Genomic DNA, 113,056 nt, shown 5'->3' with positions numbered 1-113,056 from the left:
ACTGGCGGCCGGAGTGTCTGGCCCGCAATGCCGCAACCGGCGTGCGGATCGCCGCCGATCATCGCGATCGTCCGCATGAAGAGGGTGGGGCGACTGCCATGCAGGGCATGGCGTCGTGGATCAGAGCAAACCGCGCGCGATCCCGCCATCGACATTGATCGACTGGCCGACGATGTACGACGCGCGGGGCGACAGCACAAAGGCCGCCACGTCGGCGATCTCCTGAGGATCGGCAAAACGTCCCGCCAGGATCTCCTCGGCAAAACGCTCGATCACCACCTGCTCGCTGACCCCTTCCTGCTGCGCCAGCGCGCCGGCCCGGTCACGCCACAGGCGCGTCAGCGTGCGGCCGGGGCAGATCGCATTCACGCGGATGCGTTCGGGCGCGAGTTCGGCCGCCAGCGTCTTGGTCAGGGCCAGCAGGCCGGCCTTGTGCACATTGGAGACGACCTGATTGGGATAAGGCATCTTGGCCGCCGCACCGCCGAAGAACAGCACGCTGGCTGCGTTCGCCCGGCGCAGATGCGGCAGGAAGGCGCGCACCAGACGCACCCCGCCGAGCACGTTGTACTCGTAGTTGGCCGCCCATGCTTCGTCCGAGAGCTCCTCGAAACGGGCCCGGTGGCTGCCGCCGGTGGCGATGACCAAGGCGTCGAGCGCATGGCCGTGGGTGCGCCAGGCGGCTTCGAGCGCGACGATGTCCTGGGCTTGCGTGACATCGGCGGTCAAGACCTCGACCGCCTGGCCGGTGGTCTGTTCGATGCGTTGTGCGGCGGCTTGCAGCGAAGCGGCGTGGCGTGCCACCAGCGTCACCGCGGCGCCCTCGGCCGCCAGCGTGGCGGCCGTGGCATGGCCGATGCCTTCGCTGGCACCGACCACCAGAATGCGCTGTCCCTTGAGGTTCAGATCCATCTCGATCGCTCCCGGTCAGTCGACGGTGATGTTGGCTTGCGGGATCACCTTGGCCCACTTGGCGACGTTGTCGCGCACATGGGTGCCGAGCACCTGCGGTCCGCCCGAGACCGGATCGAAGCCCAGATCGACCAGGCGCTGGCGGATCTCCGGCTCCTGCACGATGGCCTGGATCGCACCCGAGAGCGGTTCGACGATCGTGGACGGCGTGCCGGCCGGTGCAAAGACGCCTTGCCAGTTGGTCACATCGAAACCGGCAACGCCGGACTCCGCAATGCTGGGCACGTCGGGCAATGCCTGCGAACGTGTGGGCGTGGTGACGGCGATCGCCTTGAGGGCGCCGGCCTTGACCTGCGGCACGGCAGGCGCCAGCGTCACGAACAGCGCATCCACATGCCCGCCCACCAGATCGGCCACGGCCGGTCCGCCGCCTTTGTAGGCGACATGGGTCCACGAGGTTTGCGTCTGGCTCTGCAGCAGCACTGCCGACAGATGGCCGGCACTTCCGCTGCCGGGCGAGGCCACGGTCAGCTTCTTGCCTTTTTCACGGGCGATGGCCAGAAACTGCTGCAGGTTGCCGGCGCCCAGGTTGGGGCGGGTCACCAGAATCTGTGCAGCGGTGGTGACCAGCGAAACCGGTGCAAAGCCGTTGACCGGGTCGTAGCGCACGTTCTTGTACAGGCTGGGGTTGATGGCCAGCGCGTCGGAGGCCACCAGCAGCGTGTAACCGTCGTGGCTGGCTTTGGACACGTACTCGAAAGCCGTGTTGCCGTTGCTGCCCGGGCGGTTCTCGACCACGAAAGGCTGGCCCAGCTTGGCTTCCAGCCGGCTGCCCAGCAGGCGGGCCAGGGTGTCTAGACTGCCGCCCGCAGCGGTCGGCACCACCAGCCGGACCGGCTTGTTCGGGTAGTCGGCGGCCAGGGCCGGCGCGGCACTCAGTGCGGCCATGGCCGACCAGGCGGCGACGGACAGAAGACGTGGGAGTTTGATCATGGAAGAATTCCTGTCAGGAAGGGATTTACTCTTGAAATGCCAGGTCGCGTCCGCGCCGGATGGCGGGCAGCAACAGGGTGATGAGCAGCAGCACGGCCGCCGCCAGCAGGCTCGCGCTGATGGGACGCGTGACGAAGACGGCGAAGTCGCCCTGGGTGATGACCAGCGCACGGCGGAAGTTCTCTTCCATCAGCGGCCCCAGGATGAAGCCCAGCAGCAGGGGCGCCGGATCGCAGTCCAGCTTGGCGAAGGCGTAGCCCAGCACGCCGAAGACGGCGGTGATCAGCACATCTGCCGGGTTGTTGCCCAGGCTGTAGACACCGATCGCGCAGAACAGCAGCACCGCGGGATACAGCCAGCGGTAGGGCACCTGCATCATGCGCACCCACAGGCCGATCAGCGGCAGGTTGAGCACCAGCAGGATGGCATTGCCGATCCACATGCTGGCGATCACACCCCAGAACAGATCGGGCATCTGCGTCATGATCTGCGGCCCGGGAATGATGCCCTGAATGGTGAGGGCACCCAGCAGCAGGGCGGTCGTCGCGCCCGACGGCAGGCCCAGCGTGAGCAGCGGCACGAACGAAGTCTGCGCAGCGGCGTTGTTGGCCGACTCGGGCCCGGCCACGCCTTCGATGGCCCCTTGACCAAAACGCTCGGGGCGGTGGGCCAGCTTCTTTTCCAGGCTGTAGGCCGTGAAAGACGCCAGCGCCGCTCCCGCGCCGGGCAGCACACCCAGGATCGAGCCGACCGCGGTGCCGCGCAGGATCGGGCGCCACGCGGCCTCGAACGCCTGGCGGTCCGGCCAGACCTGACCGATCTGTTTCTGCGGCCCTTGCTCGGCGGGCGGGCGCTCCAGGTTGGCGATGATTTCGGAGACGCCGACCAGGCCCATCGAGAGCACCACAAAACCCAGGCCGTCGGCCAGCGAAGAAAGACCGAAGGTGAGCCGCTCGGCGTTGGAGCTCACATCGGTGCCCACGAAACCCAGGATCAGGCCGACCATGACCATGGCGATCGCCTTGAGCGGATTGCCGCGCGCCAGTACCACCGCACCCACCAGCCCGAAGGCCATCAGCGCGAAGTTGTCGGCCGGGCCGAACTCGAGCGCAAAGCGGGCCAGGGCCGGCGAGGACACGGCCATGAAGGCGGCCGCCAGCGTACCCGCCACGAACGAGCCGATCGCGGCGATGCCCAGAGCCGTGCCGGCCTTGCCTTGGCGCGCCAGCGCATGGCCGTCGATCGCTGTCACCACCGACGAGGGCTCGCCGGGCAGCTTCATCAGGATCGCGGTGGTCGAGCCGCCGTATTGCGCGCCGTAGTAGATGCCTGCCAGCATGATGATGGCCGATACCGCCGGCAGGCCGAACGTCAGCGGCAGCAGCAGGGCGATGGTCACCACCGGGCCGACGCCGGGCAACACGCCGACGATCGTGCCCAGCAGGGCGCCCGCGAAGCAATACAGCAGGTTGGACCAGGAGAGGGCGACCGAAAATCCCAGGGCCAGGTTGTCGAACAGTTCCACGTCGGCTCCTCAGGCAGTCAGAAATGCGGGCCACAGGCCGACCGGCAGGCCCAGGCCGTAACGGAAGACCAGCACCACGACAGCCGACAGCAGCAGCGCCAGCCACACGATTTCGCGGGCATGGCCGCGCCGCTGCACCAGGCGCGACGTCACCACCAGCAGCACCGAGGCCGCGACCAGTCCGGCCGGCTCGATCACCAGGCCGAACAGCACCAGTCCCGCCGTCGCGGCCAGGATGGGACCGAAAGCCACCGGGCTGCTGCCCTGCGGCTGGGCCACGCCGCGCAATGCGCCGATCCATGCGATCGCCAGACCCAGCACGCTGAGCGCCAGCCCGAGCCGCAGCGGCAGATAACCGGGCCCCATGCGGCTGGCCGTGCCCTGGTCGAGCAGCCCGCCTTCGAAAGCCGAGGTCAGGCCGATGGCCAGAAAAAGCAGGCCTGCGCGCACATCCTGCTTGCGCCAGGCCTGTGTCAGAGGAGTCGTGGAGAGAACAGGCTTGCCCATGTGTACCGCGAGTTGGACCGGGGGACGGTCCTGGATTGTTGAAGCGGCCCGACTGTAGTGGCAGCCTTCCCAGTGAAGGCAGCTTCTCTTTTCATTTGCTTATGAGTTAATCGAGCAAAGCCGTCGATTCATCCACCTGATTCCAATGTTTTCAAGGTGTTGCGATGGGCTGGGTGTGCGTCGTTGCCGCACGATCGATCGAAGCCGCCGCCCTGGATTTATGAGTTCATCCGGAAAACTGAAGATTGCGCTGCGGTTTAGTCGCGCCCGGCAGATTGGCCAGCAGGTCGAACAGCTCGCGGGTCATGGCTTTCGCCGGGGCCCGCTTGGTCCAGAGGTAGTAGGTCACATCGGGCAGCTTGGGCAGTCCGTCGGCCTGGCCCAGCACCCGCATGTCGGGCTCCAGCAGTTCCATGCTGCGTGCCGTCACGCCCAGGCCCGCCTTCAGCGCCGCCTTGACGCCGATCAGGTTGGACGCGCTGTAGGCCAGCCGCCAGGGCCGGCCATGCTGGTCCAGCGCCTCCAGCGCCAGCCGGCGAAAGATGCTGGGTTCGTCGATGAGAATCAGCGGCACCGGCTGCCGGGCATCGTGCGTGAACTGCGCCGAGCACATCCACAGCGTCGGCGAGGTTCGCAGCGTGACGCCGTCGAGGCTGGTGTCGTGCCGGGTCGAGATCGTCATGTCCAGATCGCCCCGGTGCAGCGCTTCCATCAGGAAAGGACTGCGGCCGACCTGGATGTCCAGCTTCAGCCGCGGGGCCGAGCGCGCAATGCTGCTGAGCATCGGCGGCAGGATGGTGTCGGCGACGTCGTGAGGCGAACCGATGCGCAGTGTGCCGCTGAACGACTGCTCGGACACCGCCCGCAGGGCATCGTCGTTGAGCACCAGCATCTCGCGGGCGTAATGCAGCAGATGCCGTCCCTGCTCGCTGAGCAGCTTGTAGCGCCCCTCGCGCACGAACAGCGTGCTGCCCGTCTGCTGCTCCAGCCGCTGCATCTGCTGGGTGACTGCCGCCTGGCTGCGATCCAACGCGGCACCGGCGGCGGCAAAAGTCCCGTGGTCGTCGATCGCCACGAAAGTCCGCAGCAGATCGAGCTCGAGGTGAGAGGCCATGGTCCGAATTCAGGTTGTCGTAAAAAAAAGAGCCCTCGCAGGGAGGGCTCAATGGAATCCAAACGAACGCAGGCTCGCGACCGGCGCCGTCGCTACTTTATGCGATAAGCCGCGAGTCCGTTATTCGGTTTTCAGATATGCATAGGTGGTGAGTCGGATGGCCGAGGGTGCCGTGCCCGCGGCAACGGCCAACGGCCATGCCGGTCGCAGCGTGCCGGCTGCACCGGACGTCAATCCAGGGCAAACGCCGCCAGCTCCTGCGGCTGGCATTGCGCGATCAGGCCGATCTCCCAGGCCAGATAGCGGCGGGCCGCCTCGAGGTTGCCGTCATGGCGGTCGTGGACAAAAAACAGATAGTCGATCGCTTCCGCATCTGCCGGCTGATCGGGTGTCGATTCGAGCGGATGGCCGATGGCTTCGAGATCGGCCGGGCGGGTCCAGGCGATGTCGCCGATGCCCTGTTCACGCAGGTCGATGGCCGCCAGCTGCGCGATGTGTTCGTCGTCGACGATGAGCGTCACGACCTGCGCGCCGCCGGTCACCTGGGTCAGTCGCGGGCGTACGCCCCAGCGGGCTCCGCGTGCATGCGCCTTGCGATAGGCAAGGCTGGCGCGCAAGTCCACCAGCGCATGCGACGCCGCAGTGGGCTGCGCGCTCAGCCTGGCCGTCAGCAGCTCGCCCTGCGCCCGCGCCAGGCCGGGCAGGGGCGGCAGAACGGCAGTCGGCGGCACACGAAGCGGTGCATGAATGCCGTGCTCGACCGTGGCCGTGTCGTAGCCCAGTTGACTGAGCCAGCTCGCGATCACCGGCGCGCGCAGGCCTTGCTCGCCATCGTCGTCCAACAGCAGCACCCGGCTGTGCCGCACGCCGATCACCAGATCGGTGGCCTGCAGCAACTGTCCCCCGGGGGCATGGCGTGCGCCCGGCAAGGTCTGGCGCACAGACTCGGCCGCCGTGCGCACGTCCAGCACATAGGTGGTGCGATCGGTGTCGTCCAGCCAGGCCTGGGCCTGCTGTGCCGTCAGCAGCGGCGCGGAGTGACGCAACGCCCGCTTCCGCGCCGAGGCCCGCCGTGCCGACAGCGCAGGGCTGGGCGGTGCCAGCGGCGGCAGCTCGCGCGCACTGCCGTGCTCCAGATCCAGGCCGGCCAGCCGCCAGCCCTGGGTGCCGTTCTCCAGGGCGTGGATCGGATTCGGCAGCTCCAGATCGATCAATATCTGCGCCCCCAGAATGCTGCGTGTGCGGCCCGCGCAATGCACCACGATGGGCGTCGTGTCGTCGGGCAGCACGCTGTGGATGCGCGCCGCCAGTTCACCGTTCGGAATCGGCAGCGCGCCGGGGATCGTCATCTTGCGATGCTCGGCCAGCGTGCGGCCATCGACCAGCAGCAACGGCTCACCGCTCTGCAGACGGCGATGCAGCTCGTCGGCGCCGATCGACGGCGTGTGATGTGCATGCTCGATCAGCTCGCCGAACGTCTTCGACGGCACATTCACCCCCTTGAAGAGCGCATGGCCCGTCTCGGCCCAGGCCTTCGCCCCGCCGTCGAGCACATGAACCTGCGTGTAGCCCAGCGCCAGCAGCCGCTGCGCCGCGCGCCATGCCACGCCGCTCGGCCCCTCGGCATCGCCGTCGTCCACCAGCACGATGCGAGTCGCCAGGCGCGGCACCCGTTCCCCGATCTCGACTTCCAGTCGACTGTAGGGCACGTTGACCGAGAAGAAAGGCCGGCCCTCGCCGTACTGCCCATGCTCGCGGACATCGAGCAAAGCGATCTCCTGGCCGTCCGAGAGCCAGCGCTGAAGCGTGGCGGGACCGAGTGTGGCGCTGGAAACGATAGGGGCGGCTGCAGCAAGGGTGAGGGTCATACGGAATGAAGTGGAACTGAAATTGGCGCGCACGTGCGTATCGCGTTCGCGAAAGTGAAATCGACTGCAACAGCGAGACGTGTGATTCGGCGCACCTGCCGCTTGGCGAAGGGACGCCGAGAGAGGAGGCCGGTTTGCATAAACTTTAAGAGACTCCCCTCGATCGGCAAGCGCTCAATCCGTTATTTGCTTATCAGGAAAAAACAATGACATGGCCTGTCGACGCCAAGACATCAATTCAGACAATGGCTTATGACGGCAGGGCATCTCGATTACGACTTTTTCTTTGCCGTATACATTCAAATCGTTTATGAGTGATGGCCCGAGTCTGAAGAGTGGATGTCGTATCTGAGCCGGTTTTTTTGCTGTTGCCGGTTGATGGCCAAGGTCATGCCGTTGAACCTTGGCTGCACCATTGCGACTGTCTAGAGGTCGTGTCAACTTTGCGGTGAGTGAAGTTGCGCAGGCGCTGGTTTCGCCAGTGCAGCGCTCAGACCGTCGATGAACATTTCGATTATTTCGCCGATCCGGCCATAGCTGTATTCCCTTCGATGCACTTCAATGTCTTGCCCATCTCGATATGCATAAATGACAATGTCTTTAAGAAGAATGTCATCTTTGAATAAATAGACTTTCCAGTCGTTGTCCAGGGTCTCGGTGGGGGTGAGATGAACGCTAGGAATTTGGTCAAGGGGTCGCGCTTGAGTGGGCAGTCTTTTGCCATTAAATTGATAGGTGGCTTCGTATAGTGGATAATCGGCAGAGATGAATAAATCTTCTGGAGTGAACTTGGATGCGTCAAATGCAGGCAGCGCGCGGATGCGATCAAGTCTCTCAGTCCACCAATACTGCTCATTGGATAGGGTGACTGCCCGGATTGAAGTTGATTTCCTATTGAGCAGGTAATGTCCGTCCACGCAAAGAATGAAGAGTCCATCCACAAATGGACCGGAGTGCCAGGATTGATGTGCGTCAATCCATAACGCAAGTTCGAAGGGGTCGCCGATAATCATTCTATTAACCCTTTTTCCGTGTTTCTGCCAATTTTTTGATTTCCCCAGGAATCAGGGTTGATTTCAAGGGTATTGTTTTGTCACCGCTAGGTACCCGCACGACGATGTCGTGCTCGTCAACGGAGGGCGAGTCTGGAGCTCCAATTGCCCGTCAGCCCGCCAAATATCGGGCGACAGCTCCCTTGTCAATTGAATCAAGGCCCCCCAAACAACGCTGCCCTCAGCGCTCGCTGTTTCTCGATGTCGCCGTGATCGCTTAACTCAATAGGCTTGACGCTAAGATGGATCACCCCATTTGTACACTGCTGTACTGACCAGCCAGCAGCCTGCAATCGTTTAGTGGAATAGCCTTCAATTGCATTGAAGAAGCAATCGCTCAGCCACATCTCGAATCCAATGGCTTCAATGTAGCCTTTTCGGAAAATTCTCACTCCCGGATTTTTTGAAATATCAACTATCTTATCTTCGAGTGGGTAGGGTAGATTATTTGAAATTAATTCATTTTTCTCGTAAGATCGACCTGATTTTTGATACTCAATGGGATTGGTAGTATTTTGCCAGAAATCAAAGTCTGCATCAAAAACTCGACATGTAGAGAATCCTTGTTCTGAAGTGAAATATTGAGCCCAATTTGATGGGGTGATGACTTTTTCAATGGTTTTCTCGATGGCGATCAATTTGTATAGATCGAAGCCGCCGCTTTCTCCGTGTATGATCTCGATATCAGGTGTTTCAAATCCATAGACCCAGTCCCCCTCCTTTTCAACTAGGCTCATGTAGGTGGCGGAGTCGATATGACCATATCTGGTTTCAAGTGAATCAAGAGGCATTCCGTCTTGCCGCATTAATCTGAGCACATTCCTTAGTAATGCTATTTTGTTGACGGTTTCTGTTTTAAAAACAACTTCTAGTCCGATTTTGCTCATTTAAATTCCTTAATTCTCACGAGAACATTTCGCTTGGTTCCATACGAAATCAGCCATTGCGCAGAGTTCATTCCGCCAGGTTGTGTTCGTAAATCGAGAACCATTGTTGCAGTCGCATCGTTCACCGCGCCGCGTCTTGTGTCCAGGGCGTCAATGTGCTGGCTTATAACTCGATCCGAAGTGGCCCAGCGAGACGTATCGCGCGGATTCGCCCAGGCACTTGCCTTCCACCGCATCCGCATCGCCCAGCCGTGTCCCGTCGGCATGGGGCCTGAGCCAGGCCAACAGGGCGGAGCGGTGTTCGGTGTGGCTGTCGATGCCGGCGATGCGCAACTGCCGGATGACGACGCAAGGCCGCTCCGATTCGTCGAATCTCGCCGCGCTCTCGTTCGATGGAGGCATTGCCGGCAGGTGAGCCTCGGGCGGATTCAGCAACTGTTCGAGCTGTTCGCGGTCCCGCTGCGATTGCCGCCGCTGCTGCGGCGCGGGATCCGGTTGGGCCAGTACCGTGCCAGCGGCCACGCACAACCCAAGAGCGATCAGGGGTCGGCTGCAGGCCTGGCGTGACGCACTTCGAGCCACGGGTGTGCCCGCATTTGCCGGGGCGACGATGCCGCAAGTCCCTGGCTCAAGCGTCTTGTCACCATGAAGTGCCATAAATCCGATCTCGGATGGAATGAACGTTCTGCCGTATGGCCAAAACCATAGGGGAACGTCATTTCCTGAGACGGACAGGCTGCTTCAGGCACAAGGATCGGGCCGCGCGTCTGCGTCGTGCAGGCCCGCCTTTTCTTTTTTCTCTGTGGGGTTCAGCCGACCCTGTCGCTGCAAGAAAGGGCCGGCAGGCGCTGCGTCAGGCGAAGGCGCTGCTCATGTTCAGCGCGCCGTTCACGCCTTGCGGGAAGAAGCCGCCGCGCGTCACGGCACCGGGGTTGAGGTAGACGATGTTCAGCACGTCGTCCGGGCTCCGGCTGTAGGCGATGCCGTTGTCGTCGAGCGGCACGATGTTCGAGGTGTCGCTGGTCCCCGTGATGCCCTGGTCCTGCGAGCGGCTGTTGTCGAGCGAATCGCGGGCCTTGGCAATCGCATCGGCCGAGGTCCGAAGGCTGGGCGTGGCCAGGCCCTTCGAATACAGCACCGTGCGAACCAGTCCCGCGTGGTAGGCCTCTGCAGCCAGGATGCCGGCAGCCGCTTCCAGGTAGGTCTTGTTTTCGATCAGGGGCGATGCACCCTTGTAGGCCGTCACGCCCACGTCTTCGAACAGAAAGGCACCGAGCAGAAAGGCTTCGTCGCTGGCGTACGGGTTGAAGACCTGGCCCGGACCGACCAGGCCGGCTGCGCGGGCGGCGACCGAGAACGCACCATTGGGATCCGTGCCGCTGATGTCGATGGCGGGCTGGGCCACGGCCGACGATCCCAGTGCCGCGCGCAGGAAACGCACGTGGTCGAGTTCATCCTTGGCAATTTCCCGGGCGTATTGCGCGACGACCGGGTCCTTGAAGGCGACCGCGCTGCCACCCACGACGGCGCCCTGGCTGCCGGTGCCTCCGAGCATGTTGGCGCTCAGGCCCACGCCAAAGGCGGCGTATTGGTAGAACTGGGCTTCGAGATACTCCAGGTTCAGGGCAAAGTTCAGAATCTCGGCATCGGTGGGCTTGCTTTCCTGGGCGATGGCGTTGTCTCCCTCGCCGCCGCACGCACCCAGGATCACGCCACCGGCCATGCCCAGCGCAAAGCCGCTGGATTTGCGGAAGAAATGGCGCCGTTCGGCCCGTTTGATCTCGCGCTGCTGCAGGGCACCCACCAGGTTCGTTGTCTCGGTCATGGAAGTTCTCCGTTGTGCCGCGCAGCCGATCGGGACCGGGCCGCGACGGCCGTTGCCTCAAAACCGCATGCCGGTGGCCGCCTGCGCGGACAAGATCACCGGCATCCGAAGTGCGAAACCTGAAGGCCGCCATCGAGGAGCCGAGGGTTTCAGAACCTTGTACGCAGGCCGCCGGCGGGTGGATGCAGTCGACGGCCATTCTTTTTCGACGAGGGAGCGCACGCGCCCGCCCGAAGTCTTTTTGATTACCGCCGAGCGTGCCGGCCGCTGGGCCTGCCACCCTGACGCCCGGTGCGGGCTGGTTCTGGAACGTGTTCGCCCCTCGATCGGCCCTGCATGGACTATGCTGCGGACGTGCGGGCCGGCTGGCGCGTCTGCACAACGTGAAATAGCGTCGCGGTCAGACAGCCCGACACGGCTGTTGGCCTACAGAGCGTGCACGAAGGCCTCTGCATACTCTGACCAGTTTGGACGGTGGTCGAGCTCCGGCCGGTCCACCGTCTCCGGATCCGGGCGCTTCAGGGGGGAGCCTGGATTCGGCACAAGAATCGCCTCGATGCAAAGGAACAGCAGCCATGTCGAAGCCGTTTCCCGACCGGCTGGCCACGGGCAAGCCTTATCCGCTGGGCGCCACATCGGACGGCCTGGGCGTGAATTTTGCGGTGTTCTCGGCCAACGCCACCCGCATCGACCTGTGCATTTTCGATGCCGCCGGCCGCAAGGAGATCGCCCGCTTCACCTTGCCGGAGTGCACCGACGAGGTGTGGCACGGCTACCTGCCCGACGCGCAGGCCGGCCTGGTCTACGGCTACCGCGCCCACGGTCCGTACGAGCCCGAGAACGGCCACCGCTTCAATCCCCACAAGCTGCTGCTCGATCCGTACGGCAAGAAGATGCTGGGCCAGTTGCGCTGGACGGATGCGCTGTTCGGTTATCGCATCGGCCATCGGCAGGCCGACCTGAGCCTGGACCGCCGCGACAGCGCGCCGGCGATGCCCAAATCGGTGGTGGTGGAGGACAACTTCAACTGGGGCAGCAGCCGGCGGCCCGAAACCGACTTTGCCGACACGGTGATCTACGAGACCCATGTGCGCGGCGTCTCGGCCCAGCGCGACGACGTGCGGGGCGATGCGCGCGGCACCTTCGCGGCGCTGGCCGATCCCTACTTCATCGAACATCTGCAGCGCCTGGGCGTGACCGCCATCGAGCTGTTGCCGGTGCACGCGTTCGCACAAGACCAGTTCCTGCTGCAGCGCGGGCTGCGCAATTACTGGGGCTACAGCACGCTGTCGTACTTCGCTCCCGAGCCTTCGTATCTCTCGACCGGCGAGATCAAGGAAATGCGCATGGCGATCCGGCGGCTGCATGCGGCCGGCATCGAGGTGTTTCTCGATGTCGTCTACAACCACACCTGCGAGGGCAACCATCTGGGGCCCACGCTGTCGTGGCGGGGCCTGGACAACGCCAGCTACTACCGGCTGGTGCCGGGCAACGAGCGGTATTACATCGACGAAACGGGCTGCGGCAACACGGTCAATCTGTCGCACCCCCGGGTGCTGCAGATGGTGATGGATTCGCTGCGCTATTGGGCCCACGCCTATCAGATCGACGGATTCCGCTTCGACCTCGGGGTGACGCTGGGACGCGAGGGCACCGGCTTCAATCCCGGCTCCGGCTTCTTCGATGCCATCCGGCAGGATCCGCAGCTCTCCACCCTCAAGCTGATTTCAGAGCCCTGGGACGTGGGGCCGGGCGGTTATCAGGTCGGCAACCATCCGCCCGGATTCGGTGAGTGGAACGATAAGTTCCGCGACGGCACGCGGCGCTTCTGGCGCGGCGACGGCCATCAGTTGCGCGAACTGGGGGCACGCCTTACCGGCAGCGGCGATCTGTTCAACAAACGCCACCGCAAGCCCTGGGCCAGCATCAACTTCCTGGCCGCGCACGACGGGTTCACCTTGCAGGATCTGGTGAGCTATAACCACAAGCACAACGAAGCCAACGGCGAGGGCAATCGCGACGGCCACAACGAGAACCTCAGCAACAACTGGGGTGTCGAGGGACCGACCGACGACGAGGGCATCGTGTCTCTGCGCGAGCGCGTCAAGCGCGCGATGCTGGCCACGCTGATGCTGTCGCAAGGCACGCCCATGCTGCTGGCGGGCGACGAGTTCGGCAACAGCCAGCACGGCAGCAACAATGCCTATTGCCAGGACAACGAGCTGTCCTATCTGGACTGGCAGCAGATGCGATCGCCCGCCGGTTCGGCCCTGGCCGGGTTCGTCGGGCGCCTGACCGCAGCGCGCCGCTGGCACCCCAGCCTGCGGTCGCGCAACTACCTCGTGCAAGAAGAAGACATGGGCCATGGCCTGCAGGCACTCGCCTGGTTCGATACCGATGGCCAGCCCAAATCCGACGGGGCCTGGCAGGACGCGGACAGCCGCACGCTGGGCCTGCGGCGCGTGGCGCACGACACCCACGGCGGCCTGGACATCACCTTGCTGCTGATCAATGGTTGCGAACACAGCCAGCTCTTTCATTTGCCGCAACCCGCGCTGGATTGGCGCCTGCTGCTGGACAGCGGCCGTCCCGGCGAGCAGGCGCACGAGCTTGCACCCGGGCAGGCCGTGGACGTGGAAGGGCGCTCGGTCGTCTTGCTGGCCGGTCGCGTCGCCTCCCAGGACGCCCCTTCGCAGCCTGCGGCCTCTTCCCATGGTCCTGACCTTACGGAGCACTCTCCCCATGACCCGGCCTGATTCCGCTGTTTCTTCCGCCAGCCGCCCGGACGCGGTTTTTGGTGCCCAGGTCGTGCGGCCCGGCGTCGTGCTTTTTCGGCTGTGGGCGCCCAGTGTCGATGCGGTCGGACTGGAACTCGATGGCGCGCCGCCCCGGCCCATGGAGCCGCAGGCGGATGGGTGGTATGCGCTCGAGCTGCCCTGCGCGGTCGGTACGCGCTACCGTTATGTACTGCCCGATGGCCTGGCCGTGCCCGATCCGGCCTCGCGCGCCCAGGACGGCGACGTACACGGCGCCAGCATCGTCACCGACGACCCTTCGACCTATGCCTGGCAACACCCTGAATGGCGCGGCAGGCCGTGGCACGAAACGGTGCTCTACGAGATGCATGTGGGCCTGGCCGGCGGCTTCGTGGCCGCCGCTCGAAGACTGCCGGCCCTGGCCGCGTTGGGCATCACCGCGATCGAGCTGATGCCGCTGAACGATTTTCCGGGCCGTCGGAACTGGGGTTACGACGGCGTCCTGCCCTACGCACCCGACGCCCGCTACGGCACGCCCGACGAACTGAAAGCGCTGGTCGATACCGCGCACGGACTGGGCATGGCGGTGATGCTGGACGTGGTCTACAACCACTTCGGTCCCGATGGCAATTTCCTGCCTCGGTATGCCGCGCCGTTTTTCCGCGACGACGTGTCGACCCCGTGGGGGGCTGCCATCGATTTCCGGCAACCCCCGGTGCGGCGATTCTTCGCCGAGAACGCCTTGTATTGGCTGAGCGAGTTTCGCTTCGATGGTCTGCGGCTCGATGCGGTCCATGCCATCACCTCGCCCGACTGGCTCGACGAGTTGCCCGCGTACCTGTACAGCCGTGTGGATCGCAGCCGCCTTATCCATCTGGTGCTCGAGAACGAACTCAATGCCGCGCATCGCCTGAGCGAGGGCTACAGCGCGCAGTGGAACGACGACGGCCACAACGTGCTGCACCGGTTGCTCACCGGGGAAACCGAAGGTTATTACGAGGATTACCGCGAGCAGCCCGCTCGGTTGCTGGCCACCTGTCTCGGCGAAGGTTTTGTCTACCAGGGCCAGCCGTCGCTGCACAAGAAAGGCAAATCCCGCGGCGAGCCCAGCGCCCATCTGCCGCCCACGGCATTCGTGCTGTTTCTGCAGAACCACGATCAGGTCGGCAATCGGGCATTGGGCGAGCGGCTTGTGCGCTTGGCCGATGCCCGGGCCCTTCGTGTCGCCGTGGGCCTGCAACTGCTCTGCCCGCAGATTCCGTTGCTGTTCATGGGCGAGGAAGTCGGGGCGCGCACGCCTTTCCTGTTCTTCACCGATCACCGGGACGAATTGGCCGACGCCGTGCGGGAAGGCCGCCGCGGCGAATTCGCACATTTCGCGGCTTTTTCCGATCCCGAGCAGCGGGCGCGCATTCCCGATCCGAATGCCGCGTCGACCTTCGAGTCGAGTGTGCCGCCCCAAGCGCCCGTGGACGCCGACGGCGTCGCCTGGCAAGCCTTGTACAAGCAGTTGCTGCAGGTGCGCGCGCAAGAGATCTCGCCTCGGCTGCCCGGCGCACGTGCGCTGGGCGCCCAGGCCGTAGGCGAAGCCGCGGTGACAGCCCGCTGGCGGTTGGGCGATGGCGTGGTCTTGCGCATGGACATCAACCTCGGGGCCGAGGGGGCCGAAGTGCCGTCGTTCGATCCGGCACGCGTCCGCCTGCTGTGGGCCGAACGCGGGGGTGCGCCCTGGGTGCAGGCGTCTCACGATCAAGGCGTCTCGCCCCCTTTCAGCATTCGTGTCTGGCTGATGGAGGAGGCCACATCTTGATCCCTGAACAACCCACCGATGAAGCCGCCACGGCCAATGCCGATCTGCTTGCGCTGGCCGATGCAGCCGGCGTGCATGCGCACTGGACCGATGGCGACCAGGTCGAGCATGCCGTCGAGCCGGACACGCTGCGCACGGTGCTGACGGCACAGGGGCTTGCTTGCGCGACTCCCGAACAGGCACGTCAGAGCCTGGACGAGCTGAAGGCCGAACAGCTCCGGCTGCCGCCCTTGCTGAGTGCCCGAGCCGGCGGGCTGGTGTTCTTCGACTGGTCCGAGGCCATCGATACGCTGGACTACCGTGTGGAGTGCGAAGGTGGCCAGACCCACACCGGGCAGGCTTGGCGCACCCGCGATGGCCGATGGTCGCTGGATGCGCCCGCGCAGCCGGGCTACCACCGGCTCGACATCGCCGGCCGGCAGGTGGTGCTGGCCGTGGCGCCGCCGCGCATGCCGGCTTGCCCGCCGGCCGATCCGGTCACCGGTCGAACCCCCTGGGCCTTGGGCGTGCAGGTGTACAGCCTGCGGGCACCGCGCGAGCCGAATGGCGATGCCCTCGACGTCGTCGGCGACTACTCGGCACTCGCCGTGCTGGCGGAACAGGCCGCAGCTGAGGGCGCTGCGGCACTGGCCATCAGCCCCGTACACGCGGGCTTTTCAGCCTATCCGGATCGCTACAGTCCGTATGCACCGTCCAGCCGGCTGTTCCTCAACGCCTGGCTGATCGATCCGGCCGAGCTGTTCGGCACCGAGGTCGTGACCGAGCTGGTGCAGGAGCAGGGTCTGGGCGAGCTTTTCCGCAGCACCTGCAAGAGCCCGCGTATCGATTGGCCCGAAGCCGCACGGCTCAAGCTGGCCGTGTTGCGGGCCTTGTTCGAGCGATTCGAAAGCACCGGATCCGAGGGCTCGCCGCTCGACCGTCATGAAGCGCTGCGCGAAGCGTTCGCCCGCTTCATTGAGCACGGCGGCGAAGCGCTGTGGCGGCACGCCTGTTTCGAGATGCTGCAGGCTTACCAGATGGGCCACAGCGACCGCGCCGCAGCCCGGTGGCAGGATTGGCCGCGTGAGTGGCAGGATCCCGAGAGCGAGGCCGTGAGAGAGATGGCCGCCTCGCAGCCGCATGCGTTGCGATTCCATCTGTTTCTGCAGTGGTTGGCCGATCGCGGACTCGAACGTGCACAGGGCCGGGCGCGTGCGGCCGGAATGGCCGTCGGCCTGATCGCCGATCTGGCGGTCGGCACGGACCCGTGCGGGGCCCACGCCTGGAGCCGGCAGGATGTGATGCTGCGGCAACTGTCACCCGGTGCGCCGCCCGATCTCTTCAATCCGCAGGGGCAGAGCTGGGGTCTGACCGCGTTTTCTCCGCGTGCACTCAGGTCGGGCGGTTACGCCGCGTACATCGAGATGCTGCGGGCGTCGTTCCGGCATGCCGGCGGCATTCGGGTGGACCATGCCATGGGCCTGCAGCGCCTGTGGCTGGTGCCCGACGGTGCATCGCCCACCCAGGGCACCTATCAGGACTACCCCTTCGACGACATGCTCAATCTGCTGTCGCTCGAGGCCTGGCGGCACGATGCCGTGGTGATCGGCGAGAACCTGGGCACCGTCGCCGAGGATTTCGACCGGCGCACGGCCGAGGCCGGCATGCTCGGCATGAGCGTGCTGTGGTTCACGCAGGGCGACGATGGCCGCTGGCTGCCGCCGCAGGACTGGAGCCCTCAGTCGGCGGCGATGAGCACCACCCACGATTTGCCCACCATCGCGGGCTGGTGGTCGGGGCACGACATCGGGGCGCGTGCGGCCTCCGATCTGCTGGCCGATGCCGACGTTGCCGTGCAGCGGCGCAAGAGGGAAAACGACAGGCGCCTGCTGTGGCAGGCCCTGACCGACGGCGGCTTTGCCCGCACGCCGCTGCCGCCTTTCAATCAGCCGCCCATCGCCGAGATCCTGGCCTGGCTGGCCGCGACGCCTGCTCCGTTGGTCATCGTATCCATGGAAGACGTGCTGGCCTTGCGCGATCAGCCCAATCTGCCGGGAACCGTGGGCACCCACCCCAATTGGCTGCAGCGCCTGCCTTGCGAATCGCATGCGGTGTTCAGCCAGCCCGCCGTGGCGCGACGCATGGCCGCGCTGCGCCACCCCGATACGCCACCTGCCGGAAAGACCTCGACATGACCGCCCCGCGTGCCACCGTGCGTCTGCAGTTTCACGAGCAGTTCACGCTCGACGATGCCTTGCCCCTGGTCGACTACTACGCCAGGCTGGGTGTCAGCCACCTCTACGCATCGCCCCTGACGCAGGCGCGAAGCGGCTCCACGCATGGCTACGACACCATCGACTACGACATCGTGAGTCCCGCCCTGGGGGGCGAGGCGGCTCTGCGCCGGCTGGTATCGGCCCTGCGTGCGGCCGGCATGGGGCTGATCCTCGACATCGTGCCCAATCACATGGCCACCGGCCCCGAGAATCCGTGGTGGCAGGATGTGCTGAGATGGGGGCGGCGCAGTCGTTATGCCGACTACTTCGATATCGACTGGGACCAGACGGACACCGAACTCGACCAGCGCTTGCTGGCGCCTTTCCTGGGTGGCCATCTGCACGACGAGCTCTCGGCCGGGCATGTGCGGCTGGCATTCGATGGCGACGCAGGCCGGTTCGAGGTGGCCTACCACGCCGCCCGTTTCCCCGTGACACCGCCCTCGTATGCCGTGCTGCTGCAGGCGCTGCCCGAGGCCTCGCGTGGCCCCCTGTTGCCGGGGCTGGTGGAGGCCTGCGGAGGTGGCGATGCACCGCAGCCCGAGCGCTGGGAACTGATGGACGAATGCCTGAAACAGGCCTGGGGTACGCCGGCGGGCCGGGACGAGATCGGCTCGGTCTTGGCCGCCTTCGGGCCGGATGAGAAGGGCGGCGGGGCGGGCGCCCATACACGGCTGTCGCAACTGCTCGAGCACCAGCATTACCGGCTCGCCTGGTGGCGCACGGCAGCCGAGGCCATCAACTGGCGGCGTTTTTTCGAGATCACCGATCTGGCGGGCTTGCGTGTCGAGCGGCCCGAGGTGTTCGAAGCCACTCACCGGTTGCCGTTTCGCCTGTACGCCGAAGGCCTGGTCGACGGATTGCGCATCGACCACATCGATGGATTGGCCGACCCGGCTGCATATCTCCACCAGTTGCGGACCCGGCTCGCCCAGTTGCAGCCGCAGCGGCCCGAGGCCCTGCGCGGGCAGCCGCCCTTGATCTGGGTCGAGAAGATCCTGGCTGCCGATGAAACACTCGATCCGCGCTGGCCGGTGGACGGCACCACCGGGTACGATTTCATGGACCAGGTCGGTGCGCTGCTGCACGACCCGGCCGGTGAACAGCCGCTGCTGCAGGCCTGGCAGCACATCGGTGCTTCGCCCAGCCGTTTCGCGAACCACGTGCACGAGGCGCGCGGGCAGTTGATCGACCTGCATTTTGCCGGCGAGGCCGAAGCGATCGCACGGGGCCTTCAGGCGATCCTGCGCGACGACGCCCGAAGGTCTGGCGGCGGCGACTGGGCCCTGCCGGCGGTTCGGCGTGTGCTGCGCGAGCTGCTTCTGCATGTGGCGGTTTATCGGACCTATGTCGACGCCAATGGGCTCTCGCCCACCGACCAGGCGGTGATGGCGCATGCCGCCGGCGCGGCCGCCACCCGGCTGCAGGCCGGCGACCGGCAGTTGCTGGGAGCCATCCGCGATGCCCTGGGGCGCATGCCCGCAGGGCAGCACACCGGCGCCCGCTGCCGCGATCGGCTGCATGTGACGCGCCGTTTCCAGCAGCTCACCGCCCCGTTGGCCGCCAAGTCGGTCGAGGACACGGCGTTCTTCCGTTACGGTCGCCTGCTGTCGCGCAACGAAGTGGGATCCGAGCCCGATGCGTTTTCTCTGTCTCCGCACGCCGCACAGGCCTTGTGGATCGAGCGCGCCCGCACCTTGCCGCGCAGCCTGCTGGCAACCGGCACCCACGATCACAAACGAGGCGAGGACGCGCGCGCACGCATCGCCGCGCTCAGCGAGCTGGCTCCCGAGTGGACGGCTGCCGCCGTCTCGTGGCTCGAAGCCGCCGCTGCAGGCCGTGACGATGCCCCGCGGGCCGAGCACGCCTATGTCCTGCTGCAGACCGTGGTCGGCCACTGGCCGCCCACCCTGGCCCCCGACGACCGCGAAGGCTTGCGCGATTACGGCCAGCGCCTGAAAGCCTGGCAGCTCAAGTCGCTGCGCGAAGGCAAGCAGGCCTCGAGCTGGTTCGAGCCCGATGTCGATTACGAGGCCCGTTGCGAAGCGTATCTCGACCGCCTGCTCGATCCGGGGGCGCACGGCGGCCTGCTGGGGCGCATCCACGCCTTCGTGCGCGAGCGGCTGGAAAAGCCCGGCCTGCTCAACAGCTTGAGCCAAACGGCCCTCAAGCTCTGCGTGCCGGGCGTGCCGGATCTCTACCAGGGCAACGAACGCTGGGATTTCAGTCTCATGGACCCGGACAACCGGCGCGCCGTGGACTTCGCATCCCGGCGCCTCGACGAGGTGGCGACCTGGACCGGCGACGAGCTGCGCCGGCGGTGGCGAGAAGGCCAGGTCAAGCAGCGCTTGATCGAGGACGTCCTGCAGCTCAGGAAGGCGCACGCCGATCTGTTCGCGCACGGCAGTTATCTGCCGTTGCAGGCCAGCGGTGCGCAGGCGGCGCATGTGTTTGCATTTGCCCGCCAGCACGGCGATCAGGCGCTGCTGGTGGCCGTCCCGCTGCGGGCATCCCGCTTGCTGGCTCCCGGCTCTGCCGATTGGCCGGTGCTCGAATGGGGCGATACACAACTCGTGCTGCCGGCCGGGTGGTCCAGGCAGGGTTGGCACCGGGTGACCGGTTCGGCCGAGGCTACCCTGGATCTCGCACCGGATTTCCCCGTTTCGATCTGGTTTCGCCAAGCTTGATGAGCCAGGCCTGACCGTTCAGCGCGGTGCGGCCGGGCTCTGCAGGCTTGCGGTCTGCGCCATGTAGATCTGGTGCAGGGTGATCTTGCGGACCTCGGTCTGGCTGGCATCGATATGGGCGCCGAGCAGACGGACGGCCTCGTCCGCGCGGCGGGCCCGGATGGCGCGCAGGATCAGCGCATGCTCGTCGTAGGTGGCATTGATGCGCGCGGCCCAGGTGAAATCGAGCCGGCGGATGATGCGGATGCGTTCGGTGACGTCGCGATGCACGCGGGCCATTTCCGCATTGCCCGTGGCCGCGACCAGCGCGCAGTGGAACGCCTCGTCGAGGCTGCCGACCGCGACGGCGTCGTGGCTGCGCAGATCGGCGGGCTGCAGCCATACATCGGCCAGGGACTGGTACTCGGATTCGCCCAGCAGATGCGGCTCGCTGCAGAGGCGGCGCACGGCTTCGGTCTCGAGCACCTTGCGCAGGTCGTACAACTGCTCGAACTTCTGGAAGTCGATGGGCAGCACCCGCCACCCGGCGCGGAACAGCACCTCGACAAACCCCTCTTGCTGCAGGCGGTAGAGCGCCTGGCGCACCGGGGTGCGCGACACGCCCAGGCGATCGCAGATCGCCGTCTCGGTAAAACGATCGCCGGGAATCAGGCGGAAATCGGCGATGTCCTGCTTGAGCAGGCCATAGACATCCTCGGCACGCGACTGGCGCGTGTCGTGGGCAGTGCCCAGGGCGTCGACGCCGGGCGTCAGGGGAAGATCGAGGCTCACGATGGCCATCCTAGCGTGAAAAGCGACCTCTGCACGGCAGAAAGCGGGGCTTGGCGAGATGGCCCGTCCGTCATTTGAGCGGGCTGACGTGAGCCGCCACGACGCGCCAGCCCTCGGGCGTCCGCATCCAGGTCTGGCTTTGGCGGCCACGCACCGCGCCGCCGTTGCGTTCGAACTCGAGGTTGCTGGTGGCCATGTCGCGGCCGTAGGTCGTGATCACGTGACGCACCACGTTGCGCTCGAGGCCCTGCGACGGGCGCGAAGCGCGGAAGGCCTGGATCTCGTCGTAGCCGTACAGGTTTTCCGTGGCGCCGTAGCGCAGGGTGTGCGGGCTGTTCCAGAACAGCGTGTCGAGTTCGGCCACGTCGTTGCCGGTCAGGGCTTTTTCATAACGGTCGCAGTGCGCCTGGACTTCGGCCAGAACGTCGGGGAGATTGATATCCATGAGTCGGTGAGGTTGTGATCGGGTGAACGGATCGGTTGAATGGAGGTCGAGGAAGCCGGCAGGCGTGAGCGGGAACCGCGCTCAGAGCGCTGCGGGGCGCACGGCTGCCACGCCGCTGGCCTCGAGCACATGGGCGGCCCGCAGGGTCAGGTCTTCGCGCCACGGTGCGCCGATGAGCTGGACACCCATCGGCAGGCCTCGAGCGCTCTCGGGCCAGAGCGGCGCGGCCACCACGGGGCAGCCGGCAAACGAGATGGGCTGGGTCAGCAGGCCCATGCTGGCCCGGCACGGCACCCGTGCACCGTCGAGTTCCAGCCACTCGGTGCCGATCGGGGTGGCGGGCACGGGGGTGGCCGGCGCGATCAGCACATCCCACTGAGCAAACAGCGCTTGCACCTGTGCGCGGTAGATGCGCCGAAACCGCTGGGCCAGCAGCAGCCAGTGGGCCGGCTGCAGGGCGCCGGCGATGAAGCGGTCGACCGACAGCGGCTCGAACTCGGCCGCACGGCTGCGCAGATCGGGCAGGTGAAGACTGCCGCCTTCGGCTGCGGTGAGGATGAACGCCGCAGCACGGGCTTCCTCTGCGCTGGGCCATTGCACGACGTCGGTCGCGCCCAGCACACGGGCCGCGCTCTGGGCCGCCTCTCGGGCGGCTGCCGTGGCATGGCGATCGAAGTAGCCGCCCAGGACGCCGACGCGCAGCCCGGCCATGCCCTGCGCCAGTTCACCGCTCACCGGCTGTACGGCCTGGGCATGACAGCCAGGGTCTTGCGTGTCCGGGGTCTGCAAGGCATCGTAGACGCGCGCCAGCAGACCGGCCGAATCGGCGATCGGGCCCAGATGGTCGAGGTTGTGGACGAAGGGGTAGCTGCCACGCCGCGACAGGCGGCCGAATGTGGGCTTGAGCCCCCACACGCCGCACAGCGAGGCCGGCACACGGATCGAGCCGTTGGTGTCCGAGCCCAGTGCGGCCGGCACCTGTCCAGCCGCCACGGCCGCACCCGAGCCGCCCGACGAACCGCCGGCGATGCGCGTCAGGTCATGCGGGTTGCGGGTCGGGCCGAAGTGACTGTTCTCGGTGGTGAAGCCGTAGGCGTACTCGTCCATGTTGAGGCCGCCCGTCAGCACGGCGCCCGATGCCCGCAACTGCTGGACCAGCACGGCATCCGCCCCGGCCGGCGCCTGGCCCTGGTTCACCTGGGCACCCGCCAGGGTGACTTCGCCTTCGATGTCGAACAGGTTCTTCACGGCATACGGCAGCCCGGCCAGGGGCGGCAGCGCTTCGCCTGCGCGCCGGCGCGTGTCGATCGCATCGGCCTCGAGCCGGGCGCGCTCGGTGGTGCGCAGGGTGAAGGCGTTCACCCGTCCGTCGGTGGCGTCGATGCGCGCCAGGCTGTCCTCGAGCCAGTCGCGGGCGCGCATCCGGCCGGTCTGCACGGCGTCCAGCCGGCTCAGCGTGTCGGTGGGGGCCGTGGTCATGACGGTGTTCCGGGTGAAGAAGGGGCTGCGGGCAGCGCAGGGAAGGGTGCAGGGCAGTAGACCTGTGCCGGTTCGTCGTGCGGTGCCAAGGCGTAGGCCTGCAGACGGCCTGCCATGGCCGCGGTGCGCTGCAGATGGGCGGATACCCGTTCGGCCTGGCCCTCGGCCAGCGGCAGTTCGAGCAGCGCCGCGCTGGCATGCACGTAGGCCTGCATCGTGTGTTCGATGCCGCTCATCGCCGCACCTCGCGCTGGAAGATCTCCAGGCTCAGCTTCTTGGCGGCCACGAAGCTGGGCTGGGTGAGCGTCTCGATGGTGCGCGGACGCGCATCGGCGTAGTCGAGGATCTCGGCCACGCGGGTCGGGCGCTTGGTCAGCAGCAGGATCTGGTCGGCCAGGTACACGGCTTCTTCCAGGTCGTGCGAGACCAGCAGCATGGTGGTGCCGGTCTGCATGAACACTTCCTGCAGCTTTTCACGGATGAACAGCGTCATCTCGAAATCCAGCGCCGAGAACGGTTCGTCGAGGAACAGCACTTCGGGCTTGGGGGCCAGTGCACGCATGATCGATGCCGTCTGCTGCTGGCCGCCCGACAGCTCGTAGGGATAACGGTTGAGGTCGAACTTGACGTCGAACGAGGCGACCAGCTCTTCCATGCGCCGATCCACTTCGGCCTTGCTCTTGCCCTCCAGCAACAGGGGGTAGGCAATGTTGTCGATGGTCCGCATCCAGGGGAACAGCGCTTCGCGGTAGTTCTGGAACACGTAGCCGATCTTGGTGTCCTTCAGCGACTTGCCGTCGAACAGGATCTCGCCCCGGTCGATCGGCACCAGCCCGGCGATCATGTTGATCAGCGTGCTCTTGCCGCAGCCGTTGGGTCCGAACACCGACACGATCTTGCCCTTCGGGATGTCGAGGTCGAAGTTGTCGTAGAGCGGCCAGCCGGCAAAGTACTTGGTCAGGCCGCGGATGGTGATGTGCGTGCCCGCCGGGCCGGGCTGGAAGCGCGGCTGGGGGACCTCGGCGTAGGCCGGTGCGTTGAGGACGGTTTGCATGAGGCTTATCTCCCGCTCCAATGCACGATGCGGCGCTCGAGCATGAGGAACACGATGTTGAGGGCGTAGCCCAGTGCGCCGGCCGACAGGATGGCGGCGTACATGGTCTTGACGTTGAGCACCTGCTGGGCGTCGATGATGGCGTGGCCCAGGCCGTTCTCCGAGCCGATGAACATCTCGGCCACGATCACGATCACCAGCGCCATCGAGACCGCCGAGCGCAGTCCCACGAAGCTGGGCTGCAGGCTTTCCCACAGCAGCACGTCCTTGAAAATGCGCCAGCGCGAAGCCCCCATCACCTTGGCCGCCATCACCCGCTGCTTGCGGGCGTTGATGACGCCGTAGGCACTGTTGAAGATGACGATCAGAAACGCACCGAAGGCGGCGATGGCCACTTTGTTGATGTCCGAGACACCGAAGATCAGCAGGAACAGCGGGATCAGCGCGGACGACGGCGTCGAGCGGAAGAAGTCGATGAGGAACTCGACACTGCGGTAGGCCTTTTCATTGCTGCCCAGCAACACGCCCAGCGGCACGCCGACGATCGCCGCGATGGCGAATGCCTGCAGCGTGCGCTGCACGGTGACCAGGAAGTCGATCATGAGCACGCCGCCGGCCAGCCCGGTCACCAGGGCGACCAGGGTATCGGCCGGGCTGGGCAGCAGGATCGCCTTGATCCAGCCGGCACGCACCACGATATCCCAGATGACGAAGAGCACGAGGGGGCCGACGGCCGGCAGCAGGCGCACATGCCACGGCGTTCGGGCCGGGCCTGCATCGGCCGATGCGGGCGGTTGCCAGCCCGCAGCGGGCATCGAGGAGGTCAGCGTTGCCGACCCCGGCGTATCGTTGGCTTTGTCCATGATCAGGCCTTGGCGGTGTAGAGCAGCGAGCCGACATCGACCTTGCGCGAGAAGATGCCTTTTTCGGTGAACAGGTCGTAGAACTTCTGGAAGTACGCGACGTCGCTGGGCTTGAACTCGTCGTGCAGCATGTAGGCGGCCAGCGGCACTTCGTTGGTCAGTGCGCCTTCGATGGCGGTGTAGCCCTTCATGTACTGGCGGGCCTGCTCGGGCTGCTCGCGCACGAACTGCACGCCCCGACGATAGGCCGCGATGAACTGGGCGGCCACCTGCGGGTTCTTCTGGATGAACTCCGAGGTCAGGCTGGCTGCACCGCCATGCCACGGCGCCATCGGATCGCCCAGGATGTAATGCGCCACCACACCGGCTTCGAGCACACGGGCCGTGCCGTTGAGCCGCCCCACGGTGCCGGTGGGTTCGAGGGTGTAGCAGGCGTCGATCTGGCCCGTGGCGATGGCCGCCACGTGCTGGCCGATGGGCAGCTCCACCACGGTCGCGCCCTTGGCGCCTGCACGCTCGAGCATGGTCTTGGCCAGGGTCACGTTCTGGATGCCGGGGCCGCTGGCGACCTTCTTGCCGCTCAGCTCGGCCACGCTCTTGATGGGGCTGTCCTTGGCCACCAGAAACTCTTCCAGCACATCGCGTGCATTGCTGGGGTTGGTGCAGAAGATCTTGAACAGTCCGGGCTGGGCGATCTCGCCGATCGCCAGGTTGGCCGCACCGGTTCCGTTGGCACTGCCTTCGCTGCGGCCGGCGAGCATCGCTTCCATCACCTGTTGTGCGCCGGCGAACTTCAGGGGCTCGACATCGAGGTTGGCGTCGCGGAAAAAGCCGCGCTCCACGGCGGCGAAGAACGGCAGGCCGGCGGCGACCGGCCAGAAACCGACGCGGATCTTGGGGGTGCCCTGGGCGCGGACCAGCGCAGGTGCGGCCAGTGCGCCGATCGAGGCGGCTGCGCCCTTGAGCAGGGTACGGCGGCTGGTGCGCAGAGGGGACGGTGTCGATTCACGGGTCATGGGACTCTCCTGATGAAACGGGGTGGGAACAAGGGGTTGGGTTTGAAAAAACGGGGAAACGATTCGAGGTGCAGCGTGCGGAGCGGATCAGGCGAGGCTGGCCAGATAGGCGCGCCAGCCGCCATGCCGGCTGATGTCGGGCGCCTGCGCCAGGGCGTGGCCTTCGCAGACAAAGCCGTGGACCCAGCGGCCATCGGCCAGCTCGATGCTGCCCAGACCCAGCGGCTGAGGAATCAGGGCCAGAAAACTGCCGACCGCCGCGAGCGGCATCTGCCAGACCTCGACGGCAATGGCGCTGCCCGATTCGCCGGGGGCCACGCGGCCGAGACCCGGCTTGGGCGGCGTGGTGCCGGGCAGGGCATGCAAGCGGTAGCGGGGGGCTGTCGCCGTCTGCGTCTCGAGCACGGCCCCGCGTTCGATCAGTTGGCCGTTGAGCGGCAGGCCGCTGAGGTGCGCACCGACCACCGCCAGTGCCAAGTGGGTGCCGGGTCGCGGCTGCAGAGCGGCGATGGGACGCGCGGGCGGCAGCGGCCGGCCCGTCGCACCCTGGGTCAGGCCGGTGGCATGGTGAAAGCGCTGGCCCAGCTCGGCCAGTTGCCAGTCGCTGCCGCAGGGACCGATCAGCGTGATGCCGAAAGGCAGGCCGTCCGGGCGAATGGATGCGGGAACCGACAGGGCCGCGTAGTCCAGCAGGTTGACGAAGTTGGTGTAGCAGCCCAGTTCGCGGTTGCGGGCGACCGGATCGGCGCGCATGGCCTCGAGGGTGCAATGCGTCGGTGCCGTGGGCACGCAGAGCACGTCGATGCCCGGCCAGATCGCCTGCGCCTGCTGGGCGAGGGCTTGAAGCCGGTGCTGCGCCGCATACACATCGGCTGCGCTGTAGCGGGTGCCGGCCTGCAGAATCGAGCGAACGGGCTCGATGACCTGGTCGGCCTGGGCGTCGAAGAAATCGCGCACGGCTTCGTAGCGCTCGGCGACCAGTGCGCTGTCGTAGAGCAGGCTGGCCGCTGCGGTCAGCGGGGCAAAGTCCACCGCAACCGCCACGCCGCCCTGCGCACGCAGGCCCTGTACCGCTTGCTCGAAAGCGGCGGCGGCCAGCGCGTCGCCATAGAACTCCGGCTGGGCCGGCACGCCGAAGCGGAAAGCCGCGGGCAATGGCGTGGTGTGCAGGGCCAGCTCACGCGAATACGGATCGGCCGCATCGTGGCCCAGCGTCGCTTCGAGCACCTCGACGGCCCGTGCCACCGTGGGGGCCAGGATGGAGACGCAATCCACACTGCGGGCAGCCGGCTGCACGCCGCGGGCCGAAATCAGGCCCTTGCTGGGCTTGAGTCCGACGATGTTGTTCAGTCCCGCCGGCACGCGGCCCGATCCGGCCGTGTCCGTGCCCAGCGCGAAATCGACTTCGCCGGCGGCCACGGCATAGGCCGAGCCCGAGCTCGAGCCGCCGCTCACATACCGGCTGTCGAAGCTGTTGGGTACGGCGCCATAGGGCGAGCGCGTGCCGTTGAGGCCGCAGGCGAACTGATCGAGATTGGTCTTGCCCAGCAGGGTGGCGCCGGCGTCGAGCAGGCGTGCGACCACTGCGGCATGGCGGTCGGGCACATAAGCGAACGCCGCGCAGGCCACGGTGGTGGGCACGCCGGCGACATCGATGTTGTCCTTGGCTGCAAACGTGAGCCCGGCCAGCCGGCCTTGTTCTGCCGTGCGCAAGCCCTCGGGCAAACGGGTGATCCAGGCGTGTGCCGGCTTGCCGGTTTCAGTTGCGGCGGTTTCGGAATGAGTGAAAACAGGGGTGTCCATCATGTCGACCATCTTTAATCCAATCTTGGATACAAGATAAGCAAGCGCTATGCCACTGTCGTAAAAATTCGCATGGCAGTCGATCGATATGGCTTCAGAGCATTATTTTCTTTGTTCTTTCTGCTATTGTTTTCTCTAAAACGCACTGTACGGCCAATTGCAGGGGCCCCGTGCCACGCACCACCTTGGCGATTCGGCGGTGCACCGCAGCGACAAGCTGGTGCATGACGCAGTGCACACTTCTCGCGGCAGAAAAAGTCAAGGAACTTTTCCTCTGAATGCGTCTTCTTAGCTGGTGCATTCGCAATTGATGCATTTTTACAACTGAACAAGAGGCGCAGTCATGCGGTTTTTTCGACTGAGTGTCTATATCGCGCTGCTGGGTCTGGCGGCGCTGCTGGATGAACGAGGAGGGGGAGGCTTGCTGTCGTCGGTGGTCTCTGCGGCGGGCCTGGTCGGGGCCGGCTACGAAATCCTGCGGGCCATGCTCAAGCTCGAGCGCCACTGATCCATCGGCCCAGGGCCGGTTGTCGCGCCCATCGACCACACATCCGCAGGCGCTGCGCTGACGGCGTCCCCGGCGGCAACGGGCAACATGGCAGCAGCCGCGCTCGGGCCCCGAGCGTTTGCGGCATCCGGCCCCGCAGCCCGCACACCGTTCGAGCCTCGGCAGGATGACTTGCCGAAGGAGTACCTCATGGAGTGGCTGGCTTTCGATCAACCCTGGTGGCAACTCGTCTTGCGTGCCACCTTGATCTACTGGTTCCTGCTGCTGATCTTCCGTTTCATCCTGCGACGAGACGTCGGTTCGATGAGCATGGCCGATCTGCTTTTCCTGCTGCTGGTCTCCGAAGCCGCCAGCAACGGCGCGCAGGGCCAGTACACATCGGTGGGCGACGGCTTCATCGCCATTTCCACACTGGTCTTCTGGAACTACACACTCGACTGGCTGGGTTACCACTCGGCCACGGTCGCACGCCTGCTCGACCCGCCCGCTCTGGTCATCGTGCGGCATGGCCGCATGCTCGCCAAGACCATGAAGAAAGAGCTCATCACCCGCGACGAGCTGCTGGCCAAGCTGCGCGAAGAGGGCATCGACGACCTGTCGCGCGTCAAGCTGGCGCGGCTGGAGTCCGACGGCGAGATCAGCGTCGTGCAATACGATGCGCCCGGCCGCTGAACCATTCGGCCCTGTCCGGCGCTCTGCCTGCACGGTTCGTGTCGTTTTGCGCCGATGGCCGATGCGGATTTTCGGTTTGGCCTACACGGATGGCCGTTGCCTACCCACTACACTTCGCGTCATGCCACATTCCCGTCTTCATGCCCACCTAGCCGTCTGCGAGCATTGCGACCAGATCTGCGAGGTTCCCGTGCTGGGGCGTGGAGAGCAGGCTGCCTGCCCCCGATGCGGGCTGCCGCTGGAGCGCGACGAACGCCTCGGGCCGCGCGAGATGCTGGCCGTGTGCCTGACGGCGCTGGTCGCGTTCATCTTGGCCAATGTCTACCCCCTGGTCACCATGGAGGTTCAGGGCATGGTCCGCCAGGCCTCGCTGCTCGAGGCCATCGGCGTCACCTGGCAGCAGCCCGGCATGTGGGGCGTCGCCTTGATGGCCATGCTGACGGCCTTCGCCTTGCCGCTCGGCCAACTCCTGCTGTTGCTGGCCTTGCTGCTGATGCTGTTGCGGCCCAGCCTGCCGGGCGGCTTCGACCAGGCCACCCGGGTGCTGCGCTGGTTTCGGCCCTGGAGCATGATCCCCGTGTTCGTGCTGGGCGTGCTGGTGGCCATCGTCAAGATCGCCGATCTGGCCAGCATCGTCGTCGGCGTGGGCCTGTGGTCGATGGGCGCCTTGGTCGTGCTGCTGACGATTCTGTCGCGGCTGGATTCGCGCATGCTCTGGCGTTTTGCCGAAGAGTCCGGCGCCACCCGCTCCAACCCCGAACGTCTGCCGTCGCGTCAGCGCAGCCATCACCTGCTGGCCTGCGACGTCTGCGGTTACGTGCACGATGCCGGCGAGCTTCGCCATGCCCGTTCGCAGGATTGGCTGGCCCAGGAGTTCGACCGCTGCCTGCGCTGCGACAGCCCGCTGCATGTACGCAAGCCCGACAGCCTGTCGCGCACCTGGGCCTTCCTCATCACCGGCATGCTGCTCTACATCCCGGCCAATCTGCTGCCCATCATGCAGACGCGTTCGCTGTTCGACGCCAGCGCCCACACCATCATGGGCGGCGTGGTCGAGCTGTGGGAGGGCGGTGCCTGGGACATCGCGCTGGTCGTCTTCATCGCCAGCGTGGCCGTGCCCTTCGTCAAGTTCGTGGTGCTTTTCATGCTGCTCGCGGCCGCCCGGCGGGCCCAGCGCACCAGCCTGATCCGCGACGCAATGGGTCGTCCCGCGCAACTGTCGCTGCCCACGAGTCCCGCGCCTGCGGCCGGTGCAACGGGCTCGCGCAGACGTCCGCGCGGTCGCCTGGGCCGGGCCTGGGATTTCGCACGCGGCAAGGTCACGGCCACCGATGCGCTGCATGATCACCAGGCACGCGCCAAGCTCTACCGGTTCATCGAGTTCATCGGCCAGTGGTCCATGCTCGACGTATTCGTGGTGCTGCTGCTGGGTGCGCTGGTCAACTTCCAGGGCCTGATGCAGGTGACTGCGGGCTTTGGCGCCATCGCCTTCGGGCTGACGGTGGTTTTCACCATGCTGGCGGCGATGAGTTTCGACCCCCGCCTGATCTGGGACGGCCAGCCCGCGCTGGTGTCCGCTTCGAACAACGACAAGGCCACCGAGCCAGGAGAAGTCCATGCCCGACAAGGCTGAGCCCCGCAACACCGACGCAGCGCCGAAACCGGTCCCGTCATCCGAACTGCCCCAGGCTGCCGTGCGGCCTCGGCGCCGCCGCGTGTCCGTGATCTGGCTGCTGCCCATCGTGGCCGTGCTGGTCGGTTTGTCTCTGGTCGTTCATCACTGGATGAACACCGGGCCCCTGATCACCATCCGCTTCAACAGTGCCGAGGGCCTGGCCGTCGGCAAGACGCAGGTGCAGTACAAGGAGGTGGTGATCGGCACGGTCGAGAACATCGACCTCGGTCCGCGCGGCGAGTATGTGCTGGTCAAGGCCCGCATCAACAAGAGCGCCGCCTATCTGGCCAACGAGGAAAGCCGCTTCTGGGTGGTGCGTCCGCGCCTGGGCCTGGGGGGCGTGTCGGGCCTGGGCACCTTGCTCTCCGGCGCGTACATCGGCGTCGATGCCGGCCGGACGCAAGAACAGTTGCGCACCGAGTTCGTGGGGCTCGAGGTTCCGCCGGCCGTCACCAACGACAGGCAGGGCAAACGGTTCGTGATCTATGCCAACACGCTGGGCTCGCTCGACATCGGTTCGCCGGTCTACTTCCGCAAGGTGCAGGTCGGCCGCCTGGCGTCGTACCGCCTCGAGGAACAGGGTCAGCGCGTGGCGCTCGAAGTGTTCGTCGATGCCCCCAACGACACGCTGGTCACCCAGAGCACGCGGTTCTGGAATGCCAGCGGCATCGACCTGTCGGTGAACGCCGAAGGCCTGCAGCTCAATACCCAGTCGCTGGCGACCCTGCTTGCCGGCGGCATCGCCTTCGACCATGTACCGGGCGTGGGCTCGGACGCACCGGCCGAGGCCGACAGCACCTTCCGCCTCTACGACGAACAAGGCTCGGCCTTCGACGAGATCGGCGGTCCCGCCTTCCCGGTGCGCATCGAGTTCGAGCAGTCGGTACGCGGCCTGGCCGTCGATGCGCCGATCGAGTTCCAGGGCATCGCGCTGGGCAGCGTCAAGCACATCGGCCTGCGCTACGACCCGCGCAAGCGCCGCTTCATCAGCGTGGTCGACGGCGAGATTCAGCCCAACCGGCTCGACCTCGACCGCTACCGCGCCCGCGTCACCGCGCAGTCCGAACGTGCGGATGCCGGCGTCGCTTCGGGGCAGGGCGCGCAGCAGGGCAGCCAGGCCGCGACGGGCACGGGCGCTGCAAGCGGTGCCGCTGCCGTGCCGGTCGACAACGGCTTGCCGCCCGATCTGCAGCGGCCTTCCTTCCTGCGCCGCCTGGTCGAGGACGGCCTGCGTGCACAGCTCAAGACCGCCAACCTGCTGACCGGCCAGATGTACGTGTCGCTGAGTTTTGTGCCCAAGGCGCCGCGTGCCACGGTCGATGTGAACGTGCTGCCGTTGCGCCTGCCGTCGGCGCCGGGCGATTTCGACCAGATCCAGGGCCGCCTGTCCAACATCATCACCAGCCTGGAGCAGGTTCCGTTCGGCGACATCGGCAAGGAACTGCGCGACACGCTGCGCAGCGTCAACAGCCTGACGGCCGACATCAACAGCCAGCTCACCCCCGAGGCCCGCAAGACCCTGCAGGAAGCCCAGCGCACCCTGCAGAGCGCCGAAGCCACGCTGCAGGGCCTGGGCAATGCCGCAGGCGAACAGGCCCCTCTGGTGCAGAACGCCAACCAGACGCTGCAGGAACTCAACCGGGCCGCGCGCTCGCTGCGGGTGCTCTCGGATTACCTGCAGACACATCCCGAATCGCTGCTGCGCGGACGCGGCGAGGGCATCGAGGACCGGGGTGCTTCGGGCCTGCCCACGCCCCAGACCGGATCCGGGCGGGCCCCCGCCGCCGGCCGCTGAATCCACCGTACCGACACGAAGGACAAGTCATGTACCGTCAAATCACGCTGCCCCGCCCGCTGGCCCGCCATGCCCTGATGGCCGCCGGCCTGGGTGCACTGCTGGGCTTGGCCGCCTGCAGCTCGCCGACGCCCGCGCGCTACTACACCCTTCAGCGGCCGGCCGGCAGCGCGCCCGTCGATGCCGCCGTGCGGACGACCGGGGCAGTGCCCGCTCAGGCCTCGGCCGCTCCCGCACCCGCGGCCGTTTCGGGCAACGCGCGTTTTGCGCTGCAAGTGCTGCCGGTGCGCGTGCCGCCGGCGATCGACCTGCCCCAAGTGCTGGTGCGCAGCAGCGAGGGCGAAGTCGTGCCGCTCGAGAACGCCCGCTGGCTGGGCCCGCTGGCCGACGAGATCCGGGCCGCCGTGGTGACCCAACTGGGCCGCACGCTCGGTGTGCCCGAGGTATCGGCCGTGTCGGTGCCCGCCGGGCTGCCCGTCTACCGGGTGCAGCTCGACGTGACCCGCTTCGACACGGTGCGCGGCCAGTATGCGATGCAGGATGTGGCCTGGAGCGTGCGCGAAATGGTGCCTGCCGGCCAGGCCACGAACGGCTCGCCCGCCGTCGTGCTGTGCCAGAGCCGCCAGGTGGAATCGGTGAGCGACGAGTCGACCCCCGCGCTGATCCAGGCGCACCAGCAATCCCTGGCGCGGCTGAGCGCCCAGATCGCCGCCACGCTGGCGCGGCCGCCCGCCGAATGGCGCTGCCCGGCCTGACCACGCGGCGCCGCCGAATCAGCGCATCCGCGCTTCCTGCAGGTCGTAACGCGAAACCCACTCGCGGCAGACGTGATCGGGAATCTTGTTTTCGCGGGCGAGGCGGAAGATCTCGATGCGCGCTTCGGTGATGGCACCCAGGCGCATCTCGCGTTCGATGGCTTCCAGTTCACGCATCACCGCCGCGTCCAGCGGCTGCCCGCTGCCGTCGTAGGCATTGCGTTTGAGGCTTTCCATCACCTGATTGGCCACGCTGGCGTAGATCTGCGGATCTTTGTCGGGGTGCAGGGCCACCAGCTGGTGCAGCGTCCGCTCCACACCCCTCAGGGCGGCCTCGCGGGCCACGTTGCTGGCCATGTCCTCGTAGCGGTGGTGCTCGGACTCGACCGGGATATCCAGGTTGTGCAGCAGCCGCGGCAAGAAGAAGCTGGCGGCCACCAGAGAGATGATGATCACCGACGCAGCCAGGAAGATGGCGAGGTCGCGCGCGGGCAACGGCGTGCCGTCGTTGAGGGTCAGCGGCAGCGTCATCACGCCGGCCAGGGTGATGGCACCCCGTACGCCGGCCAGCGAGATCGCCGCGATCAGGCGCGGATTGGGCCGCGGCGACACATTGCCCCGGCGCTGGGCGACCACACGGCCGATGGCCAGCGACACCCAGACCCATGCAAAACGCAGCACCGCCAGCGCCAGGCTGATCGCCAGGGCGTAGATCACCAGCCACCACGGATTGGCGTGCCCGGTTTCCGTCACCACCCGCACCGCGCCGTCGAGGATCGCCGGCAACTGCTCGCCCAGCAACACGAACATTACGCCGTTGAGCGTGAACTGCACCATGTTCCAGACCGCGCCGCGCTGCACCCGGGTGGTGGCGCCGGCCGTGCCGCTGAGTTCGGCATAACTCATGGTCACGCCGGCGGCCACGGCGGCCAGAATGCCCGACGCACCGATGTGCTCGGCCAGCTCGTACGCGCCGAAGGGAATCAGCAGGCTGACCAGAATCTGCGAACCCGCTTCCTCGCCGTAACGGCGGCTCACGCGGTTCTTGATCCACGTCACGGCCAGCGTGAACATGGCGCCCGTGGCCAGCCCTGCGCAGGCGACCCATACAAAGGACAGCGCGGCCTGGGTCAGCGAGAACGAACCTGTCACGGCGGCGGCCACGGCAAAACGGAAAGCGACCAGACCGCTGGCATCGTTGAGCAGCGATTCGCCTTCGAGCACATGCATCACGCGCTTGGGAATCGTCACCCGCGAGGTGATCGCCGAGACCGCCACCGGATCGGTCGGCGAAATAATGGCCGCCAAGGCAAACGCGATGGCCAGCGGCATGGCCGGAATCAGCCAGTGGATGAAAAACCCCACCCCGACCACCGTGCAGATCACCAGCCCCAGCGCCAGCTCGACGATGGCGTACTTGTCGCGCAGCACGCCTTCCTTGGGAATGCGCCAGCCGTCGAGGAACAGCAGCGGCGGCAGGAAGAGCAGAAAAAAGATCTCCGGGTCGAGCGCGACGCCGCGATTGAAACCGCCCGCGATCAGGGCGCCGAGCGCGATCTGGACCAGGGGCAGGGGGATGGGCACGGGCAGCATGCGGACCAGCACGCCGCTGACCACCACGGCCATCATCATCGCCAGGGCGATGGAAATCGATTCCATAGGGGGAGAGAAATGAAGATAACGAAACAGGAACAGACGCCTTGCGGCCATTCGGCAAACCCAAGTGCGGGGACACTTTACACCCCCTGCACCGGGGCTGCGGTCTGGGCCGTCAATACACGTATCGTCACGATCGGTTTTGACGGCGCCAGGGGCCTGGCCTGACGGTGTCGCGGCCGTTCCGGCGAGATCTTCGCGGGGCGGTTGCCGCCCCCTCCCGGCTTACTGGCCCAGCGCTTTTTCCAACTGCGCGAGGTTGCTGCGCATCATGCCGATATAGGTTCCGGCAGGCTCGCCCACGGGCGCGAGCGCGTCCGAATACAGCCGTCCGCCCAACGCCACGCCGGTTTCTGCAGACAGCCGCTGCATGAGCCGCGGGTCGCCGATGGTTTCGAGGAAGATGGCCGGGATACGGTCGTGCCGGATCTGCTCGACCAGCCGGGCGATGCCTGCGGCCGAGGGTTCGCTTTCGTTGGAAAGCCCCCGTGCACCGATGAAGTCGATGCCGTAGGCCGCGCTGAAATAACCGAAGGCATCGTGGGTGGTCACCAGGCGCCGGCGGGCCTGGGGAATACGCGCCACGGCTGCCCGGATGTCGGTGTCGAGCTGGCGCAACTGGGCACTGTAGCGCGCGGCCGCAGCCTGGTACAGAGACGCTCCCGAAGGATCGGCCTGGACCAGTCCCTTCGAGATGTTGTCGACATAACGCAGCACATGGCCCACATCCTGCCAGGCGTGCGGATCGCGCGTGCCGTGATCGTGGCTGTGGCCATGATCGTGGTCGTGGCCGCCATGGCTGTGCGGCTCGCCGTGCGCATCGTGATCGCCGTCGGCTTCCTCGAACTGGCGAGCCTGGATGCCGTCGCTGGCCGTGATCAGCAGGCCCTTGAAGCCCGATGCCTTCTGCAGCCGGGGCAGCCAGCCTTCGAAATCCAGTCCGTTGACCACCAGCACCCGAGCGTCCTTCAGAGCGCGGGCGTCCTGTGCACCGGGGTTGAAACTGTGGGCGTCGCTGCCCGGGCCGACCAGGGCGGTCACCGCCACCCGCTCGCCGCCCACCTGGCGCACCAGATCGGCCAGGATGGAGAAGCTGGCGACCACCGGCAGGGCTGCAGGGGCTGCGGTCTGGGCCTGCGCCATGCGTGTGCCGGCCAGCGTGGTGGCCACGGCGGCGATCGCCAGGGTGCCGAAGCCGCGGCGGTTCATGGGGGCGGCGGATGAGGAGGGTCGTGACGGTAAGGCGGTCATGGTGTGTGAGGTGAGGTTTGTGTCACGTCGAAGGAAGACGTCATGGCGTGCCGCCAGCCGGAAAGGCCGGCGCACGAGAGTGAGGTATGGACGCGGATGCCGCCGCGGACCTGGGCCGGCGGCGGCCCCGGCTGCGTGCCAGCAGGCTGCCATGGCGCCCCACCAGCAACGACACGCCGTACAGCAAGCCTGCGACCAGCACGATGGCGGGCGAGGCCGGCACGGCACGATGGAACGACAGCAGCAGGCCCATTCCGCTGGAGACGATGGCCACCGCCACGGCCCAGCCCATCTGGGCCGCGATGCTGCGCACCCACAGGCGGGCGGTCGCCGCCGGCAGGATCAGGAAAGCGACGGCCATCAGCGTTCCCAAGGCATGGAAGCCGCCCACCAGGCTCAGCACCAACAGCAGCAGGAAGAGCCCGTGCGCCAGGCCGCCGTGCCAGCCCTGCGACTGCAAGAACTGCGGGTCGACGCAACCCGCCAACAACGGCCGGTAGATCAGTGCCAGCCCGACCAGGCTGACCGTGGCGATGCCGGCAACCAGCAGCAGGGTCGGATCGTCCAGCGCCAGCGCCGAGCCGAAGAGCACGCCCAGCAGGTCTGCATTCGAGCCGCGCAGCGACATCAGCAGCACGCCCAGAGCCAGCGAGACCAGGTAGAAACTGGCAAAACTGGCATCCTCCGGGATATCGGTGTAACGCGAGACCAGTCCGGCAAGCATGGCGACCGCCAGGCCTGCGCCCAGCCCGCCGAACGTCATGGCAGGCAGCGACAGGCCGAACAGCAGGTAGCCGAGCGCGACGCCGGGCAGCAGGGCGTGGGCCATGGCGTCGCCCACCAGGCTCATGCGCCGCCATTGCAGGATCACGCCCAGCGGACCCGCGCTCAGCGCCAGGGCCAGACTGCCGGCGAGCGCGCGCCGCATGAAACCGAAATCGGCGAATGGCGCCATGGCCAGGGCGAGCAGACCGTCCCAGGGGGTGTTCATCATGCAGACCTCCGGCGAGCGCTGTCGATCGACCGCACCAGGTCGCTGCCATGTGGAGCCGCCACGGTGGCCTGCAGCAGTTCGCGTGTCGCACCCCAGCGGATCCGGCCGTGTGCGGCATGTTCCAGCGACAGCGTCTGCGGAAAACAGCGCAGGACCTGCTGCAGGTCGTGCAGCACGGCGACCACCGTCTTGCCGGCGGCATGCCACTGGCTGACGAGGCAGAGGATGTCCTCGCTGGTCTGCGCATCGACCGCTGCCAGCGGCTCGTCGAGCAGCACCACGGGGGCATCCTGCAGCAGCAGTCGTGCAAAACGCATGCGCTGGAACTGCCCGCCCGAGAGCTCGCCGATCCAGCAGGCCGCCTTGCCGCCGAGCCCGACGGCATCGAGCGCTTCATGGGCCTCGCGAGCCGGCGCACCCGACAGCGAGCGCCACCAGCCGGTGCGCTGCCAGGCGCCCAGGGCCACGAAATCGAACACCGTCATCGGAAACGCGCGTTCGGCTTCGGCCAGTTGCGGCAGATAAGCCGTGCGGCGGACCGGATACAGGCGGGTGAGGGTGCCTGCGCTGGGCTGGACCTGGCCGGCCAACGCGCGCAGCAGCGTTGTCTTGCCGCAGCCGTTGGGGCCGATGATGGCGGTGAGCGAGCCGGCCTCGAACGCACCCGTGATGCCGGCGATCACCTCGTCGCCGCCGCGGTAGCGCAGGCTCAGGTCCTGCAGGACCAGGGCTTGTGGCGGGCTCATGGCGTTGCGGTGGCCCACACGACCACCCCCCACAAGGCCAGGCACAGCGCTGCCGCCACGCCCAGCCGCGACAGGGTGGACCAGCGCAGCAGGCTGGCCGGGACGAGCGGCGTGTCTTGGCGCCGGGGGGTGCGCAGGGGTGCTCCGGCCATGCTCAGAACGTCACCCGTACGCCGGCTGCCACGCTGCGTCCGGCCAGCGGTGCGGCATCCTTGATGAAGGAGGTGTGCACCAAGGCCAGTTGGTTGGTCAGATTGGTGCCGCGCAGGTAGAGCTCGTAGCCGTAGCCCGCCTGGGTCACGCGGTAGCTGATGCCGGCATTGAGGATGTTGTAGCCCGAGGTCGGCGTCTCGTAGTCGGCCAGCCGGTTCTGGCGGAACACGCGGTAGAACTCCGCTTCGCCGCGCCAGCGGCCCCACTGCGCATCGACCCGGGTGCCCAGCCGGGCGGCGGGCATGCGGGGCAGGTCGCTGCCGCCGCGCAGGCCGCCACGGACCAGGTCGCCGAACACGCCCAGTCCCCAGTTGCGAGTCAGTTGCTGGCGGATCTGGCCTTCCAGTCCCTTGAACGCCGCGTCGTGCTGCGCGTACTGGATGAGCTGCGCGCCTTCATGCACGTCGAGCGTGCGGGCGTAGATGTAGCCATCGACCCGGTTGTAGAACGCGCCCACCGAGAAGGTCGTGTCGCCCGCGGTCTTGCGCAGTGTCAGGTCGACGTTGCGCGCGGTTTCGCGGTTCAGGCCGGCATCGCCGATCTCGTAGGTGTTCGAGGCCATGTGCGGGCCGTTGGCGTAGAGCTCTTCGGCCGTCGGCAGGCGCTGCGTGCGAGACAGGGCCAGGCCCAGGCTGTAGGCCGGCGCCAGGCGCCAGGTCGCGCCGGCCGAGACCGAGGTGCCGCCGTGGCGGGTGTCGGGCTGGTCGCCTTCGATCGACACACGCTGCCAGTCGCGGCGTACGCCGGCTTCGAAACGCCAGTCGGCCACGCGGTACTCCTCGATCACGAACAGACCGGCGCGGCGGGTGCGGCTGGGCAGCACGTAGGCTTCCTCGCCCACGGCGCTGAAGTCGCGGTGGCTGCCTTGCAGGCCGACCACGCCGCGCAGGCCGGCCAGCGGACGGTGCTCGAGTTCGAGCCGTGCGTCGTAGGCCTTGTTCGTGAACGTGGTGGCGACTTCGCCGTCCTCGATCTCGCGGTGTTCGTAATCGGTGTGGCTGGCGCGCAGGCGCAGGCGGCTGAAGCCGGGCAACGGATCGCGGTACTCGCCCCGCAGATCCCAGCGCTCGCTGCGCAGCCGCACCACGGGCACGGCCTCGTCGGCATGGTCGTGCTCTTCGTGGTCGTGGCCTTCTTCGTCGCCGTGATCATGCCCATGGTCGTCGTCGCAGTGGAAATGCGGCGTGCCCGACGCATGCACGTGGCATTCCTCGAGTGCATGGCTGTGGCCCGGCAGGCCATAGGTGCTGCGGATGCGGGTGTAGGCCACGCCCAGGTAGCCGCGATCGCCGATCCACGACAGTCCGAGCGAACCCGTGGCCGAACGGGCCTCGCTGCCCTCGACCCGGCTGCCGCCCGACCAGCCGCTGCCCACCCGGTATGCATCGGCATTGCGGGCCAGGCCTTCCGCATGGATGGCCACCTGGCCGGCCCCGCCCGTCAGCGAGAAACCGCCCTGGCTTTCGCGGGCACCGCTGGCCGCGCGCAAATCGATCTGTCCTTCGTAGCCGCGCTCGGGAATGGCGGTCGGGATCTTGTTGTCGATCACATTCACCACACCACCCAGGGCATCGCCGCCATACGCCAGGGCGGAAGGGCCCCGCAGCACTTCGATGCGCTGGGCCAGGGCGGGTTCGACCGTCACCGCGTGGTCATGGCTGACGGTCGAGGCATCCATCACCTCCGAGCCGTCCGAAAGGATGCGCACGCGCGGGCCTTCCAGGCCGCGGATCACCGGACGGCTCGCGCCTGCGCCGAAGTGCGTGGCATGGATGCCCGGCTGTCCGTCCAGCGTCGCACCCAGGCTGGCGGCCTGGCGTGTGAGCAGGCCCTCGCCGTCGAGCACCGTGACCGGCGTGGCCATGTCGTCGGCCGACGTGCCCAGCGCGCTGGCCGAGACCGTCACGGCCTGCAGCGTCGGCGATGTGGCGGGCGTCGCAGTCGCGGCCGGGGGCGTCGAGGACGACACCGCGGCAGCCGCACTCGACGGCGAATTCGCATCGGCTGTCTGGGCCTGGACATGCAGGAGCGGCCACAGCGCGGCCAGGGCCACGACCAGCTTACGGGGGGTGTATGGAGACATGGAGAGAGGAGAAAAGCAGTTGGAAAGCAGCGACGGCCGACGCGCGAAGCGAACGGCCGAACGCCATCGGCGCTCGTGCTTTTCCCTCGGTGTTGGCAGTCTTTTGCTAATGATAACGCAATATCTTCACAATTGAGAATGAAAAATCATATTGACCGTGGGTTCATGTCATTTCAGAAAGTGATGAAACCGGGGTTCGTGCACATGGCCGTCAATAACCAATAAGAAGGAATGGCAGATATAAGGGTTATCGATATCAGGGTTGTCGCTAATTGGTTTAATGCGCCACCGGTGGTCCGCCTCGCGTGCCGCCGCGTCGAATGACTATGATTTTTGAAGGGTTACATATGGTTGACAAACAAGGCCGTCCGGTTGGCGGATTGGGACGCTGGGCCTTCGCGGTCTATGCGTTGCTGATTGCGCTGGCAGGTGTGGCACTCGTGTTCCTGGGCGGCAAACTGATTGCCGTCGGCGGTACCGCCTTTTACGCAATCCTGGGCGTGGCCCTGGTGGTCGGCGGTGTGTTGATGGCGATGGGCCGCCGCACCGGCTTCTACATCTACCTGGTCTCGTTGGCGGTTACGCTGGCCTGGGCGCTGTGGGAAGTCGGCTTCGACGGCTGGGCGCTGATTCCCCGTCTGGCCTGGATCGTGGTGCTGAGCCTGGTGCTGGTCGCCTTCTGGCCGGTCGCCTCGCGTCTGCTGGCGCCCCTGAACAAGACGACCTATGTGGGCCTGACCGGTGTGCTTTCGCTGGCCGGCCTGCTGTCCATCGTGGTGCCGCTGTTTGTCAATCCCCATGTCGAGCTGGCCGACGCCAGCCTGGCATCGTCGCGTCCGTCCGAAGCGTACAGCCGCCTGACCGTGCCGTCGCCCGACAACAATGTCGCCGGCAACCACGACGCCAGCAACTGGACGTCGTATGGCGGTTCCAACCTGTCGAACAAGTTCTCGCCGTCGGCCCAGATCACGCCGGCCAACGTGAGCCAACTGCAGGAAGCCTGGCATTTCCACACCGGCGACAACAAGCCGGCCGATGCCAAGTTCGCCTACGCGTTCCAGAACACTCCCATCAAGGTGAAGGACACGCTGTACGTCTGCACGCCCAGCCAGATCGTGATCGCGCTGAACGCCGAGACCGGTACCGAAAAATGGCGCTTCGATCCCAAGACCGACCGCAAGGCCATGGCCAACATCGCCGCCAGCACCTGCCGCGGCGTGGCCTACTACGAGGCACCGCAGCCCGTGGCCCAATGCCAGTCGCGCATCATCTGGCCCATGGTCGATGGTCGCGTCGGTGCGCTCGATGCCGAAACCGGTGAGCTGTGCACGAGCTTCGGCAACCAGGGCTACGTGAACCTCAACGACGGCACCGGCAACACGCTGCCCGGTTTCGTGGCTCCCACGTCGCCCCCGCTGGTCATGCGCGGCGTCGCCATCATCGGTACCGGCCAGGTGCGCGACGGCACCGAACGCGATGCGCCTTCCGGCGTGGTCCGCGGTTACGACGCCGTCACCGGCGAGCAGCGCTGGGCATGGGATCTGGGCAATCCGGGCGTGACCACGCCGCCGGAACCCGGCAAGACCTACACCCGCAGCACCCCCAACGTCTGGTCCATCATCTCGGGCGACGACGAACTCGGCCTGGTCTATCTGCCCCTGGGCAACCCCGCCAGCGATTTCTACGGCGAAGACCGCACCAAGCTCGAGGACGAGTACACCGCCACCCTGGTCGCCGTGGACGCCGCGAACGGCCAGGAGCGCTGGCACTTCCGCACGGTCAACCACGACCTGTGGGACTTCGACCTGAGCGCACAGCCCAACCTGGTGGACTTCACCACCGCCCAGGGCAAGCGCCCCGCCGTGGTTCAGGCCACCAAGAGCGGCCAGATCTACGTGCTCGACCGCGCCACCGGCGAACCCCTGAGCCAGGTCGTCCAGACCCCGGTTCCGCAAGGCGTGGACACCGAAGACTGGACCGCCGCCACGCAGCCCCTGTCGGTCGACATGCCCAACACCGTGGGCAAGCCGGGCAAGAGCATCGAAGTGCTGGACGAGACCGATGCCTGGGGCATCACCCCGTTCGACCAACTGCTCTGCCGCATCCAGTTCAAGCAGCTGCGATACGAAGGCCCCTACACACCGCCCATGCTGACCGGCACGCTGTCGTTCGCCGGCAACCATGGCGGCATCAACTGGGGTGGCGTGTCCGTCGATCCGCAGCGCGGCATCATGGTCATGAACAGCAACCGCCTGCCTTACACCGAGCAGCTCTTCACGCGTGAACAGATGGACGCCTGGGGCGTGCAGTCGATCTTCCGCGGCCCGAGCAAGGTCAAGGGCTACATGCCCCAGGCCGGCTCCAAGTACGGCGCGCGCAAGGAACCCTGGATGTCCGTGCTCAACACGCCTTGCATCGCACCGCCGTGGGGTTACATGACCGGCGTCGACCTGCGCACCAAGGAAGTGATCTGGACCCGTCCGCTGGGCACCGGCTACGACACCGGCCCGCTGGGCATCCCCTCGCGCGTCAAGCTCGAGATGGGCACGCCCAACAACAGCGGCTCGCTGACCACCGCCGGCGGCGTGAGTTTCGTCGGCGCGGCGCTGGATCAGTTCATGCGCGGCTACAACACCGAAACCGGTGAACTGATCTGGGAAGTCCGCCTGCCCGCAGGCGCCCAGGCCAACCCCATGAGCTATGAAATCAACGGCCGCCAGTACATCGTGGCAGCCGTCGGTGGTCACCAGCGCATGGACACCAAGCTGGGCGACAGCGTCATCGCCTGGGCCCTGCCCAAGTAAGCACGTGCCGGAACGAGCCCGGCACCCGCCTGGCTCCCTCTAAAAAAAACGCCCCGGAAGGGGCGTTTCTGTTGGCGTGCGGAGGCGTGCGGGCAGGCCCGCGGGCCTGCTCGGATTCACTGCCGCGTGTTCTGGCGCTCGGTCATGAGGCCCTGCGCGATGGCACGTGGCACCTCCGCGTAGCGCTTGAACTCCATCGTGTAGGTGGCGCGGCCCTGCGACATCGAGCGCAGCGTGGTGGAGTAACCGAACATCTCGGACAACGGCACTTCGGCCCTGATGACCTTGCCGCCGCCGAGCATGTCGTCCATGCCTTGCACCATGCCGCGATGCGACGACAGGTCGCCCATCACGGTGCCGGCGTAGTCCTCGGGCGTTTCCACTTCGACCGCCATCATGGGTTCCAGGATGACGGGGTCGGCTTTCCTGGCCGCTTCCTTGAAACCGAAGATGGCGGCCATCTTGAACGCCTGCTCGGACGAATCCACGTCGTGGTAGGACCCGAAAGTCAGCGTCACCTTGACATCGACCACCGGGTAACCGGCCAGCACGCCATTGTTGAGCGCCTCGACCACCCCCTTCTCCACGGCGGGGATGTATTCGCGTGGCACCACGCCGCCCTTGGTGGCATCGGCGAACGCAAAGCCCTTGCCGGCTTCCTGCGGCTCCAGCGTGAACACGACGTGGCCGTACTGGCCCTTGCCGCCGGACTGGCGCACGAACTTGCCTTCGACGTCGGTGACGGTCTTGCGCACGGTTTCGCGATAGGCCACCTGCGGCTTGCCGACGTTGGCCTCGACACCGAACTCGCGTTTCATGCGATCGACGATGATCTCGAGGTGCAGCTCGCCCATGCCGCCGATGATGGTCTGCCCGGATTCCTCGTCCGTGTTGACGCGGAACGAGGGGTCTTCGGAGGCCAGGCGCGACAGGGCGATGCCCATCTTTTCCTGGTCGGCCTTGGTCTTGGGTTCGATGGCCTGGCGGATCACCGGCTCGGGGAAAGCCATGCGCTCCAGGGTGATGATGGCGGACGGGTCGCACAGCGTCTCGCCCGTGGTCACTTCCTTGAGGCCCACGCAGGCGGCGATGTCGCCCGCGTGCAGCTCGTCGATCTCCTGGCGCTCGTTGGCGTGCATCTGCACGATCCGGCCGATGCGTTCCTTTTTGCCCCGGACGGGGTTGTAGACGCTGTCGCCCTTGGACAGCACACCCGAATAGACACGGACAAAAGTCAGTTGCCCGACATAGGGGTCCGTCATCAGCTTGAACGCCAGCGCGGAGAACTTCTCGTTGTCGTCGGACTTGCGGGTGACCGGATTGCCGTCCTCGTCCTCGCCTTCGACCGGAGGCACGTCCACCGGCGACGGCATCAATTCGACGACGGCATCCAGCATGCGCTGCACGCCCTTGTTCTTGAAGGCCGAACCGCACAGCATGGGCTGGATCTCGCCCGCGATGGTGCGCAGCCGCAGGCCAAGGGTGATCTGCGCCTCGCTCAGGTCGCCGGATTCGAGGTACTGGTTCATCAGCTCGTCGTTGGCTTCGGCGGCAGCCTCGACCATCTTCTCGCGCCATTCCTTCGCGGATGCGAGCAGATCGGCGGGAATGTCCTCGAACGTGAATTTCATGCCTTGGGAGGCTTCGTCCCACAGAATCGCCTTCATGAGGCGCAGATCGACCACGCCCTTGAAGCCGTCCTCGGCACCGATCGGAATCACGATCGGCACAGGATTGGCCTTGAGGCGATCCACCATCATCTGGCGCACACGGAAGAAGTTGGCACCGACGCGGTCCATCTTGTTGACGAATGCCAGTCGCGGCACGCGGTACTTGTTGGCCTGACGCCAGACGGTCTCGGACTGGGGTTGCACGCCGCCGACCGCGTCGTACACCATGACTGCGCCGTCGAGCACGCGCATCGACCGCTCGACTTCGATGGTGAAGTCGACGTGGCCGGGGGTGTCGATGATGTTGATGCGGTGCTCGGGGAAGGAGCCGTCCATGCCTTTCCAGAAGCAGGTCGTGGCCGCGGACGTGATGGTGATGCCGCGTTCTTGCTCCTGGGCCATCCAGTCCATGGTGGCCGCGCCGTCATGGACTTCGCCGATCTTGTGGCTCACGCCGGTGTAGAACAGGATACGCTCGGTCGTGGTGGTCTTGCCGGCGTCGATGTGCGCCGAAATGCCGATGTTCCGATAGCGTGCGATGGGAGTGTGGCGGGCCATGATGATGTCCTTGGAGTCGTCATACCTTGTCGGGCAAGGCGGCTTGGCTCCTGTGTTGCCGGTGGTTAAAGATTTAATTGTACGCCTACAGTCGTACAATTGGCAAGGCGTCCTCCTTGTCCGTCGACTCAAGCACGATCCGCCTCGAAGACCCATCGATGGGGCACCTCGAGGGCATCGCGCACCGGGCAGGTCGCAGCGGCGCCGACGCGCCATCCCGGTTCATCCTCCATCCGATCGCGTTTAATTGTACGTGTATACGTGTACAATCATGAACCCAAAGGGCACACGGTTTGCCGGTGCCATGACCCTTGCCGCCGACGCAGTGGCGATGACCGCTTACGCCGACACGGCTGGGCTCGATGCGGCCGGACTGTGGTGTGCAACGACAGAAATTTTCATGATTCCGAATCATCCCGACCGCGAACAGATTCGCCTGGAAAACGTACTCACCGCGCTGGGCCATCCGCTTCGGCTTGCCGTGGTGCGGGCATTGGCTTCAGGGGGTGAGCGTGCGTGCGGTTCGCTGCTGCAAGGCCAATCCAAATCCACCATGACCCACCATTGGCGCGTGCTGCGCGACAGCGGCGTGATCTGGCAACGGCCTTACGGACGCGAGAACCTGCTGTCGCTGCGCCGCGAGGATCTGGACGACCGTTTTCCGGACCTGCTCGATTCGCTGCTCGGCGCCCTGGAAAACGATCCGATCACTGACGAGACCACGGCACAGCATCTGCTCGAACCCGTGAAGTAAGCTGCACGGCAGGGTTGCCGTTGCCGCAACGCCTGGCAGGCGTGCCGCCAGACTTGGCCTAGTCAGGTTTCATGCGGGCTGACCGCGAAAAGTTCGGGGTCCGCAAAATGTCTTCATCGATGACCTTTTTGCTGTATCGCGTCTTGGCTGAGTCCAGCGAAGGTCGGGGCGGGAGTCCTGATAAAAAAAACGCCCCGTGAGGGGCGTTTTTATTGGGTGAGGGGCTGAGAGTCATACCCCTCTGCTTGCTGGGCTTGCGTTCAGCGAGCGGGCAATTGCAGGGTTGCCGGCGTGACGAACATGACGGGCTCGAACTTCGTGAAGTCGGACTGGCCGGCAAAAGGTACGCCGGTCAGGATCACGATGTAGCGCACTGTCTGTTGCGCACCTGCGGCCACTTCGGGCTGCCATTTGAAAACCTTCATGCCAGCCTTGGCGTCGTCGGCGTTGAAGCCGTTCGACGAGAACAATTGCGTGATCTCGTCCGCGCTGAGGAGTTCGGATACGCCATCGGAGGTGATCGTGGCACTGCCGTTCGGAAGCACGATCAGCCGGTTGCGGATGGTGATCAACGAATCCGAGCAGAACGCCACGTTCAGGGCCAAGCCACCCAGGGAGGATTGGTTGATTGCGACCTGGCGCAGTTCAGCCAGGTTGGTCGGCGTGAGGTAGGTCGCTTCCTTGTTTTGCAGGAAGGCGATCGGCAGATCGGCCGCCGTCGGGCAGAGCATGACGACTTCGCCACGGCTGCGGGTGGCGCACGAGTCGATCTTGTAGTCGCCCGTGCCGCCGCTCACAGAGCACGTATTGCTGCTGTTGATGGGCGTGAGCGTGTAGTTCTGCTCGACGCCATCGATCACGACCGATGCCTTGCCATCGCGTGTTTCGATATCGACCAGACGGTCGAAGCCCTGGCCGGGCGAATTGGGCAGATAAGCCGAGTACGACACCACCGTGGCATTGCCGTTGCCACCGCCGGTGTTGCCACCCGTATCGCCGCCACCGGTGTTGCCGCCACCCGTATTGCCGCCGGTATTGCCACCTCCGGTGTTGCTGCTTCCACCTCCGGTCGCCGGTGTTTCGTCACCACCGCCACCACCTCCGCAGGCCGCGAGTGCGACAGCCAGCGCCACCACCGACAGACCCTTGTATAAGGCCTTCATATTGTTTTTCATGTGCCCTCTTTACGTTGTAGCTACATTTTGTGCAACGACTGTGAACGTGCGGGATTGCAGTCTCGCGCCGCCGCAACGCGTTTATATCCGAGGCCAAAGGCCCCATTAGGCTTCGATGTAAAGAAATGTAGGACCTGTGATCTTTACGCATCAGAAACGCAGTGAGCGTTCAAAACGGTCGTCGCGCCACACATGGCCAAAGCGAATACGAAGGTTTTAATCATCCCAAAACAAGAGGCAAAAGGGGTCGACGAATCCATTGGCTCGTCGACCCCTTTTGATCATTGGCACGGCTTTGGCGCGCTTACGTTACACGCGCTCAACGCGCCGGCAACCGCAGCTTCGCCGGCGTGACATACATGAGGGGCGGGAACATCGGCAGATTGGGGTCGTTGGTCGTGGGCGTGCCGGTGAACAGGACGAGGTAGCGCACCGTCTGCAGCGATCCCGTGCCGTCTTCTGGAAACCACTTGTAGATCTTCATGCCCGCCTTGACCAACTCGCCGGTGAAACCGACGAACGACGTCAATTCGCCCATCCTGAGTGCCGTCAGCGTGTTGACGGCCCCTTCGACGGTCATCGTTGCACTGCCGTCCGGAAGGACGATCATGTGGTTCCGGGTCGAGACCGGCGAGTCGGAGCAGGCGGCCATGTGCATGGCCAGACCTTCCGAGGCGTGCGGGGCCATCGCGACCTGTTGCAGTTCAGCCAGGCTTGCCGGTTTCAGATGGGTTGCACGCGTGCGCTGCAGTATCACCGTGGGTATGTCGGCAACTGTCGGGCAAAGCATGACGATGTCGCCATGGCTGAGGGTGTCGCACGCATTGAGACTGTACGAGCCAGTGCCGCCCCTGACCGTGCACGCGTCGTTGCCGTGCAGCGTATTGAGCGTGTAGTGTTGCTCGCGGCCCCCGATCACGATAGAGACCTTGCCGGCGATGGCGTCGACATCGACGACATGGTCGAAATCCTGGCCTCGTTCGTTGGGGACGTAAGCCGAATAGGGCACCACCAGCGACTTGCCGTTGCCACCGCCGATGTCGTTGTTGATGTTGCTGTTGCTGTTGTTATTGCTGTTGCTGCTGGTGTTGCTGCTTCCAGGCGAACCCTCGTCGTCGTCACCTCCGCCGCACCCCGCCAGCCCCACGGCGAGTGCCAGGATCGACAGACCCTTGAACAAGGCCCTCATTGGATTTTTCATGTGCTCTCCCGACGTTGTCGATGCATCTCGTGCAACGGCTGCCGACCTGCGGGATTGCCGTCTTGCACCGCTGCAACACTTTTATAGTCGAGCCCCGAGCGTGATTTTTATGCCTGTAAAAAGATGGATATCCGTGAGTTTTGAACGTCTGAAACACAACAGGAATTGAATGACCGCCATCGATCGAAAGCCACGATCCATGAGGGCCGACTTTTTCGAGCCCGCCAAATGAAACGGCCCGGCGCACAAGGCACGCCGGGCCGCGAAGGCAGGCGCATCGTCCTGCCGTTGTTCAATCCGTCGACGGTCTATCTGCTCAGATCAGCTTGTCCGTCGGCTTGGCGATCTTGCGGAGCGCCTGCACGCCCGAGGTCGAGCCCGCAGTCGACAAGGGGTTGTGGTCGGTGCTCGACCAATCCGGGTTCTCGATGCTGTCGAAAGCCTCGCGCAGCTTGTCGCCCCAGCTGTCGTGCAGCATGCGGAAATACTTGTTCTGCTCGTCGATGCACACCACCTGGTCGCTCTGCAGGTGATCGGCTTCGTAGATGGCCAGGTCCAGCGGCAGGCCGACCGAGAGGTTGGACTTCAGGGTCGAATCCATCGACACCAGCGCGCACTTGGTCGCCTCGTCGAGCGGCGTGCAAGGCGTGAGCACACGGTCGAGCACGGGTTTGCCGTACTTGGATTCGCCGATCTGGAAGTAGGGCGTCTCGGCCGTCGCCTCGATGAAGTTGCCGGCCGAATACACCTGGAACAGCCGCATCTTCTCGCCCTTGATCTGCCCGCCCAGCACGAACGAGGCCGTGAAATCCACCCCCGAACGCTTGAGCGAAGCTGCGTCGCGGTCGTACACACGGCGCACGGTGGCGCCCAGCACACGGGCCGCATCGAACATGCTGGTCGCGTTCCAGATCGTGATCGGCGGTGCGTCTTCGTCGAGATGGTTGCGGACCTGTTCGACCTGCAGCAGCTCGCGTACCGATTGCGAGATCGACAGATTGCCGGCCGACAGCAGGACCATAAAACGGTCGCCCGGCTTTTCGTACACGATCATCTTGCGGAACGTGCTGATCTGGTCGAGGCCGGCGTTGGTGCGCGAGTCGGAAAGAAACACCAGACCGGCATTGAGCTTGATGGCGACGCAGTATGTCATGTTGGCTTTGGGGAGAAACGGCAGGAAACCGGGCCGTCGACGGCCCGGGCGGTCAGGAGGATTGTGCTACGGCTTTGAGGCTGTAGAGCGCATCCAGGGCTTCTCGCGGCGTCAATGCGTCGGGATCGATCCGGGCCAGCGCGGCTTCGACCGCACTCGGCGCGGCCGCTTCGGCGGCAGGCGGCGGCGCAAACAGATCGACCTGGGCCTGCGCCTGGTTCTGCTGCTGCTCGAGCGAACCCAGCGTGTGGCGTGCATGGTGGATGACGCTCGCCGGCATGCCCGCCAGCTTGGCCACCTGGATCCCGTAGCTCTGGCTCGCCGGCCCGGGCTGGATTTCGTGCAGGAACACGATGTCGCCTGCAGCCTTTCCTCCGCCCTGTACCGCGCTCACATGCACGTTCAGCGCCGCGTGGTGGCGGGCCGGAAACTCGGTCAGTTCGAAGTAATGCGTGGCGAACAGCGTGAAGGCCTGTGTCCGGTCATGCAGATAGGCCGCAATGCCGGCTGCCAGAGACAGCCCGTCGAAGGTCGAGGTGCCCCGTCCGATCTCGTCCATCAGCACCAGCGAATGGGGGCCTGCGGCATGCAGGATCTGCGCCGCTTCGGTCATCTCCAGCATGAATGTCGACTGCGCGTTGGCCAGGTCGTCCGCCGCGCCGATGCGGGTGTGAATGGCATCGATCGGGCCCAGCCGGCACGATCGTGCCGGCACGTAGCTGCCGATGCAGGCCAGCAGGGTGATCAGCGCCACCTGGCGCATGTAGGTCGACTTACCGCCCATGTTGGGGCCGGTGATGACCTGCATGCGCTGCTTGCCGGCCAGCGCCGTGTCGTTGGCGATGAAGGCGCCGCCCGAGGTCTCGGCCAGGCGGGACTCGACCACCGGATGGCGGCCGCCCCGGATGTCGATGCAGGGCTCCTTCACGAACTCGGGCTCGGCCCAGCCCAGCGTGAGCGAACGTTCGGCCAGGGTCGCCAGGGTGTCGAGTGCGGCCAGTGCCTGCGCGCAGCGGCTCAATGCCGGCACAAAGGGCTGGAGCTGATCGAGCAGGGCTTCGTACAGCATCTTTTCTCGCGACAGCGCACGCTCTTGTGCCGACAGCGCCTTGTCCTCGAAGGTCTTGAGCTCGGGCGTGATGTAGCGCTCGGCGTTCTTCAGCGTCTGGCGGCGGCGGTAGTCGTCGGGCACCTTGCTGGCCTGGCCCTGCGTGACTTCGATGTAAAAACCGTGCACCTTGTTGAACTGAACCCGCAGGTTGCCGATCCCCGTGCGTGCGCGTTCGCGTGTCTCGAGATCGAGCAGAAAGGCGTCGCAGTTGTCGCGGATGCCGCGCAGTTCGTCGAGCTCGGCGTCATGCCCGAGCGCGATCACGCCGCCGTCGCGCACCAGGGCCGCGGGCTCCTCGAGCAGCGCGCGCTGCAGCAGAGCGATGCATTCCGGCGGCGCTTGCAGGGCCTGCGACAAATCGTCGAGATACGGCGCGAGCCCATGGGCGATCGCCGAGATCGCACCCGTCTTCTGCAGCGTCTGGCGCAGGGCGACCAGTTCGCGCGGGCGCACCTGGCGCAAGGCGATACGCGCGGAAATCCGTTCGACGTCGCTGCTGTTCTTGAGTTGGGCGCGCAGGCTGGTCCAGGGCGCCACGGCTCCGTCGCCGCGCAACGCGCCGATCGCCGACAGCCGGGCCCGCGCCGCCGTGCGGTCGCGCTCCGGCTCGAGCAGCCAACGCCGCAGCAGGCGGCTGCCCATGCTCGTGCTGCAGGTGTCGAGCAGCGAGAACAGCGTCGGCGAGTCTTCGCCGCGCAAGGTCTGCACCAGCTCGAGATTGCGGCGTGTGGTCTGAGGCAGATCGATGAACGCGCTGCCGCGCTGCACCCGCACCGCATTGACGTGCGTCAGCGCCCGGCCCTGGGTGTGCTCGGCATACGCCAGCAGACCGGCCGCCGCGGCATGCGCGCAGGGCAGGGCATCGGCGCTCCAGGCCTGCAGGCTGGCCGCCTGCAACTGCTCCTTGAGCTTGCGTTCGCCCAGGTCGGATTCAAACTGCCAGGCCGGACGTGGCGTCAGCGAAAACCCACCCTGGTTGGCACGTGCCGCCTTCAGCCGGGCTTCGAATGCATCGGTGACGTCGGCGCCATACAGCACCTCGGACGGCGCCACGCGTGCCACCCAGCCTTCCAGCTCTTCGGCCGTGCACTGGGCCAATTGCAGCTCGGATTGCGTCAGCGCCAGCCATGCCAGCCCCACCTGGTTGCGCGGGCCCTGGCACACCGCCAGCAGCGTGCTTTCGGATTTGTCGCTCAGCAGCTCGGTGTCGGTCAGCGTACCGGGCGTCACCACCCGAACCACCTTGCGTTCTACCGGCCCCTTGCTGGTAGCCGGATCGCCGATCTGCTCGCAGATCGCCACCGACTCGCCCATCTTGATCAGGCGCGCCAGATATCCTTCGAGCGAGTGAAAGGGCACACCCGCCATCACCACCGGCTCGCCGGCCGACTGGCCCCGCTTGGTCAGCGTGATATCCAGCAGCCGCGCCGCCTTCTCGGCATCCGCCCAGAACACCTCGTAGAAGTCGCCCATGCGGTAGAACAGCAGCGTCTCGGGGAAGCCGCTTTTCAGGCGTAGATATTGGGCCATCATCGGCGTATGGCCGGCGTAATCGGGTTCTGCAAGTTGTTGCGCTTGCTTGCTATCGGTCATCAATTGATTGATTAATTAAGTTCTTGATTTCGCTGGCGAAAATTCATTGGGGCCCGGTGCGCTGCTCCCATCTTCGCTCGCGCGCCGACACTCTGCACGCGAGTCGCAGTGCGAGATTTGCACGGCGTGCCGAGGAAGAGCAGGGGGCTGGGCCGGGCCAACACCTTATCGTAACTGCGCAGCGCGGGGGTGGGTCCCGGTGTTGTGCATGAAAAGTCAGGGATCTGCAGACTTTCGAGTGTCGAAAGTGAAGCCTCGGCGATCGACGTGCCGTCAAAGACTGCAAGTCACCGTCATCGGTTCAGTTCTGCCTCGGCAAGCGGATGGCTCGGGAGATCGGAGCAGGCGTTGGCGGGGGCGATCATGGCCAATGCGGTGCTGAGCACCATCGACAAGCTGGAAGCATGACGTTTTGCAATGTTGGTGCAAGATTCAAGGCAGTCAATTGGGTTGCTGTAGATTGAAGTCAGAGATCGAGGATTCTCCAGGGTATGTCAAAGCCTTCAATTTCCGTCCCTTCATGCTCTGCCCGCCACCGCATTTCGGTCAACATGAATCGCCTGCGCACAGCGCGTGGCCTGAGCCAAGAGAAGCTGGGAGAACTTGCCGATTTCCATCGAACGTACGTGTCCCAGTTGGAGCGCTGCGTCACCAACATCTCGGTTGACGGACTGGAGCGTCTGGCTGCTGCACTGGGTGTCGATGTGGTGGAACTGCTGCAGCCGTTGATGGATGGAGACGCGAGTGAAGGTGCTCATGTATTGACCCAGCAGAATCTGCACAGGTCGGGCCGCTAACGCATAGGCTTCAGCGGGAGTCATCATCGCCAGCGCCTGGTGTGGCCGGCGAGTGTTGTAGAAACCAATCCAGTCGCCGATCACCCGGCTCGCGTGCTGGAGGCTTTCGAATCGGTACCGATGCGTGCACTGCTCCTTCAGTGTTCGGATCACCCGCTTGACCATTCCGTTTTGCTGAGGGCAATGGGGCGAGATGAATTCCTGCTGCAGGCCATAACTCTTAACCAACGTTGTGTAGTTCCGGCTGCAGAACACCAATCCATTGTCAGACCTCAGAAGGAACGGCTGCGGCACACGCCCGAGCGTGCCGAACCGGGCAATCAAGGCCTGCTCCAACGCGCTCGATGCCGTTGTCACCTTGCCGCTGCGCGACAGGTGCCAGCCCATTAACTCCCGGGTATGGCAGTCGATCACCAGCGCCAACGCGGCCCAGCCGTCGCGACCGGCCCAGATTCGACAAAGATCGGTCGACCATCGCTCGTTGGGCGCTGTGGCCACTGAGGGTAGAGCCTGGATCCGCGGTCGCATGCCAATAGCCCGTTTGCGAACCTGCCAGCCCTTGATCTGGACCTCATCCTTCAAGCCTTGCTGAACCCGGAGGATCAGTCCCTTCCTCGTCCAGCAAGGCCTGCAGCTTTTTTCTCGCACGCAGCTCCAGCATCGCCTCGCCGTACGCCTCCTGCAGATCACGCAACTGCCGTTCGTACTGTTCGCGAACGTCCTCGGGTTTGGCCCGCAGGGCGTTCTCCATACCGCGCTTGGCATCGTCCACCCAGCTCTCGATCTCCGAGGGCGTCAGATCATGCGCTCGGCTGGCCTCTGCCACCGTCGTCTTGCCTTGAATGATGTCCATCACCAACGCGCTCTTGCGCTTGGCCGTCCACCGTTTGATCTCTTCTTCCATCTTCATGCTCAGGTCTCTTCCCTTCAGTTAAAGACCTTTGCAGCTTTTCAGTGGGTCAATACAGCGGCTGGCTCCACTTAGCTTTCGCGTCTGCGGCCATACATATGGAGAGGCTGTCACGGCCAGATATGTCCTTGAGGTCGCTGCTACTTGTGACGGCTTAAGGCTTGGCGCGGGGCCTCAGCCCTGACTAGGCGGACGGCGGCTATCGCGAAGTGGTCGTTGCTGGGCCTGGGCCCGTTACAGTCTCGGCGCGGGGTTCTTTATGCCTCGTCAAATCCGTAGTGAAGGCGGTGCCACCGGAGATATGGCTTTAATCCTTCCAACTCGCGCCTACGAGACGCCACCGCAAAGTCGCTTGTGGGTTCTATTTTTAGAGCCAGCCTATCAGCACCTTTGAAGCTTGGGTGAAAGAGAATTTTGAAGTTGTCTGTGAAGCTGATGAGCCCCCGGTCAAAGACCTTGTCGAAGTTTGGACTAAGCAGTAGGCCATTGTCCGGAGACAACCTGTCAGCCCGTGTGGTGCACAACCGCCATGGCTTTATGTGAGAAGCGATGAGGAGCGACATGTCCTTGCAACCGGTGACTGTACAACTGCCCCACCTAGCAATCAGCTGGTCTCGAAACCAGCCTTGACCTACTCGTTGCTTTATCAGCGCATCCTTCTCAGTCTCGCTCAAGTTCGAATTCTCGATTTGCGCAATGAGTGGATCGTCTACCGTGTCAGGTTCACCCGCATACGGGTCTTTGGGAACAAACGTTGGCATTTGAACCCCTCGCACCAAGAGATAGTTGCCGGTCTCAGCGTCGTATTCGTGAACCCACCATTTTTCATGGTCTAGGCGGCGCTTCGACGCTACCGCAGATTCGGTGGCACTTTCTTCTATCGGCGGAATTTTGCCGTGCAACAGCACCACCCGCACAGGCAGGCGCTGTTTGTTTGCTTCGAATAGGCGACGGCCCATCGCCTGCGATTTTTTCATTCGGCGTGTGAGCAAATTCTCCTTTTCGCCTCTGGCCCGCACTTCCTCCGCCATCGCGCTCCACATGTCTACGTCGGCCTTAATACTTCCACGGCGGTAGACCACGTCGCTACTCCGCTTCAAATTGACCCACCAAATGCAAATGACGATTGGTTGCCCTTCTCCTCCAAAGCTCCACATGGTGCTCTGGTGAATATTGTTTTCGGGCTGAATGCTTCTTTTTGTACTCTTGCTAACCAGCCAAAAATCCATGTTCAATCCGGCGTCGAATACAAGGTCGTAGATTCGGCGGTGTATTTGAGGTTTGAGCGGCGCTACAAGCGAGTCTGTCTCAGGGTCGAAGTTCGGTTGCGGGTCGGCAATGACTAGTGTTTCTGACATTGAATATTTAAGTTGCTTGACTCTCAATGTAGTGCGGTCACTCAGCTATTTCAAGCTTATTCGTCAGGTTTATGAAACTTAGACTTGAACGTGCCGATGACCTCGTTGCAGTGCGAAAACTGTGAGCAGAGTCGGGAACTTCAGAAGACTGCTACCGCTGCGTAGCAGACCTTATGAAGGCAAGAGCGGCAGCTATTGGCAAGCAGTTTTAAATATTGCTCGTATCGAGGCGCCAGTGCGCAGCTTGCTGGAAATAACCTGTATGTGTGGTGCCGTAGGTTTAGGCGTAGCATTTTTATGATAGTGCATTTTAACGTAGAAAAGGAGACTTAGCCATCATCGCCGTGTGACCCGTGTAACCAGGTCCAGCAAGTTGTTGCGCTTGCTTGCTATCGGTCATCAATTAATGAATTAAATTCTTGATTTTGCTGCTCCATTCGAGCCCGGCGCCCCCCCATCTTCGCCAGCGCCCCTCCCCACTCTGCACGCGAGTCGCAGTGCAAGATTTCGGCGAAGAGCCAAGGAAGAGCAGGGGGCCGGACCGACGCAACATCTTGACGTCACTCCGCAGTGCGGGGACGACTCCCGGTGTTGCGCATGACAAGCTTGAAATCTGCAGACTTTCGTGCGTCCAACGCGAACACATGGCAGCGGCCCTTCGCTGCAGCGATAGTCTCAGGCAAGCTCACGTCGGACTCGGATGCACCAAAAATCGCGATTGATCATGCATCCAATCCGTTTGCACGCTGCGCCGCGAGATCAGCCACTTTCCGCCATCGAGCACAAAGGTGTCGAAATACCTTCCAAAGTGATCGACACCTAGCTCCGTGAGTACCAGGAAATAAGACGTGCACAACGCCGACTCGGCACTTTGCAGATCGATTCTGCGTGTGGTGAGGTTGTGCCGTTGAAAGATGATGCCCTTGGGGTCTCGGGTTCGATGTTCACTTCGCTTGCGCATGTTTTCAATGATGCGTTCGCGGCCGACGGCAACCTTGCCTCTCACTTCCATCTCGGCATTCTCGGTAAACACCGTCGCGAGGTCCGCGAAATTGGCGTCGTCCAGAGCCGTGTGATAGACGCCCATGGTCTGAAAGATCGACATATGGATGGCTGCTTCTTCGATGTTCATGATTTCCTTTGGATGCGTAAATTTTGTGCTGACTGCGACGTGACGAGATCAAGCGATTGCCGATTGCCGATTGCCGTGGCACTGAAAATGACCCGAAAGCCGTCGCTTACAAGAAGGAACACGACCACTCGTGGCGTCAAGAACGACGTAGAGATCGGTCGACTCTGCTGCTCCATGCGATGCACCGGGTCACATGCAAAGACCTCACTGGCGCAGTGATTTCACCAGAATGCAAAAAGCCTCGATCTCTCAAGGAAATCGAGGCTTTTTTGCGGCCCATCCCGCCCGGGGGTTACGCCATTCCGATCAAGAACGGGTGCAACTCATGGCAGGGCGGGGCAGCACCGCACTCCGGGGGTCTAGGTGCCCGATGCGGCTACCGATCAGTAACGCTCGAGCCAGTGAGCGTAGGGAGCGGGCAGGGTCCACGAGGCACGTTCAACGCCCAGTTGTTTGGCGGCTGCGTAGGCCCAGTGCGGATTCGCCAGATGGGCTTTGCCGATCATGACGACGTCGAGTTGTTCGTTCTTTACGGCCTGTTCGGCCAATTCGGGGGTTCCGAAACCCCAGGCCGAAGAGACGGGGATATCGGCTTCTCGGCGCACACGCTGCGCAATCGGTCCCAAGAAGGCGGGGCCCCAAGGAATCTGCGCGGTGGGCGTGGAGAAACCGATGCTCACGCTGATCATGTCCAGACCCGCGCGTTTGAACTGACGCGTCAGGTCAATGGATTCGATCAGGGTTTGCTCGTCCCGGCCATCGAACTCCAGCACACCGAAGCGAAGGGTGAGGGGCAGATTCTCGGGCCAGACTTCGCGTACGGCCTTGAGCGTTTCGAGCAGGAAACGGCTGCGGTTCTCGACCGAACCCCCGTAGATGTCGTCGCGTGCATTCGAGTCCGCTGCAAAAAAGCTCTGCGCCAGATAACCGTGGGCGAAGTGCAGTTCCAGCCATTCGAATCCCACATCCCGCGCCCGCTTGGCGGCATCCACGAAATCCTGGCGCACGCGTGCGATGTCGTCCAGTGTCATCGCGCGGGGGATCTTGGCCAGACCGGGGCCAAACGCCAGGGCGGACGGTGCAATCGTTTGCCAACCGCGCTTGTCGCCATCTGCAATGTGGTCGTCGCCTTCCCAAGGCCGGTTTGCACTGGCTTTGCGTCCGGCGTGGCCGATCTGAATGCCGGGCACCGAGCCGGCCGACTTGATCGCTTGCACGACCGGCACAAAGGCCTCTGCCAAGTCATCGTTCCAGATCCCGGTGCAGCCCGGGGTGATGCGTCCTTCGGGAGACACGGCGGTCGCCTCGACGATGACCAGGCCGGCGCCTCCGCGTGCCATGGACGCGTAGTGGCTGAGATGCCAATCGTTGGCGCGACCCTCGATGGCGGAGTACTGGCACATCGGCGGCACCGCGATGCGATTGCGCAGCGTGACGGATTTGAGGCTGAACGGTTGGAAAAGGGCTGACATGGCGCGAGGTTTAAATTGAAAAAGTGAGCAAAAAGGAACCGGGATGCAGTTCATCTAGTTCCTAAGTTCGAAGGTAATCGAACTATGCGACAAGTCTACCCTATGGTTTATGATGTGGCCCATGCGCCCCATGAAACACCCTCCCGCCGACGAGTTCATCTTGGAGAGCGTGTTGTACGCCCTGAGCGATCCTGTGCGCATGGATATCGTTCGCCACTTGGCCGGTGTGCGGGCGGCGAGTTGCGGAGAGTTGGACGGTGGGCGACCGAAATCGACCGTTTCGCATCATTTCAGGGTGCTGCGAGAGTCGGGTCTGGTCCATACCGAGTGTGTCGGCACAACGCACATGAACACGCTGCGCAGGCCCGAGATGGACAGCCGGTTTCCTGGATTGCTGGGCGCGATCCTGGCTCAGCAGACCCAGGCGTGACGTCAAAAAGCCTTGCAGCATCAGCGGCAAGGCTTTTCAAAGGTGCGTTCATGCACCGGCGTGCGAGATGGGACCTGTCAGTGCTCTTCTTCTTCGTCCTTGACCGTGAACGAGACCAGCACGCCGATCAGCAGGCCGAGCAGCATGTTCTTGATTGAAAATCCTAAAACCACGCCCATGAGCGCGCCCATGATCAAGTTCATTTGAAAGTCCCGTTCGCGGCGTTTGGCAAAGCGACTATCGGCGCTCGCTACAACCGGAAGTTTGAATGACTTCTCGATGACGGGGAGTAGGACAAAATCCACCGGAGCGGGTGATGCATCACGCCCAAATCTTGCCGTCGCTGGTCGATTCCTGCTGCCTGTAAGACAACTGCGCCTCCGGGCTGCGTTTGATCTCGATGGTCGATCCATCGGCAAAGGTCCATCGGGTGCAGTCGGAAGCCTCTTCCTTGTTGTCCAGCTGGGTCAACGCAGAGGCCAGGCCGGAAACGCTTGTGCCGACGTTCGCCAGGAAATCAGATGCCATGCTCATTTTCGCAACCTTTCGATCTCGTTATGGACACAAGCATAGGCAGACCGATGTCGGGCTCTTGTCAGACTGACGCGCTTTGCTGAGTGGTTTTCTTTGATGTCAGCATCTGATCGAAGGATGAGTTAAAAAAATCCAGACAGAGGATTTGAGCAAAAAACAGAGCAAGGAGGTTGTGTTTTAGTTAAAGAACGGACGAATTCTGAACATTTCGTTAACATTTATTGCTCAATTGTTACGTCTTCAAGTCTTGACCCTGAACGATGCGGACCCTAAGGTCGGCAGTTCTATCGTTCTAGGAGTTTGCCTATGGTTCAAGTTGGAATTGGTAACTGCAATTTCGAACACGCGACTCGTGTTCATCGCCCCTTCTGGGTGCGGGTGATCTTCAGATATCACCGGCTGTTTCAGTGCCGCGATACCGGCATACGCTTCCTGCTCACTCCCGAGCAAGAGAATGCGCTGATCTTTCAGCAACGCGAGCGCGATGCAGATCAGTTCCAACTGAGCCCGCAACGCTCGTGATCCGGTCGAACGACTTTGGGTCGCGAGCACCACCGACTTGTGAGTGGGCCTCCTATGTCCGCCAGAGGCCTTGTCCCTTCCGCCACGCGTCCAATCCGCCTACGGCAATGGCTTCATCTGCGGCGTAGCCTTGAGTGGGCAGAGGGGCAACGCATGAGCGATGTCGTCTCCACTCGATTTTGTCTTGAAGGCTAGCGCAATGACCATCCAAATTTCCGAATCCCAGATCATCGAATTGGACACCGACGGCGTGGGAGGCTACAAGTTGGTGTCGGCCACCGATCCCAGTGTCTGGAGCGATGCGTTTCCGGTTCCTGGAGCGGTAGAAGTCGACCACGATGCAGGCCGACAAGTGTTGATCGAGGTGGAAGATCCGCATGATGCGGTCACCCAGGACCGGGTGCATAAAGCTTTCGTGGAACGGTGGCACCGCTGAGTTCGTCGGCCAATGTGATCGGCTGGGAATGGGGCGACGGCCGCCGCGAGAACACGTCTTTGTGTTGTCTCGCTGTTCGCGCTTCAGCGAGCAGGGTCGAGCCGACAACGATGCTCAGTCGATGGCGAGCGCCGAGGGTTCAAAAATAGTGGACAGCACAAGCCCGGCCTGTTTCAGAAACTCGTAATGCCGATCACCGACGCGTCGGGGTTCGAAGTCGAAGTGGCACAACGTGCCATAGAAGTCCCCGCCGATGCCATTCAGCACCGGTACGCCGACATAACTGATGACGACCCCCTGGTTCTTGTTGCCATCCAACATCGGCTCGAGACGTGTATCGGGTACCGCCCAGGGCCCGTCTCTTTTCACGAACTGGCAAAAGCTGTCGTTGAAAGGCTGGTCTGGAAAATCCTCGGTGGAAAGTTTGCCGAACTTGTCGAATACTTCCACTGTCAGGAACAGGTCGCCTTGCAGTCTGGCCATGGCGGTGTACCGAAAGTCAACCCAGGAATTGAGATAAGCCAGCGCTTCACGCAGACCGAATTTGGCCAGGCCGGCTTCGAAGATCTCGATCGATTCAGATCGGGCATCGGGGAGACTGTCAGTACCTGATTCAATGTGTGCCAGAACGTTCTCCAAGTCATCTCGTGAACCCTATACGGGGGGGACACAAGCATACACTTTGTGTAGCGACATTGCAGGGCCGTGTCCCGGACTTGGGTCAAAGGCTGTAAGCCCCTTATCGGTCCATTCCTTCCTCAATGGCCAACCGGCTCTTCAGGCTGGGTGAGGCATTGCCCGGATCGATCATTGCCAAGGCACGCTCTGCGCAATGAGCCATCGCATCGATGTAGCCGTCCATGATTTCGTCGTTGAAGGCAATGGTCATGTCCATTGCCAGGTTGGTGGAGTCCATCAGGTAGAGCAGGGCGCTCATCTCCATCAGTTCGCATGTCAGACGGTCATCACTCGGATGCTCGCTGGCAAGGCGGTAATGGATGTATCAGACGTGGGAAAAGAAAAAGATCGATGTGTACCGCTCGATTCTTGAGCGGCGGACTTCCAGAAGCCGTGGATGTCAAAGGCGAGGGCGACAACCAACTGGATCGGTACCGGCGATCTGGCACACATAGAATCGCTCCAAGTGTGATTAGGTGGTGATAGTGCTCTACAAAACAAACTATAGCCAACCTAACAATCACAAACACTCATTTTTCGATTTTGATTTGCATGGCCTCTATTACCTATCAGGATTTGGCGTACAAGATTGTTCGCGCAAGAGGCGAACACGGCTGGACCCAGAAGGAATTGGCCGAGCGACTGGGTGTCCATCCCAACCAGCTGTATCGGTATGAGTCGGGAAAGAACTTTCCGAGACCTGCATTGCTGCGCAAGATGTGCGATGTGCTTCAGGTCGAGCCGTCTTGGCTAGGCGCGGTGCAAGTGCCCAGGCACGCTTTGACGGTTGAGCTTGAAGGCGCAGAGCTGGCGAAAGCCGAGGAGGGGGCGCGCGACCTGGGTCTCACCTTGGAAAAGTTCGTCAACTACATCGTGAAGCAGAAGCTGCAGCAAGACCTTGATGAGCAGGTTCCCGCGGGTGCTTTGACTGTTGAAACGGTGACCAGGATGGTCGAGGATCTCAAGTACCGAGTGAATCGCATCGAGCGAAAGCTCGAGGAACCGTGAAGCCGTTATCGTCAGAGGGGCAGTCGCTGCGGGCAAGCAACTGTTATGGCAAGTGAGGCTGACGATACTTCAGCCATGACCACAGACTCCACCACGACCGGGCGCGACTCGGACAAGTTTATGTTGCGCTTTCCGGAAGGCATGCGTACCCGCATTTCTGACGCGGCGAGGGCCAGCAGTCGATCGATGAATGCCGAGGTCGTTTCCAGATTGGATGGCAGTTTGCGCGCACAGGGCAGCAGCTCCCTCGAAATTGTGGCGGTCATCGCAAAGTTGCAGTTCGAGCTATCGCATGCCCATTACCGCGAGCGGACATGTCTGATCGAGCAGCGCGTGCTCAAGGAAGCCGTCGACGAGCTGGTCAAGTGGATTCGCGACAACGATCTTGCGGCAAAAGCACGGGGCGCCACTCGTCACTTTTCTCAGCTGGAAAAAATGAAAGACGAAAGTCAGTTTGCCGTTTGTCACTTCAGGGACGAGGCGCAGAAGAGCGAGTTAGAACTCTTGGAAACCAAACGTCGCCGGGACGATGCGCTGGATGCGTTAGCTAAGATTTCGCCGATTTCGATAAAAGAGTGAACGGGATGCTTGTTGACGGCCTTGGTTTCTACAACACTTGCCAGCATCTTTGATGCTGGCGATGAGGGCTCGCGCTGCAAAACGCATGAGCTGACCGACCCGTGCAGATTTATGCCGGGTCAATACAAGGCAGGCATGTTAATCTTTTGAATCTGCTCTATTTTCGCAGCAGGATTTTTGGGTTATTGTCCTCGAAATATCTATTCCTTCGCGCAGAAAAACCCACCCGTCGGAAACGTCTTGCCGCTCAAGTCCCGCGCCTTCGAGTGATATCCCGTGGCCACATACTTGGTATCCTTTGTGTTCAGCGATGCACAGATGGAATTTCCCTTTTTGACCAGCGATTCGGGAACCGGTCCAAATGCGCTGCCGTTGTCCCACTGCCTGCTTTCCCCGGATTGAACGATTCGTGGCGGGACGTCGCTTTCTTTGTCTCCGGGCACGCCTGCGCAGCCGACCAATAGCATCGCGGTCCCACAAGCCGCGAGCAAGAACATTTTTTTCATGATTTTGGTTTCCCTAAATTGTTGATTTGCACCGTGCTGGCGCGGGTGCAAAAGTACCATAGTTCTACATATGGTCACATTTAGGTATTTTTCATTACTCGAATTCTGGCTCAGCGCGGGGAATGTTGAATTGCAAGTGCACCTTTTGTGGGCACTTGCGGTATTCAAAGCCGCTGTCCATGCCTACGCCGTTCCCTGAAGACCCGTGTGGCGATGGCCTACCGCGCCTCGGCCTTTGAGGATGCCCATCAGCACACAGGCGCCCAGCACGCCGATGGCGGCGAGGGTGAGGAACACGTTGTAGCTGCCGGTCAAGCGGTGGGATTGGCCCATCAGGAACGGGCCGAGTCCCGAGCCGAGCATGAAGATGGCAAAGAAGTAGCCGTAGATTTCGCCGAACGCTTTTTGACCGAAGTATCGAGATTGCATGAAGGCGATGAGGTCGACTTCGGCGCCCAGTCCGAGTCCGACGAGGACGGCTGCGGCCAGACCGACTTGGGGGCTCTGGTTCAGCAGCAACAGGGCCAGTCCACCCAGTGGCAGGCAGAAGAACAGGATGGCGACGTAGTGGGTGGGGTAGCGGTCCAGCATCCAGCCGGCGACCAGGCGGCCGGCGAGCAGGGCCAGGCCGGCAGCGCTGATGGCGGCGGTGGCAGAGCGCGCTTCCACGCCGCGATCGACCAGCATGGGCACGATATGCGCGATGACACCCGAAACGGCCAACGCCACCAGGAAGAAGGCCGAGGCCATGACCCAGAACACAGCGCTCGTTCGGGCCTGCTGCGCCGAGCAGCCCGGCTTGGTGGATGGCACCGGCGCAGAGGCGCGGCCGGTCTGCGTGGTGTCTGCAGGCACCACCAGCCATCGCAGGGCGGGCAGTGCGAGCAGCACGGTCATGAGCCCCAGGCCGACGTAGGCGCCGCGCCAGCCGAATTGTCCCAGCAGCCATTGCGCGATAAGCGGCAGCGTCATCGTGCCGATGCCCACGCCGGCTGTTGCGACCCCCAGGGCCAGTCCACGATGGCGATCGAAGGCTGCAGCGATGGCTTTGCTGTACGAAAGCGGCGTCTGCCCCGCCGCGAAGACGCCGCAGAGGCCGTACAGCAGGATCAGCGTGGTGACCGATTGGGTCAGCCATCCGCAGGCCGCCATCAGCAGCGCGAAGACCAGGATGCAGATCGTGCCGATGCGCCGCACGCCGTGCCGGTCCATCAGGCGCCCGACGAAGGGTGTGGCCAGTCCGGTGGTGACCAGACCGACCAGCAAGGCCGTGGAGAGGGTGCCTCGGTCGGTTCCCAGCGCCTGGCTCAAGGGAATGATCAGCACACCGAAGGTGAACTGCATGATGGGGCCATTCCCCACGATCAGTGCCAGCATGGCGCCGATGGCGATACGCCATGGCGCGCCGGCGTGCGGTGTGGAAGTGGGGGCTGTCGGTGTGCTCATGAATGTCTCCTGGTTATCGAGATCGTTGTCTCTTTTGAATGGGTTGCACGGCCATGAAATCGCTATCGGTCGAATACTGCGGCAGTCTTCTCCAATCTGGCGCGGATGCCGCGGCGTTTGTCTTCGGTGTCGAACAGCAGTTGGAAGCTCTTGCGCTCGAAGGCCAGGCCTTGCGCGAGCGAGGTGTTCATGCTTTCGATCACGGCTTCCTTGATGAACTGTTGCGCCAGGCGCGGGCCGCGCGCGAGCCGGCCGGCCAAGTCCAGGGCATAGGCCTCCAGCTCGGCGTCGGGCACGATCTCGCTGACCAGGCCCATGGCACAGGCTTGGTCTGCAGGAATGCGGTCGCCGGCGAGCAGCAGCTTCATCGCCTTGAACTTGCCGACCGCCCGGGTCAGGCGCTGGGTGGCGCCGCCGCCAGGCATCAGGCCGAGCAAGACCTCGGGCTGGCCGAAGCTCGCGGTGTCTGCGGCCAGCAGGATGTCGGCATGCATGGCCAGTTCGCAGCCGCCGCCCAGCGCGTGGCCACGCACGGCGGCGATGACCGGTTTGCGGCAACGTGCAATGGCGTCCCACAGCCGCCCCATGTCGCGGGCGACGATGTCGGTCGGGGTGGCGTCGACGTACTCGTTCAGATCGGCACCGGCACAGAATGCGCGGGCGCCGCCTGCCAGCACGATCGTGCGGACCGCATCGTCGCCGTCGAGCCGATCGAAGGATTCGGCCAGTTGCAGGCGCAGATCGAGATTGAGGGCGTTGAGTACCTCGGGCCGGTTCAAGCGCAGCACGACGACGCCGGGTGCCGGGTATTCTTCGAGCAGGATGTCTGGGGGGGGCATGGCGTTCAGCGTCCGGCGTAGATCGGGGGGCGTTTCTCGAAGAACGATGCGACGGCTTCGGCGTGGTCGTCCGTGTGGTGGGCCTGCCCCTGGTAGATGCCGGCCTGATCGAGCGCTTGATCCAGGCTGGCGGAGCCGGCGTGCTGCAGCAGCTGTTTGGTCCAGCGCAGTGCCTGGGGCGGGTTGGCTGCGATGCGATCGGCCAGCGCCAGGGCCTGCGCCAATAGCGCCTCGGGCGGCACCACCTGGGTCACCAATCCGATGCGCAGTGCTTCGTCGGCATCGAGGGTGTCGCCGGTGAAAGCGAGTTCGGCGGCCTTGCCGATGCCCACGATGCGAGGCAGGAACCAGCAGCCGCCGTCGCCGGGCACGATGCCCACTTTGACGAAGCTCTCGGCAAAGCGTGCCTGGGTCGAGGCGATGCGGATGTCGCACATGCAGGCGAGATCGTTGCCGGCGCCCATGGCAGGGCCGTTCACGGCAGCGATGATGGGCACATGCAGGGCCTGGAAGGCACGTGGAATCCGCTGGATGCCGGCCCGGTAGTTGGCCGCAATCTGCGAGGGGCTGCCGCCGAACATGCCGCGGCGATCCCGCATCTCGGCGATGTTGCCGCCGGAGCAGAAGGCCGTGCCTGCGCCGGTGAGCACGGCGGCCCGGATGTGCAGGTCGTCGTTGAGTTGCCGGAAGGTGGACTCGAACGCCGCGAACAGTTCTTCGCCATCGAGCGCATTGCGGGTGTCGGGGCGATTGAGCGTGAGCAGGGCGACGGCGCCGCGTTTTTCATAAAGGAGGGGTTGGGGGGAATGGTTCATTTGTTTCTCACACACGTTCGATGGCCAGCGCGATGCCTTGCCCGACGCCGATGCACATGGTGCACAGGGCACGACGGCCCCCGGTGCGCTGGAGTTGCCGGATGGCGGTCAGTACCAGGCGGATGCCGGACATGCCCAGTGGATGACCGAAGGCGATCGCGCCGCCATTCGGGTTCACGTGCTCTGCCTCGTCCGGCAGCCCGAGCTGCCGCAGCACGGCCAGCCCTTGTGCGGCAAATGCTTCGTTGAGTTCGACGACATCGAAGTCGCCGATGCGCAGGCCGGTCTGGGCCAGCAGTTTCTGCACGGCCGGGACGGGCCCGATGCCCATCAAGCGCGGCGCGACGCCGGCAGTCGCCATGCCGACGACACGGACCAAGGGGGTGAGACCGGCGCGCTGCGCCCCGCGCTCGCTGGCCAGCAGCAACGCCGCCGCACCGTCGTTGACGCCCGATGAATTGCCGGCCGTGACGCTGCCTTCGGGCTTGAACGCCGGTCGGAGGCGCGAGAGGGTCTCGAGCGTGGTTTCGGGCCGGGGGTGTTCGTCCTGGTCGATCTGGACGGACGCGCCTTTGCGGGTGTCGACGACGACGGGCACGATCTCTTCGGCGAACAGGCCGGCCCGGGTTGCGCGGTCGGCGCGCTGCTGGCTGCGCAGGGCAAAACCGTCCTGCGCCTGGCGCGAGATGCCGTGTTCCTGGGCGACGTTTTCTGCCGTGATGCCCATGGCGTCGGTGCCGTACAGGCTTTCCATGCGCGGGTTGACGAAACGCCAGCCGATGGTCGAGTCGTGGACCTCTGCATGCCGGCCGAAGGCCGCAGTGGCCTTGGGCATCACGAACGGTGCGCGGCTCATGCTCTCGACACCGCCGGCGATGGCGATATCGAGCTGGCCCACGCCGATGCCGCGCGCAGCACTGGCGACGGCTTCGAGGCCGGATCCGCAGAGCCGGTTGACGGTGGCGGCGGCAACCGTGATCGGCAGTCCGGCCAGCAGCGCGCTCATGCGGGCCACGTTGCGGTTGTCTTCTCCGGCCTGATTGACGCAGCCGAGATAGACCTCCTCGAGCTGCGCCCAGTCGAGCCGGGGGTGGCGCTGCATCAGGGCCTGCAGCGGAATCGCGCCGAGATCGTCGGTGCGCACCCCTGCCAGCACACCGCCGTAACGCCCGATGGGTGTGCGGACGCCGTCGCAGATGTAGGCGTGCGGCATCACAGCCCCAGTACCCGCTCGGCGTTGCCGTGCATGACTTTCTCCATCACGGCATCGCTGTAGCCGAGCTCGCCCCATTCGCGCAGGATGCGCTCGTACGGCAGGCTGGGGTAGTCGCTGCCGAACATGATCTTGTCCTGCAGTCGGCCCCGGATGTCGACCTTGAGATTGCCCGGGAAGTGTTTGGGCGCCCAGCCCGACATCTCCCAATACACATTGCCCTTGTGCAGGGCCACGGCCGTGGTCTCGTCGACCCAGGGCCAGCCGGGGTGAGCCATGATGATCTTGAGGTCGGGGAAATCGGCCGCAAGATCGTCGATCGCGCCCGGGTGCGCATGCCGGATGCGTGCGCCATGCCCCCCGGGCATGCCCGCGCCCATGCCGGTCGTGCCGACGTCGATCATCACGGCGGCGCCCAATGCGTTGATCTCCTCGAACAGCGGGTAGTGACGCCGGTCGTTGACGGCGAAGTGCTGCATGATGGGGTGGAAATGAAAACCGATGAAACCGAGTTCGGTGATCGCTTTCTTGGCTTGCCGGATGGCGATCTCGCCCTTGGCGGGCTCGACCGCGCCCCAGCATTGCACGATGCGCTCGGGGTGGCGTTTCCACATGCCGTGCACATACTCGTTGGTGCAGGGCGGGCTCGCGACGGTGGTCTCGAGATCCAGCGCCACCAGGCAGGCGTCGACGCCGGCAGCGGTGAACTCCTGAACGACGTCCTCTTCGGATTTGCCGATCCATTCGCGTTTCCAGTAGCTCGCCAGTGCCGCCGGGTAGGGGCCTTGGGATTCGATCCAGGTGTCGGTTCCCGGATAGCAGTGCAGATCGATGATGCGCATGGGTAGTCTCTGTCGGTTCTTGTGTCGGTGATGTGAGGGGGGTCGAACGGCCTGGGGTTCAGGCGGCCTGGGCCGGGCGTTGTTCTTCGGCCAGCTTGGCGGCGATCCATTCGCCCAGTGCTTTCTTGGACACCTTGCCGAAGGTCGAGACCGGGAAGTCGTCGAGAAACTCGAGGCGTTCGGGCAGCTTGAATCGGGCGATCTCGTGGGTCTGCAGGAAAGCGACGAGGGTGGCGAGATCCAGCGTGGCGCCGCCTCTCAGCACGACATAGGCACACATCTTTTCGCCCATGGCTGCATCGGGCATGGGCACGCAGGCCACGTTCTGCACGGTGGGATGCATGAGGATGAGGTTCTCCACTTCCTCGGCGCTGATCTTTTCGCCGCCCCGGTTGATCAGGTCTTTCTTGCGGCCTTCGACCACGTAGTTGCCGCAGGGGTGCCTGCGCATCAGGTCACCCGACCGGTAGAAGCCATCGGCGGTGAACTGCCGTGCGTTGTACTCGGGCACCCCGAAGTAGCCACGCAGCGTGTAGGGGCCTCGGCAAGCCAGCTCGCCGACCTCGCCATCCGGCACTTCGCGGCCTTCGTCGTCGATCAGCCGGACTTCGTCGTCCGCGCAGACCGGCCGGCCGCAGGTTTCCAACTGCGCTTCTTCGCTGTCGTCGTGCCGCACGAACATCAGAAGTCCTTCGCTCATGCCGAAGTTCTCTTGCACAAAGGCATTGCGGAACAGTTGCCGTGTGCGCAGGCGCACCTCGGGCTGCATGCGCTGCCCGCCGCTCTGGATCTGAAGCACGGAATCCAGCCTGGCCTGTACGACGGCCGGGTCGTTGATCAGGCGGATCAGCAGTGCAGGCACGACCTTGAGGTGGGTCACCGCGTGTCTTTCGATCAGGGCGAACATCTCGGCCGGGCGGGTGTTGGCATGCAGCACCACGGTCGCCCCGTTGAACAGGAAACCCTGGATGCCCGGGCATGCCAGCGGCAGGTTGTGGGCAATGGGCAAGACCAGCAGCAGCACCGAGTCACGCGTCACACCCGCCACCTCGGCGGCGACCTTCGAGTTGTAGGCGTAGTCGTTGTTGGTGCGGGGAATGAGCTTCGGAATGCCGGTGGTGCCGCCCGACAACTGGAAGATGCAGGGGTCTGCGGGAGAGATGTCGATCTCGTTCAGGCGGGAGGAGGGCAGCCGGGCAGGCCGGTCGATCAGCTCGCCCAGGGAATGCTCGCCTGGCCCCGGCGCACCGAGCACCAGCCGCAGTTGCAGGCAGGGTTGCTCGGCCTGCACACGGTCGATCACCGGTGCGAAATGGAACTCGCCGCCTTGCTCGCGAACCGTCTTGGGGTAGACGCAGCAGCGGGCCTGCGACAGCCGCACGAACTGGCTGATCTCGGCATGCCGGTGCGTCACCAGTGCGGCGATCGGTATGCAGCCGAGCTTCTGCAGGGCGAAATACAGGATCACGAACTCGGCCACGTTCGGCAGTGTGGGCACGACACGGTCGAGCGGCTTCAGGCCCAGCTCGAGCAGGTTGAGCGCGAGGTTGCGGCTCAAGGCGTCGAGTCGTGCATAGGTATAGCGGCGGTCGCCATCGATCAACGCCGTGCGCGATGCGAATCGCTGGAAGACCGCCGAGAACTCGTCGGCCAGCGAGCGGTCCTGCCAATAGCCGTGGTCGCGATAACGCTGGGCGAAGTCTTCGGGGAAGGGGACAAATCCGTCTAGCATGGGTGTTCTCCTCGTCTCTCAGGTCGATGCGGTGAAGCCGCCGTCGATCACGACCACTTCGCCCGTCACGAAGCGGTTGGCGGTCAGCAGATTGACCATCACTTCGGCCACGTCGTCGGCCGTCACGCAGCGGCGCAACGGCGTCTGCTTGGCGCGTTTGCCCATCAGGTCGTCGTAGCGATCGCCCAGCATGCGTTCCATCCATTCGCCCTCCATCCAGCCGGGTGCCACGGCATTGACGCGGATCTCGGGGCCCAGATTCCAGGCCAGCGTCTTGGTCAGGTTGACGACGGCGGCCTTGCTGGCGGCATACGGCAGGGGCTGGGGACCTGGCCGCAGACCGACGATGCTGGCGGTGTTGACGATGGCGGGATTCGTGCCCTTGCGCAGCAGAGGCACCGCCGCGCGCGAGACCTGGAACGTGCCCCGCACATTCACGGCGAAGGTGCGGTCCCATTCGGCCATGTCCAGGCTCTCCAGGTCCTTCACCTTCCATGTGGCGGTCGTGCCGGCGTTGTTGACCAAGGCGTCGAGGTGGCCGAAGACCTCGCCGATCTCGGCCAGCGTGCGTCGAACGGCGGCATCGTCGCTCACGTCGCATTGCAGCAGCAAGGTCCTGGCACCCAGGGATTCGGCTTCGCCGGCCACCGCTTGGGCGGCCTTGGCGCTGGAGCCATAGACGATGGCGATGTCGAAACCTGCTCGGGCGAGTGCAAGCACCGCGCTGCGGCCGATGCCGGTGGCACCGCCTGTCACGAGCGCATGGCGTCGTTGAGTCATGGGGATTCCTTTCATGGACTTCAAGAAAAAGCTCCGCCCTGCGTCCCGTGGGACGCCATGGGTTTCGAGATGGGCGGATGGGAAAGAGAAGAGGCGGCTTCGGCCGTCTAGGGCGTGCTGGAGAGGCTGGGCATGGTGTTGTCTCGTCTTGTGTTTGTTTGTATTGATGGGTGCTTGGAGCCCAATGTAGACAGGTCGCGAGAGCGCCAGAAGATGGCAAAAAACCCCTGCCGATTCGATTTTGATATCTCCCTGGAGAAAACCCCTATGCACGGTTATCGCGATGCAGGGAAAGATCGGGCAGCCCTTTCACTCCTGTCGTCCGTCCATGAAACTGAGCCATCTGCGCGATCTCACCTGCATCGTCGAAAGCGGCAGCCTGCGGGCCGCTGCGCGCAGGCTCGACATCGCTCAACCGCTGCTCACGCGCAGCATCCGGAATCTGGAGAAAGAGCTGGGCACGCCCCTGTTCGAGCGCCAGTCGACCGGCATGGTGCTGACGCCGTTGGGCCAGCGCTTCTACGAGCGGGCCAAGGTGGTGACCAACGAGCTGCGCCGCGCGGGCGAGGAGTTGCTCCAGGCGCAGGGCAATGCCACCGGAACGGTGACCGTCGGGCTGTCGATCATGCCGCACATGGGTTTGCTGCCGCGTGCACTGCCCGCGTTTCGCAAGAAGTTTCCGGCGGTCCGGCTGCAACTGGTCGAGGGGCTGTTTCCCGACCTCGAGGACGATGTCCGCAAGGGCGAGATCGACTTCTATGTCGGGGTGACGCCCAAGAACATTCCGCCGGGATTCGTGCGTGAACGGCTTTCGGCCAACCGGCGTGCCGTGATGGCGAGGAAAGGACATGCGCTGTCCGCAGCCCGCTCGTTCGCCGAGTTGTCACACGCCGAATGGGCTCTGCCTGCCGTCGATTACGACAGCGAGAAGGATCTGGAAAACATCTTTGCCGAACGCGGCCTGCCGCCGCCCAGAGTGGCGCTGCAGGCCAGAACCGCACTGTCCATGATGGTCACCCTGGTCAGCACCGAACTGCTCGCCTTGCTGCCCGTGCAGTGGATCGGGTTCGGGCAACTTCAGGACAGTCTCCAGCAGATCAAGCTGGACGAGGAACTGGAAGCCCCCGACATCGTGCTGATCCGACGCAGCGGATTGCCGATGACCCTGGCGGCAGAGCATTTCTGCGATCTGCTGCGCAGAGAGGTGGTCGCTCCCCAGCCGATCGGTGCGATCGGCGACAGGAAGTAGGGTCCGCCGCCGTGGCCTGCCGGCGCAGCCGGGCCGAGGACGAGTTCAACGGTGTTGCGAGATCGACTGGGCCATGTGCTCGCGCAGCCATCGGTGAGCCGGATCGCGGTGGACTCGTTCGTGCCAGAGCATGAGCATGTCGAAGCCCGGCACGTCGACCGGTGGCTCGACGATCTGCAGTGCGGCGTTGCCCTCGACCAGCCGCGAGGGCACCATCGCCACCAGATCGGTGTTTGCCAGCACCGCACCGAGAAACAGAAAATGCGGCACCGACAAGGCCACCCGGCGCGTCACGCCCAGTTCGGCCAGCGCGGTATCGGTCACCCCATGGAACCCACCCCCGTCGGGCGACGCAATGGCATGTTCGAGCTTGCAGAACTGCGCCAGCGTCGGGCGCCGCTTCAGCCGCGGATGCCCGGCGCGACCGGCCAGCACATAGCGCTCGGCAAATAGCAGCCGGCGATGCAGATCCGGCGGGGCTTCTTCACCGATGAGGAAAGCGAGGTCGATGTCGCCCTGTTCCGCCTTCTTGGCGACCTGCGCGGGCACGGTCTGGATCACCGCCAGGCGTGTCGCAGGGGCGGCTTGGCGCAGCCCGGCCAAGGCCGGCAGCAGCACCGTGTATTCGCTGTAGTCGAAGGCCGCCACGCGCCAGGTCTGGCTGGACTGGGCCGGATCGAAAGGGCTGGACGGTGCCACGGCCTGCTGCAGCGCAGCCATGGCCAGCCGTAGCGGTTCGCGTAGCGCGTCGGCTCGGGCCGTGGGCTTCATGCCCCTCGGGCCGGGAAGCAGCAGCGGATCGCCGAAGAACTCCCGCAGCCGGGCGAGTTGCAGGCTCACGGTCGGCTGTGCAAAGTGCAGTCTCTCGGCCGCACGGGTCACGCTGTGCTCGGTCAACAAGGCGTCGAGCGTGACCAGCAGATTGAGATCGAGCTGCCGCAAGGAATTGTTCATGGCAATACCAGTCATTTTGGAAATTCATTTCCAATATATCTTGGGCCATCCTATCCTGCGTTCATTCTTTGACCGATGGAGAACCCATTCATGAACGTCCTGATCGTCTACGCCCATCCCGAACCCCGTTCCTTGAACGGCTCGCTCAAGGACTTTGCCGTGCAGCGCCTCGAGAACGCAGGCCATGCCGTCCAGGTCTCCGACCTGTATGCCATGCAGTGGAAGGCCGTGCTCGACGCGGCCGACAATACCGCTCCGCGCCCGGGCGAACGTTTCGACCCCTCGGGCGATTCGCGGCGGGCCTTCGAGGGCGGGACGCAAAGTGCCGACATCGCCCTTGAGCAGGACAAGCTGCGTTGGGCGGATGCCGTCATCCTGCAGTTTCCGCTCTGGTGGTTCTCGATGCCCGCCATCCTCAAGGGCTGGATCGAGCGCGTGTATGCCTATGGTTTCGCTTATGGGGTCGGCGAGCATTCCGATACGCATTGGGGCGACCGGTACGGCGAAGGCACGCTGGCCGGCAAACGGGCGATGCTGGTCGTTACCACAGGGGGCTGGGAGTCGCACTACACGTCACGCGGCATCAACGGTCCCATCGACGATCTGCTGTTCCCCATCCAGCATGGTTTGTTGTTCTATCCCGGCTTCGACGTGCTGCCGCCGCATGTCGTCTATCGCGTCGGAAAGATCGACGATGCACGCTTCGAGCAGGTCCGCGAGGCCCTGGGTCAGCGCCTCGATACGCTCGGGTCGACGCCCCCCATTCCGTTCCGCAAACAGAATGCCGGCGACTACCGCATTCCCGAATTGACCTTGCGCCCCGAGCTTGCATCGGGTCAATCCGGTTTCGGAGTTCACCTCGATCACGACAGAGTCTGACGGGACACGACACAGCGAGGAGGGAACGCATCGGACGCGCACCTGACGGCAACTGGCCCACATCGCCCGAAGGTCGTGCGTGTGGCGTCGGAGTTGCGTTCAAATGCAACAGGGCGGTGGGCTGGCCCGCATATTGCTCAAGAGGCATTGCGCTGAAATGGCTCAGCGCGTTGTGCATTTCCTAGAAGTTGTTGTTATGAAATACTTTGCCCGTTCCGTTCTTGCTGCAGCCCTCGTTTCTGCAGCCGTAGCCCATGCCCAGACCGCTGCTTCCCCGACACTTCCAGGCGTGACGATCTACGCGACCGGCGGCACCATCGCCGGCGCTTCGGCCAGCAACACCGACACGACAAACTACAAGGCCGGCTCGATCGGTGTGCAGACCCTGATCGATGCGGTTCCCGAACTCAAGAAGGTCGCGCGCATCGACGGCGAACAGATCGCCAACGTGGGCAGCTCGGACATCGACAGCACCGTTCTGCTGAAGCTGGCGAAGGCCATCAACGCCAAGCTCGCCGATCCTGCAACCCAGGGCGTGGTCGTCACGCACGGAACCGACACGCTGGCCGAATCCGCCTTCTTCATCGACGTGACGGTGAACAGTCCCAAGCCCGTCGTCTTTGTCGGTGCCATGCGCCCCGCCACGGCCATCAGTGCCGATGGCCCCATGAACCTGCTCAATGCCGTGACCCTGGCCGCCAGCAAGGATGCGATGAACCGCGGAACGCTCATCGCACTGAATGACCGGTTCGGCTCGGCTTTCTACACCATCAAGACCAACAGCACGACGGTCGACACGTTCAAGGCTGAAGAGCAAGGTTTCCTGGGCACCTTCACCAGTGCCAAGCCTTACTTCTGGTTCAGCCCAGCCACGCCGGTCGGCAAGGTGACCTTCGATGTCAGCAACGTCACCTCGCTGCCCAAAGTGGTGATTCTGTATGCCTACCAGGACCAGGACGCCGCCCTCATCGACGCTGCGATCAAGGACGGTGCCAAGGGCATCGTGATCGACGGATCGGGCAACGGCTCCATCAACAGCGCCGTCAAGAAGCGCATCGCCGAACTCGACAAGCAAGGCTTCCCGGTCGTCCGCGCCACCCGCACCAACTCCGGCCTGGTCACAGCCAAGACCGAGGGCATCGGCGCCAGCGTCTACAGCGCGTCCAAGTCCCGCTGGCTGCTGTCGCTGGCCCTCTCGACCGGCCTGTCTTACGACCAGATCAAGTCGATGTTTGGTGGGTAAATCACCATGATGGTGCATCGTGCACCGTCAAAAGAACCGTCATGGTGCATGCACCGTGGCGGTTTTTTTACGCCCTGTTGTTGTGACATCTGAGGCCGAAGAACCGCTCCATCCCCTCATCGGTCGACTCGAGATTCGTCTTGGCGTCTTGATTTGGTGCGCGGTCGTTCACCGACCTGAATATGGTTAGTTGGAATGCTGAGATTGGGATGCACGGTTCCCCTCGTAGCATGCGCTTCCTGTGCAAAGGCACGAGCCATGTGCATTCTTTACGACTCAGGATTCATCGATGTCAGAAACCCCTATCGGCGCTTGGCGCCGTCGCACCCTCTTGCAAAGTACCCTGGCAAGTGTGGCTGCATCTGCTTTCACGCTGCCGAGTATTGCCGCCGAGGGACCCGTGCAAGGGGGGACACTGACGTTTGTCGTTACGCCCGAGCCGACGTCGCTGACGACGGTCGACAATACGTTTGGCGCAAATCAACGCGTTGCGACCAAGGTGACGGAAGGGCTGGTCGCCTACGACTTCAACGGCAAGTTGCTGCCGCAACTGGCTTTGTCCTGGAGTATCAGTCAGGATGGGTTGCGGTACACGTTCAAGTTGCGGCCGGAGGTGAAATGGCACGACGGACAACCCTTCACCGCCCAGGATGTCGCGTATTCGATCGCCCAGATTCGCGAGCGTCAGAGTTTTGGGCGCTCGACCTTCGCGAACCTCTCGAGCGTCGAGATTCCAGACCCTTTGACGATCACGCTGGTGCTGTCACAGCCTTCGGGGTTCCTGCTCAATTCTCTGCATGCTGCGATCACGCCGATCATTCCGAAGCATGTGTATGAAAACAAGGATTTTGCGACTCACCCCGCAAATCTCAAGCCGATTGGTACGGGACCGTTCGTATTCAAGGAATGGGTCAAAGGCAGCCATATCATCCTGGAACGCAATCCTAATTACTGGGATGCGCCCAAACCCTATCTGGATCGCATCATCGTGAAATTCATTGCGGATGCCAGCGCGCGAGCCTTTGCCATTGAAAACGGTGAAGTGGACCTGGCCGCTGACAATCCCATTCCGCCTTCCGAGCTGGCGCGGTTCGCCCAATTGCCGGGTATCGAGATCGAGAAGCGTGGCTATGGTTTCCTGGGGAGCCAGACCCAGCTTGAGCTGAACCTCAGAAATCCCATTCTCCAGAAGCTGGAAGTTCGCGAAGCGATCGCGCATGTCCTCAATATCGAGGAGATCAAGAACAAGGCCTGGTACGGCTATGCTCAGATTTCCGCAAGCCCCATCACGGTGCTTGATCGGCAGAACCACAACCCGGCAATCCGGCCTCGAAAGATCGATCCGGCACGTGCACGGCAGCTTCTGGATCGAGCTGGATATCCCGTGAAACCCGACGGCAATCGATTCACCCTGAGGCTCGTCTACAACCCGTACAACGACGGTTATCGCCGAGTCGCAGAAATCGTCCGGCAGTCGCTGGCGACCATCGGCATCCAAGCGCGGATCATCCCGAACGACTTTGCCGGTTACGTGAAGACGGTCTACACCGACGGTGCATTCGATCTCAATGCTGCCACCCACGTCAACCTCTACGATCCGAGCGTGGGCGTGCAACGTATCTACTGGTCCAAGAACATCAAGCAGGGCGTGCCGTTCTCGAACGCCAGCCACTACAACAATCCGCGCGTGGACGAGTTGTTGGAGCGTGCTGCGGTAACCACCGATGCAAAGCAGCGCAAGGCCCTGTTCGACGAGTTCCAGGACATCGTCGACCGCGAACTGCCTGTCATCAATCTGCTGGCCGTGGATGCCGTCACGATAGGCAAAAGCCGGGTCAAGAACCATACCTTGAGCGAATACGGCGGACTAGACAGCTTTGCCAGCGTGTATCTGACGCCTGGCAAATAAAGCGTCGACAAGGTCAGGGTGCTCTTACGGGAGCGCCATGGACAGCCATTCGGATCATTCAAAGGCCGGCTTATGAAAATCACACGCGTAGTTACGCACTTTCTCTCGATTCCCTGCACGGCTCATACCGAGCATGCACCGTTGATCGGCGGGCGGGAATGGACACATTTCGACGTGGTGTTGATCCGTATCGATACGGACGAAGGCATCACGGGGTGGGGCGAGGCCTTTGGCCGGGCGCGTGACCTGCCACTGAAGGCGGTGATCGATACACACATTGCCCCCAAGCTGATCGGAAAGGATCCGACCCAGATCGCGGTGATCAAGAAACAGCTCGAATTCGAGCTGCACAACTTCGGACGCATCGGGCCGGTGGCCTATGGCATTGCCGGCGTGGACATCGCGCTGTGGGACATTCTGGGCAAGCGCGCCGGCCTGCCGCTGTATGCGTTGCTGGGCGGCAAGTACACCTCGAAGATCGATGTCTACGCCAGCCTGCTGCGATATGGGACTGTTTCCGAGGTCGAACGGATCACGCATAAAGTCTTGGAAGAAGGCTATCGCCACATCAAGCTGCACGAGATCGGCATTCAGGAAAACCTGGCAGCCCGGCGAGCCGCAGGCCCCGATATCCCGATTTACCTCGACGTCAATTGCCCATGGGATGTGCGGCAGGCTATCGACGCGTCGCACGCTTTGGCCGAAGGGAAGTTCGGTTGGCTCGAAGAGCCTGTTTGGCCGCCTGAAAACTACGCGGGCATTGCCGAGGTGCGTCGTCGAGGTGCCCTGAGAACCGCTGCCGGCGAAAATGCAGGCAGTGCTGCCGACTTCAAGCTGGCCTTCGAGGCCGGTGCGTTGGATTTTGCTCAGCCCGATCTGACCAAGACGCTGGGAATTTCGGAGGCCATCAGAATTGCCGCTTTGGCCGATGCCTACAACGTAGCGGTGGTCCCGCACAACGCAGTCTATGGGCCAGGCCTGCTGGCAACGCTGCACTTCAATGCTTCAAGGCCCGATACACCCCCGCTGGAGCGCCTGTATTTTGCCCTGGAAAAACATCCCCTCAGTCAGGCACTAGAACCGGTCAATGGCTCCATCGCCGTTCCGGAAACGCCTGGGCTGGGCTTCGATCCTGATCCGGAGGTGATCGAGAGATACTCGGTCGGTGTGTCCGAACTGGCATGGAGCTGAGCCACAGGGAGCCATGCTGGCGATGGAGACGCTCACGCACATCTCAGGCACGCAATGTCAACTGGCCCGGGGTGTCTAGGACCTATGCCGCCGCCCTCAACGGCGCGCTGCAACGCAACTCCGCAGTCGGCAGCCGGCGCACTCTCAGTTCCAGATAGCCGTTGTCGTAGAACGGCCTGCAGCTCGATCGCAGCACGCTCATGCGCTGTTCGCCGATCAGCAGTTGCTCCACATCGCTCATCTGGCTGAATCGGTTGCATCGAATGCGCACGATCCCTTCATGGGTTGATTGGCCGATGCGAATCTCACACTCGACGTCGGCGATTTTGACGTCGCTCATGAAGCGGCACGATCGCAACGTGACCGGCCCCCTGAACGTCAGTGTGGATGTGTCCTGCATCGGTATCTCCTTGTGTGCAAGGAGTGTCGTTGCAGCGGGTCGCTCTCGCTGTAGGTCGATTCCGATAGCTGCTGTGCGCATTTTCGGCGCATGACAATCGCACTCACCAGGCCTGAGTGCGATCCGAATGCGGGGTGCGCCGATGCGGGGGGTGAGGTCAGTCATAGACGGCAGGCATCTTGCGCGCCTTCGTCGCCGGCACATACGGCTCGATCACCGTGATCGAGACCTCAAGTCGAAAAAATCATGATTTATCGGTGTGGACGTGAAAAATTTGCGCGCAGGTGTCGCGATTGTTCGATCTCAATAAGAGTACTTTTGTATTCAAATAAATCAAGTGAATTAATATTAAAGTACTACTTACGAGCGTGAAAACGCTACAAAATTGATTGTTGAGCTTATTGTATATATTGATCAAAATTGAAATTTGATGCTATTCTGGTCCGAAGATGTTTTGCTACTTTTTTAGTAGTGCGGAAATGATGCGAATCAGATTGGGCTGGTGCCATATATCCCCGGATGGCTCGACCTCGAGAGGTCATGGCAAGTGGGTCTTGTACACAAGGGAAATTGAAAAAATTCTCGAGGAAAGCGTGAGGGCAAAAAAGCTGCGAGGCGTGCGTATCCACACCTGGTGGTGGATCGAGTTGCAGGAAACCCCTGACGGTCCGATCATCGAGCGGCGCATCGATGACTAGAGAAGACGCGTGCGACGGCCGCGTGCGAGTCAGCCGGCACGGCCCCTGTCGCACGAAAGCATGTCTGGCTGCGAACGGCTGTGGAGTCCTGTTCGGGTCGGGTCGGCGCTCAGGCCGTCAGCCTTCGGTGCGCCAGTTCGTTGAACCGTAACGCCTGGCAGTCCAGCGGACCGCAGGGACAGTCGTCAGTTCATGGCCTTATTGAGCGTGAACTGGCTCGCGCGCGCCTGTCGTTCTTGCAGTTCCACGTCTTCGATATCGCGCGGATGGACAAGCATGAGCCGGCCGGTGACCGTGCACTTGTAGAGCCGTCGATGACTGAAAAACAGCTTGGCCCAGAGAGGACGCGCGACGCGGACATATTCGGCGCCCGGGGATGGGCGTACTTTGAAAGAAAGCATCTCACCTCCAGAAGAAAACAGGCTTCGGCGTGTCGAAAACGTGGGGCAGCAGGCTTGTCGTTGAGCTCAGCTCTCAGTTCGTTGCCCTGAGGGCGAACTGGCTGGCACGAGCTTGGCGACGGCGTTCTTCAATGAAGTCGATGGCTTCCGGACGAACCAGTGCGACATGGCCAGTAGCCACGCACTTGTACATGCGGCGGTTGCTGAAAAGCAGCTTGGCCCACAGCGGTCGGGCAATGCGCACGTACGCTGCATCGCCTGTCATCCGAACCTTGAAAGACACCATCCCTAACTCCGTTTGTTTGCGCTGCAGTGTGGGACTAGTCCTACAGATGGTCAAGTAATAAATAAGTATGCATTGTGCTCGCTTGTCCTACTAGACACGCACGCCATCCGGTGTTCTGCGCCGCAGGCCCTTTTGTGGATATGCAACGCTTGAGGTGGGCGAGGGGGATGAAGGGGAATGAAGTGCCGATCGAGGTCTCGAATCCATCGGATCCCGAGACATTGCAACATGTGCACGAGGCTTTTTTGAGCCGGTCGATCGAGGGGTGTCACCCGGACGGTGTGCGGCAATGTTCTCTGCCGTGTACCGTTTGCCGGGTCTGCAGTGGATGTCTGTATCAGTGCCGCGGCGCAGTGAACGTGCCGGACTTGCGGTCGACGGCATCGGCCGCTTCGATGAGTTTGCCGCCTAGCGATCGGGCCTGGCCCGCACCGAGTACGAGAGGCTCCTGCTCGAGGGGCTCTGGATCTGTCAATTTTTGTGTGGAGTACGAAACGGCGATGGCCAACTCGACGTGACCCGGAATCTGGGTCGGTATGGCGACGGATTGAATGTCCACGTCCTGCAGCGTTGTAAGCTGATCGGCAGGTGGGAGCTGTTTCATTGTGACTTTCGGTTGAACGTGAACCAGCATAACAGGGGGATGTCTAGCGCGTCGTCAAACAACAAGTCAACACTGTCTTGAACAGGAAAGCGGCACTTCCGCCTACGTTTTTAGGTCGAAGGCCATGCCAATCCATCGAGGAGGCGGCGGCCGGCATCCGTCAAGGCATAGCCACGGCCGTGGGCCCAGGATGTCGCTCTCTCGTCGGCGATGGGGGTTTGCACTGCAAGACCTTTTTCAATCATCAAGTCGAACGTCTCGATCGGGAGTGCGCGGTTGAGTCGGATAAAGAGCAGCGCAGCAAGCTCCGTCGCGGGGGGGCGTTCCATGATGGCCTCCTAGGCATGGTAGAGGCTCCACCTTAACCCCTGACGCTCGAATCACCTAAGGTGATATCGGTTTCATGTCAAAAATAGGGCCAAACGCGCACTTTCGGCGTAAGTCATGACGCTGACATGAGCCTGACGCGGCGCGGGCACCCGTCTTGATTCGTGCCTGTTCAGCGGCTTCCACACCCTGCGGCTCTCACGCGATAGGCGGTACTCCGACCAGCTGCCTCTGTTTTTTCCAGTACGTCACGGGTCAGCAGATCGGTGATGTCCCGCAACGCCGTATCCGTCGAGCACTTCGCCATAGCGGCCCACTTGCTGGTCGTCAGCTTGCCTTCGAAACCGTCGAACAGGCGGTTGAGTACCTTGATTTGCCGCTCGTTCATGGGAACAGCCGAGACGGATCGCCAGAATCGGGCCTTGGCAAGAACCTGATTCAAGGTGCCATGGGCCTGTTCGATCGCCCGTTGCAGGGCTTGCAGAAACCAAAGCAGCCATTCGGTGACGTCCAGATCCGCTTTCTGGGTGCGCTCCAGAATGTCGTAGTAACTCTTGCGATCGCGCTGGATCTGGGCCGACAGACTGTAGAAGCGCTGCGCACCACCCTCTGCACGCGTCGCCAACAAATCGCCAATGGCGCGCGCGATGCGTCCGTTGCCGTCGTCGAAGGGGTGCAGGGTGACAAACCACAGGTGCCCTAGACCCGCGCGGATCAAAGCTGGCTCCGGTGCGGGCCCATTGAGCCATTCGAGAAAGCGCGTGGTTTCGTGAGGCAGACTGTTGGCGGGAGGCGCCTCGAAATGAACTTTCTGTCTCTCGATGGCGCCTGAAACAACTTGCATGGGACCGTGTGCATCGTCACGCCAGTCCCCGATTCGGATACGGCTCATCCCCGAATAGCCGGTGGGAAACAACGCCGCATGCCAGCCAAACAGTCGTTCGGCCGTGACCGGTTCGTGGGCGCGATGGGTTGCATCGAGCACCATGTCGACGACACCTTCGACATGTCGATCGACCGGCGCGAGGGCACCGATATCCACGCCCAGGCGACGTGCCACGGATGACCGCACCGAGGCCACGTTCAACGTTTCGCCTTCGATCGCACTGGTCTGAACCACGTCCTCGGTCAAGGTGGCCAGGCTGGCTTCGCTGTGCAAGGCCATGCCCACATCGGCCAGCCGGCCCCGCAATTCGCCTTGGGCGTGGCTGACTGCAGTCAATGGCTCGACGAGTGCAGGCAGATCGTATTGCCACGAGGGCCATCGATCTGATTGCCAAATGTAGGTGTGGACGTGCATGCGGTCATTATCACCGCAATTTGTGCGGTGATAAAGGAGGTGTCGCGTAGGCTGACCCCAACTGTCGAAACCTCGGCGCTCAGTTTTCGGCGGCGCCTTCTTCCGCGGCCAGTCGCTTCTTGAGACCTGGCGACGCGTTGTCGAGATCGATGATGGCCAATGCGCGGTCCGCACAGTGCACCATGGCATGCAGGTAGCCGTCCATGATGGGGTCGTTGAATGCGATTTTCATGTCCATGGCGAGGTTGGTCGCGTCCATCAGGTGCAGCAGGGCGCTCATCTCCATCAGTTCGCCGGCCAGGCTTCCACAAGTGGAGGGATCCTTGCTGGCCAAGTGGTATGCACGCTCCGAGACCTTGCTGGCCCATTGCATGATGAGGCACAACTGAAGGTCTGCTGGCCGTTCTTCGGCGGGGCATTCGCCACCGAATGCATAACTCAATGTCGTCAGTACGGCTTTCAGGTGGTGAAGGTCTGCGGTGACTGCATCGATGGCGTCGAGCTTGTCCATCATGCGGCGCTCGAGGCGGTATCCCGCAGCATCGCCTTCATGCGGACCGGAAGAGAAAGGGGCTTTTGCAAGTGCCCAATCTGGCGTTGCGAGCAGAACGACTCCACGTTCGCACTCAAGCGACAGGTCTGTCGGCGGCAAGTCAGGCCTGGATGGTGTTCTGTATAAGACATTTGGCTCCGATTGAATTGAAACAGCTGCTCTGGTGACTGAGGATGTCGATGGACAAGCTTCGATGTAGATCTGTGAATATTCCCACTTATGGAATGTTTCCGAGGAATCTCGGAAAGGTTGATTCATCAGATCCAGCCCTCGAATCATCGCTGTTTTTTCAGTATTTTTCAAAGAGTCTATTAGGATCTGCCGATGACTCTATAAGAGTCTTGCTGAGTCTAATAGAATCTGTGGAGCCTGAGGTGGATGTCTTGGGGTTCCTGCTTTTACGGGGTTTTGATATTGGTTATGTGAGGAGGGTTAATCAATGACAATAAGAGATGCAAATGATTCTGGTGATTTCACAATGGCGTATGGCGTATAGATATGTCCTCGCGATGATTGCGAGGCCCTGCTTGCAATGGCTGTCAGTTGGATGCCCGCGACTGGGAGGCCAGTACACCGACCAAAGCTCAGTTGCAGGACGTGTGCGCCGCCCAGGCCTTCTGCTTCTTGCAAGAGGCTCAAGACCCTTCCGAGAAGGCCGCATTCGAGGTGTTGACCCAACGTGCCTTGGCGGCAGAACAGAGACTTGCTGAAGCGAAGGCGGCTCTTCGCGAGACGTCCGTCGTCAGCGAACGGCGTTCCAAACCGACAGCAGGGTAGAGCGCGTCTCGCAAGCCGGCTCGCTCACCGAGTCGCTGACCGTACCGTGCGACTCAGTGCCCGCACAGCCGCCACCCGAACCTCCAGTTCGGCGGTTTCATCCCTCAGCGTGGCCAGCAATGTTTCCTGGCTGTGACTGGACCCCAGTTCGCCCAGGCCGTCCGCGGCGGCGACGCGTACGGCCATTGGCATTTTGGAATCGTTGAGTGTGTCCCTCAACTCTTTCCAGATGGCTAACGCCATGCTCGCTCCCTCGTTGAATCATCGTTAAGCAGGCCTGCTCTGGTGGAGGCACTCTCCCTGGCATTTGCGCGTCGATGAGGCGCAAAGATGCTTCCAAATGTTATATGGAAACTAGGGTTTTTACGGGTAGGTACTTTCGGATGACAGGGCGGACGGCGCCTGTTGCGATTCGGCTGGGCTGACGCAGAGGAGGGCGGTGGACTACCTCTCTTGGGCAAGTTCTGAGCTTTCGCGGAACGGTGACCGGCCTACATTGGAGACAAGGCCATCCCGCCGACACCGTCAAGGAGACTGCCATGAGCACGCCGCTGACCCCCACGCCCAATCCCAACTTTCCGCCGCCGAATCCGGATGCGCCGCAGCCCGAGCGTGAGCCGCCCCGCGAGCTTCCCGACGATCCCGGCCATGCGCCTGTCCAGCCGGATGGCGATCCGTCGCAAGAGCCGCCCGAACCTGTCGAAGATCCCGTGGGCGAGCCACCGGTCTACGACGACGATGACGACGAGCAAAACGACAGGTTGTGACCGGCTCAGGTCGGCTCGATCCCCGGTTGCCTCTGTGAAGCCGCGGTGTCGGGCGGCTTGACCCGTTGAACGTCGTCGATCAGTGCACGCGCGCGTCTTTCGCCCGATGCAACGGCCTGGCGCCAGTCATCCCAATGGTCTTGGTACTCCTCGATGAACTCGAGGTCACCCATGCCGGACGGCGGGACGAGGTAAATCCGCACGCCCTCGGGTGCGGTCTTTCCGTTGAGCCATCGTCCAATGAGGATGGCTTGCGCGCCGCGGTGCAGCACGCTCCGGATGTTCGCCCGATCGTAGGATTTGAGCATGTAATGCTAATGTAGTAATTGCCATCAGCATACCCGTAATTGAACCTGAACGGGTGCATTGAAGCGTCTTTCGATTGCGCCCCAGGTGTCAGGCGTTGTTCGCCTCAGGCCTCGCGCTCCTCGATCCAATGCGTGCCCAATCCGAATGCCGAGAGCCCGGTGTCCCGCGCGCGCTCGAGTCCGGCTCGCGTGGTGGGCGTATCCGGAAACCACAGTGTGTGGGGCCATGCCATGTGCAGGCGCTCTTGGACCTCGGTCGACCAGGCAAGACGGATCTCTCTCATCGCGGCTCCATGCCACCCAGACACAGGTGGCTTTGCATGATGGTGTCATGGTGCCATCAAATGCGCCGAATCCGTATAGCGTTGTCGGGTAGGATTTCCGGTTCCGTAAACCTCTTGGAGGCTGAAGTGGCGAACGCGATATGGATTCCTGTCGGCGATCCCGTGCTCTTGAATGACGAGAAAGCGCTGCGTGCTGTTCTCACCCGATCATTCAAGGATCCGCAAGGCGGACTGAGCGGCCCGCTTCTGGCCGCATTGGATCTGGCGCTGGACGATGACCACGCTGTCCTGGACGACGTGGTGGTCGACGGAGCAGAGATAGCGGATGGGTCGATCACCGTGCGTTATACGGTGTCGTTCTCGGCGGCCCAGACATGCCGCGACCTTGTCTATTCGGACAAGGACGCGCGTACGCTGGTGGGCCAAGTCACCGAGACCCAACTCGGATTCCCGGTCTTTGTCGCCCCTGAACCGCGATCGACGGCCGACGAGCTGTGACGCCTTGCTAGGGCCCGCAACCTTCCGGTTGCATTCCGCTGCCGTGCCATCGGCTATCGGAAGCCCTCGGTACGAGGTGGGCCGGCGTCGCTACACTGGGTCTGTACGTTGCCTTTCGGCGTACCCTCAGGAGTCCATTCATGCCTCAACTCATCCGGCTGTTTTATGTGAGTCGTGCGACCCAGAAGGGTGTCGACCAGGTCATCACCGATATTCTGCGCGTGGCTCGAGAATTCAATGCGTCGAATGGCATCACGGGCATCCTGACATTTGACGGTGAACACTTCACGCAGGTGTTGGAAGGCTCGGGCGCCGGCGTGAATGCCCTGATGACACGCATCACGCGAGACGATCGCCACAAGGACGTGAGGGTGCTTTCGTCGGAGCCCATCCATGACCGGTATTTTCAGCAATGGGCGATGAACTACATCTATGACATCCGCCTGGTGGAAGAGGTGTCGCAGTATTTCGGGATCATCCAGCCCGAGGCCGACGAGGTGATCGAGTTCATCGAAGACCTGCGTGAGTACGCGCTGCGATTGGGCTGAAACGGGGTCGACGAGAACGGACGGCGCTGCCTGGGAGCCATGCGCCGGCCCTGCACGCCGACGCCCCCCAGATCAGTGGATGCGGATTTCGAAATAGGCTTCCTGTGCTTCGGGCAGATCCCGAAATCCGCCCTGGCGCGCCTTTTCATACACCCGGGCCCAGCGCATGGCCAGATGGATGTCGTCCTTGCTCAGGTCTTCTGCCACTTCGTTGTGTGCGCGTTCGAAGGCCTTGAATGCCGCGACGACAGCGTCGTTGTCACCCAGCTCCTTGCGCAGGATGTGGCCGAAGCGGCTCTCGGCCTGGGCTTTCTGGATGGCAGGGATGCCAGGGAAATCATGAAGGTTGACGGTGTAGAGGTGTTCGATCTGTTCCATGGGGCACCTGTTGAGAAGGCTGGATGGAACATCAGTATAAGCGCCATTGCTGGTTATGTGTACAGCATGGTCGTGTTTTGGCTGTCGGGCGGCAAGGAACCCGGCCACAGTCGCCGTTGCGGCCAGGTTCGCGGTCTGCGGATGGCGCTCGAAGACCGCGATATACGATTACCGGACTTAGATAAGTGGGGTGATTCGATGGGCCGCAGGTATGCTTGACGACACGCCCGAGGAGACAGCGATGACGACGACGCCCCCCCAACCGATTCACGAGGAATACCGCGGTTACCAGCTCATGGTGCTGGTGGACGATGTCGCGCCCAACGTGTGGTCGCGCGCCACCGTGGTCTACAACGGCACCGAGGTGTTCCGTACGCCGACCACCCAGCATTTCGACCGGGGGGTGGCCGCCGTGGATGCGCGGCGAAAAGCCCACGCATGGATCGATTCAGCGCTGGCGACGCCGGCCGAACGAACGATTTCTGGCGGTGTGAGGCGGGTTTGATGCACGACTGAGCCCGGCCGCAGAGTAGACTGAGCAACCCCTATTTCTCGATCAACAAAAACAGGCGCTCTCCGATGCTTAGAACACTCGTCGCTGCCAAGCGGGCAGGCCAAATCGGCACAGTCGGCGATCTGCGTTTGCTGGAAGAATTCATTGCCAACGACGGGCTTCGCGGTGGCGTGACTTACCTGAACACACTGGTACCCCATCGATTCACAGCCGTGTACCGCAAGCGGCGCGATGTGATGTACTGCATGTCGGCCTTCGACATCGAGGGCGAGATATTCGGCCCGGATCTTCAGAGCGTGCCCGTGTGCGACAGCTATTGCCAGTTCGTCCTGAAAGACGGTGTCTTCGTGACCGAGGATGCGCGCAGGGAAAGCGTGCTCGATGGTCACAAGTACCAGCAGGCGCTGCTGAGCTATGTCGGGCAGCCGATTTACCTGTCCAGCGGCGAAACCTATGGCACCTTGTGCCATTTCGATTTTCTCGAGCGCAAGGTCGCTGCCCAGCAGCAGGAGTTCTTTGCAAGCGCAGTCAGGGTGATTGCAGCGGCTGCAGAAAAGGCTTCGACCTCCGCGGCATGAAGCCAAAACCAGAGGGCGGATCCTGCTGCCTTCAGGGCCGGCCTTGAACGCGGGGCTCGCCTTGTCGTCCTGCCGACCGCTGCGCTCTCGCCAGCATCGGCAACAGCACACAGATCGACAGGGCGGCTGCCAGGTTGTAGAGCATCCCGGTGACGAATGCCGAGGCGTATGAGCCCGCTTGCGCTGCCATGCCGTCCTCTGCAAGAGCCGCACCGAACAGGATGCCGACGACGGCCACACCCAGCGCCGCGCCGACTTGCTGCACGGTCGAGACCACGCCCGAGGCCATCCCGGCCTGGGCTTCGTCGACAAAGCCCAGCACCAGGTTCAGCAGCGGCGTCATGATCGAACCCTGGCTGGCGCCGACCACGATCAGCACCGGAATCAACTGCGTGGGCACCAGTTCCGCGCCGGCCAGACGCACCTGTGCGATCAGCAGGCCGATGGACGTTGCATAGACCAGCGCGCCCGCGACGATGGCGTGCACGCCCCACCGTGCCACCAGCCGCGGTGCGGCCAGCGAAGCGGCGACAAAGCCCACGCTGCAAGGCGCGAAAAGGCTGCCGGCGACGAAGGGGTCGAGCCCCAGGCCGGTCTGCATCAGCAAGGCGAAGCACAGGAAAAAGGAACTGGACGTGGAGTAGACCAGCAGCACCAGCACTGTTCCGAGCGCGAAACGGCGCTGCGCCAGCAGTTGCATGTCGACCAGCGGCAGTGCGCCCGCCCGCCGCCGCCTTTCTTGCTGCCGATGGAACAGTGCGAGCAGCCCCCCGGCCGTGACCAGCGACCACAGGCTCCAGGCCGGCCAGTGCTGTGCCGGTCCCTCGATGAGGGGGATCAGCAAAAGCGCCAACCCGGCGCTGACCAGTGCCACGCCCGGCCAGTCCAGTGCTGGGCGTTGCGGGGCACGGGACTCGAGGATGTGGCGCGCCGCCGCGATGGCGAACAGGCCGATGGGCACGTTGATGAGAAAGATGCTGCGCCAGCCCAGCCCGAACAGGTCGGCATGCACCATCCAGCCGCCCAAGACCTGACCGGCAATGGCGGCCAGGCCCAGCGTCATGCCCAGCAGCCCGAAGGCGCGCCGGCGGTCATCGCCGTCGAAGTTGACGCGAATGGATGCATAGACCTGGGGAAACAGCAAGGCAGCGGCCAGCCCCTGCAACACCCGGGCCCCGATCAGGAAGCCGGCACTGGGCGCCAGTCCGCACAAGGCCGACGCCAGCGTAAAACCGGCCATGCCGATCACGAACAGGCGGCGACGTCCGAACAGATCGCCCAGACGGCCGCCGGTGATCAGCAGGACACCGAATGCCAGCTCGTAGCCGGCCACGATGAAACCGATCTGCGCAAAGCTGGCACCCAGCCCCGCCTGCATGCTGGGGATGGCCACATTGACCACGAACAGATCGAAGATCGTCACGAAACCGGCCAGCAGCAGCACGGACAGGCCCAGCCAGGGGGCACGGCGAGAGGCATCGCTAGAGAGGTCGGGAGGGGAGAAATCTGCGCTCATCTTGTGCATCCGTGAAGGTCAAGCGAGCATTCTCGAGCGGCTTTTAGGCAATTACAATTTAACGATTTATGCTATTACTGAAAGCAACGAGATCACGATGCGAACACTGGAACGAACGCGTACCGATCTGGCCGCCTTCTTGCGGGCGCACCGCGAGCGCTTGTCGCCCGCCGATGTGGGTCTGCCCAGCGGCAATCGCCGTCGCACCCCCGGGCTGCGGCGTGAAGAGGTCGCTGCGCTCGCCGGAGTGGGGCTGACCTGGTACACGTGGCTGGAGCAGGGGAGAGACATCGGCGTTTCGGCTGCGTTTCTGGACAGTCTCACGCGGGTGCTGAAGCTGGATGCGGCAGAACGCCGGCACCTGTTTCTGTTGGCGCATGAGCGGCCACCGGCCGAGCCGGGCAAGACGTGGTGTGTATTGCCGCCGCTGGTGAGACGCCTGATGCACGATCTGCCGCACCCGGCCTTTGTGCTCAACCTGCGTTGGGACGTGCTGGGCTTCAACGCCTGCGCCGATCGGCTTTTTGCTTTCGGATCGCATGGGCCCGAGCGGCGCAATCTGCTCTGGCTGCTGTTCACCGATCCTGTGCTGCGTGAACGCGTGCATGACTGGGATGAACAGGCCCCGGCGATGTTGTCGAGCTTCCGCCGCGACTTTGCCCGCGCCACGCAAGAAGCCGACATCCACGCGCTGGTGGATGAGCTGGAACGGGTATCACCCGAGTTCAAGGCAGGGTGGCGCAGACACGAGGTTCACGCGCCGTGCAATGGGGTGCGCACGCTGACGATCGACGGCAAGGCCGAGCCGTTCGAACACACGACGCTGACCGTGGACGAAGACCGGCACCTGCGACTGGTGGTGTATGCGCGCTTGCTGGGTGAGCCCGCTTCGGGTCGGTGAAGGGCAAGGGCACGGCGGGCACCGGATTGGCGTCGTCGGGACGTAAAAAAAGCCCGCATCCTGTGCGGGCTTGGATCGTGCCGAGTCGGCTTAACGCTTCTGTGCCTTGGCTTGATCGCGCAGAGCCTTGATGATGTCATGGCTTTGCTGGGCGTTCGCGGCCAGGCGCGAGACCACGGCGGCTACGTCGGCAGGCAGCGCTTCCTTGCTAGCCTTGCGGTAACGGGCAACATTGGCGTCTTCACCACGTTCGGCTTCTTCCAGGATGGAATGGTCGCTGTCGGCGCCGACGGCGGTCTTGACCTTGAGCCAGCCGCGATGGACGGCACCACCGATGGATCCGCTTTCCGTGGGCTCGCCGCCATAAGTGGCGATCAGGGTGGCCAGCTCTTGCGCGGTCTTTTCGTGGTAAGTGACCAGCGAGGTGAAACGCTGTTTCAGATCCACGGATTCGGTTTCTTCGGCGCCGACGCGATAACTTTGAGCGCCATCGTGGGCATTCTTGAGCAAATCGTTCAAAACCTCGACCACTTGCGAATTTGTATCTGCCATTTTGTGTCCTTTGGAAAAAAAGAGGGATGAGTCGATGGTGGCCGCTTATTGAATGGGATCGCGTCGGATAACAAGCCACGGATCGGTGGTCCCCAAGCCTTACTGGTCCAGTTCGTCGGAGAGTTGCTTGGCGGCCAGATAAAGTTCGTCCACGGGACGAATATGTCGATGCGCCAATTGTTTTAATTCCTCGTTATCGGCCTGTTGTGATGTCAGGGTCAATAAGTCTCGAAGTGTTTCATGATCGCGCATGCCGACTTGGGATAAAAACTGCATTTCGAAAGTCCTGCCAGTCGTCAGTCCGGTCCAAAGCAGGCGTCGCGTGAGCTGGGTCGCCGATTCGGTTGGGCGGGGTTCGTGTCCTGAAGCGACTTCAAATTGCGTGACTTCGAGCAATAGCCTTTCGTGGGCTTTCATCGCTTTCAACGCAAAGTCTCTGACCTGAGGGATATCGGCCTCGTCGGCCGCGATCTCTGCATTGCGCATGCCGGCCCGGTGCGCCTCGGCCATGTGGGTGAGCCGGGCGATGTCGGCGTCGGTCAGCCGGCCGGCCATGACACGTGGCTCGCCGAATGCCGACGAGATCGAGGCCAGAAGCACCGCCACGACGCTCACCAACAGCCACAGCACGGATGCGTTGCCGATGGGCTGTGGTCGCCGATGAAGCGGTTGCGAATCCCTGTGCGCAGCGTGGAACATGGTGAAGTCCTTTTGACGTCAGTGTCGCTGGCGGCGGTGGTTTGGCGAGTCGGAGAAGGAGAGGGCGAGGGCTCGGATGGGCTCTTGTGAGAGGCGTGTGCGCATGGCCATAAAAAAAGCCCGGTTCCGTGATGGAACCGGGCTTCATTTCATGTCGGCCTCGAGATTGCTGGATCAGAGTGCCATGTCGTTGGCAGCCTTGCCCTGCCGGGGAGCCGCCTTGGTCGAGGGCGCAGGGCCGGGCGTCAGATCGATCTTCGGCGGCGGCGTGAGCTGGAGGATGTCGGCGGTGCGGGTCCATTCCTGGTAGGTCTTGGATGCATCGTCATTGAGGTGGGTGCCATAACTCGGCACGATCTGGCGCAGCTTGGCTTGCCACTCGGGTGTCGCGACCTTGTCCTTGAAGACCTTTTCCATCAGACCGATCATGATGGGCGGTGCTGTCGAGGCGCCGGGCGAAGCGCCGAGCAGACCGGCAATGCTGCCGTCCTGGCTGCTGACGATTTCGGTGCCCAGTTTCAGGGTGCCGCCCTTGGCTTCGTCGCGCTTGATGATCTGCACGCGCTGGCCGGCTTGCCACAGGCGCCAGTCTTCCTTCTTGGCATTCGGGAAGTATTCCTTGAGGGCTGCGTAGCGGTCGTCGTCGGACAGCAGGACCTGGCCGATCAGATACTGCACGAGCGAGAATTCGTCCAGCCCCACGCGGACCATGGGCCAGACGTTGTGGGTGTTGGTGCTGGCCAGCAGATCGAAGTAAGAACCCTGCTTGAGGAACTTGGTCGAGAAGGTGGCGAAGGGGCCAAACAGAATCACCTGCTTGCCATCGAGCACGCGTGTGTCGAGGTGAGGCACCGACATCGGCGGCGAGCCGACCGATGCCTTGCCATAGGCCTTGGCCAGATGGCGGCTGGCGATCTCGGGGTTTTCGGTGACCAGGAAAGAGCCGCCGACGGGGAAGGCGCCGTAATCCTTGGCTTCGGGAATGCCGGATTCCTGCAGCAGATGCAGAGCGCTGCCGCCCGCGCCGATGAACACGAACTTGGCGTCGACGTTCTGAGCCGAACCGCCGCCTTGGGTGGGCGAGTACGACACGCGCCAGCTGCCATCCGCATTGCGCTTGATGCCATCGACCTCGCTGGAGAGTTTGAGGTCGAATTGGGATTGCGACTGCAGGTAGGCCACATATTGACGCGTGAGTTCACCGAAGTTCACGTCGGTGCCCAGCGGTGACCAGGTTGCAGCCAGTTTCTGGCTGGGATCGCGCCCTTCCATCATGAGCGGAACCCACTGCTTGATCTGCTCGCGGTCTTCCGAATACTGCATGCCGCGGAACAGCGGACTGGCTTGCAGCGCTTCGTAGCGCTTCTTGAGATAGGTGACGTTTTCATCGCCCCACACAAAACTCATGTGCGGCGTGGAGTTGATGAACGAGCGCGGATTCTTGAGTACGCCCCGTGTCACCTGGTGAGCCCAGAACTGGCGGGAGATCTGGAACGCTTCGTTGATCTCGATGGCCTTCGAGATGTCGATGGTTCCATCCTTCTTTTCGGGCGTGTAGTTCAGCTCGGCCAGTGCCGAGTGGCCCGTGCCGGCATTGTTCCAGCCGTTGGAGCTTTCCTTGGCCACGCCGTCGAGGCGCTCGATCATCATCATCGACCAGTTCGGCTCGAGCTCGTGCAGCCAGATGCCCAGCGTCGAGCTCATGATCCCGCCACCCACCAGCAGCACATCGACCTTCTTTGTCTCTGCCGCATGAGCGGACAGCGCTATCAAGGACGCTGCCAAACCCACCAGGGCAGGGCGCCACTTCATGTTTTTCATCATTCTTCAAACCTCGATTGTTCAATGCACCGCAACGGCTCGGCAGGGGCCGATGCCGATGCAGGCGTGTCGGCGGCCTGACTGCGATCACGCAAGGTCATCGCAGGGAGGCACGGCCGGTCTGGCGTGTCTGTCGCGTCCGCCGGTGCGGAGCGGCATCCCGTTCTGTACGGCGGCGGGTAGGGGATTGTACTGGGGATTGGGGTTTACCCTTGTGTCGCATCCGAGTGGCTATGACATAGGGTGTCCATGCTCACCTCGACGACGCGCTTTTTTTACTCAATCAACTCATGCCAGCTACGACACGCAGGCGTGCCGTCGGTGTGCTATTTTCGAGATCATGATCTGGTTTTGTCAGGATTTTGTGTAGAAATATTAAACTCAGGCCTGCGCGTTCGCGACTTCCTGAATCCTTTGTATGACCCATACCCTAGGCTAAACTTGCTCTACAGTCAAAATACTCAAGGGGGATATATGGAAGAAAAGGGGTGCTGCATCAATAAATCAACTGGAGGATATAATATTGACAAATTTGAACTTTGTCAAAAGAAAGCTGACGACCATCGAATTTATCTGCGAATGCAATAAACGAGCGGCCGGAGCCTTTAATGCATACATGGAAATGGTGAAGGGCTTTTCATATATCGTTCCCAATGATTGCAACTTGGCAGTGGATTGCCTTAATCGCGCCAGCCCAAAAATATCGAAAAAATTCCTCCCGCTATGCAAGGAGATTAACAATCTGACTCAAGACAATCCAGAGAAAGCAAATAATATGATTGTAAAAATTATCCAAACAAAGATGATCGAATTAAATTGATTATTATTGAGAATTTCATTGCAGAACATTAAATGAGAGGTGATGCCTCACAGTGATTTACTCTTCGGGTAAGCACTCCATAGACACGTCGGGATGCATCGGCGCAAACTAGACATTTTGTTGCTTTTTTGAGCAAAAATACATACCCCATGCGCAAGGGGTTATTTTCCATATCAGTCGACCATAAAAAGGCCAGTGAGCCAATGGAGTGGGAACAGTAACGGTGCTTTGGCGGCCGGGTTCGCGAAAATTGCAGCTTTCGATAGCTTTGATTTCTTCGGTGGCAACGCCGATGTATTGAATGGGATGAAAGCGATGGTTGTTGGCTGCGGCTCTTCTTCGAACATGCCCTCCAAGTGGTGGGGCTGAGGCGGGTTGCAGTGGATCACATATTCGTCTTGGCCTTGAGCGTTATTGCGGCAGCCGTTTTGGGTGGTGGCGTGCCCAGAGAGTCGATCGCTACATCCATGCTCACCTCCTATGTGTCTCTAATTTTTGTCTCAATTGGATTGCTACCGCTCTTGCCGCTTTCGGCGCGGTTTGGTCAGATCTCGGTTGGTATAGTAGTTGGGGCAGGGTGTTCCTGACGGTGCTTTTCGGGCGGGCATGATAGTTGCCACTGCGCCAGACCGAGTACTCGAGCGTGGTGTAGTGGAGTGGTTGTTAGAGCACATATCCGCCCTTGGCTTCTTTGTTGCGGTGTCGGCGGCGCTTTCAGCATGGTGGGGCCGACGAGTCACACCGTCGTTCCTGGGCGTTGCTGGGGGCGCCTGCAGTGCCAGTTAGCTTCGTCAATCGTTGCAGTGCTGACCGCAGGTCAAGTCCTCTACACAAGAAGAGACTCACAAAGATCGGCAGAGTGCCATATTGATCATTATATGGGGCCTTTCTGGCTTGGGGTGGGGCGGCCATGGCACTAATTTAACACTTTTATATAACCCCTAAACGGGGCTGGAGCGATTAGTTATAATGCGTTTAATAAACAATCTGCTTTGGCGGCAATTTGGAGGGCATATGCAGGTCGTAAGCCGCCGGTTGGTGTTCCAGGGTTGCAAGGGGTAATTCGATGAGCTTTAAGATGGAGACCGAGGGTCGAAGGAATCTGCTTGAGGTGTTATATGGTTTGATTCATCAAAGACGAAGTGATGTAAATCAATTGCTTCAGGCTGATTTTTATCGATCATTTAATGCATGGGAAGAGTTTTATCGTCAGTGCTGCATTGATAGTGATGAGTTGCTTGGCGTTGATGTCTATAGTGAGGCTGTAGCAAAAATGAATTTTTTGAGCCCCGAGGGATTTTGGGGTAGGGAGGGGGCGAGGTATATCGCGTCTTTGGCTCCGTGGGGTTCAAGATACGATGATTTAGAGGGAATGGGTGAATTGAGACTGCATCAGGAGAATAGGGCGAAAAGTTTTTTTCTCTACAGGAGCGATGAGTGCAGTCGCTTTTGCGGGCAACTGGATGATGTGAATTTTCCTGCGGGTCGTTTTTCGAATTATCTGACTGAGGAGATGATTGCCAGCTTTTCCAATATGGGATTATTGTTTGATGAGGTCTTGTCGCGAGATGTCTGTCCCGTTGTTTCTCGTCCGTTTATTGATGGTTGGAAGCTTTGTTTTTCGCCTGAAAGTAGCTACGGCTTGGAGGGCTGGCCCATGGTTGGTATTGATCGACTGGAGTTTTGCAAGGTTATAAATTTCCGATTTTATCTGTGCCCAATGCCTTTCAAGAAAGTTATTACGCCTGAATCTTTTAGAAGTGGAAAGTTGTTAAATCTACCATTGGGATGTCTTCTAAATGGATTTGCCGTGGCGTACAATAGAATGACTCATTGGCGTGATCTCCGTGTTTGTTTGTTGGCTTACTCGACTCTCTATCGAGCGCTTGACTGTGAAATTGGTGGCGATTTCGCAATGAATTTTTCCCGTATAGTCAAGGGTGGTAACTATGGTTCGTCAAAAGTTGATTAATGATGCGTGAGTATTTTTATTTATGCCCGGGTCGCCAGAGTATCTGGCCATGAAAGTTGCTGTGAGTCAGCTGGGGGGCTAAAAAAATAGGTATTATTTGTCAATTCTTATGGATCTTGTTGCGGCTTTGTTGTTGTTGTTGTTGTTGTTGTTGTTGATTTTTCCGCGGTGTTTTTCACTGCGCATATGAATATTGAGGCTTTTTGCGGCTGGCTGATCGATATTTATAAGGTGCTCTCGGCTTGCGGCTAGACTATCTGTATGGGGTGGATTCCGCTATCAATGGTTCTTGATGTTCTGTCATGCGATCCTAAAATACATCAAAGGATGGAGCTTCCTTGCCAGCCTCCACTTGTCGTAAGCTGGCGCGGCTGACTTTCCTCTGGGCGTCGAGTCCACTGTTGTCGTCAATCTCAGTGGGCACATGGGAACCAACTTGTTGGACCAATTGGTGTGTGGCAAAATCCCCCTTAAGTTGGTTGCGCCGGGGGTTTTTGAGGTGGGCCTCGGTTATGACAGGTACACTTCGACATCAAGCCTTGGACAAGCGACACGGGGGTAGAAACTTGGCAACGTCGGCCGGTTCGACAGCCAATTCAAGAGCCGCAACGGTGCGGAAGTTCACTCTCAAGTCGGGTCAACGTTTTTCATTCAACCGATGGTCAAGCGAAGATTAGACTGCAATGAGGTAAGTTGCGCGTCTTGGTGTTCTAACCGTTGCTGGCTTCGGTGTGCTGGCTACTCTTGGCTACTGGCAACTTGAACGTCAATCGCTTGTTGTGTCGACGCCCCTGTTTCGAGACGGAGCGATTGGCTGGTGTTTAAATCCAGAGCAATTTGTTGCTATTGGCTGCCGAACGCTTTTAACCAGCGACGCGTGTTTGGGAATATCAAGCAGTGTATGGCGTGGAGCAACTCCAAGTCACAGAAGCGGAAGATTTGGTCTGTCGGTCGCGACGAGCGCAGGGTTCAAGCACTTGGGAGCATGTGGGTTGCCGCCAGATGTCTCGGTAGGACTGACGTGACTTCCAGCGTTTTAGGGTCGTTAGCCGAGGGGTTGCAACCGATGCCCCTCCATGTGCGCGCGACCCTCTCCCTCCTGGTACGTCCTCGCCACTGACGGCGCGCCGCCCGTGCGACTGCTCACTGACGCCGACGAGGCAGTCATATCTATGAAAGTGAATGAAAAACATCCGACTTGATTCCGCTTGCATTCACTCAATTTTCACTCAATTTTCACTCAATTTTCACTCAATTTTGAGGAAGAAAGCGTTCATTGATTTCTCGTGCTCAGTCTTAAAACTCAGCAACGCATGGAGCTTATCGCGTACGGCCCTTCGAGGTCGGATCATCACATTCAGGACATCCCAGAGACAAGGAGAAGGACCACACATGAGGAATCGAGAAGCACGGACTGCGGGGCCACACTGAGCACTGCTCACTTTGTTACTGCTGACTGCGGTATTGTCCGGCTGTGTCCAGGCTGCAGGCCACGGACAGCAGGCGGCAGGGGCAGTAGGAATCCGCTATCAGCACGTTGGAGCAGGGCGTCAGGGAACAGCCGTCCGATGCGTCGCTGCGCACGAGTTTGCTCTCTGCCAGGGTCGAGGCCACGACGCGTCTGGTCGCAGACGCGGCGCAGGCCCGTGCGGCAGGGTTTACTGTAGAGGCATGCACTCAATTGAGTGTGTGTGGGCGATGGTTGATAATAATTTTTGATTGATATTGTCATGATTTTTGTATTTTTATTTGCTTTCTTTGCATTATTAGTGGTATTTGAGTTTATTGGCCGGCTGATGCTCTCAATTCGGGCTCGTCGTTACTGGCGGTTATTTTTTGTTTTTCATGACAATGGGCTTCATGTTTGGTGTGCTGGCGCAGTTTGATGTGAATATTTATTTGTCTATTGCTGGAATGTTGTTTTCACTCGTTATGGCTATGATAAGTATGGTCATGACGGCCTGTGTGATAAAGAAAGATCGTGATAGGGCTTGAGTGAAACCCCGTAAAAATAATGAAATCAAGGAATACTTTGAGTGGTTTCACGGAATTCTTCTGCAACGATTGGATGAACTTACACGAGCGGTGAAAGACATGCCGTCGTTTGAAGATCGTAAGCCTGACTTCACGTCCGTATCACTTGATTTGTTGGGTTGTTGGTTTTGGTTTGTGACGCAAGTGGAGACATGCTCTTTGGGTCAAAAGGCCTTCGATTGTAGTTATCGAAGTTGGTCGTGATGAAATTTTGACTGTATAGTGCAACTATTTTCTGATTTCATTTGATTTTCAGGGTGTTGCGTGATGGGTTTTAGAAATGCGAATGCAGAGGGTCCGCATAGGTCATGAGACTCCGTCATGTCATTGACGAGGCATGACGCAGCCTCCGCTGCCATTATTGACTGGGGTACCACCCAGCGAACCCAAGGCGGTCTCTATGTGCCGATGGATCATGCTCTGTAAGCGCATGACATACGGCACCCTCTAGACAGCGTGTGAATGTTCAATCCGCTTTGATATTTGCCGTCAGTGCAAGTTCGCCATTGCGGTCGGCATGCGCGGATGCGCTCGAAGAAGCACGGGCCAGGCCTTGCTGGCCACTGACGGGGTAGAACTTCGCCAATGGGCAACGACTGGGCCTTGGATTTCGCACTATAGGGATGACCCGCCGCGTACTTGCGAGTTGCTTTTAATTTCACTTTGAAAGCCTTGAAGTGGGACTTGATGAGAGTGGGGCGCACCTTGCCTGTAAGTAAATTCTCCTCATTACTCGTGCGTTTGCCCTCAATGATCAAATTGGTTTCGGTTGCCATTCATAATCTTCATCTCAACAACATGGGATGAGGATGATGATGAAATCGACAGGATGGGGGCGAGGCCTCGCTGTAGCCAGCGTACTGGCAGTACTCTTGCTGACAGGATGCGCGACACGAACCAAGATGACGTTCGAAGATCCGGCAGAGAGCGTGACCGCAGCGAGCAAGCCGGTGTTTCTGATGACTGCGACCATCAAGAACCCATATAAGACTCGCTATCAGCCCAAGCTCAATGTGCTGCACGTTGAAAAGCCAGGCGCGACTGAAGCGGCGGACCGTTGGAACTTTGTCGTTGACGACAAGGCACGACAGGAAACCAATAGCTCTACGCGAGGGAATCACTACCTGTTGCGGATGTCACTGGATCCCGGTAGTTACGAGCTGGTCGGTTTCAGTGCTTTGGCCAGCGCGTTCCCTGTCCATGGCTTGTTTTTTGTTCCCCTGTATGCCAATCTGAAGGTCACCGCGCCCGGTGTCTACTATCTGGGTCATGTCGAGGCGACGGTGCGAGAGCGCCAGGGTGAGGAGTTTCGGGCAGGGCCGCTGATTCCATTGATCGATCAAGCCATCGCGGGGGCTTCGGGAGGCACCTTCGATATTGTCATCACAGACCAACAGGCGAAGGATGAGGCAGCGTTTCGTAGTTACTTCCCTGCGTTGGCGAATGTCCCGATTATCAAGGCAATGCTCCCGTCTTTTGATCGAATCAAGGCGCAGAAGCGGTGGGATGCACAGTGATCTACTGGTAGACACGAGAGGCTGGGTTCGCTGCTTGAATGGTTGCTCGGACTCAGACTCGACGTGTACCGCAGCGCCATGTTGACGGTGAAGGATGGGTTCTGAGCCGGCAAGGCTTGCTCAATACCCGTTCGCCGCCCCGTTCCGCCGGCTGTCGGCCGCTCCGCTGTAGACCGGGAATCCGTTGGTGTCGTAACTCACGGCAATGCCGCTGATGCCGCTCTTGAGGCCTGTCGCTTCGGCGTTGGCGGCGGTGTTGCCGTACTTGGAGACGAGGTTGCCGACCTGGTCTGCAATCGGCTTGCCGGCCTCGAGCTGCGCGGTTCCGTTCTGGCCGGTGAAATTGTCGGCGTTGACGGCTTCCTGGATGTCCATGCCGTAGACGGTGTGGCCCAGGAAGGTCTTCACGATGTAGTCGGGGATGGGGCCGCCGCCGGCAGAGCCCCAGACCATCTGGAGCCGGCCTTCGGCATCGAAGGCGATGGCTGGAGAGATGGACGAGCGCGGGCGCTTGTTGGCCTGGTAGCCGTTGACGTCGAAGCCCAGCGTGCTGGCCGAGAAGTTCGACATCGCGTTGTTGATCAGGATGCCGGCCGCTTCGATATGCGAACCCCAGTGCGTGTTGATGGTGGTCGTCATGGAGATGGCGTTGCCGTAGCCGTCGACGATGGCCAGATTGCTGGTGGTGTTCCAGTCTTCGTCGTGGGCAGCGGCTTGTCCGGCGCTTGCCAGCTGCATGGCGCTGGTTCGCGAGGTCTTGCGCACCGCCGAGGCCAGCGTGTCGTCATGGGCTGGGCTGGTGGCGACGAACGCGGCAATGCCGTCGGCAGTTGTACCGGCCGGCGCGGTCGCGAGTGCGGTGTCCGTGATCAGCGCGGCACGTGCATCGAGGTAGGCCGGCGAGAGCAGGGTGGCGACACGCGCGTTCACGTTGGAGTAGGCCGGATCGCCCACGATGTTGCGGCGGTCGGCGTTGGCCAGGCGGCTGCCCTCGGTGACGAGGTGTAGGTAGTCGGTGCCGTTGAAGGGCATGCCGGCCAGTTGTTTGCGCTCCATCAAGCCCAGGTTGTAGAGCGTCACCAGGCCGCCGAACGACGGTGCAGGCTGGGTGTAGATCGTCATGCCGAAATGGGTGCCCACCAAAGGCTTGCGTTCGACGGCCTTGTAGGCGGCGAAGTCGGCGGCCGTCATCAGGCTGGGGATTCTGGCGATGGTGCCGGCAATGGCCGGCGCGGCCGTCGTGCCCGAGCTCGGCAGGATCGACGTACAGGGCAGTTGGCCGCTCGTGAGCTTGGCGACGATGGCCGGAGCGATGGCGCCGGCCGGGTCGTAGAAGGCCTGGGCACCGCCGTCACGCACGATCTCCATCGAGGCCGCGAGTTCGGGATTGCGGATGAGCGTGCCGATGGCCAGCGGCTTCTGTTTGCTGGCGTCGGTCGGCTCGCAGTAGCGCGCGTTGATGTCGGGGTACTTGCAGCGTGCCGCACCCTTGGCCGTGCCGGCGGAATTGACCCAGGCCGATACGGCGCTGCCGGCGGCCACGGGGTTGCCGTCGTCGTCGTATTCGCTGGCCTCCGCGTACAGCGTGGTGTACATGTAGGGCGACATCGGGAAGCCCTTGTTCGCCAGGTCGATGGCGTCGCCCCACAGCGCATTCCAGGCGGTCTTGCCGTAGATGCGGTGCACCGAGTCGAGCACTGCCAGGGTGCCGGGCACGCCGGCTGCACGGGCCGAGATGTTGGTGTTGCCCTGCTGCGCCGAGATGCTGGCGCCGGCGCTCAGACCGGATTTGCAGAGGTTGTAGGGTGCGACGGATGAAACGTCCTGGGCCGTTGCCTTGTAGATGGTGTCGACGCCGCCGACTTCGGCCGGCGCCGAAGACAGGCCGTCGAAGGTGCGCACCGCACCTGAAGCGGCGTCGTAGTAGGTGATCACGGATCCGCCACCCAGGCCCGAACCGAAGGGCTCGGTCACGCCCAGCACGGCTTGAACCGCGATGGCCGCATCGATGGCGGTGCCGCCCTGTGCCAGCACCTTGCAGCCTGCTGCCGAGGCATTCACGTCGGCCGAGGTGACCATCAGATTCGAGCCCTTGAGACCCACGGTCTGGCCGTAGGGTGCGCCGCTCTGCGGCTCGCAGCGTGCCGGATCGAATGTGACGGTCCGCGTCGGGGTCGGGTCGGGCGTGGGGACGGTCGGGGTCGTCTCGCCGTCGCCGGCCGTGTCGTTGTCGGAAGGGCTGCTGCCGCCGCCGCACGCGGCCAGGGCCAGGACGAGGCTCAGGCTCCAGAGGGCAGGGCGGGCGGTGGCGTGTCGAAGTGGATGTGTCATGGGCTGATGAAGAGGGATGTCGCGGCGTGGCGACCGCGGCTGTGCCGAGTCGCATGAAGACATAGAGCAGGATCCGTTCCATGTTCGGGCAGCGCTTTGGCCCTTCGCAAGCCCAGGAAAAACCGGGATGTGGAGGGGCGGCTTTGAAGCAGGGCCGGTAAATCGACGCTGTGCAGCCACGCAGGGACGGATTTCCGTCCATGCGGGTTTGCGGCGGTCGTGGATGGGCCACGACTGCGCAGGCGGCGTGCGTTCGCTAACCACTCGTATAAAATGTTAGCAACTGTGGCTAAATGTGGCTACACCAATCGACTATTCATGACCCGACTCACGCGCATTTTCTATGTCAGCAAAGCCCAGATCGGAAGCCGGCTTCAGACCGTTTCAGACATTCTGGCGGTCGCCCGCACATTCAACGCCGAGCATGAGATCACGGGCCTGCTGACCTATGACGGCGAGCATTTCACGCAGGTGCTCGAAGGCCCGGCCACGGTGCTGGACACGCTGATGGCGCGTATATCGGCAGACCCGCGACACGGACGGGTGCGGGTCCTGGCCCGGAAACCGATCATCTCGCGCGATTTCGAGGACTGGTCGATGGGTTATCTGCACGACGGCCGGTTCAACGACGCCGTCGCCGGTCTGCTGGCCGAGAGCCACACCGATGCCGACGAGGTCGAGGCCTTCATCGGCGAGTTGATTCACAACAAACGATTCATCAGGTGAGGGCCTGAGGGCTCGCCGTTCTCGAATCCTCGAGATACGGATCGAGTGCCTGGGCCATGAGCTCGGCGTGCCGGGTGCGCACGGCCGAGAACCGGTACGAAGTGTCCCAGACCATGTCGATGAAGCTCTGCAAATAGGTGCTGCGGCGCAAGTCGACAGGGCGTTCGAGCCATGTCTTGATCACCCAGTCGCGGTCGGTCTGAGGCGTACTCCACTGCATGTTTTTTCTTTCCCTGATCTCGCTGCCTTGTTATCGGCAGTCTGGTGGAATTCTAGAATCGAATCCTGTCATTCAGGCTCTGCAAGTGTGTGGATTTGTCGATGACGGCGATCGCGTGGTGCAGGGGTCGTTCCGTACGAGGACGGCGCTGCAAGCCCTTCGCGCGCAAAACAGCGGCCGGTGTGAGAGGGTTGCCGTGGCGCTGCAGCCTGTCGGTCGGGAGACAGCCTCGTTACGGCAAGATGAAACCAATTGTAATAGATGCGTGGCCCCTGCATCCAGATGGCATCGCGGTGGGTAGTGGAAACATGTCGCTCGTATAGAACGCCAATAACAAGCGCGTGGCATATCCCTCCACTCCACAGGACTTGCAACATGCCTCAATACCTGAAACTCAGTTCCCTCGCTCTGGCTGCCGTGGCCACTCTGGCCGCGTGCGGCGGTGGCGGCGGTGACGACCACGGAGACGGCGAGATGCCCCCCGCGCCCGTCGTTCTCGGAGACACCGTGGCCGTGACCGCCGCCAACCGCGTCATCTCGTTCAACCGGACCACGCCCGGAACGATCTCGAGCAATGTGGCACTGTCCGGCCTGGCCGGTGGCGAGTCGCTGGTCGGTATCGATGTGCGCCCGGCCGACGGCGCGATCTATGCGGTCAGCAGCACCAACCGCATCTACACCCTGGATGCCAGCACCGGTGTGCTGACGCTCAAGTCCACCCTGTCCGTACCCCTTGCCGGCAATCAGTTCGGGGTCGATTTCAACCCGGTCGCCGATCGTCTGCGTCTGGTCAGCAATACCGGTCAGAACCTGCGGGTGGACGTGACCACGGGCGGCGTGACGGAAGACAAGCCCATCAACGGCCCCGCAGCATCGGTCACCGCGTCCGCCTATACCAACGCTTTTGCCGGCACCACCACCACACAGCTCTTCAACCTGGATGCCGCCGGGACGCTGTATCTGCAGGATCCGCCCAACGACGGAACGCTGGCCAATCCGGTGCCGCTGAAGGTGACGTTCACCTCGAGCAACGGCTTCGACATCGATGCCCGCAACAACGTGGGTTACGCCGCACTCGCGGTCGGCGGTTCGACCCAGCTCTACACCGTGCCGCTGAGCGGCGATGCCGGGGCCAAGGCGGTCGGCCCCATCGGCACGGGCGAGGCCGTGATCGGACTGACCCTGGTTCAGCCCGAAGCACTGCGGGTGTATCTGCTCGACGACGCCTCGCGCCTGTCCAGCTTTGCACCGGCTGCGCCCAACACGGTGTCGACGGCCGTGGCGATCAGCGGACTGGCTTCGGGCGAGACGGTGCTGGGCATCGATTTCCGCCCGGCGAACGGCAAGCTGTATGGCCTGACCAGCAACGCGCGGGTGGTCAGCATCGACACGGGCAGCGGCGCCGCAACCGTGGTTTCGACGCTGGCCGCCGATCCGGCCGACACATCGGCTCCCTACACCGGCCTGGACGGCAGCCAGTTCACGGTGGATTTCAACCCGGTTGCCGACCGCCTGCGTGTGATCAGTGAAACCGGTCAGAGCCTGCGCATCAATGTGGAAACCGGCATCACCATCACCGATGGCACGATCAACCGCAGCACGCCTGCCAAGGTGGTGGCCGGTGCCTACACCAACAGCTTTGCCGGCACCACCGCGACGACGCTGTACGACCTCGATGCCAACGAGAACGTGCTGGCCAAGCAGAATCCGCCGAACGACGGCACGCTGGAAAACGTCGGTCCCCTGGGCGTGACGCTCAACGGGCAGGGTGCATTCGACATCGCCGGCGGCGCCAACGGCCTGGTCCTGGCCGCGTTGCGCAGCGGTGCGAGCGGTCCGTTCACGCTCTACACGCTGTCGCTGACCAGCGGTGCCGCCACGCTGTACCGCAACACCACGGGCGATGCCAGCCTGTCCCTGATCGGCGGCGCTTCGGGTCCCGTGGTGCGTGACATCGCCATCCGATTCTGACGCTGTACAACGGCTGAAACAGACCACGCCTGTCCCGTGCGCCCCATGCGCGCGGGGCAGGCGTCTTCAGTTGGCGTGACGGAAATGCTTGGAGCCGCGGCTGGCCATGCCGATGTCGTGAGCGGTGGACTGGAGCAGGGGGCCGAGCGCCTCCATGCGGGCCTTGGTCAGCCGGACCAGCGGCCCGGCAATGGTCACCACGCCGATCACCGTGCCGTCGACGCCGCGCACCGGGGCCGCCATCGCGCTCATGGCGGGCGCAAAGACTTCGACGATGAGGCTGAAACCGCGTTTGCGTGCAGCCTTGATCTGCGCGCTCACGCCGGCCAGCGTGGTGGGGGCCTTGGGCCCGTAGTTCTCGGGTTTGCCCAGGCCCTGGCGAGAGACCTTGGAGATGGCCTCGTCGTCGCTGAGCGTGGAGAGCCAGGCGTAGCCCGCCGCACTGCACGACAGCGGGACCGACAGGCCCATGTCGGTGTCGTAGAACAGGCCCTTGCGTGCACCCTGCGCCTTGGCCACGAAGATGAGGTCGTCGCCGTCGACGACACCCAGCCGCACCAGTTCGCCGCTCTGCACGGCCAGCTCGTCGAGCAAGGGCTGCGACACGTCGACCACGCCGGTGGTCCCCAGATAGTTGAGCCCCATGGCGGCGAGCTTGATGGTCAGCATGTAGTGGCCGTCGCGTTCGCGCTGCCGGACATAGCCCAGCGTCACCAGATCGGTGAGCATGCGGTGCGTGGCGCTGAGCGGAATGTCCAGCGCAGACGAGAGCGCCGAGAGAGGGCAGCCTTCCGGATACTGGATCAGGTGCTCGAGAACCTTGAATGATCGTTCGATGAGGGCTGCCATGGTGGGCGCGGAATTTCCGTGTAGTGCTTTTCCCGCGAGTCTAGCCGAAGCGCAACGCCGTTCCGACGAGGAAAGCGTTTCCAGTTGAGGCTTTACGCCCGGGAGCGGCGCCTTCGAGCGGCCTCTGGATACTGGAAAATATTTTCCAATTCCGTTGTGTCAAGTCATTCGGTTGATTCGATTCGATGGGGAAGCGGATCTCGATTCAGGCACGAAAAAGGGTCTGCGAGACTTTTTGCAGTCGGTTTCCTGTTAAGGGTATTCCATAGGTTGGAAAACTCGCATCGTTTTGTACCATCCAGTACGTCCATGAAGATGCATGGATGACAGAACAACTCATACCCAGGAATAACAGAGATGCGAAAAACCTTCGAGACAAGCCCAGGCGCAAATCAGGACAGTGGTTCGAACACGATTGCGGAACGCACGGGGATGTCCCGCCGGGCGTTTTCCAGAATGCTGGGATTGCCGATGCTGGCCGCTCCGTCCATGATGCTTGCGGGTTGCCTGGGGGGTGGATCGAACGACGACGAGGCACCGGTGACGCCGCCGGTCGCGGGCGCGCCGGCGCTGGCCCGTGGCGCCTTCGTGGCCACCGTGGCCGATCACTTCGACTGGGTGCATTCGTCGTCGTACAACGACCAGTACAAGGCGGTGCAGCCGAAGTACAGCGATGTGGTGCTGGACCAGACCCCGTACTCGCGGCAGATCGAGACGGCGCTGGAAGAGTCGGTGATCGGCAACGCAGGCACCGCTTTCGCGCCCGACGCCGACGCGACCCGCGAGTGGGCCGCCGGGGTGTACGCCAAGGCTTTCGGCATCACCACGACGCAAGCCGATGCGCTATCGATTTTCAGCGATGCCGCTCAGATCGGCGAGGAATACCGGGCATCGGTCAATGCGCTGGTCGGCGCCGGCTACATGCAGGGAACCAGTGCCACGGCCTTCTCGCCCAAGGCCCAGATCACGGTCGCCGAGGCCGAAGCGGTGCTCAAGGCCATCACGGGCCGGCTGACCTCGCCGCCTCAGGTGATGTGCAAGTCGGGCACGACCGCGCCGCGCCGCTTCATCCGCATTTCCACGCCGACGGCCGGCGCTGCGATCTACTACACCGTCACGACCGACGGCAGCGAGCCGGCCGATCCGCTGAGCAGCGGCCGGCTTTACGACTTCTATGCACAGGGCGTGCTGCAGTACGCGTCCAACGGCACGGTGCGCCTGAAAGCGGTGGCCGTGCGCGACGATCTCGAGCCCAGCGTGGTGCGGGAGTTCTTCTGGAAAACAGGTGTGCCCGATACGGCCGAATACCAGGCCACCGTTTACCATGAAGCATCGGGCGCCAAGCCCAAGGTCTGGAAGATATTCAACAAGGCAGAGAATCTCGGGCCTTTCGTCTATTACATCGAAGGCAGCACGCGCGGTTTAGTATTCGATTGCGGCCAGATTTCGCCGGATAAAGCCAATCTCAAGTCCTTCGTCGATTCGATTGCGACCAAACCCTATGACATGATCGTGGGTCATAACCACTCCGATCACTCGTCGCAGATCTACAACTTCACCTCGGCCGGTATCCCGTTCTATTGTTCGGGCATCGAAAAAGCCGCTTTCATGGCCGACAGCAATGCCAATCGCCGTGCGGCGGGAACGGCGGCGATTGCCGTGCCGGATGGCCACACGTTCGACCTGGGCAGCAGCAAGGTCAGCATTTTCATCATCCCGGGCCACACCAACGGCACGGTGACGGCGGTGGTGCATGAGGCCGGCTGGGTGTTCGGCTCCGACATGTGGGGCTGCAACCGCCCGACGACGGCGGACACCACGCAGTATTCGTCCGTCAAGGTCGATCTGTTCCTGTCGCTGACGCTGCAGTTGCTGGCCGATTACCGCAAACGCATCGTCGACGGCCAGATCGTGGAGGTCACCAATGCTCACCAGGAGGTGCCCGTGGGCATGGCTTGCGTGGACAACTTCGTGCAGTGTTTCCAGCAACTGATCGACGAGGGCGACGCCGCGTCCAAGCCGTCCATCCGCGGCGGCATCGCCAACCGCATGAGTATCGTGGGCGACATGTGGCGCGACAAGAACTGGATGGCCATCGGCCCCATCGGCAGCGGCTACGGCAAGCCCGTCGATTACCTCAGCAAGCCGACGGTGGATTATCCGAACGGCATCGGCATCGACTACAACGTGGACAACGGCTACCGCAAGTACGCCACGCTGAGCAACGTCGAGTTCGAGCAAGCCACGCTGGTGGGTGTGAACGTGTACTGGGCAGCGCCCGCCAACGGGACGCCGAACGTGCTGCCGAACAAGTTCGATCCGTGGACCTTCGACTACCGCCTGAAAGTGCCGGCCGGACAGCGCAGCGTGGCGATCCGACCCCGTGCCATGTCCAACAAGGCGAGCGGGCTGAAGGTCAACGGCGCCGCGGTGGCGCAGTCCAGCCGCACGGTGGTGCCGGTTTCGGCAGGCAGCAGGATCGTCGTCGAGGTGACTTCGCCGGACGGCAGCGCCACCAACCGCTACTCGTTCACGGTCGAGGTGGCCTGAGTCCGGCGTGTGCCGATGACCTGAGCGAGGGGCGCTTCCGTTTGTGAAAAACGAGCGTGGCCCTCGCGGCCTTCGAAAGGCCGGTCGAAGTCCGTTTCCAGGCTGCGTGCAGTGGCCGGGTTGCGGACTTCGTCGTTTCAGGGGTTGGTGAAATAGTCCCAGGCCAGCGCCAGCAACAGCGAGAACACGCCACCCGCGACCAGGTACAGGCCATAGGGGACAAAAGCGAGGACCACTGCGACCGTGCCGGCCATGGCGAACAGCGTGTAGCGCCGGCGGCCCGTGAGATGCAACTGGTGCAGCCCGTAGCCCAGGATCACCCCGGCGACTGCCGCCAGGGCATGGATCTCGTCGAGCAGCACCGGCTCGGCGGGTGTCATGGGCACACTGGCCTGGGCGCGCTGTCCCAGCGTCAGCGTCGAGGCGCCGGCCATCCATGCACGCGCCCGCGAGAACAGCCCGCGCGGGGCCGTCTCGCCACGCGGCCCCGGCCGTCGGGGTGCGTGTGCAGCGATTGCGGTGTGTCGAGACGTGGAGAAACCCATGAGCTCCCTTGTTCCAAACGGGGCAGGGCAGGCAGGGCGCCTGCGCATCGGGTCATTCTAAGGACGTTTGCAAGCGCGCCGTTAAGCGTCGGCCTTGGTGAAAACGAGAAAAACCCGGTCGGGATGGACCGGGTCGGCAATGCAGATGCACAAGATGCGCATCGGCGGCGGGGCTGCCGATGCAAGCCCGGCATCATCGAGGGTCAGGCTTTCGCCTTCGCGGCATCGCGCATGGCCTTGATCTCGTCGTGGCTGCGTTGCGCGGCCTGGGCTTGGCGGTCGATCGTGGCGAGCACGTCGGCCGGCAGCGAGTCGGCTTTCAGCGCCTTGCGGTAGCGGGCCACATTGGCGTCTTCGCCACGTTCGGCTTCGTCCAGGATGGACGCATCGCTGTCGGCGCCGACGGCCGCCTTGACCTTCAGCCAGCCCCGGTGCACGGCACCGGTGGCAGAGCCGTGGTCTACCGCTTCGCCGCCGTGATGCTGCACCAGGGCCGCGAGATCGGCTGCCGTGCGGGCGTGGTGTTCGGCCAATGTCTGGAAGGTGTTCTGCAGATACGGCGAGTGGGTCTCCTTGGCTGCTGCCAGGTAGCCCTGGTGACCGTCGTGCGCATTCTTGAGCAGATCGTTGAGGATGTCGATGACTTCTGTACGGGTGGTCATGGAGGTTTCCTTTCCTTTGAATGACTTCTCTGAGACGCGTCGCAACTTGCGTTTCGCGTTGACTCCATGGTCACCCCAGGCGGGCAAACCGTGCGTCGGCGAGCCCTTGCCGCTGGCGTAGGAGTCGTCGCTCCCTGCCGGTCAGGCGTCGTCGTCCCGAACAAACGAGCCGGCCATGCGATCCGCACCGTTTTCCCAGGCAGTACCTGGGCCATGCCGCCAGTCCTGTCTTACACGTCGGCAGGCAACTTCTGCAAGGCTTCGAGCCAGGACTCGATCCAGGCCGAAGCCGCTTCTTCGGCATCGTCCGCACTGCAGGCGTCGATGACCAGCAGTTCGCCGACACGGACGGCGCCGAGATCGGCCAGGCGTTCGTCGAAAAGCCGGCCACCACGGGCGAACGTCTCGCCGAAACCGCTGTCGCCCAACGCCACGACACCGTAGCGCACGCCGCCCAGGTAGCGGGGTTGGGCATCCAGCGCGTGATAGAGCGGCTGGGCGTTGTCGGGCAGATCGCCACTGCCGAAGGTGGATGTGCAGACGATGTAAGCGTGATCGGGGCCGGCCTGGAACAGTTCGGGGCTGTCGGATGCATCGAGGCGACGGACCTCGATCTCGGCGACGTGGTCTGCTGCGGCCATTTCCATGGCCTGTGCGACTTGCCAGGCCGTGTCGCTCATGGTGCCAACGAGTAAGGTGAGTTTCATGCGGCGATTGTGCCTTGGCGCAATAGGTGCCTTGCCGGTGCGGTCATGTGAAGGCCGGACCGGTAAACTGCTCAGCCTCATGGACGACCGTTTATCCCACTCGATTCCGATGCAGGCCGCGCTCGAGCAGGCCCGGCTTGCCGCCGCCGCGGGCGAGGTGCCGATCGGCGCCGTGGTGTGCGACGCGCAAGGGCGCATCATCGGCCGCGGACACAACGCGCCGATCGCCAACCACGACCCGACCGCGCATGCCGAGATCCAGGCCCTGCGGCAGGCCGCCGCCTGTCTGGGCAACTACCGGCTCGACGGCTGCCGTGTCTACATCACGCTCGAGCCCTGCACGATGTGCGCCGGCGCCATGCTCCATGCACGGGTCGCTCAGGTGATCTATGCCGTGCCCGAGCCGCGCACCGGGGCGGCAGGGTCGGTGATCGATCCCTTTGCCGTGGCCCAGCTCAATCACCAGACCCGGGTGCTGCCCGCCGCCGGTCTGGGCCCGGAGGCCGAAACATGGGCGCAGGCGTGTGCCGGTTTGCTGCAGGGGTTCTTCCGCGACAAAAGGAAGCAGGCGCTATGCCTGCACCAAGCCAGCCACCCCTTGCGCCAGGACGCGCTGCGCACGCCCGACGGGTGTTTTGCCGGACTCGCGCTTGCCGCTCCTGCCGAGTCGCGCTATACCAGCAGCCTGCCTGCGCTGGCGGGACTGCGGCTGCACTACCTGGAAGCCCATGGCCCCTCGGGTGGCACGGTCGACTGGCTGCTGCTCCATGGCCATCCGGGCTGGAGCGCCGGCTTCACCAAGGTGCTGGGCTGGCTTCAGGCCCAGCCGTCGACCCGGCGCATACTCGTTCCCGATCTGGTCGGGTTCGGGCGCAGCGACAAACCGAAGAAGACGGCGTTCCACCATCCGGCCTTGCATGCACGGATCCTCGTCGAGCTGCTGGCCGAACGCGATCTGCAACGGGCCGTCGTGTTGGGGCAGGGAATCGGTGCGGAGCTGGGGCTGGACGCGGCGCGCCGTGCGTCCGGACGGGTGAGGGCCTTGTGGCGGCTGCCCCAGGGCGCACCCTGGCCTTCCCCCGACCACGCCGCTTTTCTGAAGGACCTGGCCGCTCGCCCCTTGTTGGTCACCGCGCTGCGAGCGCGGGACGCGTCGGGTCGCGCGGGCACGGGGCCGAGGCATGCATCCCCTGGTGGAAGCCAGCCCGACCCGACCGGGGTGACGAAGCGAGCGCTCTCGCCCCAGGCGCTGGCTGCGCCGTGGCCGGACAAGGGGCACCAAGCCGCATTTGTCGCCATGGCGGCGTGGGCTCGGGTCGCCCAAGCGGCTCCGGAAAGCGGCATGGGCGGCTCGGCCGCCGCAATTGCACAGACCCATGAAGAACACGAAGCCGATGCATCGGGCTGTCCAATCGTCGATCCGGCTGCATTCGGTGTCACCGCTTCTGCGGCTGCATCCGATCCATGGGCACAGCCGGACGATCTGCTCGCCGCATCCGACGTGGCACGCGCTGCGGCATACTTCGGGCATTGAAGGTCGCCCCTGGGGTGCAGGCGAAGGGTCGCCGGCATCTGGGGCCGGACCTGCAGATTGTTTGCACCATGAACTCCTCCGCGTTGAATTATTCCTGCGTCCACTGCGCCCGCCTGGCCGCATCCGAACCCCGCCCGATCCGGCTGTACGGTTTTTCCCCGTCGGGAGCCGTGCGCGACCGCGCGGCCCTGCGCAGGGCGGTCAAACGGCTTCAGGCCCAGGGCTACCGGGTCGATCTGGATCCCGACAGCCTGGCGAGCGTCCAGCGCTTTGCCGGGGACGACGAGACCCGGGTCGCGGCGATCCACCGTGCGGCGGCCAGCGGCGCGGATGTCGCCATCATCACCCGGGGCGGCTATGGCCTGACCCGGTTGCTGCCGCACCTGGACTACGGACTGCTGCACCGCGCCGTGGAGGGCGGCACGCAGTTCGTGGGTCACAGCGATTTCACCGCGCTGCAACTGGCCATGCTGGCGCAAAAAGGGACCGTCACCTGGGCCGGTCCGGCGCTGGGTGCGGATTTCGGCGCCGAAGAGGGCGTCGACGAACTCATGTCCGACTGTCTTGCCGACATGACCAGCGGGCAGGGCGAAGGCACCGGCTGGCGGCTGCCGGCCGGGGACCTGCGTTATATCGACAGCCTGCCGGCCGATGTCGCGGAACGGCCGATCCAGAATGCCACGCTGTGGGGCGGCAATCTTGCCGTGCTGTGCGCGTTGGCCGGCTCGCCGTATTTCCCGGCGGTCGAGGGCGGGGTGCTGTTCCTCGAGGACGTGGGCGAACATCCTTACAAGATCGAGCGCATGTTGACCCAGTTGCTGCTCAGCGGCGTGCTGGCCCGGCAGGCTGCCGTGGTGCTGGGGAGCTTCACCTCGTTCAAGCTGACACCTCACGACCGGGGCTACAAGCTGCAGACCGTGGTCGACTGGCTGCGGGCTCAATTGCCACGTACGCCCGTGTTGACGGGGCTGCCTTTCGGTCACGTGCCGACCAAGGTGATGCTGCCGGTGGGCGCGCCGGTCACCCTCGAGGTCGCAGGACGGGATGCCATGCTGTTCTGGGGGCACGTCGGGCAGGAGGACCATCGCCATGGGCATGACCATGGCGATCATGCCCGCGATCGGGCCATTTCGCCTTCCGCCTGAGACGAGGGGGACCGGAGGGACGGCAAGCCGGCCGGATCATGTCGGCGCACACCCTGCTTTTATGTGGGGAAGGCCTTCCGACCCGTCCGAGCCGCCAAAACCGGCGTAAGCTCTCGCCCAGCACAACGCACAATCGCCGAAGCGGCTTTTTCGAGCGGCGCGGCAAGCGGCGTACAGGCGTTCCGAAAGCTCCAAGATGTCAGATTCCTCCATACCCGAGCTCCAGCGCTTTCTGCTGACGTCATCGTCCATGACCCTGGTCGAGCCCTATCTGCTGCCTGGCGGCGGCGGGGTCGAGGCGTTCATGCGCGACCGTGTGGTGGCGGCATGGCTGGACGGCTATGCGGCCGGACAGCGCCGAAACGGTGCGCCGTCCGTGGCGACGGATTCCAGTGGCAAACGCGCAGAGTCGTTTGACCGCACGCAGGATCCTCACAAGAAATAAGGCCCGCCGGTGCGGGCCTTGGTTTTTCTGCGCCGCACGGCAGCGGCGCTGCGTCATCCGCTGTTCTTGCGGCTGCCGATCCAGCTCGATCCGCCATCGACGCGGCCGTTGATGCGTGTGCCTTCGAGGGTACCGGCATAACGTTTGCCGTCGGCGACGAAGGTGATCTCGTTGCCCTTGAGTTTGGCGTCCTGTAGAGGAATGGCGCGGCTGCCCTGTGTGAGCGTGCCCTCGAGCGCCTGGTAGGTCTGTTTGAGCTCGAGCTGGCCTTGGTTGCCGAGGTCCCAGACGCCCGCGGCCTTGGCGGGGATGATCCACAGGTGTGCGCGGCAGAAACTCGAACAGTTGGCGGTCGGGCCGGATTCGACCGATGCATCGGGTTGCCAGTCGCCCATCATGAACGAATTGGAAACCACCCGCGTGCCGGGCTTCATGTCGAGCAGCGTGGGGCGCAGCTTGAGGTTGAGGTCGGGCAGCAGGAACAGCGTCACCACCGAGGCTTTCGAGAAGTCCGACTCGAAGATGTCGGCCTGCTCGAACGTCGCCCGTTCGGCGACGCCTTCATTGGCGGCCGCGCGTTTGGACAGGGCCACCATGTCGGGGTTGTATTCGATGCCATGCGCGCGCAGTCCGCGTTTGGCGGCGGTGATCACGGTGCGTCCATCGCCCGAGCCGAGATCCACCAGATAGTCCTGTTGCGTCACTTCGGCCATGTCGAGCATGCGGTCGATCAGGGCCTGCTGGGTCGGAACCCAGATGACGTCCTTGCCCTGCTGGCCCACGGTCGGGGAGTAGGTGGATGCCGGGGCCTCGAGGGTCTGCGCCCATGCAGCCGGTGTGGCCAGCAGCGCGGCGGCGCAGACGCCGGCCAGTTG

Annotated in this window: 106 protein-coding genes and 1 pseudogene (1 of these 107 running past the window's edge); 38 read left to right on the top strand and 69 right to left on the bottom strand. The window is 63.0% G+C overall.

The window, feature by feature from the left end:
• Window positions 1-120 precede the first annotated feature (120 nt).
• The 10 genes from EC845_RS03020 to EC845_RS02980 form a co-directional block, all read right to left on the bottom strand.
• A complete protein-coding gene (locus tag EC845_RS03020) occupies window positions 121-912 on the bottom strand; it encodes an SDR family oxidoreductase (RefSeq protein WP_123295726.1) in 792 nt (263 codons plus the stop codon).
• A gap of 15 nt (window positions 913-927) precedes the next feature.
• Window positions 928-1,905, bottom strand: a complete 978-nt coding sequence (locus EC845_RS03015) for a tripartite tricarboxylate transporter substrate binding protein (protein ID WP_123295725.1) — start codon at window positions 1,903-1,905, stop codon at window positions 928-930.
• Window positions 1,906-1,930: 25 nt separating this feature from the next.
• Complete coding sequence (locus EC845_RS03010) at window positions 1,931-3,430, bottom strand: tripartite tricarboxylate transporter permease (RefSeq protein ID WP_123295724.1); 1,500 nt, start codon at window positions 3,428-3,430, stop codon at window positions 1,931-1,933.
• Window positions 3,431-3,439: 9 nt separating this feature from the next.
• Entirely contained in the window at window positions 3,440-3,937 is a 498-nt protein-coding gene (locus EC845_RS03005; protein ID WP_123295723.1) for a tripartite tricarboxylate transporter TctB family protein, read from the bottom strand.
• 226 nt (window positions 3,938-4,163) lie between these two features.
• The gene (locus EC845_RS03000) at window positions 4,164-5,051 is read right to left on the bottom strand and encodes a LysR substrate-binding domain-containing protein (protein ID WP_123295722.1); all 888 of its coding nucleotides are present in this window, start codon (window positions 5,049-5,051) and stop codon (window positions 4,164-4,166) included.
• 230 nt (window positions 5,052-5,281) lie between these two features.
• Window positions 5,282-6,919, bottom strand: coding sequence for a rhodanese-like domain-containing protein (locus tag EC845_RS02995; protein WP_123295721.1), 1,638 nt, complete (start codon window positions 6,917-6,919; stop codon window positions 5,282-5,284).
• 437 nt (window positions 6,920-7,356) lie between these two features.
• Window positions 7,357-7,932, bottom strand: a complete 576-nt coding sequence (locus tag EC845_RS02990; RefSeq protein WP_123295720.1) for an Imm42 family immunity protein — start codon at window positions 7,930-7,932, stop codon at window positions 7,357-7,359.
• 194 nt (window positions 7,933-8,126) lie between these two features.
• A complete protein-coding gene (locus tag EC845_RS22035) occupies window positions 8,127-8,858 on the bottom strand; it encodes a hypothetical protein (RefSeq protein WP_148077231.1) in 732 nt (243 codons plus the stop codon).
• A gap of 150 nt (window positions 8,859-9,008) precedes the next feature.
• Window positions 9,009-9,380 (bottom strand): hypothetical protein, encoded by a 372-nt coding sequence (locus tag EC845_RS02985; protein ID WP_148077230.1) that lies wholly within the window; start codon window positions 9,378-9,380, stop codon window positions 9,009-9,011.
• Between the two features lie 331 nt (window positions 9,381-9,711).
• Entirely contained in the window at window positions 9,712-10,683 is a 972-nt protein-coding gene (locus EC845_RS02980; protein ID WP_123295718.1) for a ferritin-like domain-containing protein, read from the bottom strand.
• A 575-nt stretch (window positions 10,684-11,258) separates the two neighbouring features.
• Here EC845_RS02980 and glgX point away from each other — a divergent pair.
• The 4 genes from glgX to treY are packed head-to-tail and all read left to right on the top strand — an operon-like array spanning window position 11,259 to window position 20,191.
• The gene (gene glgX, locus EC845_RS02975) at window positions 11,259-13,439 is read left to right on the top strand and encodes a glycogen debranching protein GlgX (RefSeq protein WP_123295717.1); all 2,181 of its coding nucleotides are present in this window, start codon (window positions 11,259-11,261) and stop codon (window positions 13,437-13,439) included.
• A complete protein-coding gene (gene treZ, locus EC845_RS02970; protein ID WP_123295716.1) occupies window positions 13,426-15,249 on the top strand; it encodes a malto-oligosyltrehalose trehalohydrolase in 1,824 nt (607 codons plus the stop codon). The genes glgX and treZ overlap by 14 nt, the downstream gene beginning before the upstream one ends.
• Window positions 15,246-17,423, top strand: coding sequence for a 4-alpha-glucanotransferase (gene malQ, locus EC845_RS02965; RefSeq protein WP_158615596.1), 2,178 nt, complete (start codon window positions 15,246-15,248; stop codon window positions 17,421-17,423). The genes treZ and malQ overlap by 4 nt, the downstream gene beginning before the upstream one ends.
• Complete coding sequence (treY, locus tag EC845_RS02960) at window positions 17,420-20,191, top strand: malto-oligosyltrehalose synthase (protein ID WP_123295714.1); 2,772 nt, start codon at window positions 17,420-17,422, stop codon at window positions 20,189-20,191. Before malQ ends, treY begins: the two co-directional genes overlap by 4 nt.
• Window positions 20,192-20,209: 18 nt before the next feature.
• On the opposite strand, the gene EC845_RS02955 is transcribed toward treY, so the two are convergent.
• From EC845_RS02955 to atzF, 8 genes are all read right to left on the bottom strand, one after another.
• The gene (locus EC845_RS02955; RefSeq protein ID WP_370451230.1) at window positions 20,210-20,962 is read right to left on the bottom strand and encodes a GntR family transcriptional regulator; all 753 of its coding nucleotides are present in this window, start codon (window positions 20,960-20,962) and stop codon (window positions 20,210-20,212) included.
• A gap of 70 nt (window positions 20,963-21,032) precedes the next feature.
• A complete protein-coding gene (gene hpxZ / locus EC845_RS02950) occupies window positions 21,033-21,407 on the bottom strand; it encodes an oxalurate catabolism protein HpxZ (RefSeq protein WP_123295712.1) in 375 nt (124 codons plus the stop codon).
• A gap of 81 nt (window positions 21,408-21,488) precedes the next feature.
• Window positions 21,489-22,886 (bottom strand): AtzE family amidohydrolase, encoded by a 1,398-nt coding sequence (locus EC845_RS02945; RefSeq protein WP_123295711.1) that lies wholly within the window; start codon window positions 22,884-22,886, stop codon window positions 21,489-21,491.
• Complete coding sequence (locus EC845_RS02940) at window positions 22,883-23,122, bottom strand: DUF4089 domain-containing protein (protein WP_123295710.1); 240 nt, start codon at window positions 23,120-23,122, stop codon at window positions 22,883-22,885. Before EC845_RS02940 ends, EC845_RS02945 begins: the two co-directional genes overlap by 4 nt.
• Window positions 23,119-23,940 (bottom strand): ABC transporter ATP-binding protein, encoded by an 822-nt coding sequence (locus tag EC845_RS02935; RefSeq protein WP_123295709.1) that lies wholly within the window; start codon window positions 23,938-23,940, stop codon window positions 23,119-23,121. Before EC845_RS02935 ends, EC845_RS02940 begins: the two co-directional genes overlap by 4 nt.
• A 5-nt stretch (window positions 23,941-23,945) precedes the next feature.
• Window positions 23,946-24,803 carry an ABC transporter permease gene (locus tag EC845_RS02930; protein WP_370451228.1) on the bottom strand — a complete coding sequence of 286 codons (858 nt, stop codon included), beginning with the start codon at window positions 24,801-24,803 and terminating at the stop codon, window positions 23,946-23,948.
• A 2-nt stretch (window positions 24,804-24,805) separates the two neighbouring features.
• Complete coding sequence (locus EC845_RS02925; RefSeq protein ID WP_123295708.1) at window positions 24,806-25,819, bottom strand: ABC transporter substrate-binding protein; 1,014 nt, start codon at window positions 25,817-25,819, stop codon at window positions 24,806-24,808.
• 87 nt (window positions 25,820-25,906) lie between these two features.
• Window positions 25,907-27,622, bottom strand: coding sequence for an allophanate hydrolase (atzF, locus tag EC845_RS02920; RefSeq protein ID WP_123296327.1), 1,716 nt, complete (start codon window positions 27,620-27,622; stop codon window positions 25,907-25,909).
• Window positions 27,623-27,965: 343 nt separating this feature from the next.
• Here atzF and EC845_RS22260 point away from each other — a divergent pair, with 343 nt between their 5' ends.
• From EC845_RS22260 to EC845_RS02900, 5 genes are all read left to right on the top strand, one after another.
• Window positions 27,966-28,130 carry a hypothetical protein gene (locus tag EC845_RS22260; RefSeq protein ID WP_158615595.1) on the top strand — a complete coding sequence of 55 codons (165 nt, stop codon included), beginning with the start codon at window positions 27,966-27,968 and terminating at the stop codon, window positions 28,128-28,130.
• A gap of 189 nt (window positions 28,131-28,319) precedes the next feature.
• Window positions 28,320-28,802: a DUF421 domain-containing protein gene (locus EC845_RS02915; RefSeq protein ID WP_158615594.1), complete on the top strand. Its 483-nt coding sequence runs from the start codon at window positions 28,320-28,322 to the stop codon at window positions 28,800-28,802.
• A 121-nt stretch (window positions 28,803-28,923) separates the two neighbouring features.
• On the top strand, window positions 28,924-30,435 hold the full coding sequence (locus EC845_RS02910) for a paraquat-inducible protein A (RefSeq protein ID WP_158615593.1): 1,512 nt from the start codon (window positions 28,924-28,926) through the stop codon (window positions 30,433-30,435).
• Entirely contained in the window at window positions 30,419-32,272 is a 1,854-nt protein-coding gene (locus tag EC845_RS02905) for an intermembrane transport protein PqiB (RefSeq protein WP_123295705.1), read from the top strand. Before EC845_RS02910 ends, EC845_RS02905 begins: the two co-directional genes overlap by 17 nt.
• 29 nt (window positions 32,273-32,301) lie before the next feature.
• Window positions 32,302-33,027: a membrane integrity-associated transporter subunit PqiC gene (locus EC845_RS02900; RefSeq protein ID WP_123295704.1), complete on the top strand. Its 726-nt coding sequence runs from the start codon at window positions 32,302-32,304 to the stop codon at window positions 33,025-33,027.
• Window positions 33,028-33,045: 18 nt separating this feature from the next.
• Here EC845_RS02900 and EC845_RS02895 read toward each other — a convergent pair whose 3' ends face one another.
• The 6 genes from EC845_RS02895 to EC845_RS22735 all read right to left on the bottom strand — a co-directional run bounded on the left by EC845_RS02895 (window position 33,046) and on the right by EC845_RS22735 (window position 39,970).
• Window positions 33,046-34,686 carry a Na+/H+ antiporter gene (locus EC845_RS02895; protein WP_123295703.1) on the bottom strand — a complete coding sequence of 547 codons (1,641 nt, stop codon included), beginning with the start codon at window positions 34,684-34,686 and terminating at the stop codon, window positions 33,046-33,048.
• Window positions 34,687-34,908: 222 nt separating this feature from the next.
• Entirely contained in the window at window positions 34,909-35,892 is a 984-nt protein-coding gene (locus tag EC845_RS02890; RefSeq protein ID WP_233597915.1) for a metal ABC transporter solute-binding protein, Zn/Mn family, read from the bottom strand.
• An 82-nt stretch (window positions 35,893-35,974) separates the two neighbouring features.
• On the bottom strand, window positions 35,975-36,928 hold the full coding sequence (locus EC845_RS02885) for a metal ABC transporter permease (RefSeq protein WP_233597914.1): 954 nt from the start codon (window positions 36,926-36,928) through the stop codon (window positions 35,975-35,977).
• The gene (locus tag EC845_RS02880) at window positions 36,925-37,674 is read right to left on the bottom strand and encodes a metal ABC transporter ATP-binding protein (RefSeq protein ID WP_123295702.1); all 750 of its coding nucleotides are present in this window, start codon (window positions 37,672-37,674) and stop codon (window positions 36,925-36,927) included. The genes EC845_RS02885 and EC845_RS02880 overlap by 4 nt, the downstream gene beginning before the upstream one ends.
• The gene (locus tag EC845_RS22255) at window positions 37,671-37,826 is read right to left on the bottom strand and encodes a hypothetical protein (RefSeq protein ID WP_158615592.1); all 156 of its coding nucleotides are present in this window, start codon (window positions 37,824-37,826) and stop codon (window positions 37,671-37,673) included. Before EC845_RS22255 ends, EC845_RS02880 begins: the two co-directional genes overlap by 4 nt.
• A 2-nt stretch (window positions 37,827-37,828) precedes the next feature.
• Window positions 37,829-39,970 (bottom strand): TonB-dependent receptor domain-containing protein, encoded by a 2,142-nt coding sequence (locus EC845_RS22735; protein WP_123295701.1) that lies wholly within the window; start codon window positions 39,968-39,970, stop codon window positions 37,829-37,831.
• A gap of 347 nt (window positions 39,971-40,317) precedes the next feature.
• On the opposite strand from EC845_RS22735, the gene EC845_RS02870 reads away from it, so the two are divergent.
• Window positions 40,318-42,774, top strand: a complete 2,457-nt coding sequence (locus EC845_RS02870; protein WP_123295700.1) for a membrane-bound PQQ-dependent dehydrogenase, glucose/quinate/shikimate family — start codon at window positions 40,318-40,320, stop codon at window positions 42,772-42,774.
• Between the two features lie 116 nt (window positions 42,775-42,890).
• Here the strand turns inward: EC845_RS02870 and fusA are convergent, their stop codons facing one another.
• Window positions 42,891-45,002: an elongation factor G gene (gene fusA, locus EC845_RS02865; protein WP_123295699.1), complete on the bottom strand. Its 2,112-nt coding sequence runs from the start codon at window positions 45,000-45,002 to the stop codon at window positions 42,891-42,893.
• 400 nt (window positions 45,003-45,402) lie between these two features.
• On the opposite strand from fusA, the gene EC845_RS02860 reads away from it, so the two are divergent.
• Window positions 45,403-45,756 carry a helix-turn-helix domain-containing protein gene (locus EC845_RS02860; protein WP_123296324.1) on the top strand — a complete coding sequence of 118 codons (354 nt, stop codon included), beginning with the start codon at window positions 45,403-45,405 and terminating at the stop codon, window positions 45,754-45,756.
• A gap of 260 nt (window positions 45,757-46,016) precedes the next feature.
• Here the strand turns inward: EC845_RS02860 and EC845_RS22450 are convergent, their stop codons facing one another.
• The 4 genes from EC845_RS22450 to mutS form a co-directional block, all read right to left on the bottom strand.
• Complete coding sequence (locus EC845_RS22450; protein WP_199739708.1) at window positions 46,017-46,919, bottom strand: hypothetical protein; 903 nt, start codon at window positions 46,917-46,919, stop codon at window positions 46,017-46,019.
• Window positions 46,920-47,250: 331 nt separating this feature from the next.
• On the bottom strand, window positions 47,251-48,132 hold the full coding sequence (locus tag EC845_RS02850; protein WP_148077229.1) for a hypothetical protein: 882 nt from the start codon (window positions 48,130-48,132) through the stop codon (window positions 47,251-47,253).
• Between the two features lie 316 nt (window positions 48,133-48,448).
• Window positions 48,449-49,285, bottom strand: coding sequence for a proteasome-type protease (locus EC845_RS02845; protein ID WP_123295697.1), 837 nt, complete (start codon window positions 49,283-49,285; stop codon window positions 48,449-48,451).
• 52 nt (window positions 49,286-49,337) lie between these two features.
• Complete coding sequence (mutS, locus tag EC845_RS02840) at window positions 49,338-51,989, bottom strand: DNA mismatch repair protein MutS (protein WP_233597912.1); 2,652 nt, start codon at window positions 51,987-51,989, stop codon at window positions 49,338-49,340.
• A 491-nt stretch (window positions 51,990-52,480) separates the two neighbouring features.
• On the opposite strand from mutS, the gene EC845_RS02835 reads away from it, so the two are divergent.
• Window positions 52,481-52,786, top strand: coding sequence for a helix-turn-helix domain-containing protein (locus EC845_RS02835; protein WP_123296322.1), 306 nt, complete (start codon window positions 52,481-52,483; stop codon window positions 52,784-52,786).
• Window positions 52,787-52,807: 21 nt separating this feature from the next.
• Here the strand turns inward: EC845_RS02835 and EC845_RS02830 are convergent.
• From EC845_RS02830 to EC845_RS02810, 5 genes and pseudogenes are all read right to left on the bottom strand, one after another.
• Window positions 52,808-53,314: pseudogene (locus EC845_RS02830) on the bottom strand (transposase); the annotation flags it as partial.
• Between the two features lie 43 nt (window positions 53,315-53,357).
• Complete coding sequence (locus EC845_RS02825) at window positions 53,358-53,702, bottom strand: DUF1153 domain-containing protein (RefSeq protein ID WP_123295696.1); 345 nt, start codon at window positions 53,700-53,702, stop codon at window positions 53,358-53,360.
• 251 nt (window positions 53,703-53,953) lie between these two features.
• The gene (locus EC845_RS02820; protein ID WP_123295695.1) at window positions 53,954-55,054 is read right to left on the bottom strand and encodes an HNH endonuclease; all 1,101 of its coding nucleotides are present in this window, start codon (window positions 55,052-55,054) and stop codon (window positions 53,954-53,956) included.
• Window positions 55,055-55,739: 685 nt separating this feature from the next.
• On the bottom strand, window positions 55,740-56,186 hold the full coding sequence (locus EC845_RS02815) for a nuclear transport factor 2 family protein (protein ID WP_123295694.1): 447 nt from the start codon (window positions 56,184-56,186) through the stop codon (window positions 55,740-55,742).
• 383 nt (window positions 56,187-56,569) lie between these two features.
• On the bottom strand, window positions 56,570-57,658 hold the full coding sequence (locus tag EC845_RS02810; protein ID WP_123295693.1) for an NADH:flavin oxidoreductase/NADH oxidase: 1,089 nt from the start codon (window positions 57,656-57,658) through the stop codon (window positions 56,570-56,572).
• 121 nt (window positions 57,659-57,779) lie between these two features.
• Here EC845_RS02810 and EC845_RS02805 point away from each other — a divergent pair, with 121 nt between their 5' ends.
• Window positions 57,780-58,088, top strand: a complete 309-nt coding sequence (locus tag EC845_RS02805) for a helix-turn-helix transcriptional regulator (RefSeq protein ID WP_123296321.1) — start codon at window positions 57,780-57,782, stop codon at window positions 58,086-58,088.
• A 77-nt stretch (window positions 58,089-58,165) separates the two neighbouring features.
• Here EC845_RS02805 and EC845_RS22730 read toward each other — a convergent pair whose 3' ends face one another.
• Window positions 58,166-58,291 carry a hypothetical protein gene (locus EC845_RS22730; protein WP_255416890.1) on the bottom strand — a complete coding sequence of 42 codons (126 nt, stop codon included), beginning with the start codon at window positions 58,289-58,291 and terminating at the stop codon, window positions 58,166-58,168.
• A gap of 118 nt (window positions 58,292-58,409) precedes the next feature.
• Window positions 58,410-58,622 (bottom strand): hypothetical protein, encoded by a 213-nt coding sequence (locus tag EC845_RS02795; RefSeq protein ID WP_123295691.1) that lies wholly within the window; start codon window positions 58,620-58,622, stop codon window positions 58,410-58,412.
• A gap of 306 nt (window positions 58,623-58,928) precedes the next feature.
• Here EC845_RS02795 and EC845_RS22030 point away from each other — a divergent pair, with 306 nt between their 5' ends.
• Together EC845_RS22030 and EC845_RS02790 are read left to right on the top strand one after the other, a co-directional pair.
• Entirely contained in the window at window positions 58,929-59,144 is a 216-nt protein-coding gene (locus EC845_RS22030; protein WP_148077228.1) for a hypothetical protein, read from the top strand.
• A gap of 199 nt (window positions 59,145-59,343) precedes the next feature.
• The gene (locus tag EC845_RS02790) at window positions 59,344-59,580 is read left to right on the top strand and encodes a hypothetical protein (RefSeq protein ID WP_123295690.1); all 237 of its coding nucleotides are present in this window, start codon (window positions 59,344-59,346) and stop codon (window positions 59,578-59,580) included.
• A gap of 114 nt (window positions 59,581-59,694) precedes the next feature.
• Here EC845_RS02790 and EC845_RS02785 read toward each other — a convergent pair whose 3' ends face one another.
• Together EC845_RS02785 and EC845_RS02780 are read right to left on the bottom strand one after the other, a co-directional pair.
• Entirely contained in the window at window positions 59,695-60,219 is a 525-nt protein-coding gene (locus EC845_RS02785) for a guanylate cyclase (protein ID WP_123295689.1), read from the bottom strand.
• 100 nt (window positions 60,220-60,319) lie between these two features.
• Window positions 60,320-60,517, bottom strand: a complete 198-nt coding sequence (locus EC845_RS02780; protein ID WP_148077227.1) for a hypothetical protein — start codon at window positions 60,515-60,517, stop codon at window positions 60,320-60,322.
• A gap of 293 nt (window positions 60,518-60,810) precedes the next feature.
• Between EC845_RS02780 and EC845_RS02775 the strand changes: the two genes are divergently transcribed.
• Window positions 60,811-61,266: a helix-turn-helix domain-containing protein gene (locus EC845_RS02775; protein WP_123295687.1), complete on the top strand. Its 456-nt coding sequence runs from the start codon at window positions 60,811-60,813 to the stop codon at window positions 61,264-61,266.
• Between the two features lie 75 nt (window positions 61,267-61,341).
• Complete coding sequence (locus tag EC845_RS02770; protein ID WP_199739707.1) at window positions 61,342-61,845, top strand: Arc family DNA-binding protein; 504 nt, start codon at window positions 61,342-61,344, stop codon at window positions 61,843-61,845.
• Window positions 61,846-62,045: 200 nt separating this feature from the next.
• Here EC845_RS02770 and EC845_RS02765 read toward each other — a convergent pair whose 3' ends face one another.
• The 8 genes from EC845_RS02765 to EC845_RS02730 form a co-directional block, all read right to left on the bottom strand.
• Window positions 62,046-62,351, bottom strand: coding sequence for a hypothetical protein (locus EC845_RS02765; RefSeq protein ID WP_148077226.1), 306 nt, complete (start codon window positions 62,349-62,351; stop codon window positions 62,046-62,048).
• A 183-nt stretch (window positions 62,352-62,534) separates the two neighbouring features.
• Window positions 62,535-63,797, bottom strand: a complete 1,263-nt coding sequence (locus EC845_RS02760) for an MFS transporter (protein ID WP_123295684.1) — start codon at window positions 63,795-63,797, stop codon at window positions 62,535-62,537.
• A gap of 62 nt (window positions 63,798-63,859) precedes the next feature.
• Entirely contained in the window at window positions 63,860-64,636 is a 777-nt protein-coding gene (locus tag EC845_RS02755) for an enoyl-CoA hydratase-related protein (protein WP_123295683.1), read from the bottom strand.
• A 5-nt stretch (window positions 64,637-64,641) separates the two neighbouring features.
• On the bottom strand, window positions 64,642-65,451 hold the full coding sequence (locus EC845_RS02750) for a crotonase/enoyl-CoA hydratase family protein (protein ID WP_123295682.1): 810 nt from the start codon (window positions 65,449-65,451) through the stop codon (window positions 64,642-64,644).
• Between the two features lie 7 nt (window positions 65,452-65,458).
• Window positions 65,459-66,664: a 3-oxoadipyl-CoA thiolase gene (pcaF, locus tag EC845_RS02745; RefSeq protein ID WP_123295681.1), complete on the bottom strand. Its 1,206-nt coding sequence runs from the start codon at window positions 66,662-66,664 to the stop codon at window positions 65,459-65,461.
• Entirely contained in the window at window positions 66,664-67,506 is an 843-nt protein-coding gene (locus EC845_RS02740) for an amidohydrolase family protein (protein WP_123295680.1), read from the bottom strand. Before EC845_RS02740 ends, pcaF begins: the two co-directional genes overlap by 1 nt.
• Window positions 67,507-67,564: 58 nt before the next feature.
• Entirely contained in the window at window positions 67,565-69,238 is a 1,674-nt protein-coding gene (locus EC845_RS02735) for a (2,3-dihydroxybenzoyl)adenylate synthase (protein WP_123295679.1), read from the bottom strand.
• An 18-nt stretch (window positions 69,239-69,256) separates the two neighbouring features.
• Entirely contained in the window at window positions 69,257-70,018 is a 762-nt protein-coding gene (locus EC845_RS02730) for an SDR family NAD(P)-dependent oxidoreductase (protein WP_123295678.1), read from the bottom strand.
• Between the two features lie 328 nt (window positions 70,019-70,346).
• On the opposite strand from EC845_RS02730, the gene EC845_RS02725 reads away from it, so the two are divergent.
• Window positions 70,347-71,267, top strand: a complete 921-nt coding sequence (locus tag EC845_RS02725; protein WP_158615591.1) for a LysR substrate-binding domain-containing protein — start codon at window positions 70,347-70,349, stop codon at window positions 71,265-71,267.
• Window positions 71,268-71,312: 45 nt separating this feature from the next.
• On the opposite strand, the gene EC845_RS02720 is transcribed toward EC845_RS02725, so the two are convergent.
• Window positions 71,313-72,221, bottom strand: coding sequence for a LysR family transcriptional regulator (locus EC845_RS02720; protein ID WP_123295676.1), 909 nt, complete (start codon window positions 72,219-72,221; stop codon window positions 71,313-71,315).
• Window positions 72,222-72,311: 90 nt separating this feature from the next.
• Between EC845_RS02720 and EC845_RS02715 the strand changes: the two genes are divergently transcribed.
• The 4 genes from EC845_RS02715 to EC845_RS02700 all read left to right on the top strand — a co-directional run bounded on the left by EC845_RS02715 (window position 72,312) and on the right by EC845_RS02700 (window position 77,443).
• Complete coding sequence (locus EC845_RS02715) at window positions 72,312-73,100, top strand: NAD(P)H-dependent oxidoreductase (RefSeq protein ID WP_199739706.1); 789 nt, start codon at window positions 72,312-72,314, stop codon at window positions 73,098-73,100.
• Window positions 73,101-73,203: 103 nt separating this feature from the next.
• Window positions 73,204-74,343: a type II asparaginase gene (locus tag EC845_RS02710; RefSeq protein WP_370451226.1), complete on the top strand. Its 1,140-nt coding sequence runs from the start codon at window positions 73,204-73,206 to the stop codon at window positions 74,341-74,343.
• 289 nt (window positions 74,344-74,632) lie between these two features.
• The gene (locus tag EC845_RS02705) at window positions 74,633-76,252 is read left to right on the top strand and encodes an ABC transporter substrate-binding protein (RefSeq protein WP_123295673.1); all 1,620 of its coding nucleotides are present in this window, start codon (window positions 74,633-74,635) and stop codon (window positions 76,250-76,252) included.
• A 72-nt stretch (window positions 76,253-76,324) separates the two neighbouring features.
• Window positions 76,325-77,443 carry a mandelate racemase/muconate lactonizing enzyme family protein gene (locus EC845_RS02700; protein ID WP_123295672.1) on the top strand — a complete coding sequence of 373 codons (1,119 nt, stop codon included), beginning with the start codon at window positions 76,325-76,327 and terminating at the stop codon, window positions 77,441-77,443.
• 82 nt (window positions 77,444-77,525) lie between these two features.
• On the opposite strand, the gene EC845_RS02695 is transcribed toward EC845_RS02700, so the two are convergent.
• From EC845_RS02695 to EC845_RS02650, 8 genes are all read right to left on the bottom strand, one after another.
• Window positions 77,526-77,843: a hypothetical protein gene (locus tag EC845_RS02695; RefSeq protein WP_123295671.1), complete on the bottom strand. Its 318-nt coding sequence runs from the start codon at window positions 77,841-77,843 to the stop codon at window positions 77,526-77,528.
• Window positions 77,844-78,726: 883 nt separating this feature from the next.
• Window positions 78,727-78,942 (bottom strand): hypothetical protein, encoded by a 216-nt coding sequence (locus EC845_RS02685; RefSeq protein ID WP_123295669.1) that lies wholly within the window; start codon window positions 78,940-78,942, stop codon window positions 78,727-78,729.
• A gap of 73 nt (window positions 78,943-79,015) precedes the next feature.
• Entirely contained in the window at window positions 79,016-79,228 is a 213-nt protein-coding gene (locus EC845_RS02680) for a hypothetical protein (RefSeq protein ID WP_123295668.1), read from the bottom strand.
• Window positions 79,229-79,565: 337 nt separating this feature from the next.
• Window positions 79,566-79,832 carry a hypothetical protein gene (locus EC845_RS02675; RefSeq protein WP_123295667.1) on the bottom strand — a complete coding sequence of 89 codons (267 nt, stop codon included), beginning with the start codon at window positions 79,830-79,832 and terminating at the stop codon, window positions 79,566-79,568.
• 110 nt (window positions 79,833-79,942) lie between these two features.
• On the bottom strand, window positions 79,943-80,161 hold the full coding sequence (locus tag EC845_RS02670; RefSeq protein WP_123295666.1) for a hypothetical protein: 219 nt from the start codon (window positions 80,159-80,161) through the stop codon (window positions 79,943-79,945).
• Between the two features lie 170 nt (window positions 80,162-80,331).
• Window positions 80,332-81,459, bottom strand: coding sequence for a Fic family protein (locus tag EC845_RS02665; RefSeq protein ID WP_123295665.1), 1,128 nt, complete (start codon window positions 81,457-81,459; stop codon window positions 80,332-80,334).
• Window positions 81,460-81,538: 79 nt separating this feature from the next.
• Window positions 81,539-82,315, bottom strand: a complete 777-nt coding sequence (locus tag EC845_RS22025; protein ID WP_148077225.1) for a hypothetical protein — start codon at window positions 82,313-82,315, stop codon at window positions 81,539-81,541.
• Window positions 82,316-82,813: 498 nt separating this feature from the next.
• Entirely contained in the window at window positions 82,814-83,032 is a 219-nt protein-coding gene (locus EC845_RS02650; RefSeq protein WP_123295662.1) for a HEAT repeat domain-containing protein, read from the bottom strand.
• Window positions 83,033-83,328: 296 nt separating this feature from the next.
• On the opposite strand from EC845_RS02650, the gene EC845_RS02645 reads away from it, so the two are divergent.
• Window positions 83,329-83,556 carry a hypothetical protein gene (locus EC845_RS02645; RefSeq protein WP_123295661.1) on the top strand — a complete coding sequence of 76 codons (228 nt, stop codon included), beginning with the start codon at window positions 83,329-83,331 and terminating at the stop codon, window positions 83,554-83,556.
• A 5-nt stretch (window positions 83,557-83,561) separates the two neighbouring features.
• On the opposite strand, the gene EC845_RS02640 is transcribed toward EC845_RS02645, so the two are convergent.
• Window positions 83,562-83,864, bottom strand: coding sequence for a hypothetical protein (locus tag EC845_RS02640; RefSeq protein WP_123295660.1), 303 nt, complete (start codon window positions 83,862-83,864; stop codon window positions 83,562-83,564).
• 104 nt (window positions 83,865-83,968) lie between these two features.
• A complete protein-coding gene (locus EC845_RS02635) occupies window positions 83,969-84,148 on the bottom strand; it encodes a hypothetical protein (RefSeq protein WP_123295659.1) in 180 nt (59 codons plus the stop codon).
• A gap of 126 nt (window positions 84,149-84,274) precedes the next feature.
• Between EC845_RS02635 and EC845_RS02630 the strand changes: the two genes are divergently transcribed.
• Entirely contained in the window at window positions 84,275-84,646 is a 372-nt protein-coding gene (locus EC845_RS02630) for a hypothetical protein (RefSeq protein ID WP_148077224.1), read from the top strand.
• A 140-nt stretch (window positions 84,647-84,786) separates the two neighbouring features.
• Window positions 84,787-85,194: a BLUF domain-containing protein gene (locus tag EC845_RS02625; protein WP_123295657.1), complete on the top strand. Its 408-nt coding sequence runs from the start codon at window positions 84,787-84,789 to the stop codon at window positions 85,192-85,194.
• A 72-nt stretch (window positions 85,195-85,266) separates the two neighbouring features.
• On the opposite strand, the gene EC845_RS02620 is transcribed toward EC845_RS02625, so the two are convergent.
• Complete coding sequence (locus EC845_RS02620; RefSeq protein ID WP_123295656.1) at window positions 85,267-85,572, bottom strand: hypothetical protein; 306 nt, start codon at window positions 85,570-85,572, stop codon at window positions 85,267-85,269.
• 241 nt (window positions 85,573-85,813) lie between these two features.
• Here EC845_RS02620 and EC845_RS02615 point away from each other — a divergent pair, with 241 nt between their 5' ends.
• Together EC845_RS02615 and EC845_RS02610 are read left to right on the top strand one after the other, a co-directional pair.
• Window positions 85,814-86,077, top strand: a complete 264-nt coding sequence (locus EC845_RS02615) for a hypothetical protein (protein WP_123295655.1) — start codon at window positions 85,814-85,816, stop codon at window positions 86,075-86,077.
• A gap of 74 nt (window positions 86,078-86,151) precedes the next feature.
• The gene (locus EC845_RS02610; RefSeq protein WP_148077223.1) at window positions 86,152-86,664 is read left to right on the top strand and encodes a hypothetical protein; all 513 of its coding nucleotides are present in this window, start codon (window positions 86,152-86,154) and stop codon (window positions 86,662-86,664) included.
• A gap of 31 nt (window positions 86,665-86,695) precedes the next feature.
• On the opposite strand, the gene EC845_RS02605 is transcribed toward EC845_RS02610, so the two are convergent.
• Window positions 86,696-88,180: an MFS transporter gene (locus EC845_RS02605; RefSeq protein WP_123296320.1), complete on the bottom strand. Its 1,485-nt coding sequence runs from the start codon at window positions 88,178-88,180 to the stop codon at window positions 86,696-86,698.
• Window positions 88,181-88,277: 97 nt separating this feature from the next.
• Here EC845_RS02605 and EC845_RS02600 point away from each other — a divergent pair, with 97 nt between their 5' ends.
• Window positions 88,278-89,081 (top strand): helix-turn-helix transcriptional regulator, encoded by an 804-nt coding sequence (locus EC845_RS02600; RefSeq protein WP_123295653.1) that lies wholly within the window; start codon window positions 88,278-88,280, stop codon window positions 89,079-89,081.
• Between the two features lie 90 nt (window positions 89,082-89,171).
• On the opposite strand, the gene EC845_RS02595 is transcribed toward EC845_RS02600, so the two are convergent.
• From EC845_RS02595 to mqo, 3 genes are all read right to left on the bottom strand, one after another.
• The gene (locus tag EC845_RS02595; protein WP_123295652.1) at window positions 89,172-89,633 is read right to left on the bottom strand and encodes a PA2169 family four-helix-bundle protein; all 462 of its coding nucleotides are present in this window, start codon (window positions 89,631-89,633) and stop codon (window positions 89,172-89,174) included.
• Between the two features lie 99 nt (window positions 89,634-89,732).
• Window positions 89,733-90,332 (bottom strand): DUF4142 domain-containing protein, encoded by a 600-nt coding sequence (locus EC845_RS02590; RefSeq protein WP_123295651.1) that lies wholly within the window; start codon window positions 90,330-90,332, stop codon window positions 89,733-89,735.
• 174 nt (window positions 90,333-90,506) lie between these two features.
• On the bottom strand, window positions 90,507-92,144 hold the full coding sequence (gene mqo / locus EC845_RS02585) for a malate dehydrogenase (quinone) (RefSeq protein ID WP_233597910.1): 1,638 nt from the start codon (window positions 92,142-92,144) through the stop codon (window positions 90,507-90,509).
• A 532-nt stretch (window positions 92,145-92,676) separates the two neighbouring features.
• On the opposite strand from mqo, the gene EC845_RS22020 reads away from it, so the two are divergent.
• From EC845_RS22020 to EC845_RS02580, 4 genes are all read left to right on the top strand, one after another.
• Window positions 92,677-92,973 carry a hypothetical protein gene (locus EC845_RS22020; RefSeq protein WP_148077222.1) on the top strand — a complete coding sequence of 99 codons (297 nt, stop codon included), beginning with the start codon at window positions 92,677-92,679 and terminating at the stop codon, window positions 92,971-92,973.
• Window positions 92,974-94,039: 1,066 nt separating this feature from the next.
• Window positions 94,040-94,945, top strand: coding sequence for a hypothetical protein (locus EC845_RS22015; protein WP_148077221.1), 906 nt, complete (start codon window positions 94,040-94,042; stop codon window positions 94,943-94,945).
• A gap of 1,860 nt (window positions 94,946-96,805) precedes the next feature.
• Window positions 96,806-96,940, top strand: a complete 135-nt coding sequence (locus EC845_RS22725) for a hypothetical protein (protein ID WP_255416889.1) — start codon at window positions 96,806-96,808, stop codon at window positions 96,938-96,940.
• 941 nt (window positions 96,941-97,881) lie between these two features.
• Complete coding sequence (locus EC845_RS02580) at window positions 97,882-98,496, top strand: hypothetical protein (RefSeq protein WP_123295649.1); 615 nt, start codon at window positions 97,882-97,884, stop codon at window positions 98,494-98,496.
• Window positions 98,497-98,616: 120 nt separating this feature from the next.
• On the opposite strand, the gene EC845_RS02575 is transcribed toward EC845_RS02580, so the two are convergent.
• Window positions 98,617-100,827 (bottom strand): gamma-glutamyltransferase family protein, encoded by a 2,211-nt coding sequence (locus EC845_RS02575; RefSeq protein WP_158615590.1) that lies wholly within the window; start codon window positions 100,825-100,827, stop codon window positions 98,617-98,619.
• A gap of 318 nt (window positions 100,828-101,145) precedes the next feature.
• Between EC845_RS02575 and EC845_RS02570 the strand changes: the two genes are divergently transcribed.
• Window positions 101,146-101,553: a BLUF domain-containing protein gene (locus EC845_RS02570; protein WP_158615589.1), complete on the top strand. Its 408-nt coding sequence runs from the start codon at window positions 101,146-101,148 to the stop codon at window positions 101,551-101,553.
• On the opposite strand, the gene EC845_RS02565 is transcribed toward EC845_RS02570, so the two are convergent.
• The gene (locus EC845_RS02565) at window positions 101,546-101,773 is read right to left on the bottom strand and encodes a hypothetical protein (RefSeq protein ID WP_123295646.1); all 228 of its coding nucleotides are present in this window, start codon (window positions 101,771-101,773) and stop codon (window positions 101,546-101,548) included. The genes EC845_RS02570 and EC845_RS02565 overlap by 8 nt on opposite strands.
• A 375-nt stretch (window positions 101,774-102,148) precedes the next feature.
• Here EC845_RS02565 and EC845_RS02560 point away from each other — a divergent pair, with 375 nt between their 5' ends.
• Complete coding sequence (locus tag EC845_RS02560; RefSeq protein ID WP_123295645.1) at window positions 102,149-103,744, top strand: DUF4394 domain-containing protein; 1,596 nt, start codon at window positions 102,149-102,151, stop codon at window positions 103,742-103,744.
• 66 nt (window positions 103,745-103,810) lie between these two features.
• On the opposite strand, the gene EC845_RS02555 is transcribed toward EC845_RS02560, so the two are convergent.
• Complete coding sequence (locus EC845_RS02555) at window positions 103,811-104,593, bottom strand: IclR family transcriptional regulator (protein ID WP_123295644.1); 783 nt, start codon at window positions 104,591-104,593, stop codon at window positions 103,811-103,813.
• A gap of 471 nt (window positions 104,594-105,064) precedes the next feature.
• Here EC845_RS02555 and EC845_RS02550 point away from each other — a divergent pair, with 471 nt between their 5' ends.
• Window positions 105,065-107,143, top strand: a complete 2,079-nt coding sequence (locus EC845_RS02550) for a cadherin-like beta sandwich domain-containing protein (protein WP_158615588.1) — start codon at window positions 105,065-105,067, stop codon at window positions 107,141-107,143.
• Between the two features lie 137 nt (window positions 107,144-107,280).
• Here EC845_RS02550 and EC845_RS02545 read toward each other — a convergent pair whose 3' ends face one another.
• From EC845_RS02545 to EC845_RS02535, 3 genes are all read right to left on the bottom strand, one after another.
• Entirely contained in the window at window positions 107,281-107,688 is a 408-nt protein-coding gene (locus EC845_RS02545; RefSeq protein WP_148077220.1) for a hypothetical protein, read from the bottom strand.
• 203 nt (window positions 107,689-107,891) lie between these two features.
• Complete coding sequence (locus EC845_RS02540) at window positions 107,892-108,350, bottom strand: PA2169 family four-helix-bundle protein (protein WP_123295641.1); 459 nt, start codon at window positions 108,348-108,350, stop codon at window positions 107,892-107,894.
• Between the two features lie 230 nt (window positions 108,351-108,580).
• The gene (locus EC845_RS02535; RefSeq protein ID WP_123295640.1) at window positions 108,581-109,057 is read right to left on the bottom strand and encodes a flavodoxin domain-containing protein; all 477 of its coding nucleotides are present in this window, start codon (window positions 109,055-109,057) and stop codon (window positions 108,581-108,583) included.
• Window positions 109,058-109,136: 79 nt separating this feature from the next.
• On the opposite strand from EC845_RS02535, the gene tadA reads away from it, so the two are divergent.
• From tadA to EC845_RS02520, 3 genes are all read left to right on the top strand, one after another.
• Entirely contained in the window at window positions 109,137-110,591 is a 1,455-nt protein-coding gene (gene tadA / locus EC845_RS02530) for a tRNA adenosine(34) deaminase TadA (protein WP_158615587.1), read from the top strand.
• A 68-nt stretch (window positions 110,592-110,659) separates the two neighbouring features.
• Window positions 110,660-111,736 (top strand): LD-carboxypeptidase, encoded by a 1,077-nt coding sequence (locus tag EC845_RS02525; protein WP_123295638.1) that lies wholly within the window; start codon window positions 110,660-110,662, stop codon window positions 111,734-111,736.
• A gap of 196 nt (window positions 111,737-111,932) precedes the next feature.
• Window positions 111,933-112,181, top strand: a complete 249-nt coding sequence (locus EC845_RS02520; RefSeq protein ID WP_123295637.1) for a hypothetical protein — start codon at window positions 111,933-111,935, stop codon at window positions 112,179-112,181.
• 53 nt (window positions 112,182-112,234) lie between these two features.
• Here EC845_RS02520 and EC845_RS02515 read toward each other — a convergent pair whose 3' ends face one another.
• Window positions 112,235-113,056, bottom strand: partial view of a cyclopropane-fatty-acyl-phospholipid synthase family protein gene (locus tag EC845_RS02515; RefSeq protein ID WP_123295636.1) — the 3' portion only. It continues 15 nt past the right edge of the window; only the last 822 of its 837 coding nucleotides appear in the window; its start codon lies off the right edge, out of view; it ends in the stop codon at window positions 112,235-112,237.

Origin of the sequence: Comamonas sp. BIGb0124, from assembly GCF_003752175.1 — a bacterium.
In the GTDB taxonomy this organism is placed as follows: domain Bacteria; phylum Pseudomonadota; class Gammaproteobacteria; order Burkholderiales; family Burkholderiaceae_C; genus Comamonas_F.
The sequence above is the reverse complement of the archived record's forward strand: the minus strand, read 5'-3'. Positions and strand labels throughout refer to the sequence as shown.

What these genes read in the sequence shown, in the direction of transcription:
- EC845_RS03020 (WP_123295726.1), bottom strand. Translation starts at nt 912, where the DNA reads ATGGATCTGAACCTCAAGGGACAGCGCATTCTGGTGGTCGGTGCCAGC.
- EC845_RS03015 (WP_123295725.1), bottom strand. Translation starts at nt 1,905, where the DNA reads ATGATCAAACTCCCACGTCTTCTGTCCGTCGCCGCCTGGTCGGCCATG.
- EC845_RS03005 (WP_123295723.1), bottom strand. Translation starts at nt 3,937, where the DNA reads ATGGGCAAGCCTGTTCTCTCCACGACTCCTCTGACACAGGCCTGGCGC.
- EC845_RS03000 (WP_123295722.1), bottom strand. Translation starts at nt 5,051, where the DNA reads ATGGCCTCTCACCTCGAGCTCGATCTGCTGCGGACTTTCGTGGCGATC.
- EC845_RS02995 (WP_123295721.1), bottom strand. Translation starts at nt 6,919, where the DNA reads ATGACCCTCACCCTTGCTGCAGCCGCCCCTATCGTTTCCAGCGCCACA.
- EC845_RS02990 (WP_123295720.1), bottom strand. Translation starts at nt 7,932, where the DNA reads ATGATTATCGGCGACCCCTTCGAACTTGCGTTATGGATTGACGCACAT.
- EC845_RS22035 (WP_148077231.1), bottom strand. Translation starts at nt 8,858, where the DNA reads ATGAGCAAAATCGGACTAGAAGTTGTTTTTAAAACAGAAACCGTCAAC.
- EC845_RS02980 (WP_123295718.1), bottom strand. Translation starts at nt 10,683, where the DNA reads ATGACCGAGACAACGAACCTGGTGGGTGCCCTGCAGCAGCGCGAGATC.
- glgX (WP_123295717.1), top strand. Translation starts at nt 11,259, where the DNA reads ATGTCGAAGCCGTTTCCCGACCGGCTGGCCACGGGCAAGCCTTATCCG.
- treZ (WP_123295716.1), top strand. Translation starts at nt 13,426, where the DNA reads ATGACCCGGCCTGATTCCGCTGTTTCTTCCGCCAGCCGCCCGGACGCG.
- treY (WP_123295714.1), top strand. Translation starts at nt 17,420, where the DNA reads ATGACCGCCCCGCGTGCCACCGTGCGTCTGCAGTTTCACGAGCAGTTC.
- hpxZ (WP_123295712.1), bottom strand. Translation starts at nt 21,407, where the DNA reads ATGGATATCAATCTCCCCGACGTTCTGGCCGAAGTCCAGGCGCACTGC.
- EC845_RS02945 (WP_123295711.1), bottom strand. Translation starts at nt 22,886, where the DNA reads ATGACCACGGCCCCCACCGACACGCTGAGCCGGCTGGACGCCGTGCAG.
- EC845_RS02940 (WP_123295710.1), bottom strand. Translation starts at nt 23,122, where the DNA reads ATGAGCGGCATCGAACACACGATGCAGGCCTACGTGCATGCCAGCGCG.
- EC845_RS02935 (WP_123295709.1), bottom strand. Translation starts at nt 23,940, where the DNA reads ATGCAAACCGTCCTCAACGCACCGGCCTACGCCGAGGTCCCCCAGCCG.
- EC845_RS02930 (WP_370451228.1), bottom strand. Translation starts at nt 24,803, where the DNA reads ATGGACAAAGCCAACGATACGCCGGGGTCGGCAACGCTGACCTCCTCG.
- EC845_RS02925 (WP_123295708.1), bottom strand. Translation starts at nt 25,819, where the DNA reads ATGACCCGTGAATCGACACCGTCCCCTCTGCGCACCAGCCGCCGTACC.
- atzF (WP_123296327.1), bottom strand. Translation starts at nt 27,622, where the DNA reads ATGGACACCCCTGTTTTCACTCATTCCGAAACCGCCGCAACTGAAACC.
- EC845_RS22260 (WP_158615595.1), top strand. Translation starts at nt 27,966, where the DNA reads ATGCGGTTTTTTCGACTGAGTGTCTATATCGCGCTGCTGGGTCTGGCG.
- EC845_RS02915 (WP_158615594.1), top strand. Translation starts at nt 28,320, where the DNA reads ATGGAGTGGCTGGCTTTCGATCAACCCTGGTGGCAACTCGTCTTGCGT.
- EC845_RS02910 (WP_158615593.1), top strand. Translation starts at nt 28,924, where the DNA reads ATGCCACATTCCCGTCTTCATGCCCACCTAGCCGTCTGCGAGCATTGC.
- EC845_RS02905 (WP_123295705.1), top strand. Translation starts at nt 30,419, where the DNA reads ATGCCCGACAAGGCTGAGCCCCGCAACACCGACGCAGCGCCGAAACCG.
- EC845_RS02900 (WP_123295704.1), top strand. Translation starts at nt 32,302, where the DNA reads ATGTACCGTCAAATCACGCTGCCCCGCCCGCTGGCCCGCCATGCCCTG.
- EC845_RS02895 (WP_123295703.1), bottom strand. Translation starts at nt 34,686, where the DNA reads ATGGAATCGATTTCCATCGCCCTGGCGATGATGATGGCCGTGGTGGTC.
- EC845_RS02890 (WP_233597915.1), bottom strand. Translation starts at nt 35,892, where the DNA reads ATGAACCGCCGCGGCTTCGGCACCCTGGCGATCGCCGCCGTGGCCACC.
- EC845_RS02885 (WP_233597914.1), bottom strand. Translation starts at nt 36,928, where the DNA reads ATGATGAACACCCCCTGGGACGGTCTGCTCGCCCTGGCCATGGCGCCA.
- EC845_RS02880 (WP_123295702.1), bottom strand. Translation starts at nt 37,674, where the DNA reads ATGAGCCCGCCACAAGCCCTGGTCCTGCAGGACCTGAGCCTGCGCTAC.
- EC845_RS22255 (WP_158615592.1), bottom strand. Translation starts at nt 37,826, where the DNA reads ATGGCCGGAGCACCCCTGCGCACCCCCCGGCGCCAAGACACGCCGCTC.
- EC845_RS22735 (WP_123295701.1), bottom strand. Translation starts at nt 39,970, where the DNA reads ATGTCTCCATACACCCCCCGTAAGCTGGTCGTGGCCCTGGCCGCGCTG.
- EC845_RS02870 (WP_123295700.1), top strand. Translation starts at nt 40,318, where the DNA reads ATGGTTGACAAACAAGGCCGTCCGGTTGGCGGATTGGGACGCTGGGCC.
- fusA (WP_123295699.1), bottom strand. Translation starts at nt 45,002, where the DNA reads ATGGCCCGCCACACTCCCATCGCACGCTATCGGAACATCGGCATTTCG.
- EC845_RS02860 (WP_123296324.1), top strand. Translation starts at nt 45,403, where the DNA reads ATGATTCCGAATCATCCCGACCGCGAACAGATTCGCCTGGAAAACGTA.
- EC845_RS22450 (WP_199739708.1), bottom strand. Translation starts at nt 46,919, where the DNA reads ATGAAGGCCTTATACAAGGGTCTGTCGGTGGTGGCGCTGGCTGTCGCA.
- EC845_RS02850 (WP_148077229.1), bottom strand. Translation starts at nt 48,132, where the DNA reads ATGAAAAATCCAATGAGGGCCTTGTTCAAGGGTCTGTCGATCCTGGCA.
- EC845_RS02845 (WP_123295697.1), bottom strand. Translation starts at nt 49,285, where the DNA reads ATGACATACTGCGTCGCCATCAAGCTCAATGCCGGTCTGGTGTTTCTT.
- mutS (WP_233597912.1), bottom strand. Translation starts at nt 51,989, where the DNA reads ATGACCGATAGCAAGCAAGCGCAACAACTTGCAGAACCCGATTACGCC.
- EC845_RS02835 (WP_123296322.1), top strand. Translation starts at nt 52,481, where the DNA reads ATGTCAAAGCCTTCAATTTCCGTCCCTTCATGCTCTGCCCGCCACCGC.
- EC845_RS02820 (WP_123295695.1), bottom strand. Translation starts at nt 55,054, where the DNA reads ATGTCAGAAACACTAGTCATTGCCGACCCGCAACCGAACTTCGACCCT.
- EC845_RS02815 (WP_123295694.1), bottom strand. Translation starts at nt 56,186, where the DNA reads ATGAACATCGAAGAAGCAGCCATCCATATGTCGATCTTTCAGACCATG.
- EC845_RS02810 (WP_123295693.1), bottom strand. Translation starts at nt 57,658, where the DNA reads ATGTCAGCCCTTTTCCAACCGTTCAGCCTCAAATCCGTCACGCTGCGC.
- EC845_RS02805 (WP_123296321.1), top strand. Translation starts at nt 57,780, where the DNA reads ATGCGCCCCATGAAACACCCTCCCGCCGACGAGTTCATCTTGGAGAGC.
- EC845_RS22730 (WP_255416890.1), bottom strand. Translation starts at nt 58,291, where the DNA reads ATGAACTTGATCATGGGCGCGCTCATGGGCGTGGTTTTAGGATTTTCA.
- EC845_RS02795 (WP_123295691.1), bottom strand. Translation starts at nt 58,622, where the DNA reads ATGAGCATGGCATCTGATTTCCTGGCGAACGTCGGCACAAGCGTTTCC.
- EC845_RS22030 (WP_148077228.1), top strand. Translation starts at nt 58,929, where the DNA reads ATGGTTCAAGTTGGAATTGGTAACTGCAATTTCGAACACGCGACTCGT.
- EC845_RS02790 (WP_123295690.1), top strand. Translation starts at nt 59,344, where the DNA reads ATGACCATCCAAATTTCCGAATCCCAGATCATCGAATTGGACACCGAC.
- EC845_RS02780 (WP_148077227.1), bottom strand. Translation starts at nt 60,517, where the DNA reads ATGAGCGCCCTGCTCTACCTGATGGACTCCACCAACCTGGCAATGGAC.
- EC845_RS02775 (WP_123295687.1), top strand. Translation starts at nt 60,811, where the DNA reads ATGGCCTCTATTACCTATCAGGATTTGGCGTACAAGATTGTTCGCGCA.
- EC845_RS02770 (WP_199739707.1), top strand. Translation starts at nt 61,342, where the DNA reads ATGACCACAGACTCCACCACGACCGGGCGCGACTCGGACAAGTTTATG.
- EC845_RS02765 (WP_148077226.1), bottom strand. Translation starts at nt 62,351, where the DNA reads ATGAAAAAAATGTTCTTGCTCGCGGCTTGTGGGACCGCGATGCTATTG.
- EC845_RS02760 (WP_123295684.1), bottom strand. Translation starts at nt 63,797, where the DNA reads ATGAGCACACCGACAGCCCCCACTTCCACACCGCACGCCGGCGCGCCA.
- EC845_RS02755 (WP_123295683.1), bottom strand. Translation starts at nt 64,636, where the DNA reads ATGCCCCCCCCAGACATCCTGCTCGAAGAATACCCGGCACCCGGCGTC.
- EC845_RS02750 (WP_123295682.1), bottom strand. Translation starts at nt 65,451, where the DNA reads ATGAACCATTCCCCCCAACCCCTCCTTTATGAAAAACGCGGCGCCGTC.
- pcaF (WP_123295681.1), bottom strand. Translation starts at nt 66,664, where the DNA reads ATGCCGCACGCCTACATCTGCGACGGCGTCCGCACACCCATCGGGCGT.
- EC845_RS02740 (WP_123295680.1), bottom strand. Translation starts at nt 67,506, where the DNA reads ATGCGCATCATCGATCTGCACTGCTATCCGGGAACCGACACCTGGATC.
- EC845_RS02735 (WP_123295679.1), bottom strand. Translation starts at nt 69,238, where the DNA reads ATGCTAGACGGATTTGTCCCCTTCCCCGAAGACTTCGCCCAGCGTTAT.
- EC845_RS02730 (WP_123295678.1), bottom strand. Translation starts at nt 70,018, where the DNA reads ATGACTCAACGACGCCATGCGCTCGTGACAGGCGGTGCCACCGGCATC.
- EC845_RS02725 (WP_158615591.1), top strand. Translation starts at nt 70,347, where the DNA reads ATGAAACTGAGCCATCTGCGCGATCTCACCTGCATCGTCGAAAGCGGC.
- EC845_RS02720 (WP_123295676.1), bottom strand. Translation starts at nt 72,221, where the DNA reads ATGAACAATTCCTTGCGGCAGCTCGATCTCAATCTGCTGGTCACGCTC.
- EC845_RS02715 (WP_199739706.1), top strand. Translation starts at nt 72,312, where the DNA reads ATGAACGTCCTGATCGTCTACGCCCATCCCGAACCCCGTTCCTTGAAC.
- EC845_RS02710 (WP_370451226.1), top strand. Translation starts at nt 73,204, where the DNA reads ATGCAACAGGGCGGTGGGCTGGCCCGCATATTGCTCAAGAGGCATTGC.
- EC845_RS02705 (WP_123295673.1), top strand. Translation starts at nt 74,633, where the DNA reads ATGTCAGAAACCCCTATCGGCGCTTGGCGCCGTCGCACCCTCTTGCAA.
- EC845_RS02700 (WP_123295672.1), top strand. Translation starts at nt 76,325, where the DNA reads ATGAAAATCACACGCGTAGTTACGCACTTTCTCTCGATTCCCTGCACG.
- EC845_RS02695 (WP_123295671.1), bottom strand. Translation starts at nt 77,843, where the DNA reads ATGCAGGACACATCCACACTGACGTTCAGGGGGCCGGTCACGTTGCGA.
- EC845_RS02685 (WP_123295669.1), bottom strand. Translation starts at nt 78,942, where the DNA reads ATGCTTTCTTTCAAAGTACGCCCATCCCCGGGCGCCGAATATGTCCGC.
- EC845_RS02680 (WP_123295668.1), bottom strand. Translation starts at nt 79,228, where the DNA reads ATGGTGTCTTTCAAGGTTCGGATGACAGGCGATGCAGCGTACGTGCGC.
- EC845_RS02675 (WP_123295667.1), bottom strand. Translation starts at nt 79,832, where the DNA reads ATGAAACAGCTCCCACCTGCCGATCAGCTTACAACGCTGCAGGACGTG.
- EC845_RS02670 (WP_123295666.1), bottom strand. Translation starts at nt 80,161, where the DNA reads ATGGAACGCCCCCCCGCGACGGAGCTTGCTGCGCTGCTCTTTATCCGA.
- EC845_RS02665 (WP_123295665.1), bottom strand. Translation starts at nt 81,459, where the DNA reads ATGCACGTCCACACCTACATTTGGCAATCAGATCGATGGCCCTCGTGG.
- EC845_RS02650 (WP_123295662.1), bottom strand. Translation starts at nt 83,032, where the DNA reads ATGGCGTTAGCCATCTGGAAAGAGTTGAGGGACACACTCAACGATTCC.
- EC845_RS02645 (WP_123295661.1), top strand. Translation starts at nt 83,329, where the DNA reads ATGAGCACGCCGCTGACCCCCACGCCCAATCCCAACTTTCCGCCGCCG.
- EC845_RS02640 (WP_123295660.1), bottom strand. Translation starts at nt 83,864, where the DNA reads ATGCTCAAATCCTACGATCGGGCGAACATCCGGAGCGTGCTGCACCGC.
- EC845_RS02635 (WP_123295659.1), bottom strand. Translation starts at nt 84,148, where the DNA reads ATGAGAGAGATCCGTCTTGCCTGGTCGACCGAGGTCCAAGAGCGCCTG.
- EC845_RS02625 (WP_123295657.1), top strand. Translation starts at nt 84,787, where the DNA reads ATGCCTCAACTCATCCGGCTGTTTTATGTGAGTCGTGCGACCCAGAAG.
- EC845_RS02620 (WP_123295656.1), bottom strand. Translation starts at nt 85,572, where the DNA reads ATGGAACAGATCGAACACCTCTACACCGTCAACCTTCATGATTTCCCT.
- EC845_RS02615 (WP_123295655.1), top strand. Translation starts at nt 85,814, where the DNA reads ATGACGACGACGCCCCCCCAACCGATTCACGAGGAATACCGCGGTTAC.
- EC845_RS02610 (WP_148077223.1), top strand. Translation starts at nt 86,152, where the DNA reads ATGCTTAGAACACTCGTCGCTGCCAAGCGGGCAGGCCAAATCGGCACA.
- EC845_RS02605 (WP_123296320.1), bottom strand. Translation starts at nt 88,180, where the DNA reads ATGAGCGCAGATTTCTCCCCTCCCGACCTCTCTAGCGATGCCTCTCGC.
- EC845_RS02600 (WP_123295653.1), top strand. Translation starts at nt 88,278, where the DNA reads ATGCGAACACTGGAACGAACGCGTACCGATCTGGCCGCCTTCTTGCGG.
- EC845_RS02595 (WP_123295652.1), bottom strand. Translation starts at nt 89,633, where the DNA reads ATGGCAGATACAAATTCGCAAGTGGTCGAGGTTTTGAACGATTTGCTC.
- EC845_RS02590 (WP_123295651.1), bottom strand. Translation starts at nt 90,332, where the DNA reads ATGTTCCACGCTGCGCACAGGGATTCGCAACCGCTTCATCGGCGACCA.
- mqo (WP_233597910.1), bottom strand. Translation starts at nt 92,144, where the DNA reads ATGAAGTGGCGCCCTGCCCTGGTGGGTTTGGCAGCGTCCTTGATAGCG.
- EC845_RS22015 (WP_148077221.1), top strand. Translation starts at nt 94,040, where the DNA reads ATGAGCTTTAAGATGGAGACCGAGGGTCGAAGGAATCTGCTTGAGGTG.
- EC845_RS22725 (WP_255416889.1), top strand. Translation starts at nt 96,806, where the DNA reads ATGTTTGGTGTGCTGGCGCAGTTTGATGTGAATATTTATTTGTCTATT.
- EC845_RS02580 (WP_123295649.1), top strand. Translation starts at nt 97,882, where the DNA reads ATGACGTTCGAAGATCCGGCAGAGAGCGTGACCGCAGCGAGCAAGCCG.
- EC845_RS02575 (WP_158615590.1), bottom strand. Translation starts at nt 100,827, where the DNA reads ATGACACATCCACTTCGACACGCCACCGCCCGCCCTGCCCTCTGGAGC.
- EC845_RS02570 (WP_158615589.1), top strand. Translation starts at nt 101,146, where the DNA reads ATGACCCGACTCACGCGCATTTTCTATGTCAGCAAAGCCCAGATCGGA.
- EC845_RS02565 (WP_123295646.1), bottom strand. Translation starts at nt 101,773, where the DNA reads ATGCAGTGGAGTACGCCTCAGACCGACCGCGACTGGGTGATCAAGACA.
- EC845_RS02560 (WP_123295645.1), top strand. Translation starts at nt 102,149, where the DNA reads ATGCCTCAATACCTGAAACTCAGTTCCCTCGCTCTGGCTGCCGTGGCC.
- EC845_RS02555 (WP_123295644.1), bottom strand. Translation starts at nt 104,593, where the DNA reads ATGGCAGCCCTCATCGAACGATCATTCAAGGTTCTCGAGCACCTGATC.
- EC845_RS02550 (WP_158615588.1), top strand. Translation starts at nt 105,065, where the DNA reads ATGCTGGCCGCTCCGTCCATGATGCTTGCGGGTTGCCTGGGGGGTGGA.
- EC845_RS02545 (WP_148077220.1), bottom strand. Translation starts at nt 107,688, where the DNA reads ATGGGTTTCTCCACGTCTCGACACACCGCAATCGCTGCACACGCACCC.
- EC845_RS02540 (WP_123295641.1), bottom strand. Translation starts at nt 108,350, where the DNA reads ATGACCACCCGTACAGAAGTCATCGACATCCTCAACGATCTGCTCAAG.
- EC845_RS02535 (WP_123295640.1), bottom strand. Translation starts at nt 109,057, where the DNA reads ATGAAACTCACCTTACTCGTTGGCACCATGAGCGACACGGCCTGGCAA.
- tadA (WP_158615587.1), top strand. Translation starts at nt 109,137, where the DNA reads ATGGACGACCGTTTATCCCACTCGATTCCGATGCAGGCCGCGCTCGAG.
- EC845_RS02525 (WP_123295638.1), top strand. Translation starts at nt 110,660, where the DNA reads ATGAACTCCTCCGCGTTGAATTATTCCTGCGTCCACTGCGCCCGCCTG.
- EC845_RS02520 (WP_123295637.1), top strand. Translation starts at nt 111,933, where the DNA reads ATGTCAGATTCCTCCATACCCGAGCTCCAGCGCTTTCTGCTGACGTCA.